Annotated in this window: 103 protein-coding genes, 3 tRNA genes and 1 pseudogene (2 of these 107 only partly in view); 50 read left to right on the forward strand and 57 right to left on the reverse strand. The window is 70.5% G+C overall.

The genetic code is table 11. The features are described from left to right. The 4 genes in view from ACFTXQ_RS03215 to ACFTXQ_RS03230 are tightly spaced (at most 41 nt apart) and all read left to right on the forward strand, a layout consistent with a single transcriptional unit that may run on beyond the window. On the forward strand, positions 1 to 141 hold the 3' portion of the coding sequence (locus ACFTXQ_RS03215) for an NTP transferase domain-containing protein (RefSeq protein ID WP_382635364.1). The gene continues 732 nt to the left of window position 1, outside the view; the window shows 141 of its 873 coding nt (coding positions 733-873); its start codon lies beyond the left edge, outside the window; the stop codon is at positions 139 to 141. After that, positions 138 to 1,427 (forward strand): molybdopterin molybdotransferase MoeA, encoded by a 1,290-nt coding sequence (locus ACFTXQ_RS03220; protein WP_382635366.1) that lies wholly within the window; start codon positions 138 to 140, stop codon positions 1,425 to 1,427. The genes ACFTXQ_RS03215 and ACFTXQ_RS03220 overlap by 4 nt, the downstream gene beginning before the upstream one ends. Further along, positions 1,415 to 2,515 (forward strand): potassium channel family protein, encoded by a 1,101-nt coding sequence (locus ACFTXQ_RS03225; protein ID WP_382635368.1) that lies wholly within the window; start codon positions 1,415 to 1,417, stop codon positions 2,513 to 2,515. The genes ACFTXQ_RS03220 and ACFTXQ_RS03225 overlap by 13 nt, the downstream gene beginning before the upstream one ends. Before the next feature lie 41 nt (positions 2,516 to 2,556). After that, positions 2,557 to 3,534 (forward strand): NAD(P)H-quinone oxidoreductase, encoded by a 978-nt coding sequence (locus tag ACFTXQ_RS03230; protein ID WP_382635370.1) that lies wholly within the window; start codon positions 2,557 to 2,559, stop codon positions 3,532 to 3,534. On the opposite strand, the gene ACFTXQ_RS03235 is transcribed toward ACFTXQ_RS03230, so the two are convergent. Next, on the reverse strand, positions 3,524 to 4,090 hold the full coding sequence (locus ACFTXQ_RS03235) for a TetR/AcrR family transcriptional regulator (RefSeq protein WP_382635372.1): 567 nt from the start codon (positions 4,088 to 4,090) through the stop codon (positions 3,524 to 3,526). The genes ACFTXQ_RS03230 and ACFTXQ_RS03235 overlap by 11 nt on opposite strands. A gap of 81 nt (positions 4,091 to 4,171) precedes the next feature. On the opposite strand from ACFTXQ_RS03235, the gene ACFTXQ_RS03240 reads away from it, so the two are divergent. Then, positions 4,172 to 5,296 carry an FAD-dependent monooxygenase gene (locus ACFTXQ_RS03240; RefSeq protein ID WP_382635374.1) on the forward strand — a complete coding sequence of 375 codons (1,125 nt, stop codon included), beginning with the start codon at positions 4,172 to 4,174 and terminating at the stop codon, positions 5,294 to 5,296. Positions 5,297 to 5,479: 183 nt separating this feature from the next. Here the strand turns inward: ACFTXQ_RS03240 and ACFTXQ_RS03245 are convergent, their stop codons facing one another. From ACFTXQ_RS03245 to pdhA, 3 genes are read right to left on the reverse strand one after another with little or no spacing between them, the layout of a single operon-like run. After that, positions 5,480 to 6,739, reverse strand: coding sequence for a dihydrolipoamide acetyltransferase family protein (locus tag ACFTXQ_RS03245; RefSeq protein WP_382635376.1), 1,260 nt, complete (start codon positions 6,737 to 6,739; stop codon positions 5,480 to 5,482). Beyond that, the gene (locus ACFTXQ_RS03250; protein ID WP_382635378.1) at positions 6,739 to 7,758 is read right to left on the reverse strand and encodes an alpha-ketoacid dehydrogenase subunit beta; all 1,020 of its coding nucleotides are present in this window, start codon (positions 7,756 to 7,758) and stop codon (positions 6,739 to 6,741) included. Before ACFTXQ_RS03250 ends, ACFTXQ_RS03245 begins: the two co-directional genes overlap by 1 nt. Beyond that, complete coding sequence (gene pdhA / locus ACFTXQ_RS03255) at positions 7,755 to 8,891, reverse strand: pyruvate dehydrogenase (acetyl-transferring) E1 component subunit alpha (protein WP_382635380.1); 1,137 nt, start codon at positions 8,889 to 8,891, stop codon at positions 7,755 to 7,757. Before pdhA ends, ACFTXQ_RS03250 begins: the two co-directional genes overlap by 4 nt. A gap of 179 nt (positions 8,892 to 9,070) precedes the next feature. Between pdhA and ACFTXQ_RS03260 the strand changes: the two genes are divergently transcribed. Then, positions 9,071 to 9,640, forward strand: a complete 570-nt coding sequence (locus ACFTXQ_RS03260; protein ID WP_382635382.1) for an Lrp/AsnC family transcriptional regulator — start codon at positions 9,071 to 9,073, stop codon at positions 9,638 to 9,640. A gap of 95 nt (positions 9,641 to 9,735) precedes the next feature. On the opposite strand, the gene ACFTXQ_RS03265 is transcribed toward ACFTXQ_RS03260, so the two are convergent. From ACFTXQ_RS03265 to ACFTXQ_RS03275, 3 genes are all read right to left on the reverse strand, one after another. Further along, on the reverse strand, positions 9,736 to 11,373 hold the full coding sequence (locus tag ACFTXQ_RS03265) for a hypothetical protein (protein WP_382635383.1): 1,638 nt from the start codon (positions 11,371 to 11,373) through the stop codon (positions 9,736 to 9,738). Positions 11,374 to 11,502: 129 nt separating this feature from the next. Next, entirely contained in the window at positions 11,503 to 12,093 is a 591-nt protein-coding gene (locus tag ACFTXQ_RS03270; protein WP_382635385.1) for a TetR/AcrR family transcriptional regulator, read from the reverse strand. Then, positions 12,090 to 13,634, reverse strand: a complete 1,545-nt coding sequence (locus ACFTXQ_RS03275) for a 3-hydroxyacyl-CoA dehydrogenase (protein WP_382635387.1) — start codon at positions 13,632 to 13,634, stop codon at positions 12,090 to 12,092. Before ACFTXQ_RS03275 ends, ACFTXQ_RS03270 begins: the two co-directional genes overlap by 4 nt. A 124-nt stretch (positions 13,635 to 13,758) precedes the next feature. Between ACFTXQ_RS03275 and paaN the strand changes: the two genes are divergently transcribed. Beyond that, entirely contained in the window at positions 13,759 to 15,441 is a 1,683-nt protein-coding gene (paaN, locus tag ACFTXQ_RS03280; RefSeq protein WP_382635389.1) for a phenylacetic acid degradation protein PaaN, read from the forward strand. 100 nt (positions 15,442 to 15,541) lie between these two features. Beyond that, positions 15,542 to 16,603, forward strand: coding sequence for a MerR family transcriptional regulator (locus ACFTXQ_RS03285; RefSeq protein ID WP_382635390.1), 1,062 nt, complete (start codon positions 15,542 to 15,544; stop codon positions 16,601 to 16,603). On the opposite strand, the gene ACFTXQ_RS03290 is transcribed toward ACFTXQ_RS03285, so the two are convergent. The 3 genes from ACFTXQ_RS03290 to ACFTXQ_RS03300 form a co-directional block, all read right to left on the reverse strand. Further along, positions 16,587 to 17,357 carry a TrmH family RNA methyltransferase gene (locus ACFTXQ_RS03290; protein ID WP_382635392.1) on the reverse strand — a complete coding sequence of 257 codons (771 nt, stop codon included), beginning with the start codon at positions 17,355 to 17,357 and terminating at the stop codon, positions 16,587 to 16,589. The genes ACFTXQ_RS03285 and ACFTXQ_RS03290 overlap by 17 nt on opposite strands. Positions 17,358 to 17,439: 82 nt before the next feature. Next, entirely contained in the window at positions 17,440 to 18,618 is a 1,179-nt protein-coding gene (locus ACFTXQ_RS03295) for an HTTM domain-containing protein (RefSeq protein WP_382635394.1), read from the reverse strand. Further along, positions 18,606 to 19,268, reverse strand: a complete 663-nt coding sequence (locus ACFTXQ_RS03300; protein WP_382635395.1) for a DUF5819 family protein — start codon at positions 19,266 to 19,268, stop codon at positions 18,606 to 18,608. The genes ACFTXQ_RS03295 and ACFTXQ_RS03300 overlap by 13 nt, the downstream gene beginning before the upstream one ends. A gap of 240 nt (positions 19,269 to 19,508) precedes the next feature. On the opposite strand from ACFTXQ_RS03300, the gene paaA reads away from it, so the two are divergent. From paaA to ACFTXQ_RS03330, 6 genes are all read left to right on the forward strand, one after another. Beyond that, positions 19,509 to 20,489, forward strand: coding sequence for a 1,2-phenylacetyl-CoA epoxidase subunit PaaA (paaA, locus tag ACFTXQ_RS03305; RefSeq protein ID WP_382635397.1), 981 nt, complete (start codon positions 19,509 to 19,511; stop codon positions 20,487 to 20,489). Further along, positions 20,486 to 20,770 carry a 1,2-phenylacetyl-CoA epoxidase subunit PaaB gene (gene paaB, locus ACFTXQ_RS03310; protein WP_030009045.1) on the forward strand — a complete coding sequence of 95 codons (285 nt, stop codon included), beginning with the start codon at positions 20,486 to 20,488 and terminating at the stop codon, positions 20,768 to 20,770. The genes paaA and paaB overlap by 4 nt, the downstream gene beginning before the upstream one ends. Beyond that, positions 20,767 to 21,492, forward strand: coding sequence for a 1,2-phenylacetyl-CoA epoxidase subunit PaaC (gene paaC, locus ACFTXQ_RS03315; protein WP_382635400.1), 726 nt, complete (start codon positions 20,767 to 20,769; stop codon positions 21,490 to 21,492). The genes paaB and paaC overlap by 4 nt, the downstream gene beginning before the upstream one ends. Next, complete coding sequence (gene paaD / locus ACFTXQ_RS03320) at positions 21,486 to 21,992, forward strand: 1,2-phenylacetyl-CoA epoxidase subunit PaaD (protein WP_382635402.1); 507 nt, start codon at positions 21,486 to 21,488, stop codon at positions 21,990 to 21,992. The genes paaC and paaD overlap by 7 nt, the downstream gene beginning before the upstream one ends. Further along, positions 21,993 to 23,090 carry a 2Fe-2S iron-sulfur cluster-binding protein gene (locus tag ACFTXQ_RS03325; RefSeq protein ID WP_382635403.1) on the forward strand — a complete coding sequence of 366 codons (1,098 nt, stop codon included), beginning with the start codon at positions 21,993 to 21,995 and terminating at the stop codon, positions 23,088 to 23,090. A gap of 104 nt (positions 23,091 to 23,194) precedes the next feature. Continuing rightward, positions 23,195 to 24,337, forward strand: a complete 1,143-nt coding sequence (locus tag ACFTXQ_RS03330) for an acyl-CoA dehydrogenase family protein (RefSeq protein WP_382635405.1) — start codon at positions 23,195 to 23,197, stop codon at positions 24,335 to 24,337. Between the two features lie 6 nt (positions 24,338 to 24,343). Here the strand turns inward: ACFTXQ_RS03330 and ACFTXQ_RS03335 are convergent, their stop codons facing one another. The 6 genes from ACFTXQ_RS03335 to ACFTXQ_RS03360 form a co-directional block, all read right to left on the reverse strand. Next, positions 24,344 to 24,688 (reverse strand): rhodanese-like domain-containing protein, encoded by a 345-nt coding sequence (locus ACFTXQ_RS03335; protein WP_382635407.1) that lies wholly within the window; start codon positions 24,686 to 24,688, stop codon positions 24,344 to 24,346. A 222-nt stretch (positions 24,689 to 24,910) separates the two neighbouring features. Then, the gene (locus tag ACFTXQ_RS03340) at positions 24,911 to 25,756 is read right to left on the reverse strand and encodes a hypothetical protein (RefSeq protein WP_382635409.1); all 846 of its coding nucleotides are present in this window, start codon (positions 25,754 to 25,756) and stop codon (positions 24,911 to 24,913) included. Positions 25,757 to 25,841: 85 nt separating this feature from the next. After that, positions 25,842 to 27,296 (reverse strand): DUF2252 domain-containing protein, encoded by a 1,455-nt coding sequence (locus ACFTXQ_RS03345; RefSeq protein WP_382635410.1) that lies wholly within the window; start codon positions 27,294 to 27,296, stop codon positions 25,842 to 25,844. 50 nt (positions 27,297 to 27,346) lie between these two features. Beyond that, the gene (locus ACFTXQ_RS03350; RefSeq protein ID WP_382635412.1) at positions 27,347 to 28,006 is read right to left on the reverse strand and encodes a response regulator; all 660 of its coding nucleotides are present in this window, start codon (positions 28,004 to 28,006) and stop codon (positions 27,347 to 27,349) included. Between the two features lie 8 nt (positions 28,007 to 28,014). Further along, positions 28,015 to 29,691 (reverse strand): sensor histidine kinase, encoded by a 1,677-nt coding sequence (locus ACFTXQ_RS03355; RefSeq protein WP_382635775.1) that lies wholly within the window; start codon positions 29,689 to 29,691, stop codon positions 28,015 to 28,017. A gap of 399 nt (positions 29,692 to 30,090) precedes the next feature. After that, positions 30,091 to 30,173, reverse strand: a tRNA-Leu gene (locus ACFTXQ_RS03360). Between the two features lie 294 nt (positions 30,174 to 30,467). Here ACFTXQ_RS03360 and ACFTXQ_RS03365 point away from each other — a divergent pair. The 6 genes from ACFTXQ_RS03365 to pknB all read left to right on the forward strand — a co-directional run bounded on the left by ACFTXQ_RS03365 (position 30,468) and on the right by pknB (position 38,542). Next, entirely contained in the window at positions 30,468 to 31,280 is an 813-nt protein-coding gene (locus ACFTXQ_RS03365; protein WP_382635414.1) for an FhaA domain-containing protein, read from the forward strand. A 10-nt stretch (positions 31,281 to 31,290) separates the two neighbouring features. Then, entirely contained in the window at positions 31,291 to 31,788 is a 498-nt protein-coding gene (locus tag ACFTXQ_RS03370; protein ID WP_382635416.1) for an FHA domain-containing protein, read from the forward strand. A 144-nt stretch (positions 31,789 to 31,932) separates the two neighbouring features. Continuing rightward, positions 31,933 to 33,390, forward strand: a complete 1,458-nt coding sequence (locus ACFTXQ_RS03375; RefSeq protein WP_382635418.1) for a PP2C family protein-serine/threonine phosphatase — start codon at positions 31,933 to 31,935, stop codon at positions 33,388 to 33,390. 31 nt (positions 33,391 to 33,421) lie between these two features. Further along, a complete protein-coding gene (locus tag ACFTXQ_RS03380) occupies positions 33,422 to 34,846 on the forward strand; it encodes an FtsW/RodA/SpoVE family cell cycle protein (RefSeq protein ID WP_382635420.1) in 1,425 nt (474 codons plus the stop codon). After that, the gene (locus ACFTXQ_RS03385) at positions 34,843 to 36,306 is read left to right on the forward strand and encodes a peptidoglycan D,D-transpeptidase FtsI family protein (protein WP_382635422.1); all 1,464 of its coding nucleotides are present in this window, start codon (positions 34,843 to 34,845) and stop codon (positions 36,304 to 36,306) included. Before ACFTXQ_RS03380 ends, ACFTXQ_RS03385 begins: the two co-directional genes overlap by 4 nt. 199 nt (positions 36,307 to 36,505) lie before the next feature. Beyond that, positions 36,506 to 38,542, forward strand: a complete 2,037-nt coding sequence (gene pknB, locus ACFTXQ_RS03390) for a Stk1 family PASTA domain-containing Ser/Thr kinase (protein ID WP_382635423.1) — start codon at positions 36,506 to 36,508, stop codon at positions 38,540 to 38,542. A gap of 64 nt (positions 38,543 to 38,606) precedes the next feature. Here pknB and ACFTXQ_RS03395 read toward each other — a convergent pair whose 3' ends face one another. The 6 genes and pseudogenes from ACFTXQ_RS03395 to ACFTXQ_RS03420 form a co-directional block, all read right to left on the reverse strand. Next, on the reverse strand, positions 38,607 to 39,338 hold the full coding sequence (locus ACFTXQ_RS03395; protein WP_382635425.1) for a class E sortase: 732 nt from the start codon (positions 39,336 to 39,338) through the stop codon (positions 38,607 to 38,609). A gap of 22 nt (positions 39,339 to 39,360) precedes the next feature. Beyond that, positions 39,361 to 40,200 (reverse strand): annotated as a pseudogene (locus ACFTXQ_RS03400) (class E sortase); the annotation flags it as partial. Beyond that, entirely contained in the window at positions 40,182 to 40,820 is a 639-nt protein-coding gene (locus ACFTXQ_RS03405) for an aminodeoxychorismate/anthranilate synthase component II (protein WP_382635427.1), read from the reverse strand. The pseudogene ACFTXQ_RS03400 and the gene ACFTXQ_RS03405, both read right to left, overlap by 19 nt. Next, the gene (locus ACFTXQ_RS03410) at positions 40,817 to 40,993 is read right to left on the reverse strand and encodes a hypothetical protein (RefSeq protein WP_030011120.1); all 177 of its coding nucleotides are present in this window, start codon (positions 40,991 to 40,993) and stop codon (positions 40,817 to 40,819) included. Before ACFTXQ_RS03410 ends, ACFTXQ_RS03405 begins: the two co-directional genes overlap by 4 nt. A 91-nt stretch (positions 40,994 to 41,084) precedes the next feature. Next, complete coding sequence (locus ACFTXQ_RS03415) at positions 41,085 to 41,840, reverse strand: class E sortase (RefSeq protein WP_382635429.1); 756 nt, start codon at positions 41,838 to 41,840, stop codon at positions 41,085 to 41,087. Continuing rightward, the gene (locus ACFTXQ_RS03420) at positions 41,812 to 42,585 is read right to left on the reverse strand and encodes a DUF881 domain-containing protein (protein WP_382635430.1); all 774 of its coding nucleotides are present in this window, start codon (positions 42,583 to 42,585) and stop codon (positions 41,812 to 41,814) included. Before ACFTXQ_RS03420 ends, ACFTXQ_RS03415 begins: the two co-directional genes overlap by 29 nt. 92 nt (positions 42,586 to 42,677) lie before the next feature. Here ACFTXQ_RS03420 and crgA point away from each other — a divergent pair, with 92 nt between their 5' ends. Next, the gene (crgA, locus tag ACFTXQ_RS03425) at positions 42,678 to 42,932 is read left to right on the forward strand and encodes a cell division protein CrgA (protein ID WP_030383881.1); all 255 of its coding nucleotides are present in this window, start codon (positions 42,678 to 42,680) and stop codon (positions 42,930 to 42,932) included. 115 nt (positions 42,933 to 43,047) lie between these two features. On the opposite strand, the gene ACFTXQ_RS03430 is transcribed toward crgA, so the two are convergent. Together ACFTXQ_RS03430 and ACFTXQ_RS03435 are read right to left on the reverse strand one after the other, a co-directional pair. Next, the gene (locus ACFTXQ_RS03430) at positions 43,048 to 43,923 is read right to left on the reverse strand and encodes a rhomboid family intramembrane serine protease (protein ID WP_382635432.1); all 876 of its coding nucleotides are present in this window, start codon (positions 43,921 to 43,923) and stop codon (positions 43,048 to 43,050) included. Positions 43,924 to 44,052: 129 nt separating this feature from the next. Beyond that, positions 44,053 to 44,583 (reverse strand): peptidylprolyl isomerase, encoded by a 531-nt coding sequence (locus ACFTXQ_RS03435; protein WP_382635776.1) that lies wholly within the window; start codon positions 44,581 to 44,583, stop codon positions 44,053 to 44,055. A 175-nt stretch (positions 44,584 to 44,758) separates the two neighbouring features. On the opposite strand from ACFTXQ_RS03435, the gene ACFTXQ_RS03440 reads away from it, so the two are divergent. Next, the gene (locus ACFTXQ_RS03440; protein WP_382635434.1) at positions 44,759 to 45,451 is read left to right on the forward strand and encodes a DUF5324 family protein; all 693 of its coding nucleotides are present in this window, start codon (positions 44,759 to 44,761) and stop codon (positions 45,449 to 45,451) included. 78 nt (positions 45,452 to 45,529) lie between these two features. On the opposite strand, the gene ACFTXQ_RS03445 is transcribed toward ACFTXQ_RS03440, so the two are convergent. Next, a complete protein-coding gene (locus tag ACFTXQ_RS03445) occupies positions 45,530 to 46,057 on the reverse strand; it encodes a LysM peptidoglycan-binding domain-containing protein (protein ID WP_382635436.1) in 528 nt (175 codons plus the stop codon). Positions 46,058 to 46,184: 127 nt separating this feature from the next. Next, entirely contained in the window at positions 46,185 to 46,664 is a 480-nt protein-coding gene (locus ACFTXQ_RS03450; RefSeq protein WP_382635438.1) for a MarR family winged helix-turn-helix transcriptional regulator, read from the reverse strand. A 119-nt stretch (positions 46,665 to 46,783) separates the two neighbouring features. On the opposite strand from ACFTXQ_RS03450, the gene ACFTXQ_RS03455 reads away from it, so the two are divergent. Beyond that, positions 46,784 to 48,280 (forward strand): MFS transporter, encoded by a 1,497-nt coding sequence (locus ACFTXQ_RS03455; protein ID WP_382635440.1) that lies wholly within the window; start codon positions 46,784 to 46,786, stop codon positions 48,278 to 48,280. Between the two features lie 6 nt (positions 48,281 to 48,286). On the opposite strand, the gene ACFTXQ_RS03460 is transcribed toward ACFTXQ_RS03455, so the two are convergent. Then, positions 48,287 to 48,880 carry a flavodoxin family protein gene (locus tag ACFTXQ_RS03460; RefSeq protein WP_382635442.1) on the reverse strand — a complete coding sequence of 198 codons (594 nt, stop codon included), beginning with the start codon at positions 48,878 to 48,880 and terminating at the stop codon, positions 48,287 to 48,289. Between the two features lie 113 nt (positions 48,881 to 48,993). Here ACFTXQ_RS03460 and ACFTXQ_RS03465 point away from each other — a divergent pair, with 113 nt between their 5' ends. Further along, positions 48,994 to 49,518, forward strand: coding sequence for a GNAT family N-acetyltransferase (locus ACFTXQ_RS03465; RefSeq protein WP_382635444.1), 525 nt, complete (start codon positions 48,994 to 48,996; stop codon positions 49,516 to 49,518). A gap of 67 nt (positions 49,519 to 49,585) precedes the next feature. On the opposite strand, the gene ACFTXQ_RS03470 is transcribed toward ACFTXQ_RS03465, so the two are convergent. Then, positions 49,586 to 49,658, reverse strand: a tRNA-Ala gene (locus ACFTXQ_RS03470). A 162-nt stretch (positions 49,659 to 49,820) separates the two neighbouring features. Between ACFTXQ_RS03470 and ACFTXQ_RS03475 the strand changes: the two genes are divergently transcribed. Together ACFTXQ_RS03475 and ACFTXQ_RS03480 are read left to right on the forward strand one after the other, a co-directional pair. Further along, positions 49,821 to 50,369, forward strand: coding sequence for a helix-turn-helix domain-containing protein (locus ACFTXQ_RS03475; protein ID WP_382635446.1), 549 nt, complete (start codon positions 49,821 to 49,823; stop codon positions 50,367 to 50,369). A 34-nt stretch (positions 50,370 to 50,403) separates the two neighbouring features. Beyond that, complete coding sequence (locus ACFTXQ_RS03480) at positions 50,404 to 51,669, forward strand: protein kinase (protein ID WP_382635448.1); 1,266 nt, start codon at positions 50,404 to 50,406, stop codon at positions 51,667 to 51,669. Here the strand turns inward: ACFTXQ_RS03480 and ACFTXQ_RS03485 are convergent. The 11 genes from ACFTXQ_RS03485 to dnaA all read right to left on the reverse strand — a co-directional run bounded on the left by ACFTXQ_RS03485 (position 51,656) and on the right by dnaA (position 65,793). Next, positions 51,656 to 52,969, reverse strand: a complete 1,314-nt coding sequence (locus ACFTXQ_RS03485) for a hypothetical protein (RefSeq protein ID WP_382635450.1) — start codon at positions 52,967 to 52,969, stop codon at positions 51,656 to 51,658. The genes ACFTXQ_RS03480 and ACFTXQ_RS03485 overlap by 14 nt on opposite strands. A 124-nt stretch (positions 52,970 to 53,093) precedes the next feature. Continuing rightward, positions 53,094 to 53,228, reverse strand: coding sequence for a DLW-39 family protein (locus ACFTXQ_RS03490; RefSeq protein ID WP_208809277.1), 135 nt, complete (start codon positions 53,226 to 53,228; stop codon positions 53,094 to 53,096). 145 nt (positions 53,229 to 53,373) lie between these two features. After that, positions 53,374 to 53,447 (reverse strand) — tRNA-Ile (locus ACFTXQ_RS03495). A gap of 83 nt (positions 53,448 to 53,530) precedes the next feature. Next, positions 53,531 to 54,106: a DUF3566 domain-containing protein gene (locus tag ACFTXQ_RS03500; protein WP_382635778.1), complete on the reverse strand. Its 576-nt coding sequence runs from the start codon at positions 54,104 to 54,106 to the stop codon at positions 53,531 to 53,533. Between the two features lie 33 nt (positions 54,107 to 54,139). Further along, entirely contained in the window at positions 54,140 to 56,734 is a 2,595-nt protein-coding gene (gene gyrA / locus ACFTXQ_RS03505) for a DNA gyrase subunit A (RefSeq protein ID WP_382635452.1), read from the reverse strand. Positions 56,735 to 56,776: 42 nt separating this feature from the next. Next, complete coding sequence (gene gyrB / locus ACFTXQ_RS03510; protein WP_382635780.1) at positions 56,777 to 58,798, reverse strand: DNA topoisomerase (ATP-hydrolyzing) subunit B; 2,022 nt, start codon at positions 58,796 to 58,798, stop codon at positions 56,777 to 56,779. A 356-nt stretch (positions 58,799 to 59,154) separates the two neighbouring features. Then, a complete protein-coding gene (locus ACFTXQ_RS03515) occupies positions 59,155 to 59,712 on the reverse strand; it encodes a DUF721 domain-containing protein (protein ID WP_382635454.1) in 558 nt (185 codons plus the stop codon). After that, complete coding sequence (gene recF / locus ACFTXQ_RS03520) at positions 59,709 to 60,845, reverse strand: DNA replication/repair protein RecF (protein ID WP_382635456.1); 1,137 nt, start codon at positions 60,843 to 60,845, stop codon at positions 59,709 to 59,711. Before recF ends, ACFTXQ_RS03515 begins: the two co-directional genes overlap by 4 nt. Before the next feature lie 71 nt (positions 60,846 to 60,916). After that, entirely contained in the window at positions 60,917 to 61,792 is an 876-nt protein-coding gene (gene gnd / locus ACFTXQ_RS03525; protein ID WP_382635457.1) for a phosphogluconate dehydrogenase (NAD(+)-dependent, decarboxylating), read from the reverse strand. Between the two features lie 203 nt (positions 61,793 to 61,995). Next, positions 61,996 to 63,126: a DNA polymerase III subunit beta gene (gene dnaN / locus ACFTXQ_RS03530; RefSeq protein ID WP_382635459.1), complete on the reverse strand. Its 1,131-nt coding sequence runs from the start codon at positions 63,124 to 63,126 to the stop codon at positions 61,996 to 61,998. 864 nt (positions 63,127 to 63,990) lie between these two features. Beyond that, complete coding sequence (gene dnaA / locus ACFTXQ_RS03535) at positions 63,991 to 65,793, reverse strand: chromosomal replication initiator protein DnaA (protein WP_382635461.1); 1,803 nt, start codon at positions 65,791 to 65,793, stop codon at positions 63,991 to 63,993. A 356-nt stretch (positions 65,794 to 66,149) separates the two neighbouring features. Here dnaA and rpmH point away from each other — a divergent pair, with 356 nt between their 5' ends. The 9 genes from rpmH (at position 66,150) to ACFTXQ_RS03580 (ending at position 72,575) form a co-directional block, all read left to right on the forward strand. Beyond that, positions 66,150 to 66,287, forward strand: a complete 138-nt coding sequence (rpmH, locus tag ACFTXQ_RS03540) for a 50S ribosomal protein L34 (protein WP_018547628.1) — start codon at positions 66,150 to 66,152, stop codon at positions 66,285 to 66,287. A gap of 21 nt (positions 66,288 to 66,308) precedes the next feature. After that, positions 66,309 to 66,683: a ribonuclease P protein component gene (rnpA, locus tag ACFTXQ_RS03545; RefSeq protein WP_382635463.1), complete on the forward strand. Its 375-nt coding sequence runs from the start codon at positions 66,309 to 66,311 to the stop codon at positions 66,681 to 66,683. Next, positions 66,680 to 66,961 carry a membrane protein insertion efficiency factor YidD gene (gene yidD, locus ACFTXQ_RS03550; RefSeq protein ID WP_382635465.1) on the forward strand — a complete coding sequence of 94 codons (282 nt, stop codon included), beginning with the start codon at positions 66,680 to 66,682 and terminating at the stop codon, positions 66,959 to 66,961. Before rnpA ends, yidD begins: the two co-directional genes overlap by 4 nt. A 3-nt stretch (positions 66,962 to 66,964) precedes the next feature. Beyond that, complete coding sequence (gene yidC, locus ACFTXQ_RS03555; protein ID WP_382635467.1) at positions 66,965 to 68,068, forward strand: membrane protein insertase YidC; 1,104 nt, start codon at positions 66,965 to 66,967, stop codon at positions 68,066 to 68,068. Positions 68,069 to 68,083: 15 nt separating this feature from the next. Then, positions 68,084 to 68,596 (forward strand): R3H domain-containing nucleic acid-binding protein, encoded by a 513-nt coding sequence (locus ACFTXQ_RS03560; RefSeq protein ID WP_365164382.1) that lies wholly within the window; start codon positions 68,084 to 68,086, stop codon positions 68,594 to 68,596. A gap of 76 nt (positions 68,597 to 68,672) precedes the next feature. After that, positions 68,673 to 69,413, forward strand: coding sequence for a 16S rRNA (guanine(527)-N(7))-methyltransferase RsmG (rsmG, locus tag ACFTXQ_RS03565; RefSeq protein WP_382635469.1), 741 nt, complete (start codon positions 68,673 to 68,675; stop codon positions 69,411 to 69,413). 274 nt (positions 69,414 to 69,687) lie between these two features. Continuing rightward, positions 69,688 to 70,776, forward strand: coding sequence for a ParA family protein (locus ACFTXQ_RS03570; protein WP_382635471.1), 1,089 nt, complete (start codon positions 69,688 to 69,690; stop codon positions 70,774 to 70,776). Further along, positions 70,773 to 71,861, forward strand: a complete 1,089-nt coding sequence (locus ACFTXQ_RS03575) for a ParB/RepB/Spo0J family partition protein (protein WP_382635473.1) — start codon at positions 70,773 to 70,775, stop codon at positions 71,859 to 71,861. The genes ACFTXQ_RS03570 and ACFTXQ_RS03575 overlap by 4 nt, the downstream gene beginning before the upstream one ends. Positions 71,862 to 71,957: 96 nt before the next feature. Then, on the forward strand, positions 71,958 to 72,575 hold the full coding sequence (locus ACFTXQ_RS03580) for a GNAT family N-acetyltransferase (protein ID WP_030707724.1): 618 nt from the start codon (positions 71,958 to 71,960) through the stop codon (positions 72,573 to 72,575). A 79-nt stretch (positions 72,576 to 72,654) separates the two neighbouring features. On the opposite strand, the gene trxA is transcribed toward ACFTXQ_RS03580, so the two are convergent. The 7 genes from trxA to ACFTXQ_RS03615 all read right to left on the reverse strand — a co-directional run bounded on the left by trxA (position 72,655) and on the right by ACFTXQ_RS03615 (position 82,238). Next, the gene (gene trxA / locus ACFTXQ_RS03585; RefSeq protein WP_382635476.1) at positions 72,655 to 72,996 is read right to left on the reverse strand and encodes a thioredoxin; all 342 of its coding nucleotides are present in this window, start codon (positions 72,994 to 72,996) and stop codon (positions 72,655 to 72,657) included. Between the two features lie 62 nt (positions 72,997 to 73,058). Continuing rightward, a complete protein-coding gene (gene trxB, locus ACFTXQ_RS03590) occupies positions 73,059 to 74,021 on the reverse strand; it encodes a thioredoxin-disulfide reductase (RefSeq protein ID WP_382635477.1) in 963 nt (320 codons plus the stop codon). Positions 74,022 to 74,145: 124 nt separating this feature from the next. Beyond that, positions 74,146 to 75,096, reverse strand: coding sequence for an anti-sigma factor family protein (locus ACFTXQ_RS03595; protein ID WP_382635479.1), 951 nt, complete (start codon positions 75,094 to 75,096; stop codon positions 74,146 to 74,148). Then, positions 75,093 to 75,788, reverse strand: a complete 696-nt coding sequence (gene sigM, locus ACFTXQ_RS03600; RefSeq protein ID WP_382635481.1) for an RNA polymerase sigma factor SigM — start codon at positions 75,786 to 75,788, stop codon at positions 75,093 to 75,095. Before sigM ends, ACFTXQ_RS03595 begins: the two co-directional genes overlap by 4 nt. Positions 75,789 to 75,916: 128 nt before the next feature. Further along, positions 75,917 to 77,635 (reverse strand): protein kinase family protein, encoded by a 1,719-nt coding sequence (locus ACFTXQ_RS03605; RefSeq protein WP_382635482.1) that lies wholly within the window; start codon positions 77,633 to 77,635, stop codon positions 75,917 to 75,919. Positions 77,636 to 77,752: 117 nt separating this feature from the next. Further along, positions 77,753 to 79,927 carry a murein biosynthesis integral membrane protein MurJ gene (gene murJ / locus ACFTXQ_RS03610; RefSeq protein ID WP_382635484.1) on the reverse strand — a complete coding sequence of 725 codons (2,175 nt, stop codon included), beginning with the start codon at positions 79,925 to 79,927 and terminating at the stop codon, positions 77,753 to 77,755. Between the two features lie 46 nt (positions 79,928 to 79,973). Continuing rightward, on the reverse strand, positions 79,974 to 82,238 hold the full coding sequence (locus ACFTXQ_RS03615) for a DUF6049 family protein (RefSeq protein ID WP_382635486.1): 2,265 nt from the start codon (positions 82,236 to 82,238) through the stop codon (positions 79,974 to 79,976). A 186-nt stretch (positions 82,239 to 82,424) separates the two neighbouring features. On the opposite strand from ACFTXQ_RS03615, the gene ACFTXQ_RS03620 reads away from it, so the two are divergent. Then, complete coding sequence (locus tag ACFTXQ_RS03620; RefSeq protein WP_382635488.1) at positions 82,425 to 83,867, forward strand: CCA tRNA nucleotidyltransferase; 1,443 nt, start codon at positions 82,425 to 82,427, stop codon at positions 83,865 to 83,867. A gap of 68 nt (positions 83,868 to 83,935) precedes the next feature. Here ACFTXQ_RS03620 and ACFTXQ_RS03625 read toward each other — a convergent pair whose 3' ends face one another. The 3 genes from ACFTXQ_RS03625 to ACFTXQ_RS03635 all read right to left on the reverse strand — a co-directional run bounded on the left by ACFTXQ_RS03625 (position 83,936) and on the right by ACFTXQ_RS03635 (position 87,044). Next, positions 83,936 to 85,204, reverse strand: coding sequence for an MFS transporter (locus ACFTXQ_RS03625; RefSeq protein ID WP_382635490.1), 1,269 nt, complete (start codon positions 85,202 to 85,204; stop codon positions 83,936 to 83,938). Between the two features lie 105 nt (positions 85,205 to 85,309). Continuing rightward, on the reverse strand, positions 85,310 to 86,392 hold the full coding sequence (locus tag ACFTXQ_RS03630; protein ID WP_382635492.1) for an inositol-3-phosphate synthase: 1,083 nt from the start codon (positions 86,390 to 86,392) through the stop codon (positions 85,310 to 85,312). Positions 86,393 to 86,441: 49 nt separating this feature from the next. Beyond that, positions 86,442 to 87,044 (reverse strand): PadR family transcriptional regulator, encoded by a 603-nt coding sequence (locus ACFTXQ_RS03635; RefSeq protein WP_136210355.1) that lies wholly within the window; start codon positions 87,042 to 87,044, stop codon positions 86,442 to 86,444. 274 nt (positions 87,045 to 87,318) lie between these two features. On the opposite strand from ACFTXQ_RS03635, the gene ACFTXQ_RS03640 reads away from it, so the two are divergent. Next, on the forward strand, positions 87,319 to 89,910 hold the full coding sequence (locus tag ACFTXQ_RS03640) for a transglycosylase domain-containing protein (RefSeq protein WP_382635493.1): 2,592 nt from the start codon (positions 87,319 to 87,321) through the stop codon (positions 89,908 to 89,910). Positions 89,911 to 89,996: 86 nt separating this feature from the next. Further along, a complete protein-coding gene (locus ACFTXQ_RS03645) occupies positions 89,997 to 91,457 on the forward strand; it encodes a glycosyltransferase family 87 protein (protein WP_382635495.1) in 1,461 nt (486 codons plus the stop codon). A gap of 24 nt (positions 91,458 to 91,481) precedes the next feature. On the opposite strand, the gene ACFTXQ_RS03650 is transcribed toward ACFTXQ_RS03645, so the two are convergent. The 3 genes from ACFTXQ_RS03650 to ACFTXQ_RS03660 form a co-directional block, all read right to left on the reverse strand. Beyond that, entirely contained in the window at positions 91,482 to 92,513 is a 1,032-nt protein-coding gene (locus ACFTXQ_RS03650) for an alanine racemase (RefSeq protein WP_382635496.1), read from the reverse strand. Between the two features lie 72 nt (positions 92,514 to 92,585). Continuing rightward, positions 92,586 to 93,704 carry a lipid II:glycine glycyltransferase FemX gene (locus ACFTXQ_RS03655; protein ID WP_382635497.1) on the reverse strand — a complete coding sequence of 373 codons (1,119 nt, stop codon included), beginning with the start codon at positions 93,702 to 93,704 and terminating at the stop codon, positions 92,586 to 92,588. Positions 93,705 to 93,837: 133 nt separating this feature from the next. Continuing rightward, entirely contained in the window at positions 93,838 to 94,152 is a 315-nt protein-coding gene (locus tag ACFTXQ_RS03660) for a hypothetical protein (RefSeq protein WP_382635499.1), read from the reverse strand. 244 nt (positions 94,153 to 94,396) lie between these two features. Here ACFTXQ_RS03660 and rpsF point away from each other — a divergent pair, with 244 nt between their 5' ends. The 4 genes from rpsF (at position 94,397) to rplI (ending at position 96,098) form a co-directional block, all read left to right on the forward strand. Next, positions 94,397 to 94,687, forward strand: coding sequence for a 30S ribosomal protein S6 (gene rpsF, locus ACFTXQ_RS03665; protein WP_004950685.1), 291 nt, complete (start codon positions 94,397 to 94,399; stop codon positions 94,685 to 94,687). Between the two features lie 72 nt (positions 94,688 to 94,759). Further along, positions 94,760 to 95,353, forward strand: coding sequence for a single-stranded DNA-binding protein (locus tag ACFTXQ_RS03670; protein ID WP_376656150.1), 594 nt, complete (start codon positions 94,760 to 94,762; stop codon positions 95,351 to 95,353). A gap of 43 nt (positions 95,354 to 95,396) precedes the next feature. After that, positions 95,397 to 95,633: a 30S ribosomal protein S18 gene (rpsR, locus tag ACFTXQ_RS03675; protein ID WP_005315025.1), complete on the forward strand. Its 237-nt coding sequence runs from the start codon at positions 95,397 to 95,399 to the stop codon at positions 95,631 to 95,633. A gap of 18 nt (positions 95,634 to 95,651) precedes the next feature. Continuing rightward, a complete protein-coding gene (gene rplI / locus ACFTXQ_RS03680) occupies positions 95,652 to 96,098 on the forward strand; it encodes a 50S ribosomal protein L9 (RefSeq protein ID WP_031156063.1) in 447 nt (148 codons plus the stop codon). A 128-nt stretch (positions 96,099 to 96,226) separates the two neighbouring features. Here the strand turns inward: rplI and ACFTXQ_RS03685 are convergent, their stop codons facing one another. Continuing rightward, the gene (locus ACFTXQ_RS03685) at positions 96,227 to 97,564 is read right to left on the reverse strand and encodes an MATE family efflux transporter (protein WP_382635502.1); all 1,338 of its coding nucleotides are present in this window, start codon (positions 97,562 to 97,564) and stop codon (positions 96,227 to 96,229) included. A gap of 452 nt (positions 97,565 to 98,016) precedes the next feature. Between ACFTXQ_RS03685 and dnaB the strand changes: the two genes are divergently transcribed. The 5 genes from dnaB (at position 98,017) to ACFTXQ_RS03710 (ending at position 106,282) form a co-directional block, all read left to right on the forward strand. After that, positions 98,017 to 99,480 carry a replicative DNA helicase gene (dnaB, locus tag ACFTXQ_RS03690; protein ID WP_382635782.1) on the forward strand — a complete coding sequence of 488 codons (1,464 nt, stop codon included), beginning with the start codon at positions 98,017 to 98,019 and terminating at the stop codon, positions 99,478 to 99,480. Between the two features lie 271 nt (positions 99,481 to 99,751). Then, positions 99,752 to 100,396 carry a TnsA-like heteromeric transposase endonuclease subunit gene (locus ACFTXQ_RS03695; RefSeq protein WP_252922946.1) on the forward strand — a complete coding sequence of 215 codons (645 nt, stop codon included), beginning with the start codon at positions 99,752 to 99,754 and terminating at the stop codon, positions 100,394 to 100,396. Beyond that, complete coding sequence (locus ACFTXQ_RS03700; protein WP_382635504.1) at positions 100,393 to 102,519, forward strand: helix-turn-helix domain-containing protein; 2,127 nt, start codon at positions 100,393 to 100,395, stop codon at positions 102,517 to 102,519. The genes ACFTXQ_RS03695 and ACFTXQ_RS03700 overlap by 4 nt, the downstream gene beginning before the upstream one ends. Next, a complete protein-coding gene (locus ACFTXQ_RS03705) occupies positions 102,516 to 103,631 on the forward strand; it encodes an AAA family ATPase (protein WP_382635506.1) in 1,116 nt (371 codons plus the stop codon). The genes ACFTXQ_RS03700 and ACFTXQ_RS03705 overlap by 4 nt, the downstream gene beginning before the upstream one ends. Then, positions 103,628 to 106,282 (forward strand): TniQ family protein, encoded by a 2,655-nt coding sequence (locus ACFTXQ_RS03710; RefSeq protein ID WP_382635508.1) that lies wholly within the window; start codon positions 103,628 to 103,630, stop codon positions 106,280 to 106,282. The genes ACFTXQ_RS03705 and ACFTXQ_RS03710 overlap by 4 nt, the downstream gene beginning before the upstream one ends. Positions 106,283 to 106,294: 12 nt before the next feature. Here the strand turns inward: ACFTXQ_RS03710 and ACFTXQ_RS03715 are convergent, their stop codons facing one another. From ACFTXQ_RS03715 to ACFTXQ_RS03725, 3 genes are all read right to left on the reverse strand, one after another. Further along, on the reverse strand, positions 106,295 to 106,696 hold the full coding sequence (locus ACFTXQ_RS03715) for a hypothetical protein (RefSeq protein ID WP_367449243.1): 402 nt from the start codon (positions 106,694 to 106,696) through the stop codon (positions 106,295 to 106,297). Beyond that, on the reverse strand, positions 106,693 to 107,091 hold the full coding sequence (locus tag ACFTXQ_RS03720; protein WP_055592324.1) for a hypothetical protein: 399 nt from the start codon (positions 107,089 to 107,091) through the stop codon (positions 106,693 to 106,695). Before ACFTXQ_RS03720 ends, ACFTXQ_RS03715 begins: the two co-directional genes overlap by 4 nt. Before the next feature lie 179 nt (positions 107,092 to 107,270). Then, positions 107,271 to 108,512, reverse strand: coding sequence for a hypothetical protein (locus tag ACFTXQ_RS03725; protein WP_382635511.1), 1,242 nt, complete (start codon positions 108,510 to 108,512; stop codon positions 107,271 to 107,273). 200 nt (positions 108,513 to 108,712) lie between these two features. On the opposite strand from ACFTXQ_RS03725, the gene ACFTXQ_RS03730 reads away from it, so the two are divergent. Together ACFTXQ_RS03730 and ACFTXQ_RS03735 are read left to right on the forward strand one after the other, a co-directional pair. Further along, positions 108,713 to 109,048, forward strand: coding sequence for a hypothetical protein (locus ACFTXQ_RS03730; RefSeq protein WP_382635513.1), 336 nt, complete (start codon positions 108,713 to 108,715; stop codon positions 109,046 to 109,048). A 58-nt stretch (positions 109,049 to 109,106) separates the two neighbouring features. Next, the gene (locus tag ACFTXQ_RS03735; protein WP_058942078.1) at positions 109,107 to 109,409 is read left to right on the forward strand and encodes a hypothetical protein; all 303 of its coding nucleotides are present in this window, start codon (positions 109,107 to 109,109) and stop codon (positions 109,407 to 109,409) included. 22 nt (positions 109,410 to 109,431) lie between these two features. Here ACFTXQ_RS03735 and ACFTXQ_RS03740 read toward each other — a convergent pair whose 3' ends face one another. Further along, positions 109,432 to 110,226 carry a DUF6193 family natural product biosynthesis protein gene (locus tag ACFTXQ_RS03740; RefSeq protein ID WP_382635515.1) on the reverse strand — a complete coding sequence of 265 codons (795 nt, stop codon included), beginning with the start codon at positions 110,224 to 110,226 and terminating at the stop codon, positions 109,432 to 109,434. Between the two features lie 190 nt (positions 110,227 to 110,416). Between ACFTXQ_RS03740 and ACFTXQ_RS03745 the strand changes: the two genes are divergently transcribed. Then, positions 110,417 to 111,782, forward strand: partial view of a serine hydrolase domain-containing protein gene (locus ACFTXQ_RS03745; protein ID WP_382635517.1) — the 5' portion only. Its footprint extends 20 nt past the window's final position; only the first 1,366 of its 1,386 coding nucleotides appear in the window; its start codon is at positions 110,417 to 110,419; its stop codon lies beyond the right edge, outside the window.

Here is a 111,782-nt window from a genome sequence, read left to right on the forward strand (position 1 = left end):
GCCGCGCGGGCCGAGGCCGCCGGGGCCGACCCCGCCCAGGCCGTGGCCGAAGCCTCCCGCAAGGCCGCCGACCTGGCGTTGCGCTGGGCCGCCGAGGCGGAGGCCGATGCCGCCGACCCCCGACAGAACGGCTCCGGATGACCCCCACCGACGCCGAACGCGCCCTGGACCAGGCCCTGGCCCTGGTCAGCCGCTCCCCCGAGGGCGGAGCCGGCGGCCACCGCGCCAGTGCGTGGCCCCGGGCCCGGGACACGGCCGCGCACGCCGGGGCCGGGGTGCGGGCCCGGACCCACCGGGTGCCCCTCTCCGAGGCCCTCGGCGAGGTGCTGGCCGGGCCCCTGGAGGCGCTGACCGATCTGCCGTCCTTCGACACCTCCGCCATGGACGGCTGGGCCGTCGCCGGTCCCGGGCCGTGGAGCGTCCGGGCGGGCGGCGGGGTGCTGGCCGGCTCCGAGCGGCCCGGGCCCCTCGCGGACGGCGAGGCCGTACGGATCGCCACCGGCGCCCGGATCCCCGCCGACACCACCGCCGTCGTCCGCAGCGAGCACTGCCGCGAGAGCGGCGCCCAGCTCTTCGCCGACCGGCCCGTCCTGACCGGCCAGGACATCCGCCCGCGCGGCCAGGAGTGCCGCTCCGGCGACCTGCTGCTGCCCGCCGGCTCCCTGGTCACCCCGGCCGTCCTCGGCCTGGCCGCGGCCGCCGGGTACGACGAGCTGGCCACCCGGCCGCGGCCCCGCGTGGAGGTCCTGGTCCTCGGCGACGAACTGCTCACCGCGGGCCGTCCGCACGACGGCCTGATCCGCGACGCGCTGAGCCCCATGCTCGGCCCCTGGCTGACCCGGCTCGGCGCCGAGGTCATCGGCACGCGGCGGCTGGGCGACGACCCGGCCGGGGCCGAGGCCCTCTTCCGGGCCGTCACCACCTCCGCCGCCGATGTCGTCGTCACCACCGGCGGCACCGCCTCCGGGCCCGTCGACCACGTCCACCCCGTGCTGGCGCGGGCCGGGGCCGAACTCCTCGTCGACGGGGTGGCCGTACGGCCAGGGCATCCGATGCTGCTGGCCCGGATCGGCGACGCCGCCGGGGGGCGGCACCTGGTCGGGCTGCCCGGCAACCCGCTCGCCGCCGTCTCCGGGCTGCTGACCCTCGCCGAACCGCTGCTGCGGGCCCTCGCCGGCCGCCGCCGGCGCCCCCGCTACACCGCCACGGTCCAGGACGACGTACCGGGCCACCCGCACGACACCCGGCTGGTCCCGGTGCTGCTGAGCGGCGAGCACGCGGTGCCCCTGCGTTACAACGGGCCCGCGATGCTGCGGGGCGTGGCCGCCGCCGACGCGCTGGCCGTCGTACCGCCGCACGGGGCGCGGGCGGGGCAGGACCTGGAGATCCTCGATCTTCCGTGGGCCTCCGGGGGATGTTTCACGTGAAACTTCACGGCTCGGACGCCATGGCCCGCGGGGCCGACGAGAAACTCGTGGCCCGGCGCATCAAACTGCCCAAGCGCATCGTGGAGAAGCCGCTGCGGCAGGTGACCAGGCGCCTGCTGATGGCCCTGTTCGTGATGGCGCTGACGGTCCTGATCGTGTGGGTGGACCGCGGTGGCTACCACGACAACGCCAACGAGAAGGTCGACTTCCTCGACTGCGTCTACTACGCCACCGTGACCCTCTCGACCACGGGCTACGGCGACATCGTCCCCTACAGCGACAGCGCACGGCTGGTCAACATCCTGCTGATCACCCCGCTGCGCGTGCTGTTCCTGATCATCCTGGTCGGCACCACCCTGGAGGTCCTGACCGAACGGACCCGGGAAGAGTGGCGGCTGAACCGCTGGAGGAAGAACTTGCGTGAGCACACGGTCGTCGTGGGCTTCGGCACCAAGGGCCGCTCGGCCCTGCAGACGCTGCTGGCCACCGGTCTCTCCAAGGAGCAGGTCGTCATCGTCGACCCCAGCACCAAGGTGATCGACATGGCCAACGCGGAGGGCTTCACGGGCGTGGTCGGCGATGCCACCCGCTCCGACGTGCTGCTCCGCGCCGAGCTCCAGAAGGCCCGTCAGATCGTCATCGCCACCCAGCGGGACGACACCGCGGTGCTGGTGACGCTGACGGCCCGGCAGCTCAACCGCGGAGCGAAGATCGTCGCGGCGGTGCGCGAGGAGGAGAACGCGCCGCTGCTGCGCCAGTCGGGCGCGGACGCGGTCATCACGAGCGCGAGCGCGGCGGGCCGGCTGCTGGGCCTGTCCGTCCTCAGCCCGAGCGCGGGCACGGTGATGGAGGACCTGATCCAGCAGGGCAGCGGCCTCGATCTCATCGAACGCCCCGTCAACCGCTCCGAGGTGGGCAAGTCGGTTCGGGACACGGACGACCTGGTGGTGAGCGTGCTGCGCGGGCACCGGCTGCTGCCGTACGACGATCCGCACGCGAGCCCGCTCCAGCTGACGGACCGTCTCATCACCATCGTGCGGGCGGTACGGCCCTCCTCACCGCCGGTGATACTGGGGCCCGCCGAGTAGGTGCTGTCCCGGTCCGGCCGGTTGGCGGTAGCCTCCGGGCCATGCATGCGATCACCATCGAGCAGCCCGGCGGGCCCGAGGCCCTCGTCTGGACCGGCGTCCCCGATGCGGTGGCGGGCGACGGCGAGGTCCTCGTCGAGGTCGCCGCGAGCGCCGTCAACCGTGCCGACGTCCTCCAGCGGCAGGGGTTCTACGACCCGCCGCCCGGCGCCACCCGGTACCCGGGGCTGGAGTGCTCCGGGCGGATCGCCGCGGTCGGTGCGGGGGTGTCCGGCTGGTCGGTGGGCGACGAGGTGTGCGCGCTGCTGAGCGGCGGCGGGTACGCGCAGAAGGTGGCCGTCCCGGTGGGCCAGCTGCTGCCCGTCCCGGCGGGCGTGGACCTGGTGACGGCGGCGGCGCTGCCGGAGGTCGTCACGACGGTGTGGTCGAACGTGTTCATGGTGGCCGGGCTGCGGCCCGGCGAGACCCTGCTGGTGCACGGCGGGTCCAGCGGCATCGGGACGATGGCGATCCAGCTGGCGAAGGCCGTGGGCGCGACGGTCGCGGTGACGGCCGGGGGCCCGGAGAAGCTCGCGCGGTGCAAGGAGCTGGGCGCCGACATCCTGATCGACTACCGCGAGCAGGACTTCGTGGCGGAGCTGAAGGCCGCGACGGGCGGGGCCGGGGCGGACGTGATCCTGGACATCATGGGCGCCAAGTACCTCTCGCGGAACGTGGACGCCCTCGCGGTGAACGGCCGCCTCGCGATCATCGGGCTCCAGGGCGGGGTGAAGGCGGAGCTCAACCTGGGCGCGCTGCTCACCAAGCGTGCGGCGATCACCGCCACGACGCTGCGGGCGCGGCCGCTGGAGGAGAAGGCGGCGATCGTCGCGGCCGTACGGGAGCACGTGTGGCCGCTGGTGGCGGCGGGGCGGGTGCGGCCGGTGGTGCACGCGGCGTTCCCGATGGCGGAGGCGGCCGAGGCGCACCGGGTCATGGAGTCGAGCAGCCACGTGGGCAAGCTGCTGCTCACGATCTGAGGGCGGCGGCGACGAGCCCCTCCAGGGCGTCGCGGTCGACCTCCTCGGCGCCGGAGAGCAGCCGGTCGAGGATCAGGCCGTCCACGCAGGTGAGCAGGGTGTGGGTGCGGGCGTCAGGATCGGCGCCGGCGCCGTTCGCGGCGACGAAGGCCCGTACGGCGTCCCGGCCGGCGTTGTCGCGCGGGACGAGGATCTCGCGGAGCTCCGGATCGCGGACGCTCTCCACGGCGCAGGTGTGGCGGGCCAGGGAGCGGCGCCGGCCCTCCCCCGTCAGGCGGCTCCTGGCCAGGGCGGCGAAGCCGTCGACGAGTTCGGTCGCGGAGCGCAGCGGCGGGGCGGCCGCTCCGGCGGCCTGCAGCTCGGCCTGGTCCCGGGCCACGAGGCGGCGTACGAGCGCGGTCAGCAGGGCGGCGCGGGTGCGGAAGTAGGCCGAGGTGGTGCCGGGCGGGAGCCCGGCGGCCCGGTCCACGGCGCGGTGGGTCAGCCCGCGCATGCCGGTGTCGGCCAGGACTTCGATGGCCGCGTCGGCCAGGACGGTTCGCCGTTGTTCACTCACCCCCCATTTCTACACCTGTAGAAGGTGCGGGGTACGGTATGCCCCAGGACTTCTACACCTGTAGAAACGGGAGGCCGTCTGATGGGCACGGGCACGGGCAGGAAGGCCGTGGTGGTCGGCGGAGGCATCGGCGGGCTCGCGGCCGCCATCGGACTGCACCGCACGGGGTGGGAGGTGACCGTGCTGGAGCGGGCAGCCGTCCTGGACGACGCGGGCGCCGGGATCTCGCTCGCCGCCAACGGGATCCGCGCCCTGGACGCGCTGGGCGTGGGCGGGGCCGTACGGGACGCCGCGCGCCGCCAGTACACGGGCGGGACCCGCACCCCCGACGGGGCCTGGCTCTCCCGGATGGACGGCGCGGCCCTCGAACGCGCCCTCGGCATCCCGATGACCGGCATCCCGCGGGCGGAGCTGCACCGGCTGCTGCGGGAGGCGCTGCCGCCCTCCTGCCTGCGGACGGGGGTCGGCACGCTGGCGGACGGGGACGGGGCCGACCTGCTGGTGGCCGCCGACGGGGTGCGCAGCGGGATCCGGGGGGAGCTCTTCCCGGAACACCCCGGGCCGGTGCACAGCGGCTCGACCGTGCTGCGCGCGATCACCGCCGAACCGGTGGAGCTGGACACGGACTTCGAGCTGACGTGGGGGCCGGGGGCGGAGTTCGGCCACATCGGCTTCGCCGACGGGCGGGCGGAGTGGCACGCGGTGCTGTCCTCCCCGCCGGGGGTCCGGCACGCGGACCCGCTGTCCGTCCTCCGGGCCCGGTTCGGGGGGTGGCACCACCCGATCCCCGCCCTCCTGGCCGCGACCCGGCCCGGGGACGTGCTCCACCACGACGTGTCCGAGCTGGTGGCGCCGCTGCCGTCGTACGCGGTGGGGCGGGTGGCGCTGCTCGGCGATGCGGCGCACGCGATGACGCCGAACCTGGGGCAGGGGGCCTGCCAGGCGCTGGAGGACGCGGTGGTCCTGGCCGCGGAGCTGGCCGCCGGGCCGTCGGTGGAGGCGGCGCTGTCCCGCTACGACGCCGTGCGCCGGCCGCGGGCGTCGGCGGTGGCCCGCGCGGCCCGGCGGGCCGGGCGGCTGGGCCACCGGCTCTCCCACCCCGTGGCGGTACGGGCCCGCAACGCGGCCCTCCGCCTGGCCCCTTCGGGAGCCACGATCCGCGCGATCCTCACCCACGCCTCCTGGACCCCACCGCCCCTTCCCTGACAGGGGCCAGGCACGGCCCGTTCCCCGGGGCTCCGCCCCGGACCCCGTACGTGCGCTCCGCGCCCGTGCCCTCAAACGCCGGGCGGGCTGGATTTGCGCCGCAAATCCCAGCCCCGCCGGCGTTTGAGGCGCGGGGTCTGGGGCGGAGCCCCAGGTCTTTCAGCCCGCCCGGCCCGCGCCGAGCTACAGGCTGCGGAGCAGGACCGCCGGGGACTCGACGCAGTCGGCCACGTAGCGGAGGAAGCCGCCCGCCGTGCCGCCGTCACAGACCCGGTGGTCGAACGTCAGCGACAGCTGGACCACCTGACGGACCGCCAGCTCACCACCGTGCACCCACGGCTTCGGGATGATCCGGCCCACGCCCAGCATCGCCGCCTCCGGGTGGTTGATGATCGGCGTGGAGCCGTCCACCCCGAACACCCCGTAGTTGTTCAGGGTGAAGGTCCCGCCCGTGAGGTCCCCGGGGGCCAGCTTCCCGGCCCGGGCCAGCTCCGTGAGGCGGGCAAACTCCGCCGACAGGGACTCCGGGTTGCGGGTGTGGGCGTCGCGGACCACCGGGACCATCAGGCCCCGGTCGGTCTGGGCGGCGAAGCCCAGGTGGACGCCGGGCAGTCGGACGATCTCGCCCGCCGCCAGGTCCACCGTGGAGTTGAGCTCCGGGTAACGGGCGAGCGCCGCCGTGCAGATCCGGGCCAGCAGCGCCAGCACCGAGATCTTCGGGCCGCCCACCGCGTTCATCGCGGCCCGCGCCGCCATCAGCTCGGTGGCGTCCGCGTCGACCCAGCAGGTGGCGTCCGGGATCTCCCGCCGGCTGCGCGACAGCTTCTCCGCGACCGCGCCCCGCACGCCCTTGAGCGGAACCCGCTCCCCGCCGGCCACCACCGCGGCCACCGGTTCCGGCGCCCGCAGCGCCGCCTCCACGTCCGCCCGCAGGATCAGGCCCTCGGGCCCCGACCCCCGCAGCGCACGCAGGTCGACCCCGTTGTCCTTGGCCAGCTTCCGCACGAGGGGGGAGACGACCGGCACCGGCCCGGCCGCCGCCACGGCAGGGACCACCGGCGCCGCGACCTCGGCGGTGACGGGTCGCACCCGCCGCCGACGCGCCGGGCGCGAGTGGTCCGTGCCGTAACCGATCAGCGGCCGGGGCAGGTTGCCGGAGCCCTCGGCCGCGGCCGCCGGAGCCTCCGGGAGCGCCGCCGCCCCCACCGCAACGGTGATCAGCGGGGCCCCTACCGGCAGTTCCTGCCCCTCCTCGCCGAAGCGGGCGGTGACCACGCCGCCGTAGGGGCAGGGCACCTCCACCATCGCCTTGGCCGTCTCGACCTCGACGACCGGCTGGTCGACGGCGACGACATCGCCCACCGCCACCAGCCAGCGCACGATCTCGGCCTCGGTCAGGCCCTCCCCGAGGTCGGGGAGCTTGAACTCCATTACCTGCGGCATCAGTTCTCCCACTGCAGGCGGGCCACGGTGTCCAGGATCCGGTCCACTCCCGGCAGGTGGTGCTTCTCCAGCATCGGCGGCGGGTACGGGATGTCGAAGCCCGTCACCCGCAGCACCGGCGCCTCCAGGTGGTGGAAGCACTTCTCCTGGATGCGGGCCACGAGCTCCGCGCCCGGTCCGCCGAAGCCGCCGGCCTCGTGGACGACCACCGCGCGCCCGGTCCGCCGTACGGACTGCACGACCGTGTCCTCGTCGAACGGGACCAGCGAGCGCAGGTCCACGACCTCCAGCTCCCAGCCCTCCTCGCGCGCCGCCTCGGCCGCCTCCAGGCACACCGGCAGCGAAGGCCCGTAGGTGATCAGCGTGGCGCTCGTGCCCGCCCGCCGGACCAGGGCCTTGCCGATGCCCGGTACGGCGGCGGGGGCCGCCGGGTTCCAGTCCGCCTTCGACCAGTAGAGCCGCTTGGGCTCCAGGAAGACCACCGGGTCGTCGCTCGCGATCGACGCGCGCAGCAGCCCGTACGCGTCCTCGACCGTCGCCGGGGTCACCACGTGCAGGCCGGGCGTCGCCACGTAGTAGGCCTCGGAGGAGTCGCAGTGGTGCTCCACGCCGCCGATGCCGCCGCCGTACGGCACGCGGATGGTGATCGGCAGCGGCATCGTGCCGCGCGTGCGGTTGCGCATCTTCGCCACGTGCGAGATCAGCTGCTCGAACGCCGGGTAGGCGAACGCGTCGAACTGCATCTCGACCACCGGCCGCAGCCCGTACATGGCCATGCCGACCGCCGCGCCCAGGATCCCGGCCTCGGCGAGCGGGGTGTCCGTGCAGCGGTCCTCGCCGAACTCCTTCGCGAGCCCGTCCGTGATCCGGAAGACCCCGCCGAGCGTCCCGACGTCCTCGCCCATGACGTGGACCGTCGGGTCCTCCGCCATCGCGTCGCGCATCGCCCGGGTCAGGGCCTGCGCCATCGTCGCCGGCTTGACCCCCGGGTCCGCGGACTTCGCCGCCACCGTCGTCACTGCTGTTCCTCTGCTTCCAGTTCGGCGCGCAGCATGGCCGCCTGCTCCCGCAGCCGGCCGGTCTGCTCCGCGTAGACGTGCGCGAAGAGGTCCATCGGGTCCAGCACGGGATCCGCGTTCATGCCCTCGCGGAGCGCCGCCGCCATCTCCTCGGCCTCCTCACGCGCCTGCCGGATGCCCGCCTCGTCGAGGATCCCGCGCGCGGTCAGCTCGCGCTCCAGCAGCTCCACCGGGTCGTGCGCCTTCCAGGCCTCGACCTCGGCGTCGCCGCGGTAGCGGGTGGCGTCGTCGGCGTTCGTGTGGGCCTCCATCCGGTAGGTGACGGCCTCGATCAGGGTCGGACCGCCGCCGGCGCGGGCCCGCCGGACCGCCTCGGTGAGCACCTCGTGCATCGCGGCGATGTCGTTGCCGTCGACCAGCCGGCCGGGCATTCCGTAGCCCACGGCCTTGTGGGCCAGGGTCGGGGCGGCGGTCTGCTTGGCGAGCGGGACGGATATCGCGAAGCCGTTGTTCTGGACGAGGAAGACCACCGGCGCCTGCCAGACGGCGGCGAAGTTCAGTGCCTCGTGGAAGTCGCCCTCGCTGGTGCCGCCGTCGCCGACCATGGCCAGGGCGACGACCTCGTCGCCGCGCAGCCGGGCGGCGTGCGCCAGGCCCACCGCGTGCGGCAGCTGGGTGGCGAGCGGGGTGCTCAGCGGGGCTATGCGGTGCTCGTGCGGGTCGTAGCCGGTGTGCCAGTCGCCGCGCAGCAGGGTCAGCGCCTGTACGGGGTCGAGCCCGCGGGCCACGGCCGCCAGGGTGTCGCGGTAGCTCGGGAACAGCCAGTCCTGGTCCTCCAGGACCAGCGCGGCCGCGATCTCGCAGGCCTCCTGGCCCACGGTGGAGGGGTAGACGGCGAGCCGGCCCTGCCGCGTCAGCGCGGTGGCCTGGGCGTTGTAGCGGCGGCCGCGCACCAGCTCGGTGTAGCAGCGGCGCATGAGCGCCGGGTCGAGCCGGTCTGCTCCCGGAGTGCCCAGCACCCGGTAGGGCTCGGGGTCCGGGAGCAGCGGGGCGGCATCCGTACGGGGCCTCCAGGCGGGCGGCGGGGTGGGTCGGTGGGACGCACCGGCACCGGGCAGCTCTTGGACCGTCATGGCGGCGTACACCTCCTCGTGGGAAGCGGGCAGGGCGACGGCTCGGGTGTGAGGCGCCTCACCTACCGATTGTTCGGTTGTCCGCGCAATTTGGCTACAGGCGGCTCCAGGCTGTGGACAAACTGGCGCCGGGGCCCTGGGATGGATGCAGGACGTCCAGGAGAGGGAGGCATCGGGCAATGCCGGATGAACAAATGGCCGGAGCGGGTTCCGCCCCGGTCCCGCCGGGGGCTACCCCGGGTACCCCACCGGTACCTTCCGCACCGCCCCGTCCCCTGGACCCGATCGACCGGTCGATCATGCGTCTGCTCCAGGCGGACGGCCGCGCCTCGATACGCTCGGTGGCGGAGCAGGTGCACGTCTCCCGCGCGAACGCCTACGCCCGGATCAACCGGCTCATCGACGACGGGGTGATCCGCGGGTTCACGGCCCGCGTCAACCACGAGCGCGCGGGCCAGGGCGCCTCCGCCTACATCACCCTGAAGATCGTCCAGAACTCCTGGCGCACGGTCCGCGAGCAGCTGCGCGAGCTCCCGGGCGCCGCTCACATCGCGCTGGTGAGCGGGGATTTCGACGTCCTGCTGCTGGTGCACACCCCGGACAACCGCACCCTGCGCGAACTGGTCCTGACCCGCCTCCAGGCCATCCCGGAGGTGCTCTCCACGCGCACCCTGCTGGTCTTCGAGGAAACGGATCTGCTGGCCCCGGGGCCGGGCCCGGCCGGCGGGCCGACGATCTCGGAGGAATAGCGCCGCGGCACCGGCCCCGGACACGCGAAACGCCCCGGGGACGGCCTGGACGGCCGTTCCCGGGGCGCCTGCGCGACCCGATCGGATCAGTCGGATCAGTTGGTCTCGTAGTAGCCGAAGATGTCGACGACGAGGTCGATGTTGCCCCAGCTGCGGTTCCAGAAGTCCACGACGCCGTGGTTGCCCGAGCTCGCCTGGACGAGGTTCGGGACCGTCTGGCCCTTCGTCCAGTTCAGGGACGAGGAGCCGGGAGGCGTCACCGGCATGCCGGTGTGGTTCTTGACGTCTTCCCAGGTGTTCGGGTTCGGGGCGACGGAGAGGTAGCCGTCGGCCTGCGTGTTGGTGACCGTGGTGTTCAGGACGTAGCCCGCGATGTTGGGCTCGTTGGGCGAGTACCCGATGGAGACGTAGCTGTCGCGCTCCAGCGGTCCGTACTTCCACTCGGGCTCACGGGTGTCGAGCGTCCGGAAGGGACCGATCGGGATGTAGGCGGCCTTGCTGTCGGTGCTGTAGTAGCCGACGAAGTCGATGACGACGTCGACACCGCCCCAGCCGCCGTTGAGGACGTCGATCGAGCCGTCCGCGGCGACCGGCACGATCACCGAGTTGGCGATCGTCTGTCCGGTGGTGAAGTTCAGGTTGGAGGTGGGCGGCGCCGCCTGCCCGCCCGGGGTGAGGGTGAGGAAGCCCGAGTTCTGCGGGTTGGTGACCGTCACGTTGAGCGCGACGGCCGTGTAGCGGCCGGCGGGGCCCACCGTGAGGTTGAACTTCCCCTTCGAGGGAACCTGGCCGCGCCGCGTGCCGAGGCCCTCGCGGGTGTCGACGATGCGGGACGGGGCCTGCGGGGTGTAGCCGCTGGAGGACCCGCGCGTGAAGTAGCCGGTGACGTCGGCGACCAGGTCCACGGACGAGTAGTGGTTGTACAGGTCGACGTAGCCGTTCTTGCCGACCGGCACGATCACCATGTTCGGGACGGACTGGCCGGCCTTGAAGTTGAGGTTCGAGGTGGCCGGCCGCTCGCGGCCCTCCGGGTAGACCGTCACGAAGCCGTCGCCCGAGGTGTTGGTGACGGTGACGTTGAGGGCCACCGCGGTGACGCCGGCGGGGATCCCGCCGTTGCCGCCGATCTTGAGGCGGGTCGTCCCGTACGGGCCGACCGTGCCCTTCGCCGCACCGATGCCCTCACGGGTGTCCAGGATGCGGGTGGGCGTGTACGGGGTGAAGTCCGAACCCGCGGTCATGATCGAGAAGTCGTTGACGACCTCGGCGTTGTTCGCGGCGTCCGTCACGGTGACCTTGACGGTGTACTCGCCGAGCTTCGCGTAGCTGTGCTGGTTCTTCAGCACGGTCGAGCCGGCGGCGGCGACCGTGTCCGCGGTCCCGTCACCCCATTCGATCTTGACGTTGAGCGAGGCCGGCGCGCTGGTGATGGTGGTCGTCAGACCGAGCCCGTGCGCGCTCGTGCTCTCGGCGTTCAGCAGGATGGCCAGCTCCGGGTTGCCGACGGCGGCCTGCGCCTCGGCCTGCGGCGCGGCGGCGCCCGTCTTGCCCTTGGCCTGCGGCAGCGCCCGGCGGACCGTGCGGTCGGCGGGGCTGGTGAAGGTCTTGAAGTTGTCGGCCGCGGCCTTGCCCAGGTCCACGGCGGAAGGCGCCGCCCCCTGGGTCTTGGGCGCGACGGGATCGGCCGCCTGGGCCGTTCCCGGGATGAAAGCAAGGCTGCCCGCGACGATCATGGCAGCCGAAACTACGAGTCGGCGATTGCGCACCGGCCCCCCCATGTAGGTTTTGAACGCGCTCAGGAAGGAGCGCGCGCTCAGACTACACATCCGGATGCGGGTTCGATCGGGGAATACCCGCCAAGGTCAGTCGCGGGCCGTCCGCAGGCCGTCGAAGGCCATGTGGACCACCGCGTCCGCCAGTTGGTCCTGGCTCGTTCCCGGGTGCGGGCGGTACCACTCGACCAGCGAGTTCACCATGCCGAAGAGCAGCCGGGTGGCCAGCCGGATGTCCACGTCCGCCCGCAGGTCGCCCTCGGCCGCGGCCGCCTTGAGGAGGTCGGCGACCTGGTGGTCGAACTCGCGGCGGCGCTCCAGGGCCCAGCGCTCGGTCCGGGTGTTGCCCCGTACGCGCAGCAGCAGCGTCACGTACGGCAGCTCGGAGACGAGCACCTCCACCGTGCGGCGCGTGACGTACTCGACGCGCTCGACGGCCCGGCCCCGTACCGCGCCCGGCTCCTCCAGCACGGCGAAGAGGCCGTCGAGGGCGCGGCTCACGGCGCGGCGCAGCAGCTCCTCCTTGCCGGTGACGTGGTGGTAGATCGAGGACTTCGAGATGCCCGCGGCCTTGGAGAGGTGCTCCATCGAGGTGCCGTCGTAGCCGCGCTCGTTGAAGACCTGGACGGCTACGGAGAGCAGGGTCTCGGGGGTGTAGGTGTCCCGCTTGGCCGTGGTCATTCGGTCCCCTCCGTCTCGTCGGCCGCCTCGTCGGCCGCGCCGTCCTCGTCGCCCGCCGCGTAGCCCAGCTTGAACAGCGCGAGCGAGGGCGCGTACCGGCCGCCGGGACACCGCTCGTCGAGGTTGTGCAGCAGGTCGTAGGCCCAGTCCCGGCCGAGCCGGTCGTGCCATTCGGCCGGTCCGAGCGGGTAGTTGACCCCGAGCCGCATGGCCGTGTCGATGTCCTCGGCGGTGGCGACGCCACGCGCGACCGCGTCGGCCGTGAGGTCGATCAGCATCGCGACGGTCCGGGCGACGATCATGCCGGGGACGTCGCCGATGACGGAGACCTGCTTGCCGAGCCGCTGGAAGAGGCCCACCGCCTCGGCGAGGGTCCGCTCGCTGGTGTCCTCGCTGACGGAGAGCGCGATGCGGGTGGCCTCGCGGTAGTCGAGCGCGAGGTCGAAGTAGACGACGTCCGCGAACTCGACGGAGGTCTTGCCGTCCGCGAGCACCAGCTGGCCCTCGCCGGGCAGCTGGATGTACGGGCCCCCGTGCTCGGTGGCGGTGACCGCGATCCCGGCGTCCTCCATCAGCTCGGCCAGCTCCGCGGCGGGCCCGAGGTCGCCGACCACGGTGACCTTGGCCGGGGGCTCCTCGGGGGCGGCGGTGTGCGGGGCCGCGTCCACCGCGTCCGGGCCGTACGGGTACCAGCCGTGCCCCGACTTGCGGCCGAGGCGGCCCGACTGGACCAGCCGGCGCTGCGCGAGGGAGGGGGTGAACTTGGGGCTGCGGAAGAAGGACTCCCATACGGAACGGGTCACCGCTTCGTTGACGTCCTGGCCGATCAGGTCGGTCAGCTGGAAGGGACCCATCCTGAAGCCGCCGCTCTCGCGGAGCACGGCGTCGATGGTGGCCGGGTCGGCGCCCTGCTCCTCGTACACCGCGAAGGCCTCGGCGTAGAAGGGGCGGGCGATCCGGTTGACGATGAACCCGGGGGTGTCGGCGCAGCGGACCGGGGTCTTCCCCCAGCCCAGCACGGTGCCGTACGCGCGCTCGGCGGCGGCCGGGTCGGTCGCGAAACCGCTGACCACCTCGACGAGCGGGAGCAGCGGGGCCGGGTTGAAGAAGTGCAGGCCGAGGAAACGGCCGGGGTGCCGCAGGCCCGCGGCCAGCTCGGTGACGGAGAGGGAGGAGGTGTTGGTCGCCAGCAGGCAGTCGGGCGCCACCACTCCTTCGAGTGCTTCGAAGAGACGGCGCTTGACCCCGGTGTCCTCGACGACCGCCTCGACCACGAGCGCGGCGGCGGCCAGCTCGTCCAGCGCCGGCGCCGCACCGATCCGGCCGATCGCGTCGTCGGCCTCGGCGCGATCCAGACGGCCCTTGGCGGCCATCCGCTCGACGCGGTCGCGCACGGCGGCCACGCCGCCGGCGGCGGCCGCGGCGTCGATGTCGTGGATCAGCACGCGGTGACCTGCGAGAAGGGCGACCTGGGCGATGCCCTGTCCCATGGTGCCGGCGCCGACGACCGCCACAGTGCGGGACCGCTCGATTGCTGTCATGTCCTGATCCTCCCGCACCGACTTATCCACAGGTCTGCCGGGCCCTCTTGTCCCGACCGATCGTTCGGTTACTCTAACTCCAGTCTGCTCTTCTTCGCCCGGCTCAACGAGGAGTTGGTCTGTGATGGCCGCCGAGCTCACCGTCCCCCAGCTGTCCGCCAAGCACCGGCCCACCCTGGACCAGGCCCTGGATGCGATCCGCAGCCGCGCCTACTGGTCCCCGCACCCCGAGCACCCCAAGGCCTACGGCGAGACCGCCCCGGCCGACGGCCTCGCCGCCTTCCAGGCCCTGAGCGGCACGCGGCTGGACCTGGAGCAGCCCGGCACCGACGGCTGGACGGGCGGCGAGGTGTCCCCGTACGGCCCGGAGCTCGGCGTCGAGTACCCGCACGTGGACCCGGACGTGCTGCTGCCCGCGATGAAGGCCGGCATGGGTGCCTGGCGCGACGCGGGTCCCGAGGCGCGCGCCCTGGTCTGTATCGAGATCCTGGCCCGGATCTCCGCCCGCACGCACGAGTTCGCGCACGCGGTCATGCACACCAGCGGCCAGGCGTTCATGATGGCGTTCCAGGCGGGCGGCCCGCACGCGCAGGACCGCGGTCTGGAGGCCGTGGCCTACGCGTACGAGGAGCAGACCCGGGTCCCGGGCCGGGCCGACTGGTCGAAGCCGCAGGGCAAGAAGGACCCGCTGGAGCTCGGCAAGACCTTCACGGCGGTCCCGCGCGGCATCTCCCTCATGATCGGCTGCAACACCTTCCCGACGTGGAACGGCTACCCCGGCCTGTTCGCGTCCCTCGCCACCGGCAACCCGGTCCTGGTCAAGCCGCACCCGCGGGCCGTGCTCCCGCTGGCGCTCACCGTCCAGGTGGCCCGCGAGGTCCTCGCCGAGGCCGGCTTCGACCCGAACCTGGTGGCGCTGGCCGTCGAGCGCCCGGGCGAGGGCATCGCCAAGACCCTCGCGGTACGCCCCGAGATCAAGCTGATCGACTACACCGGCTCGACGGAGTTCGGCGACTGGCTGGAGACCCACGCCCGCCAGGCGCAGGTCTACACGGAGAAGGCCGGCGTCAACACGGTCGTCGTGGACTCCACCGACAACTACAAGGGGATGCTGGCGAACCTCGCGTTCTCCCTCTCCCTCTACAGCGGCCAGATGTGCACGACCCCGCAGAACCTGCTGATCCCCCGGGACGGCATCGAGACGGACGCCGGCCACAAGTCCTACGACGAGGTCGTCGCCGACCTCGCGGCCTCGGTCGGCGGCCTGCTGGGCGACGACGCCCGGGCCAACGCCCTGCTGGGCGCGCTGGTCAACCCGGACGTCAAGGCCCGCCTGGAGGCGGCGGCCGCGCTGGGCGAGGTCGCGCTGCCCTCGCGCGAGGTGGTCAACCCCGAGTTCCCGGAGGCGGTGGTCCGCACCCCGGTGATGGTGAAGCTGGACGGATCGAAGCCGGACCCGGAGGCGCCCTACCTCTCGGAGTGCTTCGGCCCGGTCTCGTTCGCGGTGGCGGTGGACTCCACGGCCGACGCCCTGGAGCTGCTGCGGCGCACGGTCCGCGAGAAGGGCGCGATGACGGTCGGCGCGTACACCACCTCCGAGGACACCGAGCGGGCCGTCGAGGAGGTCTGCCTGGAGGAGTCGGCGCAGCTCTCCCTGAACCTCACGGGCGGGGTGTACGTCAACCAGACCGCGGCGTTCTCGGACTTCCACGGCTCGGGCGGCAACCCGGCGGCCAACGCGGCGCTGTGCGACGGCGCCTTCGTGTCGAACCGCTTCCGCGTGGTGGAGGTCCGCCGCCAGGCCTGACCCCTTGGGCAGCCGCTGGGCGGGCCCGGCCGTGGTGGCCCCGGGCCCGCTTGACCCTCGACCTGGTGGAGGTCCCAGAGTCGTGGGTGTGGAGAGCGACATGCGCAGCATCGGCGAGATGGGCAGGGACAGCGGGCTGGGGGTGAGCGCGCTGCGGTTCTACGACCGCGCGGGCGTCCTGGTGCCCGCCCGGGTGGATCCGGTGACCGGGTACCGCTGGTACGCGCCCGAGCAGCTCGGCGAGGCCCGGCTGCTGGCCCGGCTGCGGCGCTCGGGGATGCCGCTCGCGGACGTCCGGCTGGTGCTGGCCGCCTGGTCCGGCGGGGACACCGGTTTGGTGCCCCGCCTGCTGGACGGGCATCTGCGGCGGCTGGAGCGCGGGCTGGCCGAGGCGCGCAGTGAGTTCTCCACGGTACGAGCGCTACTCGGACACAGGGAGACCACCATGACCACCGCTGCCACCGCGGGCACCGCCGCCAAGGCCGGCACCACCACCGCCACCACCCGGCTGACCGTGCCCGGCACCGGGATCGCGGCCGCGCTGGACGCCGTGCGCTTCGCCGCCGGAACCGATCCCGAGCTGCCGGTGCTCGGCGGAGTCCACTTCGACATCGAGGGGGACGCCCTCCACGTGGTGGCCACCGACCGCTACCGGCTGGCCGTCGCCCGTACGTCCACCACCGGCCACGGCGGCGAGCGGGTCCAGGTGACCGTGCCCACCCCGCTCGTGGACGCGATGCGCGCCCTGGTGACCACCGACGCCCCCGCCCACCTCACCGTGGAGGGGGACACCGTGGAACTGGAGACCCAGGGCCGCCGGGCGGCCGGGCAGCGCCTCGGCGAGGACTTCCCCGACTACCGCCGCCTCACCCGGCTGCCCGAGGGCCGCCGCTTCACGCTGGACGTCCCGGCCCTGCGGCAGGCCCTCGCCGAGCAGGACGGCGACGTCTGCGTCCTCCTCCTGACGGACCCAGTGACCATCGGCGACCACGACTCCACCGGCGAGCGGGTGGGGGTGAACCCCGCCTTCCTGCTCGACGTGCTCGCCACCGGGGAGGAGCTGCTGCTGGAGTACGTCGGCCCCAAGGCCCCCCTCGTCCTCCTGCGCCCCGCCACGGAGGACGTCTTCTCGATGCTGATGCCGGTCAGTCTCGACGCGTGACCGGGCTCGGTCCGCCCCAGTGGAACAGGGCCATGGCCACGCTGGTGGCCAGGTTGTAGCTGGAGACCTGCGGCCGCATCGGCAGGGACACCAGGTGATCGGCCCGGGCGCGCAGCTCGGGGGAGATCCCGTGCCGTTCGGAGCCGAAGGCGAGCAGGGCGTCGTCCGGGAGGGTGAGGGTGCGGATGTCCTCGCCCTCCGGGTCGAGCGCGTAGAGCGGTCCGGGCGGCAGCGTCTCCAGGGTGACCTTGTCCACGACGGTGGCGTAGTGCAGCCCGGCGCCGGCGCGGACCACGTTCGGGTGCCAGGGGTCGAGGTCGCCGCGGGTCACCACGCCGGTGGCCCCGAAGCCGGCGGCGAGGCGGACGACGGCCCCGACGTTGCCGAGGTTGCGGGGGTTGTCGAGCACGACGATCGGCGCGGTCCGGGGGGCCGCGGCCAGCGCGGCCACCCCGGCCTCCCGGTCGGGCCGCTCGGCGAGCGCGGCCACCCCGGTGGGGTGCACGCGCGCCACCAGCTGCTTCAGCGGCGCCGCCCGCACCAGCCGGGCCACGTCCGCCTCCACATCCGGAGCCAGCCCGCCCGCGAGCGCCCGTACGGCCCCGGGGTCGTCGGCGACGGCCATGTGGATGCGGACCCCGAAGCGGAGGGCGTGCTTCAGCGCGTGGAACCCGTCCAGGAGCACGAGGTCCTCCCGCCCGGCGGCCTCCCGCCACCGCCGCGCCGTCTCATCCGCACTCCCGAGCTCACCCATACCCCGACCCTAAGGCCGCGCTTGCGGGCTGAGGGTCGGGGTCGGGGGCAGAAGCCCCCGCAACGGCGCCGCAGGAACGCCGTCAGCGCGGGACCGGCCTGGGCTTGGGGACCTCCGCGAGCGGCACGGTGTCGGACGGGGCCGACGGGGCGAAGTCCCGGCCGGGCCTCACCGCCGTGGTCCTGGCGGCCAGCCAGAGCAGGAACCCCGTCGGCAGGAACACCGCGTCGGCGGCGATCATCGCCAGCGAGAAGAACGGCAGCCCCAGCAGCACCGCGATCCCCGCGTGCTCCAGCATCATCACCGCCAGCAGCACGTTCTTGATCCGCCGGTTGAACAGCGTGAACGGGAACGCCACCTGCACGGCCACCGTCCCGTAGGACACCAGCATCACCAGCGTCCCGCTGCTCGCCACCACCCCCGACAGCCCCGGCCACGGCGTGAAGTAGTCCAGCCCCAACGGGTAGTACAGGGCCGTACCGTCCTGCCACCGCGATCCCTGGATCTTGTACCAGCCCGCCGTCGCGTAGATCAGGCACACCTCCGCCATGATCACCAGCATCCCCGCGTTGTGCACCAGGTTCGCCAGCACGTCCAGGACCGCCCGCCGCTCCCCCTGCGCCTCGTGGCGGTCCACCAGCCACCACAGCCCGCAGACCACCCACAGCCCGGCGAAGACCGACAGCCACCCGGCGCCGAACCGCCCCGTCGCCGCCCCGTACGCGAAGGCCGCGCCCAGCACCACCCACAGCGCCGGCCCGGCCGCCCCGGCCGAGGCCGAGCCGAGCCGCCGGGCCCGCCGCGCGTCCAGGGACCACACCTGCGCGCACCGCGTCAGCACGAGGTAGATCGCCATCAGGTGGATGACGTTGTCTCCGCCGTCCCCCATGAACACGCTGCGGTTCTGCAGCGACAGCACCCCGATCATGAACACCACCGACGCGGCCCGCGTCCGCCACCCCAGCAGCAGCCCCAGGCTCGCCAGCACGGACACCCCGTAGACGATCTCGAACCACGCCGTCGAGTCCGACCACAGGAGCACCGTGAAGGCCCCGTTCGAGGCGACCAGCCGTTCCGCGAGCGCCCAGCTCCACGGCCCGTCCGGCCCGTACAGCTCGGCCCGGTGGGGGAACTCCCGCAGCAGGAAGAACAGCCAGGTCCCGGCGAAGCCGATCCGCACCACGGCGCTCTGGTACGGCCCCAGCGCCCGCCCGGTGACCTTTGCCAGCGCCCGCGCCGCCGAGGCCCTCACACCGTCCACCACGGCAGCTCCCGGTAGTACGTCTGGGTGTCGGTCTTCTCGTCGCTCCACTTCGGCGCGGCCACCGCCTTCGTCGCCGAGCGCAGCTGGATCCGCAGGATGTGCCCTCCCGGGTACGCCGGCCGCAGCCGGTCCAGGGCGATCCGCCGCAGGTACTGCTCGGACAGCTCGCCGCGCTCCCCGTTCGCGTTGTTGTCCTCGTCGTGCGAGCCGGTGAAGAAGTCCCAGGCCCGGCGGAGCTCGTTCTGCTCCGTGTGGCTCGGCAGCAGGCTGTGCCGGATGGCCGCGCCGTCCTCGGCGCTCAGGTCACGCCAGTCGGTGGTGGTGCGCCCGCCGGCCGCGGTGCGCACCTCGGCGCGCACCTCCACCGAGATGTTCTGCTGGAGCGGGTTGGGCGCGAAGAGCTTCCAGTTCTGTTCGAACTCGGGGTAGATCCACCCGTCGACCGTCTGCGCGTGCCGCTTGCTCACCGTGTTGGGCGGGGCGACGTGCAGGAAGACGAGGGCGAGGTGCGCGCATGCCGCCACGGCGACGGCTCCCAGGGCCACCGCGGTGACCACGCGGTAGGGGGTGGACAGACCGGCGATTCCGGGCGCCCGCGGGGGCGTCGGCGCGGACCCTTCGGCGGGCTCGTGCGCGTTCGAATCCATCCCGCCCCGATCGTCCGGCGTCCACAGGGTTGACCACAGAGGTTGACACCCTACGGGCCGCCGTCTCACCATTGAAGAGGATGAACCGAACGATCGGTCGGTCGGGCGGACGGCGGACTCTGACAGGGGGCCGGGATGGTGGCAGTGACCCCGGAAACGGGGCCGGGCACGGCCCTCGGGACGGATGGGACCGATGGGACGGCCAGGGCCGATGGAATGGATGGCACGGATGGGGCAGTCATGACCGCTGACCTGGGCGCACAGCTCGCGGCGGCTTTCGACGCGGCCGTGGCTGCGGAGGAGCGGGTGGAGCCGCGCGACTGGATGCCGGAGGAATACCGCGCCACCCTGGTCCGCCAGATGGCCCAGCACGCCCACTCCGAGATCATCGGCATGCAGCCCGAGGCCAACTGGATCACCCGCGCGCCCTCGCTGCGCCGCAAGGCGATCCTGATGGCCAAGGTGCAGGACGAGGCAGGCCACGGCCTGTACCTGTACAGCGCCGCCGAGACCCTGGGCACCAGCCGCGACGAGCTGCTCGACAAGCTCCACGAGGGCAGGCAGAAGTACTCCTCGATCTTCAACTACCCGACCCTGACCTGGGCGGACGTCGGCGCCATCGGCTGGCTCGTGGACGGCGCGGCGATCACCAACCAGGTCCCGCTCTGCCGCTGCTCCTACGGCCCCTACGCCCGCGCCATGGTCCGGATCTGCAAGGAGGAGTCCTTCCACCAGCGCCAGGGGTACGAGCTGCTCCTCGCCCTCTCGCAGGGCACCGAGGCCCAGCACGCGATGGCCCAGGACGCGGTCGACCGGTGGTGGTGGCCCTCGCTGATGATGTTCGGCCCGCCGGACGACGAGTCGGCGCACTCCGCGCAGTCGATGGCCTGGCGGATCAAGCGCCACTCGAACGACGAGCTGCGCCAGCGGTTCGTGGACATCGCCGTCCCGCAGGCGGAGGCGCTGGGCCTGACCCTGCCCGACACGGACCTGAAGTGGAACGAGGAGCGCGGGCACCACGACTTCGGAGCCATCGACTGGACGGAGTTCTGGAACGTGCTCAAGGGCAACGGTCCCTGCAACGAGCAGCGGATCAGCCAGCGGCGCACGGCCCACGAGGAAGGCGCCTGGGTGCGCGACGCGGCCGCGGCGTATGCGGAGAAGCAGGCCGAAAAGCACGCCGGCGACAGCGCCGGACAGAACGAGGAGGCACGGGCATGACGCAGAACTGGCCACTGTGGGAGGTGTTCGTGCGTTCGCGGCGCGGCCTCTCGCACACGCACGCGGGAAGCCTGCACGCCCCCGACGCGGAGATGGCCCTGCGCAACGCCCGCGACCTCTACACCCGGCGCGGCGAGGGCATCTCGATCTGGGTGGTGCCCTCCACCGAGATCACCGCCTCCTCGCCCGACGAGCGGGACCCCTTCTTCGCCCCGTCCGCCGACAAGCCGTACCGGCACCCCACCTTCTACGACATCCCGGAGGGGGTGAGCCACCTGTGACCGGCACCGATGTCACGCGGTCGGCGGCCCTGGCCCTCGGCGACGACGCGCTGATCCTCTCCCACCGCCTCGGCGAATGGGCGGGTCACGCCCCCGTCCTGGAGGAGGAGGTCGCCCTCGCCAACATCGCCCTCGACCTCCTCGGCCAGGCCCGCCTCCTGCTGTCCATGGCCGGCGACGAGGACGAGCTGGCGTTCCTGCGCGAGGAGCGCTCCTTCCGCAACCTCCAGCTGGTCGAGCAGCCCAACGGCGACTTCGCCCACACCATCGCCCGGCAGCTCTTCTTCTCCTTCTACCAGCACGAGCTCTACACGGAACTGGCGGCCGGGGACGGCCCGTTCGCGCCGCTGGCGGCCAAGGCCGTCAAGGAGACCGCGTACCACCGCGACCACGCCGAGCAGTGGACCCTGCGCCTGGGCGACGGCACCGAGGAGAGCGCGCGCCGCATCCGGGCCGCCCTGGACGCGCTGTGGAAGTACACCGGCGAGATGTTCCAGCCGGTGGAGGGCATCGACGGCGTGGACTGGGCCGCCCTGGAAGGGCGCTGGCTGGCCGCGCTGACCGACGTACTGGAGCGGGCCGGGCTCGCACTGCCCGAGGGGCCGCGCACCGGCGCCTGGGCGGCCGGGGCCGGGCGCCAGGGCCTGCACACCGAGTCGTTCGGCCGGCTGCTCGCCGAGATGCAGCACCTGCACCGCAGCCATCCGGGGGCGTCATGGTGACCGCCGATGCCGCGATGACCCGCCTGGAGGAGGAGCTGGCCGAGCTGGCCGGATCCGTCCCGGATCCCGAGCTGCCCGTGCTCAGCCTCGCCGAGCTCGGCGTCCTGCGCGGGGTGCGGATGCACGAAGACGGCCACGTCGAGGTCACCCTCACCCCCACCTACACCGGCTGCCCCGCCATCGAGGCCATGTCGGCCGACATCGAGCGGGTCCTGACCGGCCACGGCATACCGGACGTGCGGGTGAGCACCGTGCTCGCCCCGGCCTGGTCGACCGATGACATCACTGCCGAAGGCCGCCGCAAGCTCGCCGAGTTCGGCATCGCCCCGCCGCGTCCGCACGCGGCGGGCGGCCCGGTCCCCCTCACCCTGTCGGTCCGCTGTCCCCACTGCGGATCGACGGACACCGAGCTGCTCAGCCGGTTCTCCTCCACCGCCTGCAAGGCGCTGCGCCGCTGCACCGCCTGCCGCGAACCGTTCGACCACTTCAAGGAGCTGTAGATGGCCGCACCCCGCCACGGCGCGTTCCACCCGCTGACGGTGGCGGCAGTCGACCGGCTCACCGACGACTCGGTGGCCCTGACGATTCGGGTCCCCGAGGAACTGCGCGAGGACTACCGGCACGCCCCCGGCCAGCACCTGACCCTGCGCCGCACCTCCACCGAGGGCCAGGAGGTCCGGCGCACCTACTCGATCTGCTCCCCCGCCCCGGCGGCGGACGGCCCGGGCCCGGCAGAGCTGCGGGTCGGGGTGCGGCTGGTGGAGGGCGGCGAGTTCTCCACCTTCGCGCACAAGGAGATCGCCGCCGGCGACGTGCTGGAGGTCATGGTCCCGGCCGGGCGCTTCGTGCTGGATCCGGCCGCCGCCCCGCCCTCCCCGCACTACGCGGCGATCGTCGGCGGCAGCGGGATCACCCCCGTACTGTCGATCGCCGCCACGCTGCTGGCGGCGCGGCCCGACGCCCGATTCTGCCTCGTGCGCAGCGACCGTACGGCGGCGTCGACGATGTTCCTGGAGGAGGTCGCCGACCTCAAGGACCGCTACCCGGACCGGTTCCAGCTGGTGACCGTCCTCTCCCGCGAGGAGCAGGAAGCCGGCCTGCCGTCCGGACGCCTGGACCAGGAGCGGCTGGCGGCCCTGCTGCCGGCGCTGCTGCCGGTCGCGGAGGTGACGGGCTGGTTCCTGTGCGGGCCGTACGGCCTGGTGCAGGGCGCGGAGCGGGCGCTGGGCGCGCTCGGTGTCCTGCGCATCCGGGTCCACGAGGAGATCTTCCACGTCGAGGACACCACGGCGAAGGCCCCCGCGGCGGCCACGGCCCCCTCGCACGGGCGGGTCACCGCCCGCCTCGACGGGCGCTCCGGCACCTGGCCGGTCCGGGACGGGGAATCCCTGCTCGATGCGGTGCTGCGCAACCGCGCGGACGCCCCGTACGCCTGCAAGGGCGGGGTGTGCGGCACCTGCCGGGCGTTCCTGGTGACGGGCGAGGTCCGGATGGACCGGAACTTCGCGCTGGAGGCGGAAGAGACGGAGGCCGGCTTCGTCCTGGCCTGCCAGTCCCACCCGGTGACGGAGGAAGTGGAGATCGACTTCGACCGCTAGTGCCGCGGGCGCGCCGGTGCGTCCGGCGCTCCCCCTGTCCAATTTCCAGAACCTGTTCTATCTTGACGCCCCGTCAGACCTGAACGCGCGCGGGAGGACAGGCAGTGGACTTCACCTTCACCGAGGAGCAGCAGGCGGCCGTCGAGGCGGCCCGGGCCGTGTTCGCGGATGTCGCGCCCGACAGCGTGCCCAGTCCCGCGCTCACCCCCGGAGCCGTCGCCGATGACTTCGACCGCCCGCTGTGGGCCAGGCTCGCCGCCTCCGACCTGCTGAGCCTGGTCCTCGCCGAGGAGCACGGCGGCGCCGGACTGGACGCCATCGCCCTGTGCCTGGTGCTGCGCGAGGCCGCCAGGGTGCTCGCCCGGGTGCCGCTGCTGGAGCACTGCGCCACCGCCATGGCCGTCCAGGCCCACGGCAGCCCCGAACTGTCCGCCGCCCTGCTGCCGGGCGCCGGCCGCGGGAGCCTGGTCCTGACCGCCGCCGCCCACGGCCGCACCGGCCACGACCCGGCCGAACTCGCCGTCACCGCCCGCCGCGACGGAACCGGATGGACACTCGACGGGGTGCAGACCGCGGTCCCCTGGGCGCACAACGCCGACTGGATCGCCGTCCCGGCCCACACCGGCGAAGGCGAGTCCGTCCTCGCCCTGCTGCCGCGCACCACCGAGGGCCTGACCCTCGCCGACCAGTACTCCACCAGCGGCGAACGCCTCGCGGAACTGACCCTGACCGGCGTACGGGTCCCCGACGCCCACCTGATCGAGGACCGCAGCGCGTGGGAGCACCTGCGCCAGCTCCTGGCCACCGGGACCTGCGCCCTCGCACTCGGTCTCGGCGAAGGCGTCCTCACCATGACCAGCCAGTACACGGGCAAGCGCGAGCAGTTCGGCTTCCCTGTGGCCACCTTCCAGGCCGTCGCCGTCCAGGCCGCCGACCGCTACATCGACCTGCGCGCCATGGAGGTCACCCTCTGGCAGGCCGCCTGGCGGCTCGACGCGGCCACCGGCGGAGCCGGCGGTCCGCTGCCGAGCGCCGGCGACGTGGCCGTCGCCAAGATCTGGGCCTCGGAGGGCGTGCGCCGGGTCGTACAGACCGCCCAGCACCTGCACGGCGGCTTCGGCGCCGACACCGACTACCCGCTGCACCGCTACCACGCGTGGGCCAAGCAGCTGGAACTCCAGCTCGGTCCGGCCGCGGCGCACGAAGAGGTCCTGGGCGACCTGCTGGCCGCCCATCCCCTCGCCTGACGGGGCCTACAGCACGAAGGCCGGGTTCCCGCTGTCCGTCACCATCGGGCGCCCGGCACCGTCCCAGGCCTGCATCCCGCCGTCGATGTTCACGGCGTCGATGCCCTGGCGCACCAGGTACTGGGTGACCTGCGCGGAACGCCCGCCCACCCGGCACATCACGTGCACCCGCCGACCGTCCTCGACGGCCTCGGTCAGCTCACCGAAGCGGGCCACGAAGTCGCTCATCGGAATGTGCAGAGCCCCGTCGACATGCCCGGCAGCCCATTCGTCGTCCTCCCGGACGTCGAGCACAAACCCTTCGGCGGGCACCGCGGCGGCGTCCACCGAGGGAAGCGGCCCAAAGTTCATAACGTCGCCTTCTCTCGTCACGGATCTCCTGCCAACCTATCGGGTAGCCGCACCCACGCACCCAGGCGGCCAGATCCAGCCGCGCGGGTGATCTGTTCAGCCCCGCCGGGATCCATCCAGCCCCGCCGGCGTTTGAGGCGCGGGGTCTGGGGCGGAGCCCCAGGAGCCCGGGCGCAGCCCGGGGCCGCGTGCGCAGCGGCTCCCCAGACGACCGGACCGGCCTCATCCGGCGGCGGCGACCTCGGCGGCCAGCTCGGCCTCCCGCTCCGCAACCCGCGCCAGCAACTGCTCCGCGATCTCCTCCAGCAGCCGGTCCGGATCCTCCGGCGCCATCCTCAGCATCGACCCGATCGCGCTGTCCTCCAGCTCCTTGGCCACCAGCGCCAGCAGCTCCTTGCGCTGCGCCAGCCACTCCAGCCGGGCGTACAGCTCCTCGCCCTCGCCCGGCGCCGCCTCCTCGGCAGCCGGCCCGGCCGCCCACTCCTCGGCCAGCTCGCGCAGCAACTGCTCGTCGCCCCGCCCGTACGCGGCGTTGACCCGCGCGATGAAGGCATCCCGCCGCCCCCGCTCCGCCTCGTCCTGGGCCAGGTCCGGATGCGCCTGGCGGACCAGCTCGCGGTACAGGCGGCGTACCTCCTCCGTGGGCCGCACCCGCTCCGGCGGCCGCACGGACCGCTCGGTGAGCATCGCGGAGGCGTCGTCGGAGATCCCGTCGGAGTCCATCCAGTCGTGGAACAGCTCCTCGACCCCCGGCATCGGCATGACCAGGGAGCGCGCGTCCCGCGCCCGCCGCAGGTCCTCGGGATCCCCGGTGCGCGCCGCCCTCGCCTCGGCGATCAGCGCGTCCAGCTCGTCGAGGCGCGAGTACATCGGCCCGAGCTTCTGGTGGTGCAGGCGGGAGAAGTTCTCCACCTCGACCCGGAAGGTCTCCACCGCGATCTCGAACTCGATCAGCGCCTGCTCGGCGGCCCGCACGGCCCGCTCCAGACGCGCTTCGGGACGCTCCCCGCCGGAATCGCCGGGAACCGTCTGCTCAGGCTGCTGGGACTGCTCGGTCTGCTCGCTCACCCGGCCAGCCTACGGCCCACTCGCCCGGGCGGATGTTTCACGTGAAACACCCGCCCGCACCGCCGAGCCCGCCGCACGCGTCCGGTCAGACCCCGGCCTCCGCGGCGATCCTGCCGCTGCGCACCGCCGCCACCAGATCGGCGTGGTCGGCCTCGGTCCGGTCGGCATAGGCCACCGCGAAGGCGGCCATCGCCTCGTCCAGCTCCTCGTTCTTCCCGCAGTACCCGGCCAGCAGCCGCGGATCGGCGCTGTGCGCGTGCGCCCGGGCCAGCAGGGCGCCGGTCATCCGGCCGTAGTCGTCGATCTGGTCGGCGGCCAGCGCCGCCGGGTCCACACTGCCCTTGCGGTTGCGGAACTGCCGCACCTGGAAGGGCCGGCCCTCCACCGTGGTCCAGCCCAGCAGGATGTCCGAGACCACCTGCATCCGCTTCTGGCCGGCCACCACCCGCCGGCCCTCGTGCTCCTCCGCCGGCGAGGTGAACCCCAGCGCCGGCAGGTACGGCAGCAGCACCGAGGGCCGCGCCTCCTTCACCTGGAGCACCAGCGGCTCGCCCCGGTGGTCCAGCAGCAGCACCACGTACGAACGGGTTCCGACGCTCCCGGTGCCCACCACCCGGAAGGCCACGTCGTGGATGGCGTACCGGGCCAGCAGCGGCAGCCGGTCTCCCGGGAGGGTCTCCAGGTACGGGCCCAGCGCGGCCGCCACGGCCGCCGCCTCCCCGTCCCCGACGCGCCGCAGCACGGGCAGCGCGTCCACGAAGCGGCGCCCGCCCTCCGGCCCCGCCTCGGTCGACTTGGCCGCGAAGCGGGCGGAGGTGTTGTTGCGGGCCTTCTCCGAGACCCGCTCCAGGGTGCCCAGCAGATCTCGGGCATCGGTGTGCGAGACCAGTTCCTCGTCCGCGATGGCGTTCCACGCGTCGAGCGCGGGCAGCTTGGCCAGCAGCCGCATGGTCCGCCGGTAGGCGCCCACCGCGTCCAGCGCGGCGGCCCGGCAGGTGTCCTCGTCCGCACCGGCCACCCGTCCGGCCAGCACCAGTGAGGCCGCCAGCCGCTTCACGTCCCACTCCCACGGACCGAACACGGTCTCGTCGAAGTCGTTGAGGTCGATGACGAGGCGGCCCCGCGCATCCCCGTAGAGGCCGAAGTTCGCGGCGTGCGCGTCCCCGCAGATCTGCGCGCCGACGCCGGTCACCGGGCCGCCGGACAGGTCGTGCGCCATCAGCCCGGCCGCGCCGCGCAGGAAGGCGAAGGGGTTCGCGGCCATCCGGCCCACCCGTATCGGCGCCAGCTCGGGGACCCGTCCGACATTGGACTCCTCCACCGCGCGCACGGCGTCCGGACGCCCGGCCGGCGCCTCGAAGGCGGCGTGCGCCGCCCGCGGCACGCGACGGCGCAGCGCCTTGCCCGCGTCCTTCGGGGAACCCTCCGCCGATCCCCGCGCGAAACCCGCCGCAGAGTCCGCGGAACCCGCGGCCCGGGGTGCGAACCCCTCCACCACCGGTATCCGCTGCCCCGCCACCGCCACCGCCACCGCCGTCATCGCCCCGCCCCTGCCCGTACGTGATCGCTTTCGGAACGGGCTGACCGTATCTACAGCCCGGCGTCCCTGGCCAGCAGCGCCGCCTGCACCCGGTTCTCGCACCCCAGCTTCGCCAGGATCCGGCTCACGTACGTCTTCACGGTCGCCTCGCTCATGTGGAGCCGCCGGCCCGCGTCCGCGTTGGACAGCCCCTCCCCCAGCAGGGCCAGCACCCCGCGCTCGCGCTCGCTCAGCTCCGCCACGCGGCGCCGGGCCTGCTCGCCCCGCGCGGCGGCCTTCCCCGAGGCCAGCTGGTCCACCACGTGCCGGGTCGCCGCCGGCGAGAGGTAGGCGTCCCCGGCCGCGGCGGCCCGGACGGCGCCGATCAGCTCGCCGGGCGCCGAGTCCTTGAGCAGGAAGCCCGCACCGCCCTGGCCCAGGGCCCGCAGGACGTTCTCCTTCTCGCCGAAGGTGGTCAGGATCAGCGCCCGTACCTCCGGCACGGTGCGCCCCAGCTCCTCCAGCGCGGTCAGCCCGTCCATCACCGGCATCTGGATGTCGAGCAGCACCACCTCGGGCGCGTGCGCCCGGGCCAGGTCCACGGCCTCCCTGCCGTTCGTCGCCTCCGCGACGACCTCGATGTCCGGCGCCGAGGTCAGGATCATCCTGATCCCGGCCCGGATCAGCGGCTCGTCGTCAGCGATCACCACTCGGATCACCTTGGCTGTCACCCGCGCTCCTACTGCTTGACCTCGTACGCCTGCTTGTCCACGAGCTTGCCGTCCCTGAAGCAGAATCGGAAAACCGTGTCGGTGGTCAGGTCCGGCGAGTCCTCCGAGGAGAGCAGCACGAGGCACGTCGTGCCCTCCGGCCGCCCGGGGCCCTTGCCGTCCACTCCCGCCGTGAGGATGCTGTCCCCGTCCGGGAGCCGGTCGCGCACCGCCGCCTCGGACTCGCCGACGTGCACCGCGTCGTACTCGGCCCGGTCGATCATCGCGTTGCCCACGGAGCTCACCACCAAGGCCACCCCGGCGCCGAGCACGATCACCAGGAGCACCACCGCCGCGAACGCGATCCCGCAGCCCAGCGCGACGCCGCCGGTGCGGCTGCGCACCCGTACGGCCAGCTCCCGGTCCACGGCCGCCCAGTCCATCGGCGGCGCGCCGTGGACCCCGAGCGCGTGGGGCTGGGCCTGCTGCCCGAAGTCGTCGGCCACGTCCTGCACCACCCCGGCGGGCTCCGCCCCGTAGGGGAGCACGCCCGCGACCCGGAAGCCGCCGTTCTCGGTCGCGCCCGCGTGGACCATCCCGCCGACCAGCCGGGCCCGTTCGCGCAGGCCCGTCAGCCCCTGACCGCCCGACACCACCTCGCCGGCGGCCGGACCGGCCGCCGGTCCGTTGGCGATCTCCACCACCAGCGAGTCGTCCTCGTAGCGCAGCTCCACCGTGATCGGCGCCCCCGGAGCGTGCTTGTAGGCGTTGGTCAGCGCCTCCTGGACGATCCTGTACGCCGCGTGGTCGCAGGCCGCGACCAGCGGCCTCGGCTGTCCGGTGGTGGACATCCGTACGTCGGTCCCCGAGCCCCGCGCCGCCTCCACGACCCCGGCGATACCGGCCACCCCGCGCGACGCGGGCTGCGCCTCCTCCACCGGGGCGGGCGCCTCCACTCCGTCGCGCAGGATGCCGACGACCTCGCGCAGTTCGTGCATCGCGGCCACCGAGGCCTGCCGCAGTACGCCCACCCCCTCGCGCTGACGGTCGGTGAGCTCCGGATCCACCTCCAGCGCACCGGTGTGCACGGCGATCAGTGCCAGCTGGTGTCCCAGGCTGTCGTGCATGTCCTGGGCGATCCGCTGCCGCTCGCGCAGCCTCGCCTGACCCTCGACCATGGCCCGCTCGCGCAGCAGTTGGCCGTTGCGCTCCTGGAGGGCGCGCAGCAGCGTACGGCGCTGGGACCAGTACCGGCTGGCCAGACCCGGCATCACCGTGACGGCCAGGAACATCAGCGTGGAGAACACGACCACCAGCAGCGTCCGCTGGAGCGACCACTGGTCCACCACGCTGAAACCGACCGACGCGGCGAAGGCCAGCGTGAAGGCGCCCAGCGCCCGGCCCACCCCGACGATCCGGCGCCCCGCCGACCAGCCCAGCAGCCCCGTGACCAGGAAGACCCCGGGCATCACGGCCCCCGCGGCGGCACCGAGCACCAGCGTGGCCGCGGGCAGCCGCCGGCGCAGCAGGGTCAGCGCGACCACGACGACGGCGCCGGTCACCATGCGCCACCCGGGACCGTTGCCGAGCTCCTCGACGCCCAGGCCGAGCACGGCCAGGATCCCGGAGACCGCCAGGTCCGCCGCGAGCATCCGCCGGGTCCAGGGCTCCGGCCCCGTCAGCCAGGACCAGCCGTTCCGCGCCATCGCCTTCGCATCCACGCGACCGACCCTAGACACCCGACCCCGCCCGCGGCGCCCCTCTTTCGTCGCGCGCGCCACGACGAAAGTCGCCGCGAGCCGGGAGCCCGGCCCTCAGCTCACACTCATCCCCCGCTCCGGCCACGCCCGCCTCGTGGGCCTCTTTGGCCGCCGTCACCGCCGCCTCGTACAGATCGATGGCCACCCGGTCGAAGGCGCCGTGGGAATCCTTCAGATGCTGACAGTCGATCACATCGGCGCCGTCGTCCGGCCGGGACGCCCGGGCGTCGGGCGAGGGGGAGTGGGGCGCACGTCACACCCGGGCCGGGGGCACGGTCCCCGCCGCGTCGCGGAAAACACGAATCGGCCGCCACCGCTTGCGCGGTGACGACCGATTCGTCGATGTGGGCGAGGGGGGATTTGAACCCCCACGTCCCGAAGGACACTGGCACCTGAAGCCAGCGCGTCTGCCGTTCCGCCACTCGCCCGAGCAGCGTCCCAGTGGTTCTTCCCTTTCGGGCCGTTCCCCTGGCGACGTCGAAACATTAGCACGTCGGACGGGGTGGATTCACATCGCTTTCCCGTCACCCCCGCACCGCTGCGAGCACCGGCCCCTCCCGTCCTGCCCGCCCGGTGCGGGACACTGTCCCTGGAGCGCCCCTACGATCCCTTGTGAGGACCAACACTCGTCCGCGCAGGACCGATGGGGAACCACCCGAATCCGCCACGCGTGGATACGATCAGTAAGCAGTACAGGGCGACAACGACGGAGGAGGTGCCCCATGGGAGTTCTGAAGCGGTTCGAGCAGCGACTCGAAGGTCTGGTGAACGGCACCTTCGCCAAGGTGTTCAAGTCCGAGGTCCAGCCGGTGGAGATCGCCGGAGCCCTCCAGCGGGAGTGCGACAACAACGCCACCATCTGGAACCGCGAGCGGACCGTCGTCCCCAACGACTTCATCGTCGAGCTCAGCGCCGGCGACTACGACCGCCTGAGCCCCTACTCCGGGCAGCTCGGCGACGAGCTCGCGGGCCTCGTCCGCGACTACGCCAAGCAGCAGCGGTACTCCTTCATGGGCCCCATCAAGGTCCACCTGGAGAAGGCGGAGGACCTCGACACCGGGCTCTACCGGGTCCGCAGCCGCACCCTCGCCTCCAGCACCTCCCAGCCGCAGCCGGGAGGGGGTCAGGCACCCCAGAACCAGCAGCAGGGCGGATACGGGTACCCCCCGGTCGCCGCCCCGCCCATGCCCGCCGGCCCGCCCCCGGGCGCACCCGGCGGACGCCGGCCCGCGCCCGCGGCGGCCTCGGGCGCCCAGCGGCGCCACTGGATCGAGATCAACGGCACCCGCCACCAGATCTCGCGCCCCACGCTCGTACTCGGCCGAAGCACCGAAGCCGACGTGCGGATCGACGACCCCGGCGTATCGCGCCGGCACTGTGAGATCCGGACCGGAACGCCCTCGACGATCCAGGATCTCGGGTCCACCAACGGCATCGTGGTGGACGGGCAGCACACCACCCGCGCTACGCTCCGCGACGGCTCGCGGATCGTCGTGGGCAGCACCACCATCATTTACCGGCAAGCCGAAGGGTGAAGCGGGGGCAATGTCAGAGCTGACCCTGACGGTCATGCGGTTGGGTTTCCTGGCCGTTCTGTGGCTGTTCGTCATCGTGGCCGTCCAGGTCATCCGCAGCGACCTCTTCGGAACGAGAGTGACCCAGCGCGGCTCCCGCCGCGGCGGCGCCACCAGCGCCCCGCAGCAGGCCGGCCGCCAGACCGCGCCGCCGCAGCAGCGCCAGCGCCGCGGTGCGCCCACCAAGCTCGTCGTCTCCGAGGGCACCCTCACGGGAACGACGGTGGCCCTCGCGGGCCAGACGATCACGCTGGGCCGCGCCCACGACTCCACGATCGTGCTGGACGACGACTACGCGTCCAGCCGCCATGCCAGGATCTACCCGGACCGGGACGGCCAGTGGATCGTCGAGGATCTCGGGTCCACCAACGGCACGTATCTCGACCGGACCCGGCTGACCACCCCGACGCCCATTCCGCCGGGTGCCCCGATCCGCATCGGCAAGACCGTCATCGAGCTGCGGAAGTAGTACGAGAATGAGCGAGCGGAGCGAGCGCGCGGCGGCGATCCGTCCCACCGAGGACACGGACCCGAGCGCGCTCCCGACCGGAGGGTGGGCAGTGTGGCTCGAGACCGGTTGTACCCGGAGGAAGCGTCGACTGGGCAGGTGCGCATGAGTCTGTCCCTGCGGTTCGCCGCCGGTTCGCACAAGGGCATGATCCGTGAGGGGAACGAGGACTCCGGCTACGCCGGCCCGCGCCTCCTCGCGATCGCCGACGGCATGGGAGGCCAGGCCGCCGGAGAGGTCGCGAGCTCCGAGGTGATCTCCACCCTGGTGCAGCTCGACGACGACGTCCCCGGCTCCGACATCCTCACCTCCCTCGCCACGGCCGTGCAGCGCGCCAACGACCAGCTGCGCGTCATGGTCGAGGAGGACCCCCAGCTCGAGGGCATGGGCACCACCCTGACCGCGCTGCTGTGGACCGGTCAGCGCCTCGGCCTCGTCCACGTCGGCGACTCCCGCGCGTACCTGCTGCGCGACGGCGTCCTCACCCAGATCACCCAGGACCACACCTGGGTGCAGCGCCTCGTCGACGAGGGCCGCATCACCGAAGAGGAAGCCACCACCCACCCGCAGCGCTCCCTGCTGATGAGAGCGCTCGGCAGCGGCGACATCGTCGAGCCCGACCTCTCCATCCGCGAGGTCCGCGCCGGCGACCGCTACCTCATCTGCTCCGACGGGCTCTCCGGCGTGGTCTCCCACCAGACGCTGGAGGAGACCCTCGCCGACTACCACGGCCCCCGCGAGACCGTGCAGTCGCTGATCCAGCTCGCCCTGCGCGGCGGCGGACCCGACAACATCACCTGCATCGTCGCCGACGTCCTCGACACCGACAGCGGGGACACCCTCGCCGCCCAGGTCAACGACACCCCGGTCGTCGTCGGTGCGGTCGCCGAGAACCAGCACCAGCTCTTCGACGGCGGCAACGCCATGCAGACCCCGGCCGGCCGCGCCTCGGGCCTCGGCCGGCAGGCCCCCCCGCCCGCCGGCGCCTTCGGCCCCCCCGGCAGCGGCGAGCCCGTCGGCTACGGCTACCCCGACCAGGGCCAGGGCGGCGGCTACGGCAGCTTCGGCGAAGCCGACGGCTACGACAAGGACGCCGGCTACGAGGACACGTACGACCACCCCCGCCGGCGCCGCGGCAAAGGGCGCAAGTGGATCACCCGTACGCTGATCCTGCTCATCGTCGCCGGCGTCATCGGCGGCGGCCTCTACGCCGGCTGGCGCTGGACCCAGACCCAGTACTACGTCGGCGTCAAGGGCGAGCACGTGGCGCTCTTCCGCGGCATCAGCCAGAAGCTCGGCCCGCTGGAGCTCTCCAAGGTGGAGACCGACCGCCCCGACATCGAACTGAAGTACCTGCCGCCCTTCAAGCGGAAGCTGGTCGAGGCCACCATCAGCGAAAGCAGCCTCGACGGAGCCCGCGAGAAGATTGACGAGCTCGGGGTCCAGGTCTCCGCGTGCAAGAAGGACGAAGAGCGCCGCAACGCCGAGGCGCAGAACCAGACACCCGCCACCACGCTGACTCCCGCGGAGCAGGCCGTGGTCGGCCATTGCGTCAAGCAGTAGACACACGCGGGCGCAGGGGGCCTGCCACACCATGAGCGTTGTCACCAACACGACCACCATCGGCGCCATCGAGGCGCCGAGCCGGCGGAACACCGAGCTCCTGCTGCTCGGGTTCGCCGTGGTCATCCCGATCTTCGCCTACGCCAACGTGGGCCTGTCGATCCACGGCGAGCTGCCCCCGGGCATGTTCCTCTACGGGCTCGGCTTCGCCGTCCTCGCGGGGATCGCCCACCTCGTCGTACGCCGGTACGCCAAGTACGCCGATCCGCTGCTGCTGCCGATCGCCACCCTGCTCAACGGGCTCGGCGTCGTACTGATCTGGCGCCTCGACCAGTCCGAGCGGCTGCAGAACCTCGCCAAGAACAGCTTCGGCGGGTTCACGGAGTCCGCGCCGCGCCAGATGATGTACACGGGGCTCGCCATCGCCCTGTTCGCCGTCGTCCTGCTGGTCCTCAAGGACCACCGCGTGCTCCAGCGGTTCACGTACATCTCGATGGCCGGCGCGCTCGTCCTGCTGATCCTGCCCGTCATCCCGGGCCTGGGCGCGGACGTCTTCGGTGCCAAGATCTGGATCAGCGTCGGCGGTTTCTCCATCCAGCCCGGAGAGTTCGCGAAGATCGTCATCGCGGTCTTCTTCGCCGGCTACCTGATGGTCAAGCGCGACGCCCTGGCCCTGGCCAGCCGCCGCTTCATGGGCCTCTACCTGCCGCGCGGCCGCGACCTCGGCCCGATCCTGATGATCTGGGCGATGAGCCTGCTCGTCCTCGTCTTCGAGAACGACCTCGGCACCTCGCTGCTCTTCTTCGGCATGTTCGTGATCATGCTGTACGTGGCCACCGAGCGGACCAGCTGGATCGTGATCGGCCTGCTGATGTCGGTGGCCGGTGCCGCCGTCGTGGGCGCCACCGCCAGCCACGTCAAGGCCCGTGTCACCGCCTGGCTGGACCCCTTCGCCTGCTACCGCACGTCCGGCGCCTGTGAGCAGGTCGGCCAGTCGATCATGAGCTTCGGCTCCGGCGGGGTCCTCGGCACCGGCTGGGGCCAGGGCAACTCGGACCTCATCGGCTTCGCCGCCAACTCCGACTTCATCTTCTCCACCGTCGGCGAGGAGCTCGGCCTGACCGGCGTCATGGCCTTCCTCCTGCTCTACGGGCTCATCATCGAGCGGGGCGTCCGCACCGCCCTCGCCGCCCGCGACCCCTTCGGCAAGCTCTTCGCCATCGGCCTCTCCGGCGCCTTCGCGCTCCAGATCTTCGTCGTCGCCGGCGGAGTCATGGGCCTCATCCCCCTCACCGGCATGACGATGCCCTTCCTCGCGTCCGGCGGTTCCTCCGTCCTCGCGAACTGGATCCTCATCGCCGTCCTCATCCGGATCAGCGACACCGCACGCCGACCTGCCCCGGCCCCCGCCCCGTCCCCCGACTCCGAGATGACCCAGGTGGTCCGCCCGTCATGAACAAGCCCCTGCGCCGCATCTCGCTGTTCTGCGGGCTGCTCGTCCTCGCCCTGCTGATCCGGACCAACTGGCTGCAGTACGTCCAGGCCGAGGAGCTCAGCACGCGCAAGGAGAACCGCCGGGTCCAGATCGCCCAGTACGCCACCGAACGCGGCAACATCATCGTCGCGGGCGAGCCGATCACCGGTTCCGCGGTCACCGACGGCAGCGACTACAAGTACAAGCGGACCTACACGGCGGGCGAGCTGTGGGCGCCCGTCACCGGCTACGCCTCGCAGGCCTTCGGTTCCACCCAGCTCGAATCCCTCGAGGACGGCATCCTCACCGGCAACGACGACCGGCTGTTCTTCGACCGCACCATCGGCATGTTCACCGGGGAGAAGAAGCAGGGCGGCAACGTCGTCACCACGCTCAACCCGGCCGCCCAGAAGGCCGCCTTCGAGAAGCTCGGCAACAAGAAGGGCGCGGTCGCCGCGATCGACCCGCGCACGGGCGCCATCCTCGCGCTGGTCTCGACCCCCTCCTACGACCCCTCGCGCTTCGCCGGAAACTCCAAGGCGGACGAGAAGGCCTGGGTCGAGCTGAAGGACAGCGAGGACAAGAACCTCGTCAACCGCGCCCTGCGCGAGACCTACCCGCCGGGCTCCACCTTCAAGGTGGTCACCGCGGCCGCGGCCCTGGAGAACGGGGTCGTCAAGGAGATCAACGACCCGACGGACACGCCGGAGCCGTACATCCTGCCGGGCACCAAGACCCCGATGGTCAACCACGCCTCGGGCTGCGAGAAGGCCAGCCTCAACGAGGCCCTGCGCGTGTCCTGCAACTCCGTCTTCGCCAACCTCGGCGACAAGGTGGGGCGCGACAACATGGTGAAGACGGCCGAGAAGTTCGGCTTCAACAACGACAAGATCGACATCCCGGTCCGCGCCTTCGCCAGCGTCTACGACAAGAAGATGGGCAAGGACGGCAACGCGCAGAGCTCCATCGGCCAGTTCAACACCGCCGCCACCCCGCTCCAGATGGCGATGGTCACCGCGGCCATCGCCAACGACGGCAAGCTGATGAAGCCGTACATGGTCGACCAGCTCACCGCGCCCAACCTCGACGTCATCGAGAAGCACTCTCCGGAGGAGATGAGCCGGCCGCTGTCCGCGGCCAACGCCCAGAAGGTCCAGGAGATGATGGTCAACGTCGTCGAGAACGGCACCGGCACCAACGCCAAGATCAAGGGCGTCAAGGTCGGCGGCAAGACCGGCACCGCCCAGCACGGCGAGGGCAACAAGAAGCGCCCGTACGCCTGGTTCGTCTCCTACGCCGAGAACCCGGACGGCACCTCGCCCGTCGCCGTCGCCGTCGTCATCGAGGACAGCTCCGCGGACCGCGAGGACATCAGCGGCGGCGGCCTCGCCGCCCCCGTCGCCCAGGCGGTCATACAGGCCGTACTGAAGAGCGAGAAGTGACGTGAGTCGCGCATGACGGACCGGAACGAAGTGATCCCCATCACTGATACCGGCCGGTTCCGAGCGTACGGTACCGGTCCAGTATCAGCCTGTGGCCACGAACCGATCACGGACGATCGGCCGGTAGCCTTTGCGCGAACAGCACACCGCCGGACCACACACAGGTGCGGTCGGGACTGACGGAGAGGGCTGCAACGTTATGGAAGAGCCGCGTCGCCTCGGCGGCCGGTACGAGCTGAGCCACGTGCTCGGCCGCGGTGGCATGGCCGAGGTCTACCTCGCCCACGACACCCGGCTCGGCCGTACCGTCGCCGTCAAGACCCTGCGCGCCGATCTCGCCCGCGACCCGTCCTTCCAGGCCCGGTTCCGGCGCGAGGCCCAGTCGGCCGCGTCGCTGAACCACCCGGCGATCGTCGCCGTCTACGACACCGGCGAGGACTACGTCGACAACATCTCCATCCCGTACATCGTGATGGAGTACGTCGACGGGTCCACCCTGCGCGAGCTGCTGCACTCCGGCCGCAAGCTGCTGCCCGAGCGCACGCTGGAGATGTGCATCGGCATCCTCCAGGCCCTGGAGTACTCGCACCGGGCCGGCATCGTGCACCGCGACATCAAGCCCGCCAACGTGATGCTGACCCGCACCGGCCAGGTCAAGGTCATGGACTTCGGCATCGCCCGCGCCATGGGCGACTCCGGCATGACCATGACACAGACGGCCGCGGTCATCGGCACCGCCCAGTACCTCTCCCCCGAGCAGGCCAAGGGCGAGCAGGTCGACGCCCGCTCCGACCTCTACTCCGCGGGCTGCCTGCTGTACGAGCTGCTCAGCGTCCGGCCCCCCTTCATCGGCGACTCCCCCGTGGCCGTCGCCTACCAGCACGTACGGGAAGAGCCCCAGCCGCCGTCGAACTTCGACCCCGAGATCACGCCCGAGATGGACGCGATCGTGTTGAAGGCGCTGGTCAAGGACCCCGACTACCGCTACCAGTCCGCCGACGAGATGCGCGCGGACATCGAGGCCTGCCTCGACGGCCAGCCCGTCGCCGCCACCGCCGCCATGGGCGCGGCCGGCTACGGCTACCCCGACCAGGGCCACGGCTACGGACACCAGGGCTACGACCAGCCCACCGCGGCCCTGCGCACCACCGAACCCGGCGCCCAGACCTCGATGATGCCGCCCATGCCCCCGGGCGAGGGCGGCTACGGGTACGGCGACCAGGGCCACGGCGGCTACGACCAGGGCCCGCACCGCCGCCAGAAGAAGAGCCGGGCGTCCACGATCCTGCTCGTCGCGGCGGGCATCCTCGTCCTCGTCGGCGCGATCCTCATCGGCAAGTCCCTCTTCAGCGGGCAGGCCGACAACCGGCCCGCCGTGCCGAAGTTCATCGGCGCGACCCTGGAGGAGGCGCAGAAGAGCGCCGACAACGTGGGCCTCAAGGTGGCGAAGGAAGCCGACGCCGCCTGCGACGAGCAGCCCAAGGGCAAGATCTGCAAGCAGGATCCGGCGGCCGACACCAAGGTCGACAAGGGCTCCACGGTCAAGGTGACCGTCTCCTCGGGCGCGGCCGCGGTGTCCGTCCCCGACGTGCTCAACAGCCCGTTCGAACAGGCGGAGAAGGCCCTCCAGGACAAGGGCTTCCAGGTCGAGCGCAAGCTCGTGGAGTCCGAGCGGACCCCCGGGGTCGTCCTCGATCAGGACCCGAAGGGCGGCGCCGAGGCGCCGAAGAACTCCGTGGTCAAGCTGAGCGTCGCCAAGGAGCAGTCCAAGGCGGTCGTCCCGGACCTCAAGGGCAAGACCAAGGACGACGCGGAGAAGGCGCTCAAGGCCGTCAACCTCAAGCTGGGCAGCGTGACGGAGACCGAGTCCCCGGGCGCCCCGCCGAAGACGGTGATCGCCCAGCAGTTCCAGCCGGGCGAGCAGCTCGACGTCGGCAAGGCGGTCGGCATCACCATCGCCAAGGCCTCGCAGCAGACGCAGGTCCCGAATCTGGCCAACAAGACGGTGGCCCAGGCGAAGCTGGAACTGGCCGCCAAGGGCCTGACCTTCGGCCGCGTCATCAACGGGCCGACGGACGACAACGCGATCGTGATGATGTCCGACCCGATCGCCGGCAGCCCCGCCACCACGGGCCAGGCCGTCAACGTCTACACGCAGCCGGGCGGCCAGCAGGACGGCGGCAACAACGGCGGCGACGGCTTCTTCGGCGGCCTGACGGGCGGCAACCGCCGCTAGGCGACCGCCCCGCTTTCCCGAGCCTCCCCGGGCCCCCACGGCGCCCGGGGAGGCTCACCGCTTTCTAGCGCAGCTCCGCCGGCGGCGTGCGCTGCGCGTCCACCTTCTCCGTGCGGACCAGCTCGCCCCACACGACGTACCGGTACTTCGAGGTGTACACCGGCGTGCAGGTCGTCAGGGTGATGTAGCGGCCCGGGGCGGTCCTGCCCGACTCCTTCGGGACCGGGTTGATCACGTCCACGTCGTACTTCGAGGTCTGGCGCAGCTCCGCGAAGGCCTTGTAGACGTACCAGGTGTCCTTGGTCTCGAAGACGATCGCGTCGCCGTTCTTCACCTTGTCGATGTTGTGGAACTTCGCCCCGTGGCCGTCCCGGTGCGCGGCGAGCGAGAAGTTCCCCTTCTCCTCCCACGGCAGCGCCGACTTCACCGGCTCCGTGTAGTAGCCCGCGACGCCGTCGTCGAGGACGTCCGGGGCCGTGCCCGGCTTGACCAGCACCTCGCCGTTGTCCATCGCCGGTACGTGCAGGAACCCGATGCCGTCCTTGGTGTCCAGCGCACCGGGGGCCGCCGGTTGGGCCGGGGCCTCTGTCTTCCACTGCCGGCGGATCTCGTCGCCGCGCGCCGACGCCTGCCGGTCCGCGACCACGTTCGTCCACCACAGCGAGTACGCCACGAACAGGGCCAGTACGAGGCCGACCGTGATCAGGAGTTCACCCAGCACGCTCAGGAAGCCGGCGAGCACGCTGCGGTGCGGGGGCGGCGCGGCGGCGGTGCGGCGGCGGTGGGGGCGAGACACTGCTGATTCGTCCTTAGGGCGGCTACGGGCCGGTGAGCGCGGGCGGAGGGCCCTGGCTGCGGGGGCGTTCGTCGATCATCCTGCCCCATACGATCATCCGGTAGGTGCTGGTGAACTCGGGCGTGCAGGTCGTCAGCGTGATGTAGCGGCCCGGCACGGTGAACCCCGATCCCTCCGGCACCGGCTTGATCACCGAGACGTTCGTCGGCGGGGTCTGCGGCAGCGACGAGGTCATCTCGTACGTGTAGTAGGCGTCCCGGGTCTCGACCACGACGGGGTCCCCCGGGACCAGCCGGTTGATGTAGCGGAACGGCTCCCCGTGGGTGTTGCGGTGGCCCGCCACCGCGAAGTTCCCCTGCGCGTCGGCGGGCATGGCCGTCTTCAGCGCGCCCTCGCCGTAGTGCCCGACCATCCCCTTGTCGAGCACCTTCGGCTTGCTGATGCCCTCTGCCACCGGGACCTTCACGTCCAGCTTCGGGATGTACAGGATCGCGAAGCCCTGCCCGGGCTCGAAGGCGGTCACCGGCGGCGCGGCGGCCCCGCCGCCGGGGTCCCGCTGCCAGGTCTGCTGGAGCGAGCCCGCGGCCCCGTTCGCCGTCCGCTCGGCCAGCAGGTTCGTGTACCAGAGCTGGTAGGCGACGAACAGCAGCATCACCAGGCCCAGCGTGATGAACAGCTCCCCGCCCAGCCGGCTCGCGATGACCACCGGGCCGCCCGATGGCGGCCGCCTGCGCCGCCGACCGCCCCGCCTGCGGGACTGCCGGGCGGCCCGCTTCGCGGCCTCCTGAGCTGCCCTGCGTCGCGCGGCCCGGCCCTCCGTGGGCGCGGACGGCGCGACCGCCGTCACGCGACGGCCTTGCCCACCACCGGGGCCAGCCCCACCGAGCGCTCGACGGCACCCGCGTCACCGCACCGCACCAGCCAGTTCGCGAGCATCCGGTGCCCCCACTCGGTCAGCACCGACTCGGGGTGGAACTGCACGCCCTCGACGTCGTGCTCCCGGTGGCGCAGGCCCATGATGATCCCGTCCTCGGTGCGCGCCGTGACCTCCAGCGCGTCCGGCAGGGTCAGCGGCTCGGCGGCCAGGGAGTGGTAGCGGGTCGCGGTGAAGGGCGACGGCAGGCCGGCGAAGACGCCGAGGCCCTCGTGCACCACCGGCGAGGTCTTGCCGTGCAGCAGCTCGGGCGCCCGGTCCACGACCCCTCCGTACGCGACCGCCATCGACTGCATGCCGAGGCACACGCCGAAGACCGGAACGCCCGTGTCCGCGCAGTGGCGGACCATGTCGACGCAGACCCCGGCCTCCTCCGGCGTGCCCGGCCCGGGGGAGAGCAGCACACCGTCGAAGCCGTCCTGCGCGTGCGAGAGCTCGACCTCGTCGTTGCGCAGCACCTCGCATTCGGCGCCGAGCTGGTAGAGGTACTGGACCAGGTTGAAGACAAAGCTGTCGTAGTTGTCGACAACCAGAATGCGCGCGCTCACGGAGTGGCTCCCGATCCCTCGTCCACTGTCACATCGTTGAACGGAAGGAGCGGCTCGGCCCACGGGAAGACGTACTGGAACAGCACGAACACCACCGCGAGGACCAGTACGAGCGAGATCAGCGCGCGCACCCACGCATTGCCCGGCAGATGCCGCCAGATCCAGCCGTACATGGCTTCTGATTCCTTTTCGTCCTCATTCGTTCAACGGGCACCGCAAGGGCGGTACGCGAACAGACTAAAGCCAGTGGCCCGGTCGGGTGGGTCACCTCGGCAATCCCTCCGGTACGCCCTGTCCCACGGCGCGCGTCCCGGTCAGCTCCGCCCACACGACCAGCCGGTGGCTGTGGCCCCACTCCGGGTCGCAGGTCGTCAGCGTCAGGTAGCGGCCGGGCGCCGTGAACGGCGACCTCGCCGGGACGGGGTCGACCACACGGACGTCCGTGGGCAGGGTGCGCAGCGGCCCGCCGCGGACCGTGTACGTGTACCAGGTGGTCGCGTCCTTGAGGATCACGGCGTCCCCCGGGCCCAGCTCCGGGAAGTCCTTGAAGGGGTCGCCGTACGTGCGGCGGTGGCCCGCGACCGAGAAGTTCCCGGTGGCGCCGAGGCGGGCGGTGCCCGCGTAGTGGCCCAGGCCCCTCTTCAGCAGCTCGGTGTCCGTGCCCTCCAGGACGGGCTTGTTCCAGTCCGGGCCGAAGCGCGGCACGTACATCTCGGCGAAGGCCTGGCCGGCGGGGTAGGGGGGCGGCTCCTCCTGGGCCTGCGGAGCCTTCGGGGGCTCCGGGGCCTGGGAGGGGGCCGGGGCCGCGGGCTGCGGGGCGGCCGCCGGGGCCGCGGCCCAGGTGTCGCGCATCCGGGCCATCTCGGCGTCCATGGCCCGGTCGGCCTTGACCCCGGTCCACAGCAGTACGTACGCGACGAAGAGCACGATCAGGGTGCCCGCCGTCAGGCACACCTCGCTGAACGTCCGTACCACCAGCCGCAGTACGACGTCAGGACGCGGATTCCACCGGCTTCGCATAGTGGAGGTCCACTGTGCCGGAGTAGCCGGGAAGTGTCAGCGCCTTGTGCTCGTCCACTTTCCAGCCGAGCCCGTACGCGTTGACGTACAGCTGGTAGTTCTGGAGGGCCGGCGAGGCGGCCATGGCCTTGCGCAGCGCGCCCGGGTCGCCGACCGCGGAGACCTTGTACGGCGGCGAGTAGACCCGGCCCTGGAGGATCAGGGTGTTGCCCACGCAGCGCACCGCGCTCGTGGAGATGAGCCGCTGGTCCATGACCTGGATGCCCTGGGCGCCGCCCTGCCAGAGGGCGTTCACGACGGCCTGGAGGTCCTGCTGGTGGATCACCAGGTCGTTGGGCTGGGGCTCGGGGACGTTGGGGATGCGGGCGGTGGCGTTGGGCGGTGCGTCGTTGAGGGTGACGGTCAGGCCCTTGCCGGTCAGCTCCTCGGTGCCGGAGGCCGCGCGCAGGGCGGCCAGCTTGGCGTCCTCGGCCTTGGTGCTGCCGTCGTCGCGCTCGGCGAGGGCGTCCACCCGGTGGCGTACCGCGGCGGTGCTCGCCTCCAGCTCCGCGTTGTTCTGGCTGCGCTCCTCGATGAGGTCCGACAGCTTGAGGAGCGAGGCGTCGGTCCGGATGTTCGTACCCTTGGAGGTGTTGAAACTGGTGACGAAGAGCAGCCCGGCGAGGGCGAAAACGGCGGCCGTCAACAGCCGGACCGGCCTGGCCCGGCGACGGGGACCCGCGGAGGAGTCGTCGGAATCGCTCAACGTACCCTTCTCCTTCAACGCCACAGGTCCACTACGCTAACGGACGCCCGGGGCAGGCAAGGTCCCCAGCCGCATCGACAGGAGAGCCCCTCGTGCCGAAGTCACGTATCCGCAAGAAGGACGACTACACGCCGCCGCCGACCCGGCAGCCCCAGAGCATCAGGCTGACGAACCGCAGCTGGGTCGCCCCGGTCATGCTGGCGTTCTTCCTGATCGGGCTCGCGTGGATCGTCGTCTTCTACGTGACCGAGACCCAGCTGCCGATCGAGGCACTGGGCAATTGGAACATTGTGGTCGGTTTCGGATTCATTGCGGCGGGATTCGGCGTCTCCACGCAGTGGAAGTAGCACCGATCGCCCTGTGAAGGAAGCTCTCCCCAAGAGTTATCCACAGCGTCATCCACACCTGAGGAAAAGACAGAAGATCTGTGGATAACTCTGTGGAGAGTTGACGCCGGTGTGATCAGGTGAGTTCGGCGGTGCGGAGCAGGATCACCGCTGCCACCAGCAGGAACACCGCCACACAGGTCCCCCATTGGATGAGTGCGCGATGGCGGCCGGCGGTGGGCCGGAGCATGCCGAGCCCCACCAGGGCCCCGGTGACCAGGCCGCCCACGTGGGCCTGCCAGGAGACGTTGAGGCTGCCGCCGAGCGGTACGAAGGTCAGCACCAGCATCAGCACGACCATGACGATCACCGGCCGCATCTCGTAGCGCAGCCGGCGCACCAGGACGACGGTGGCGCCGAGCAGGCCGAAGACGGCGCCCGACGCGCCGAGGGTCGGGGTGTTCGGCGGGGTCAGCAGATAGACGAAGGCGCTGGCCCCCAGCCCCGAGAGCAGGTAGACGGCGAGGTAGCGGGTGCGGCCCAGCGCCGCTTCCAGCGGGCCGCCGATCACCCACAGGCCGATCATGTTGCCGATGATGTGCCACCACTCGACGTGGAGGAACACCGAGGTCAGCAGGCGGTAGTACTCCCCGGTGGAGACTCCTTCGACGGGGGCGCCGAAGAACTCCACGTACCGGCCGAGCAGCTCCAGCCGGACCACGAGCGCCGGGGCGGCGAGACCCACGAGGAAGACGGCGGCGTTGAGGCCGATGAGGATCTTGGTGACCAGCTGGGGATCGGCGGCGACCACCCCGCCCGCGATGGTGCGCGGCGCGTTCGCGGTCGGGCGGTGCCCGGTGCCGGAACCCTCACGGACGCATTCGGGGCACTGGAAGCCGACCGAGGCGCTGATCATGCACTCGGGGCAGATGGGACGCTCGCAGCGGGTGCAGCGGATCCCCGTGTCACGGTCCGGGTGGCGGTAGCAGCCCGGCAGACGGTCGGTGTCCATCGGTTCCCTCGATCAGCGGCGAGGCAGGGGAGCGCCCCGCCGGTCCGGTATGCATGCTGGACGGACGGGCGGGGCGGAAAGGTTCCCGGTCCGCGGCAGGGTGGCCGGCGCCCGGGATCCGGGGGAGCGTCAGCTGCGCTTCTCGATGACGACCGACTCGATGATCACGTCGTCCAGCGGGCGCTCGGTGCGCGGGTTGGTGGCCAGCCCGGCGATGGAATCCACGGTCTTCTGGCTGGCCGGGTCGGTGACCTCGCCGAAGATGGTGTGCTTGCGGGTGAGCCAGGCGGTGGGCGCGACGGTGATGAAGAACTGCGAGCCGTTGGTGCCCGGGCCGGCGTTGGCCATGGCGAGCAGGTAGGGCTTGGTGAAGGCCAGGTCGGGGTGGAACTCGTCGGCGAACCGGTAGCCGGGGCCGCCGGTGCCGTTGCCCAGCGGGTCGCCGCCCTGGATCATGAAGCCGCTGATGACACGGTGGAAGACGGTCCCGTCGTAGAGCGGGTCCGTGGTCTTCTGGCCGTCGGTGGGACGGGTCCACTCGCGCTCACCCGTGGCGAGTTCCACGAAGTTCCGGACGGTCTTCGGGGCGAAATTCGGCAGCAGCTCGATCTCGATGTCGCCTTTGTTGGTCTTCAGGGTGGCGTAGAGCTTCTCGGCCACGGATCTGCCTTCCATAGTCATCACTGTCGGTCCAGATAGTCGCACGGAGCGCTCCGCGGCACAGAAATCCTCCACCCGTATGCCCTGTCACGCATGCCGGTCGGCGGTATGGCAGGCATGATCCGACAAAGGGTGGAAAGGTGAACTGTGTCCGCCACCGAGAAGGAGGAATCCTGTGACCCGCAAGGACAGCGTGCTCGCGGCAGCGGAAAGCGCCAAGGAGACCGTGCGGCACGCGTCGGAAGTGGTGGCACCGTACGCAGGGACCGCCAAGGACGCCATGGCGCACTACGCGCATGAGGCGAACCTGGTACTCGCGCCGAAGGTGTCGCACGCGGCCAACGAGGCCGCGCGGCAAGCCCGCATGACGTACGACACCCATCTGCATCCCCGGATGAGGGCGGCGCGCGCCCACGTGCCGCCGAACGTGGACCGGGCGGCGAGCAACGCGGTGAAGCAGACGCGCCGGGCCGCGCGGCAGGCGGCCGACTACACGCAGCCGCGCATCGAGAGCGCGATCGCGGCGGCCACGCCGATGGCCGAGGAGGCCGCCTCGCGGTCGGCGGCCGCGTTCGCGGCGCTGCGCGGCCAGGTGACGCCGAAGGAGATCCAGCGGCTCGCGCGGCGCCACGAGCGGCGGGCACGCTGTGGCCGGGCGCTGCGCGGGGTCGCCGTGGTCGGTGTCCTGGCGGGCGCCGCCTTCGCGGCGTGGAAGTGGTGGGACCAGCAGTCGAACCCGGACTGGCTCGTCGAGCCGCCGGCGGCCACCGAGCTGTCCGCGCAGGACGCGGCGCCGGCGAGCTTCGACGACGAGCTGGCGGCGAAGGAGCGCGAGGCGGGATCGGCTGCGGACGACACGCAGCTCTGATCCGGCCGGGGTTCAGGCGTTCGGACCGAGGGGCCCGGATCCACCAGGATCCGGGCCCCTCGGCGTGCGCTCCGGTGCTCAGGGGAGGGTGAGGACCATGCCCGGGTGGATGAGGTCGGGGTTGGAGCCGATGATGCCCCTGTTCATGGCGTAGAGCTCGCGCCAGCGGCCCTCGTTGCCGAGCTCGCGGCGCGCGATCGCGGAGAGCGAGTCGCCGGGCTTGACCGTGTACGTACGCCGCTTGGCGGTCGACGCCGGCTTGGGGGCGGCGGGGACGGCCTTGTGCGCGGCCGAGGTGGGGGTCGGGGTGTGGTGGGCGCCGGGCGCCGCGGAGGCGGCCGCGCCGGGCTTCGGCATCACCGCGGGGTTGGGCGGCGCCGGAACGGCCTTGTGGGCGGCCGAACCGGGGGTCGGCGTCGCGGGCTTGGGCGGGGCGGGCGCCGCCATGCGCTCGGCGGCCATGCGGGTGGCCGCGGCGGCGTCGGCCGCCGGGCTCGCGGGGGGTGTCGCCGCGGCGGGCGCCTGCTGCTCGACCTGCTCCTTCGCCTTCACGGCGGCGTCGTGCGCCTTCTTCTTGTCGGACTTCAGGAAGTCGAAGAGTCCCATGTGTGTACGCCTCCGGCGTGGTTCGCCCCCCTCACGGCTCGGTGCCTTTCCCCACTGTCGGCCACCGGGGGCCCGGCGGCCCTGTGACGGGGCCATCCGGGGGACGTCCGCCGGGGGGGGGCAGCCGTCACTGGCGGGCGCGGCGGGCCGGCCGGGGGCCGTCGGAGGGGGTGCCGAGCTCGCCTTCGGCGAGGCGGCCGAGGACGCGCAGCAGGGTCGCCCGGTCGGCGTCCGCCAGATCGGCGAGGGCGTCGGCGTGGACCTGGTCGACGATCGCCTGGCTCCGGACGGCGAGGGCGGCGCCCGCCTCGGTGACGGCGATGATGCGGGCCCGGCGGTCCCTGGTCGAGGGGCGGCGCTCGGCCAGTCCGGCCTTCTCCAGGGCGTCGACGGTGACGACCATCGTCGTCTTGTCCATGTCGCCGATCTCGGCGAGCTGGATCTGCGTGCGCTCCTCCTCCTGGGCGTGGACGAGGACGCAGTGCATGCGGGCGGTGAGCCCGATTTCTCCGAGGGCGGCGGCCATCCGGGTGCGGAGCACGTGGCTGGTGTGGTCCAGGAGGAAGGAGAGGTCCGGCTCGGTCCGGTTGTTCGCCATGGCGGTCATGACTCCACCCTAACAATTAGGTCCGAAGAAAATCGTCTGCAACGAAACTATCTGCTACGGTCGCACCAGTGGCCCGGAAGACGGGGCCGCCCCGACTTCCTCGCTGACTGGAGAGACCGATGCCTGCCGCTTCCCGCACCTCCGCAGCCGACCCCGACCTCGCCGCGCCTCCCGCCTCCGCCACGGCCGCCTCCGCTGGGGACAGGGGGCTCCGGTCCCGTTGGACCGCCCTCGGCGTGCTCTCCACGGGCATGTTGATGACGATCCTCGACGGCAGCATCGTCACCGTGGCGATGCCCGCCATCCAGAACGACCTGGGCTTCTCCCCCGCGGGCCTCAGCTGGGTGGTGAACGCCTACCTGATCGCCTTCGGCAGCCTGCTGCTGCTCTCCGGCCGCCTCGGCGACCTGCTGGGCCGCAAGCGGATGTTCCTCGCCGGAACGGCCGTCTTCACCGGCGCCTCGGTGCTCGCCGGCTTCTCCGCCTCCCCCGCCGTGCTGATAACCGCCCGCTTCCTGCAGGGAGTCGGCAGTGCGATGGCCTCCGCCGTCAGCCTCGGCATCCTGGTCACCCTGTTCACGCGGCCCCGCGAACGCGCCAAGGCCATCGCGGTGTTCTCCTTCACCGGAGCGGCCGGCGCCTCCCTGGGCCAGGTGCTCGGCGGCGTTCTGACCGATGCCCTCGACTGGCACTGGATCTTCTTCATCAACCTGCCCATCGGGCTCGCCGCACTGCTCCTGGCCCTGTCCGCGCTCCCCTCCGACCGGGGTCTGGGCCTGCGCGCGGGTGCCGACGTCCTGGGCGCCGTCCTGGTCACCGCCGGCCTGATGCTCGGCATCTACACCGTGGTCGAGGTGGAGCGGTTCGGCTGGGTCTCCGTGCACACCCTCGGCCTCGGGGCGCTCGCCGTGCTCCTGCTCGCCGCCTTCGCCCTGCGCCAGGCGAAGGCCCGGACGCCGCTGGTGCCGCTGCGGATCTTCCGCTCACGGACCGTGGCCGGCGCCAACCTCGTGCAGATGCTGATGGTCGCCGCGCTCTTCTCCTTCCAGATCCTGGTCGCCCTCTACCTCCAGAAGGTCCTGGGCTACGGGGCCGCCGGGACCGGCCTCGCGATGCTGCCCGCCGCCCTGGTCATCGGCGCGGTCTCGCTCGGCGTCTCCGCCCGGCTGAACACCCGCTTCGGCGAGCGCAACGTGCTGGCGGCCGGCCTCGGACTGCTCGTCCTGGCTCTGGGCCTGCTGACCCGGCTGCCCGTGCGGGCCGACTACGTCACCGACCTGCTGCCGGTGATGCTGCTGGCCGCGGGCTTCGGCCTGGCCCTGCCGGCCCTCACCACGCTGGGCATGTCCGGCGCCGACGACCGTGACGCCGGGCTGGCCTCCGGGCTGTTCAACACCACCCAGCAGATCGGCATGGCCCTCGGCGTGGCCGTCCTCTCCACCCTCGCGGCATCCCGTACGCAGTCCTCGGCCCGGGCGGGCAGCCCCCCGGCCGAGGCCCTCACCAGCGGCTACCACCTGGCGTTCGCCCTCGGGGCCGCGCTCCTGGTGGCCGCGCTCGCTCTGGCCGTGACCCTCCTGCCGGCCGATGTTTCACGTGAAACATCGGCCGGCTGACCTCCCCTACGCCGTCACCGAAGCACGGTCCTTCACGAAGAACTCGCCCGCGGCGCGCAGCGCCTCGGCATCGTCGAGGACCGTGCCGGGGGCGTTCCCGCGGCCGAGCAGGGACCCGCCCCAGTGCATGCCCATGTAGGCGGCGCAGTTGCGCAGGGTGCCGATCAGCGGGTCGGCCATCGAGCGGTCCTCGGAGGACAGCGCGGTGACGCTCCACAGGGTCTTGCCGGCCATCCGCGGCTTGAAGTCGAGGCCGGGCACCCGCATCCAGCCGGACCAGTGGTCGAGGTAGAGCTGGGCGCTCGCCGAGAGGCTGTACCAGTAGAGCGGCGAGGCGACGACGAGATCGGTGGCGGACAGCGTGGCGTCCAGCAGGACACGGGAGTTGCCGACGGGCTCCGGGTAGACACCAGGGCCGTCGTGGCGGCGGTCCTCGAACGCCGGGACCTGAAGATCCTTCAGGCGCAGCCACTCCTGCTCCACGTCGCCGGGAAGGGCCGCGGCCGCCTCCCTCGCGAGGGCCTCGGTGTTGCCGTCCAGGCGGCTGCTCGCCAGCAGGAACAGGAACTTGCGGCCACCGGACTGGTTCGTCGTGGTCATACTCGCCTCTCTGCGGTCATCGTGCCGTGGACCGGCACCGGTCCGTGGCGAGGCAGGTCGCGCCCCCCAGCGGCCCGGCGGTGCGCGGTCCCCCGACTGTTATGGTCCGGCCCATGCCCGAGCTCATCACGCCCACCCCCCGCCTGCACGCCTCCTGGCTCGCCGCCCGCGCCGAATGGGGCGCCGACGCGCACATGGACGGCGCCGGTCTCGGCGCCGACGACGACGTCGAGAGCCCGGAGGGATTCGCGGCCTGGGTGGAGCGGCTCCACCGGTACGCCGACCGCACGGTCCCGGTCGAACCGGGCCGGGTGCACGCGACGTACTGGTGGATCGCGGAGGGCGACGCCTACCTCGGCGCCATCGACCTGCGGCACCACCTGAACGCCTTCCTCCTCGACGCAGGCGGCCACATCGGCTACAGCGTGCGCCCCTCGGCACGCGGCCGCGGCCTGGCCACCTGGGCGCTGGGCGCGGTGCTCCACGAGGCGCGCGTCATGGGAATGGACCGGGTCCTGCTGACCTGCGACCCGGACAACACCGCCTCGGTACGCACGATCGAGCGCAACGGCGGCGTGCTCGAAGACGTCCGCGACACCCTCATCGGCCCCAAGCGCCGCTACTGGATCGACCTCTGAGGCCACGCGCCGACGGCACGCAAAAACCCCTCTGCCCTGCGTTTCCGCAGTTCAGAGGGGTTGTTTGTGGAGCCTAGGAGATTCGAACTCCTGACATCTGCCTTGCAAAGGCAGCGCTCTACCAACTGAGCTAAGGCCCCGTGGATCCGGGCACGCCTGTCCCCCTTGCGGGGAGCGGCCGTTCCGCAGAACAGAGTACCGGGTGTACCCCCTCATCTCGCAAAATGATAGGGACTCCCGCCCTGCGACCACTCTCCGTAAGATGCTCGCGAGGTTCGCACCAGCGAAGGGGAGAGGTAAGAGTGGACGCAGTACAACAAGAGGCCACGGCCAGAGCGAGAGAGCTTCAGCGCAGCTGGTACGGGGAGCCGCTGGGCGCGCTCTTCCGCCGGCTCATAGATGACCTCGGCTTGAACCAGGCCCGCCTCGCTGCCGTCCTCGGACTGTCGGCGCCCATGCTGTCCCAGCTGATGAGCGGCCAGCGCGCCAAGATCGGCAACCCGGCCGTGGTGCAGCGGGTCCAGGCCCTCCAGGACCTCGCCGGCCAGGTGGCCGACGGGAGCGTCAGCGCGGCCGAGGCCACCGACCGGATGGACGAGATCAAGAAGACCCAGGGGGGCTCCGTCCTCAGCAACAGCGGCCAGACCGCCACCGGCTCGGGCGCGCCCACCGTCAAGCGGGTCGTCCGTGAGATCCAGTCCCTGCTGCGCTCGGTCTCCGCGGCCGGCGACATCATCGACGCGGCGGACACCCTCGCCCCCAGCCATCCGGAACTGGCAGAGTTCCTCCGGGTCTACGGCGCGGGCCGCACCGCCGAAGCGGTCGCGCACTACGAGGCCCACCAGAACTGACAACGGGTACGGGTGACGGGGGACGGGCGCAGCGATGGGTGAGGTTTTCGCCGGTCGGTACGAGTTGATCGATCCGATCGGGCGCGGTGGCGCCGGCGCCGTATGGCGCGCCTGGGACCACCGGCGCCGCCGCTACGTGGCAGCGAAGGTCCTCCTGCAGAGCGACGCCCACACACTCCTGAGGTTCGTACGGGAGCAGGCGCTGCGGATCGATCACCCGCACGTACTGGCCCCCGCCAGCTGGGCGGCCGACGACGACAAGGTCCTGTTCACCATGGACCTGGTCGGCGGCGGCTCCCTCGGCCACGTGATCGGGGACTACGGTCCCCTCCCGCCCCGCTTCGTCTGCACGCTGCTCGACCAGCTCCTGTCGGGGCTGGCTGCGGTACACGCGGAAGGCGTCGTCCACCGCGACATCAAACCGGCCAACATCCTGATGGAGGCCACCGGAACCGGGCAGCCGCACCTGCGCCTGTCCGACTTCGGGATCTCCATGCGCAAGGGCGAGCCGCGACTGACCGAGACCAACTACGTGGTCGGAACGCCCGGTTACTTCGCCCCCGAACAACTGCTGGGCGCCGAGCCCGACTTCCCCGCCGACCTCTTCGCCGTCGGGCTGGTCGCCCTGTACCTCCTCCAGGGCCGCAAGCCCGACTCCCAGGGCCTCGTCGAGCACTTCCTCGCCCACGGCACCCCGGGCGCCCCCGAAGGCGTTCCCGCGCCCCTCTGGGGCGTCATCGCCGGTCTGCTGCAGCCGGATCCCCAGAGCCGGTTCAAGACGGCCACAGGGGCGCGCAAGGCCCTTGCCGAGGCCGTGGAGCTGCTGGCGCCACCCGCCCCGGACGAGGACCCGGTGGAGGTGTTCGACCAACTCGGCCCCCTCCCGCCCGGCTTCGGCCCCCAGGGCCCCCCGCAGTCCGCGACCCCGCCGAGCGGTTCCGCCTCCGCGGCGGTGCCGGCGGAACCCACCCGCACCGACCCCCGCGGCACAGCCGCCACCGTCCCGGCGACGGGGTCCGCGACCCCGGCTCCCCAGGCCTACGCGGGCCTGCCGGCCCCCGGCTACGGCGCCCCGGCGGCCGCGGCCGGCGCGACCGCCCCGTACCCGGCCGTCCCGGCCCAGGTGCCCTCGTACGGGCCCTCGGAGACCGGGAGTTTCCACCTGTCCCCGCCCGTCGCGGCTCCCCCGGCGACCCGGGGCACCGGTCTGACCCCGCCGACCCCGAAGGTCAAGGCCGGCATCCTCACCGCCGCCCTGCTCTGCTTCGCGGTGGGCATCTGGGCCCTCACCCAGCTGTAGGGCGCCCCCGCCGGGCCAGCAGGATCCACCCGCCCAGCACGAGCAGCAGCAGCGTCCCGGTGCCGAAGCCCGCGCCCGCCACCACCCGCATCGCGGAGTGCTTCCCGGCGGCCTCCGCGGCCTCCGGGGCGGTGAGCCCCTCCGCGGCGGCGGCCCGGTCCCCGTCCCCGACCCCGAAGCCCCCCGCGGCCAGACCCTCCGTGTACGCGGGCGCCTTGGCCGGGGTGCCGGTGACCTCCATGCGCAGGGTCAGCGGCACGGGGGTCGCGTCCTCGGTGAACTCGGCGACCTTCCCGCCCATGGTCACGGCGATGTAGTACCAGCCGGCGATCCCCACGGGCTGCACCTCGCGGTCGTTCGCGAAGCGGTTCTCGTAGGCCACCGGCGGGGTCTTCTCCAGCGTGACCCCGGCCTGCTGCCCGTCGTAGGAGGTGTCCTTGTCCGCGACCAGGGCCCGGTAGGGGCTGTAGAGCGAGACGACGAGCCCGCCCGAGGCGGAGCCGGACGGCTTGGTCATCCTGGCCTTGGCCAGCTCCGCGCTGAACCCCAGCTGCTGTCCCCAGTCCAGCGGCACCCGGTAGTACCGGGTCTGCCCGGCCCGCAGCTCGTCCCGCCACACCCCGGCGCGCAGCGCCCGCGCGTCGTTGAAGCCGGTCCCGCCGGCCCGTGGCACCGCCTCGGTGCCGGGCAGCGCCGCCGGGGTTCCCGAGGGCCATGCGCTGGGCGCGGCGGTCGGGCCGCCCGATCCCCGGCCGGGCTCGCGCTGGACGCGCAGTTCGAGCGGCCAGGGGCTCTGGTCGGAACCCTTGGCCGACGTCCGGGTCACCTTCGCGTAGTAGACGCCGGCCGCGGCGCATTCGTGGTCCTCGGTCCCCCACCGGACACCGGCGGCGCTGACGGGGGCCGGGTCGTAGTTGAGGTTCGCCCGGCCCTCGCTGCCCGGGCAGGACCGGCCGGCGGTGGTCATGATCTCGACCTCGATGCCGTCGCTGTACGAGACCTTGGCTCCGGGCCCGGGCCGGGCCACCGCGGAGACGTACACGTTGGAGCCGTCCTTCTGCAGGACGAGCCGGTACACGCGCTCGCCGGGGCCCAGCGCGTCCTCGTAGGCGTTCCCCGCCTCGATCAGCGGGGCGTCCGCCGTGGAGGGCTTGCCCTCGATCTTCTTCGCGCCCTCCGCCGGCCGGTACGCCGGCACCGCCTGCGGCGCCTTGTCCTCGGCGTGCGCCACCACGGGCAGCGCGGCCGCCGCCAGCCCGAGGGCCGCCCCCGCGAGCGCAGTTCTCCGTACCCGACCCATCACGCCCACCCCGAGTTTTGCTAGCGCAAGCCAAATCTTTGCATAATGCAATTTTTTGTCACAGAACAGCACAAAGCCCCGACCGCAGCGGCAGCCGGGGCTTCATGGGATCAGCCTTCGGGTCTCACACGCCGGAACCAGAGGGCACGGAGTCGGTTGCCTCCGTCCACAGGTCCTGCTCGGCGCGGTCCGCCTGGATCTGGCGGTACACGAGGAGCCCGCCGATGGCGGCCAGTGCGACCAGGAGCAGCTTCTTCACCGCGCGACCTCGTCTTTCGTTGACGTAGGGGACTTCTGGCGCCCAACAATACACACCGACCGATACCGATCGGTGACCTACCGGCCCACCAACTGGCCCAACGACAAAGACCCCCAGGCCTTGGGCCTGGGGGTCTTCGACACTGTGGGGCTAACAGGATTTGAACCTGTGGCCTCATCCTTATCAGGGATGCGCTCTAACCAACTGAGCTATAGCCCCATCCGCGCTGCGCGCTGACTCCTGAAGATTAGCGCACTCACCCGGTAGCTCCAAAATCGGTTCGTGAGGAGCGTCTGCGCAGGTCACTCGTCCTCGGCGAGCGTGAGCTCCACACCGCCCACGAAGCCCGCCGACAGGTTGTAGATGAACGCGCCGAGCGTGGCCAGAGCCGTGGCCAGCACCACGTCGATGACCGCGATGACCGACGTGAAGATCAGAACGCGCGGCAGCGACAGAAACGACTGGAGGTCGAAGCCGTTGCTCTCGTTCGAGCCGGTCGCCTCGCTGATCGTGCCGCCGACGGTCGAGAAGACGCCCATCGCGTCCATGACCATCCACAGCACCGCCGCCGCCACGATCGTGCAGATGCCCAGCGCGATCGACAGCAGGAAACTGACCTTCATCACCGACCACGGGTCGGCCTTGGCCACCCGCAGCCGCGCCTTGCGCGTCCTGGGCGCCATACGGGCCCCCGTACGCGGCTTGCGCTGCCCGGCGACCGGCCCGCCGCCCCGCGGCGCACCGGAGCCCGAGGGCGCCGCGTAGGCCTGCGGAGGGTGGTGCGGCTGAGCCTGCGGCGGCTGCGTTTCCCGGGCGTCCGTCACGATTCCCCCTTGGGAGTCCGCGGCGGGGCCACGGGCACCGTTGTCTCCAGTCATGGCCGGTCCGGCGCCCGTGGCTCCACTCACGACTTACTCCTCGTGCTCCCCAGCCGAAGGCTCCGTGCCCTCGGCGGCCTCGGCGGCCTGTCCTTCGGCTGCCTCGATCTCGTCGACCTCGTCAGCTTCCTGACCGGCCTCGGCGTTACGAGCGATGCCGACCACGGCATCGCGCTTGCCCAGGTTGATCAGCTGGACGCCCATGGTGTCACGGCCGGTCTCCCTGACTTCGTTGACGCGCGTACGAATCACACCACCGCTGAGCGTGATGGCGAGAATCTCGTCCGATTCGTCCACCACGAGGGCCCCGACGAGGGACCCGCGGTCCTCCACGATCTTGGCGGCCTTGATGCCCAGACCACCGCGACCCTGGACGCGGTACTCATCGACCGGCGTCCGCTTGGCGTAGCCGCCATCGGTCGCGGTGAAGACGAACGTACCCGGCCGGACAACGCTCATGGACAGCAGTTCGTCACCCTCGCGGAAACTCATGCCCTTCACACCGGAAGTGGCACGGCCCATCGGGCGCAGCGCGTCGTCGGTCGCCGTGAAGCGGATCGACTGCGCCTTCTTGCTGATCAGCAGCAGGTCGTCCTCGGCGGACACCAGCTCCGCGCCGATCAGCTCGTCATCACTGCCGTCCTCGGTCTCCCGGAGGTTGATCGCGATGACGCCACCCGAACGGGGCGAGTCGTAGTCCTTCAGCGCCGTCTTCTTCACCAGGCCGCCCTTGGTGGCCAGGATCAGGTAGGGCGCCGCCTCGTAGTCGCGGATCGCGAGGATCTGGGCGATCTTCTCGTCCGGCTGGAAGGCCAGCAGGTTCGCCACGTGCTGCCCGCGCGCGTCCCGGCCGGCGTCCGGGAGCTCGTACGCCTTGGACCGGTAGACCCGGCCCTTGTTCGTGAAGAACAGCAGCCAGTGGTGCGTGGTGGAGACGAAGAAGTGGTCGACCAGGTCGTCCTGCTTCAGCTTCGTGCCGCGCACGCCCTTGCCGCCGCGCTTCTGCGAGCGGTAGTCCTCGGTCTTGGTGCGCTTGACGTAGCCGCCGTGCGTGATCGTGACGACGATGTCCTCTTCGGCGATCAGGTCCTCCATGGACATGTCGCCGTCGAAGGGCACCAGCTTGGAGCGCCGGTCGTCGCCGTACTTCTCGACGAGCGCGGCCAGTTCCTCGCTGACGATGGACCGCTGGCGGTCCTCCGAGGCCAGGATCTGGTTGTACTCGTCGATCTTGGCCTGGAGCTCGTCGTGCTCGGCGACGATCTTCTGCCGCTCCAGGGCCGCCAGGCGCCGCAGCTGCATCTCGAGGATCGCGTTCGCCTGGATCTCGTCGATCTCCAGCAGGCCCATCAGGCCCTCGCGCGCGATCTCGACGGTGTTGCTGCGCCGGATGAGCGCGATGACCTCGTCGATCGCGTCCAGGGCCTTGAGCAGACCGCGCAGGATGTGGGCGCGCTCCTCCGCCTTGCGCAGGCGGAAGCGCGTGCGCCGGACGATGACCTCGATCTGGTGCTGCACCCAGTGGCGGATGAAGGCGTCGATCGACAGCGTGCGCGGCACGCCGTCCACCAGCGCCAGCATGTTCGCGCCGAAGTTGGTCTGCAGATCGGTGTGCTTGTACAGGTTGTTCAGCACGACCTTGGCGACCGCGTCGCGCTTGAGGACGATCACCAGGCGCTGACCGGTCCGCGAGGAGGTCTCGTCGCGGACGTCGGCGATGCCGCCGATCTTGCCGTCCTTCACCAGGTCGGCGATCTTCTGCGCGAGGTTGTCCGGGTTGGTCTGGTACGGGAGTTCCGTGACCACCAGGCACTGGCGGTTCTGGATCTCCTCGACCTCCACCACCGCGCGCATCGTGATGGAGCCGCGCCCGGTCCGGTACGCCTCCTCGATGCCCTTGCGGCCCACGACCAGCGCGCCGGTCGGGAAGTCCGGGCCCTTGATCCGCTCGATGAGCGCGTCGAGCAGCTCCTCGTGCGAGGCGTCCGGGTGCTCCAGCGCCCACTGGGCGCCGGCCGCGACCTCGCGCAGGTTGTGCGGCGGGATGTTGGTGGCCATGCCGACGGCGATGCCGGCGGAGCCGTTGATCAGCAGGTTCGGGAAGCGCGCCGGCAGGACCGTCGGCTCCTGGTTGCGGCCGTCGTAGTTGTCCTGGAAGTCGACGGTCTCCTCGTCGATGTCCCGGAGCATCTCCATGGCCAGCGGCATCAGCTTGCACTCGGTGTAGCGCATCGCGGCCGCCGGGTCGTTGCCCGGGGAGCCGAAGTTGCCGTTCGAGTCCACCAGCGGCATCCGCATCGACCACGGCTGGGCCAGGCGGACCAGCGCGTCGTAGATCGAGGTGTCACCGTGCGGGTGGTAGGTGCCCATGACGTCGCCGACGACGCGGGCGCACTTGTAGAAGCCCTTCTCGGGCCGGTAGCCGCCGTCGTACATCGCGTACAGCACGCGACGGTGGACGGGCTTGAGGCCGTCCCGTACGTCGGGCAGCGCGCGGGAGACGATGACGGACATCGCGTAGTCGAGGTAGGAGCGCTGCATCTCCGTCTCGAGCCCGACGGGCTCGATGCGCAGCACGGGCTGCTCCTCCGCGGCGTTCTCAGCGGTGGGGGTGGTTTCGTCGGCCATTGCTGGTCAGAAATCCTTTCAGGCGGTCAGCGTCGGGCCGACTCAGATGTCGAGGAACCGAACGTCCTTGGCGTTGCGCTGGATGAAGGAGCGCCGTGCCTCGACGTCCTCGCCCATCAGCACCGAGAACAGGTCGTCGGCCTGCGCCGCGTCGTCCAGCGTGACCTGGCCGAGGACCCGGTGGTCCACGTCCATGGTGGTGACGCGCAGCTCCTCGGCGTTCATCTCGCCCAGACCCTTGAAGCGCTGGATCGAGTCTTCCTTGATCCGCTTGCCGTTCTGCTTGCCGAGCTCGACCAGGGCGTCGCGCTCCCGGTCCGAGTACGCGTACTCGAAGTCGTCCCGGCCCCACTTGATCTTGTAGAGCGGCGGGCGCGAAAGGTACACGTGACCGGCCTCGACCAGCGGCCGCATGAAGCGGAAGAGGAAGGTCAGCAGCAGGGTGTTGATGTGCTGGCCGTCGACGTCGGCGTCCGCCATCAGGATGATCTTGTGATAGCGGAGCTTCTCGATGTCGAAGTCCTCGTGCACGCCGGTGCCGAAGGCGCTGATCAGCGCCTGGACCTCGGTGTTCTGGAGGATCTTGTCGATACGGGCCTTCTCGACGTTCAGGATCTTGCCGCGGATGGGCAGGATGGCCTGGTACATCGGGTTGCGGCCGGACTTCGCGGAACCGCCGGCGGAGTCACCCTCGACGATGAAGATCTCGCACTTGGTCGGGTCGTTCGACTGGCAGTCGGACAGCTTGCCCGGCAGCGACGCCGACTCCAGCAGCCCCTTGCGGCGGGTCAGGTCGCGCGCCTTGCGGGCCGCGACGCGGGCCGTGGCCGCCTGGATCGCCTTGCGGACGATGTCCGCGGCCTCGACCGGGTTGCGGTCGAACCAGTCGTTGAGGTGCTCGTGGACGACCTTCTGCACGAAGGTCTTCGCCTCCGTGTTGCCCAGCTTGGTCTTCGTCTGGCCCTCGAACTGCGGCTCGCCCAGCTTCACCGAGATGATCGCCGTCAGACCCTCGCGGATGTCCTCACCGGCGAGGTTGTCGTCCTTCTCGCGGAGCAGCTTCTTGTCGCGCGCGTAGCGGTTGACCAGACCGGTCAGCGCCGCGCGGAAGCCCTCCTCGTGGGTGCCGCCCTCGTGCGTGTGGATCGTGTTCGCGAAGGAGTAGACACCCTCGGAGTACTGCGAGTTCCACTGCATCGCGATCTCGACCGAGAGCATGCGCTCCTTGTCCTCGGCCTCGACGTCGATGACGGTCGGGTGGATCAGCTCGCCCTTGCGCGAGTTGAGGTACTTCACGAAGTCGACGATGCCGCCCTCGTAGTAGTACTTCACCGTGCGCGCCTGCGGCTCGACCGTGTCCGCGTCCGGATCGTCGGCGCCCGCCGTGGCCTTCGCCGACTCGCGCTCGTCGGTCAGCGTCAGGGTCAGGCCCTTGTTGAGGAAGGCCATCTCCTGGAAGCGCCGCGACAGCGTCTCGAAGGAGTACTCGGTCGTCTCGAAGATGTCGCCGTCGGCCCAGAACGTCACCGACGTGCCGTGCTCGTCGGTCTCCTCGTTCTTCGCCAGCGCCGCCGTCGGGACACCCAGCTTGTAGTCCTGGGTCCAGCGGTAGCCGTCGGTCTTGACCTCGACCGCGACCTTCGTCGACAGGGCGTTCACGACGGACACACCCACGCCGTGGAGACCGCCGGAGACGGCGTAGCCGCCGCCGCCGAACTTGCCGCCCGCGTGCAGGACGGTCAGGACGACCTCGACGGCCGGCTTGCCCTCGGAGGGCACGATGCCGACCGGGATGCCGCGGCCGTTGTCGACCACCCTGACGCCGCCGTCGGCGAGGATCGTGACGTCGATCGTGTCCGCGTGCCCGGCCATGGCCTCGTCGACGGAGTTGTCGACGACCTCCTGCACGAGGTGGTGCAGACCTCGCTCACCGGTCGAGCCGATGTACATGCCGGGCCGCTTGCGGACCGCGTCCAGGCCCTCGAGGACCTGGATCGCACTGGCGTCGTAATTCTTCTCGTTGGAGTCGCCGGAATCGGCCACGAAGCGCCCTTTCTGGCACAGCGCAGCCCGTACTCCGGACCAGCGTGTGCGCCGGAGGAGCGGCCGCGTCGATCTGCGTTGTCTGCGTGATCCCGCGAACGGGCGGGATTTCCTCCAGTCTACCGGTACCACGGACATGAATGGGGGTTTGCCGGTACCTGAGTCCGCATGTGCCGCCCTGAACCGCCACTCTCCGACTCCCCATATCCGGGAAGGGGCTCAAAGAGGCTCACACGGGCACCCAGCCCTTCGACCTGTCAACCTCCGACTACCGTGAGGGACACCACCCGCAACACCCCGCCGAAGCACGTCCGGCCGACCGATCACATCCGGCCCCGGGTCCCTGCGCAGCAGGGATCGCCCGGTCGCGCGGCGCGCTAGCCGTACGTGTCGCCGGGACCGGAACTCCCCGGCGCCCGCCACGGCCCGTACGGCTTCGGCCGCCCCCCGGGTCCCCGCACCAGGAGCACCCGCACCGTCCCCTGCCCCAGGTCCGCGTTCAGCCGCGCCACCAGCTGCGGAGCCAACAGCTTCAGCTGCGCCGCCCACGCCGAGGAATCACACCGCACGACGAGTTCACGGTCCTCGTAGCGCTCCGGTTCACAGTGCGCCGCGATCTCCGGCCCGACGATCTCCGGCCAGCGCTCCATCACGCCGGCCACCGCCATCGGCATCTCCCAGCCGCGCTCCGTCCGCAGCCGGTCCAGCGCCGCCATCAACGGCATCGGGTCCCGGCCGTCCGCCCGCGCCCCCGACCGCAGCCCCGGCTGCTGCTGCCGCTTCCGGCCGCCCGCCGCGTTCCCCCGGGCCCGCGCCTGCTCCCGCGCGGCCGCCAGCGCCTGGCGGGCCAGGTCCACGCCTGGGGGCACCTCCCGGCCGGAGGCTGGGGGAGCCTCGGGGGTCTTCCGGGGCGGCTGCTTCTCCTGATCGCTCACAGCCGGGTCACCTCACCGCCGGACACCCCGAACCGAGCTCCCACCAGCACACCCGGAACGTCATCGTCCACCGCCGCCGTCACCAGCACCTGCTCCCCCGGAGCCACCAGCTCGGCCAGCCGCTCCCGGCGCCGCGCGTCCAGCTCCGCGAACACGTCGTCCAGGATCAGCACCGGCTCGCTCCCCTCCGAGCGCAGCAGCTCGTACGAGGCCAGCCGCAGGGCCAGCGCGTACGACCACGACTCCCCGTGGCTCGCGTACCCCTTCGCCGGCAGCTCCCCCAGCCGCAGCAGCAGGTCGTCCCGGTGCGGACCGACCAGGGTCACGCCCCGCTCGATCTCCTGCTTGCGCACCTCCGACAGGGCCGCCAGCAGCACCTCGTAGATCGCCTCGCGGCTGCGCGCCGCCCCGCTGTCCACCGGCTCGCCCGCCGAGGACCTGTACGAGAGCCCCAGGGGGCCGCCCCCGGGCGCGAGCTGCTCGTACGCCTTGTCCGCCAGCGGCAGCAGCGTCGCGATCAGGTCCAGACGCTGCGCCAGCAGCTCCGCGCCCGCGCGCGCGAGGTGCTGGTCCCATACGTCGAGCGTGGACAGGTCCATCGACCGCCCGCCGTGCCGGCGCGCCATCGCCGCCGACTTCAGCAGCGTGTTCCGCTGCTTCAGCACCCGCTCGTAGTCGGAGCGGACCGCCGCCATCCGCGGGGAGCGCGCGGTGACGAGCTCGTCCAGGAACCGGCGCCGCTCCCCCGGGTCGCCCTTCACCAGGGCCAGGTCCTCCGGCGCGAACAGCACCGTCCGTACGATCCCCAGCACGTCCCGAGGTCTGACCTGCGAGGACCGGTTTATCCGGGCCCGGTTCGCCCGCCCCGGGTTCAGCTCCAGCTCGACCAGCTGCTGCCGCTCGCCCTGGGTGACGGCGGCGCGGATGATCGCCCGGTCCGCGCCCATCCGTACGAGGGGCGCGTCCGAGGAGACCCGGTGGCTGCCCAGCGTCGCCAGGTAGCCGATCGCCTCGACGAGGTTGGTCTTGCCCTGGCCGTTGGGTCCCACGAAAGCCGTGACGCCCGGGTCGAGGGGAACCTCGGCCCGGGCGTACGAGCGGAAGTCGGCCAATGAGAGATGCGAAACATGCATACGGCGCCGACCTCCCCCGGCTTCCTGCTGCTCTGCTCTGTGCTGCTGTCCTGCTGTGGAGCGGTTGTGGATTACTTCTTCTCGACCGCGTGGCCGCCGAACTGGTTGCGCAGCGCGGCGATCATCTTCATCTGCGGCGAGTCGTCCTGACGGGACGCGAACCGCGCGAAGAGCGAGGCCGTGATCGCGGGCAGCGGCACGGCGTTGTCGATCGCCGCCTCCACCGTCCAGCGGCCCTCGCCCGAGTCCTGGGCGAAGCCGCGCAGCTGCTCCAGGTGCTCGTCCTCGTCCAGCGCGTTCACGGCCAGGTCCAGCAGCCAGGAGCGGATGACCGTGCCCTCCTGCCAGGAGCGGAAGACCTCGCGGACGTCGGTGACCGAGTCCACCTTCTCCAGGAGCTCCCAGCCCTCGGCGTAGGCCTGCATCATGGCGTACTCGATGCCGTTGTGGACCATCTTCGCGAAGTGGCCCGCGCCGACCTTGCCGGCGTGTACGGCGCCGAAGTCACCCTCGGGCTTGAGGGCGTCGAAGACCGGCTGGACCGCGGCGACGTGTTCCTTGTCGCCGCCGTACATGAGCGCGTAGCCGTTCTCCAGGCCCCACACGCCGCCGGAGACACCGCAGTCGACGAAGCCGATGCCCTTGGCCTTCAGCTCCTCGGCGTGCTTCTCGTCGTCGGTCCAGCGCGAGTTGCCGCCGTCGACGACGATGTCGCCGGGCGAGAGCAGCTCCGCCAGCTCGTCGACGGTGGACTGCGTCGCCGCTCCCGCCGGGACCATCACCCACACCACGCGGGGGGCCTGCAAGCTGTCCACAAGTTCCCGGAGGCTGTGGACATCGGCGAGGTCCGGGTTGCGGTCGTATCCGATGACGGTGTGGCCTGCGCGGCGGATGCGCTCGCGCATGTTGCCGCCCATCTTGCCGAGACCGACGAGACCAAGCTCCATCAGGTGGTTCCTTAAGCGTTGTGACCGTCTGTGCCGGATTCCCCGGTTCCGGGGTATCCAGGCTCCGAGCCTACGCCGGGCGGCACCGGCCGGCCCCATGGGCGCTCCCGGGACGGGCGTACGGAATTGCGCTCCGCGGGCCCGGGGAAAAGCCGTCGGGCCCGGTCCGCAGCCTGCGAGACCGGGCCCGACGTACGAGGGCGTCAGCCGGACAGACGCACCGGCATGATCAGGTACTTGTACGCCTCGTCGGCCTCGGCGTCGACCGCCGGACGGCCGCTGAGCAGCGCCGGCTTGGTGGACGTGGTGAAGCTGAGCTGTGCGGCGGGCGAGTCGATCGCGCTCAGGCCGTCGAGCAGGAAGGTCGGGTTGAAGGCGATCGAGATGTCGTCGCCCTCCAGCGTGGCGTCGACACGCTCCACAGCCTGTGCATCGTCGCTGGAACCGGCTTCCAGGATCAGTACGCCCTGCTCGAAGCTCAGGCGGACCGGGGTGTTGCGCTCCGCGACGAGGGCCACGCGCTTGACGGCCTCGACGAACGGGGCGGTCTCGATCACGGCGATGGAGTTGAACTCCGTCGGGAAGAGGGTGCGGTACTTCGGCAGGTCGCCCTCGAGGAGGCGGGTGGTGGTGCGGCGGCCGGCGCCCTCGAAGCCGATGAGGCCCTCGCCCGCGCCGGAGCCCGACAGCGCCAGGGTGACGGTGTCACCGCTGGTCAGGGACTTGGCGGTGTCCAGGAGCGTCTTCGCGGGCACCAGGGCCACGGCGGAGGCCTCCGGGTTCTCCGGCTTCCACAGGAACTCGCGGACCGCGAAGCGGTAGCGGTCGGTGGAGGCCAGGGTGACCCGGTCGCCCTCGATCTCGATGCGGACGCCGGTCAGCACGGGCAGCGTGTCGTCGCGGCCGGCGGCGATGGCGACCTGGGCGGCGGCGGAGGCGAAGACCTCACCGGGCACGGTGCCGGTCGCGGTCGGCATCTGCGGCAGCGCGGGGTACTCCTCCACAGGCAGGGTGTGGAGTGTGAATCGCGAGGAGCCGCAGACCACGGTCGCCCGTACACCGTCTGTGGAAATCTCCACCGGGCGGTTGGGGAGGGCGCGGCAGATGTCGGCGAGCAGCCGGCCGGAGACGAGGACGGTGCCGTCCTCCTCGACGTCCGCCTCGACGGAGACGCGGGCCGAGACCTCGTAGTCGAAGCCGGAGAGGGAGAGGGTCCCTTCCTCGGCCTTCAGCAGCAGGCCCGCGAGAACGGGCACCGGCGGCCGGGCCGGGAGGCTGCGGGCAGCCCAGGCCACCGCCTCCGCGAGTACGTCGCGCTCCACCCGGATCTTCACCGGAACCGCCTCCTGCTGTTGCTCGCTCGTCTGCCGGCCTTCGTCGTCGGTCGTCGATGCCTCGACCGATGCCGGGGACCAGTCTGACGCACGGCACCGACAGTCGGTGCTGCCGGCGGTCAAGTCGGGAGCGAGGTGTCGGGGAGGCCTGCCCACCGAGTTGTGCACAGGACCTGCTTGAAAACCGAAACCGGCCTAACTCTCCATGGGGGTAGTAGTAGGGCCTGTGGAAACGGTGGATAACGCTGTTCTCGCAGGTCAGCAAGCGTTTTTTATCCCCACACCCTGTGGGTGGCACCGGTGGACAACACGGTGTCTCTGTGGAGAACGAAAACTTCTGCACAGGCCGTCCCCAGGGGACCCCGACTACTCCACAGGTGTGTCCCCAGCTTTCCCCCGGTACTCCACAGCCCAAACGTCCACCTCGGTGTGACGGCTTTCACTCCGGGCGGTGAGGAGGGCCGCCGCGTTGCCGAACAGTGGACAACGGTGTGGAGAAGAGATCAGATCCTGTGCACAGGATCGGGGAACCTGTGGGTGGCCCGTGGACAACGTGGTGGACAGGGCTGTGGACGAATTCTCTGTCCACAGGCTGTGGATGACGCTTGCGCACAAATCCCCAGGGGTGTGACCTGCTCTGATGGTCCCTCACCATGCACCCCTGTGGACAGATTGTGGGTGACGGAACCCGTCCCCAGGGTGTGGACGGAAGAAAGTCCGGGAATCTGTGGATGACTTGCTCCGTAGGGGGCGTATTCGAACAGGTCAGGGGCGCGCGGACGAAGAAGGGCGCCCCCGTGGTGACCCGGGAGCGCCCTCTGAACGCGTTTATATGGGCTCTGCCGCAGCTGCCGAGCCTTCGGCTCAGCCGTTCTTGATGCGGTTGGTGAGCTCCGTGACCTGGTTGTAGATGGAGCGGCGCTCGGCCATCAGCGCGCGGATCTTGCGGTCCGCGTGCATGACGGTGGTGTGGTCGCGGCCGCCGAACTGCGCCCCGATCTTGGGCAGCGAGAGGTCGGTGAGCTCCCGGCACAGGTACATGGCGATCTGCCGTGCGGTCACCAGCACGCGGCTGCGCGAGGAGCCGCACAGGTCGTCCACCGTGAGGCCGAAGTAGTCGGCGGTGGCGGCCATGATGTCGCTGGCGGTGATCTCGGGCGCGCTGTCCTCGCCGCCCGGGATCAGGTTCTTGAGGACGTCCTCGGTGAGGCCCAGGTCGACCGGCTGCCGGTTCAGGCTCGCGAAGGCCGTGACCCGGATCAGCGCCCCCTCCAGCTCGCGGATGTTGCGCGAGATGCGGGAGGCGATGAACTCCAGTACCTCCGGCGGGGCGTTGAGCTGCTCCTGGACGGCCTTCTTGCGCAGGATCGCGATACGGGTCTCCAGCTCGGGCGGCTGGACGTCGGTGATCAGGCCCCACTCGAAGCGGTTGCGGAGCCGGTCCTCCAGGGTGACGAGCTGCTTGGGCGGCCGGTCGGAGGAGAGGACGATCTGCTTGTTGGCGTTGTGGAGCGTGTTGAAGGTGTGGAAGAACTCCTCCTGCGTCGACTCCTTGCTCGCGAGGAACTGGATGTCGTCGACGAGCAGGATGTCCATCTCGCGGTAGCGCTTGCGGAAGGCGTCGCCCTTGCCGTCGCGGATGGAGTTGATGAACTCGTTGGTGAACTCCTCGGAGCTCACGTACCGCACGCGCGTACCGGGGTAGAGGCTCCGCGCGTAGTGCCCGATGGCGTGCAGCAGGTGGGTCTTGCCGAGGCCCGACTCCCCGTAGATGAACAGGGGGTTGTACGCCTTCGCCGGCGCCTCGGCCACGGCCACCGCGGCGGCGTGCGCGAAGCGGTTGGAGGCGCCGATGACGAAGGTGTCGAAGAGGTACTTGGGGTTCAGCCGGGCGGTCGGCTCGAGCGGGCCCGAGGTGGAGCCGCCGGACGGGGCCGGGGGCGCCGCCGCCGGCCGGCCGGGGGCCGGGCGCGGGGCGGGCTGCTCGTACGGCTGCTCGTACTTCTGCTGCTCGTACTGATGCTGCTGGTGCGACTGCTGGGGCTCGTACGGCGACGGCTCGTACGGCGGCTGCTCGTACTGCTGCTGCTCGAAGGAGCCCTGCTCGTAGCCGCCCGGCTCGGACTGCTGGAGGTAGCCCGGCTGCGGGGTGGCGTACGGGTCGCGCTCGGGGAAGCCGCCAAGGCGGGGCTGCTGCCAGCCGTAGTCGTCCTGCTGGCCGCCGCGGGGCCAGGCGCCGGGCTCGGGGCGCTGCTGCTGGTAGTCCGGGTAGGCGGGGCGGGCCGTGGGGAGCTGGTCGTCGGCCGGTCCGCCGGGGCCGCCCGGGCGCTGGCCGGGGTAGGGCTCGTAGGCGTCGCGCTGCTGGACGGGCGGGGCGGGAGGCGCGGGCTCGCCGGCGGAGTCGTCCACGGTGATGGCGATCCGGATGGGGCGGCCGCACTCCCGGCTCAGGGCGTCGCTGATGAGGGGGGCGAGACGGCCCTCGAGGACACGCTTGCCCCATTCGTTGGGGACGGCCAGCAGCGCGGTGTCGGCGACGAGCGCCAGGGGCTGGCACCGCTCGACCCACTGCTTGTCCTTGGGCTCGATCCCCGGCTGTCCCTCCCCGAGGAGCTTTTCGAGCACCCTTGGCCACACTGCGGCAAGATCGGCAGGTACGTCAGCCACAGAGCACGCTCTCTCACAGGGGTCCCACGAATGTGTGGTTCTTTGGGACGGTCGGGACAAAAAAATCCGGGATCAGGCAACGGTAGTCAGGCCAGTGGGTACGGTTCAAGTCGTTGTCCACAGGCTGTGCACAGTGGGGGGCGGCATAGGCTCGGTTTGACCGGATGGCGTAGCCGCGCGTACCGTAACGAGGTCGAGTTGTCGATGGCTGCTGCCGCCTGCCTACCGATGGGCGAAGATCACTGGTTGTGATCGTTTAGCGGTGCCACTCGGGCGAACACGCGAGTTTCCTCGTGGGCGCACGGTGACAGCCAGGCGATGTCCCGCCACAACGATTTATTCTCTGGAGCCCCCGAGTGAGCAAGCGCACCTTCCAGCCGAACAACCGCCGTCGTGCCAAGACCCACGGCTTCCGCCTGCGGATGCGTACCCGTGCCGGTCGCGCGATCCTCGCGAACCGCCGCAGCAAGGGCCGCGCCGCCCTTTCCGCGTAACAACACGCAGGTCGTGACGTCGTGCTGTCTCCCGAAAATCGGCTGAGGCGGCGCGAGGACTTCGCGAGCGCGGTGCGCCGAGGGCGTCGGGCTGGTCGCCCGCTCCTCGTCGTCCACCTACGTACAAGCGGTGCAACGGACCCGCACGAGCCGGGGGAGATCGATCCCTCGACGCGTGCGGGTTTCGTCGTCAGCAAGGCTGTCGGCGGCGCCGTCGTCCGTAACCGGGTGAAGCGCCGTCTGCGCCATCTCGTCCGGGAGCGGCTGTCCCAGCTGCCCGCCGGTAGCCTGGTGGTGGTACGTGCGTTGCCCGGCGCGGGTGACGCCGGCCACGACGAACTGGCCCGGGACCTGGATGCCGCTCTGGTGCGGCTCCTGGGAGGCGTGGCTCGATGAAGTACCCGCTGCTCGCTTTGATCAAGCTGTACCAGTGGACGATCAGTCCGCTGCTCGGGCCGGTGTGCCGTTACTACCCGTCGTGTTCGCGCTACGGGTACACGGCCATCGACCGGCATGGTGCGGTGAAGGGGACGGTTCTGACCGCCTGGCGGATCCTGCGGTGCAACCCGTGGTCCCCGGGTGGTGTGGACCATGTCCCACCTCGTAAACGCCCGCGTTGGCACGAGCAGCTGCGCAGTGCGTTGCGTAGATCTCGCAATGCTCAAGGAGCCTGATTAGTGGACACGATTGCCAGTCTGTTCAGCTTTATCACCACACCCGTCTCGTGGATCATCGTCCAGTTCCACAAGCTGTACGGAGCGATCTTCGGTGCGGACAGTGGGTGGGCCTGGGGCCTGTCCATCGTGTCCCTGGTGATCTTGATCCGTATCTGCCTGATCCCGCTCTTCGTGAAGCAGATCAAGGCGACGCGTGGCATGCAGGCGCTCCAGCCGAAGATGAAGGCGATCCAGGAGCGCTACAAGAACGACAAGCAGCGTCAGTCCGAAGAGATGATGAAGCTGTACAAGGAGACGGGTACCAACCCGCTCTCCTCGTGCCTTCCCATCCTGGCGCAGTCCCCGTTCTTCTTCGCGCTGTACCACGTGCTCGCGAGCATCGCCAACGGCAAGACCATCGGCGTCATCAACCAGTCGCTGCTGGAGAGCGCGCGCCAGGCGCACATCTTCGGCGCCCCGCTGGCCGCCAAGTTCATGGACAGCAGCGAGAAGGTCGCGAGCCTCAACGCCTCGATCACCGATGTGCGCATCGTGACCGCGGTCATGATCGTCCTGATGTCGCTGTCGCAGTTCTACACCCAGCGTCAGCTGATGCAGAAGAACGTCGACCTCTCGGTCAAGACGCCGTTCATGCAGCAGCAGAAGATGCTGATGTACATCTTCCCGCTGATCTTCGCTTTCATGGGCATCAACTTCCCCGTCGGTGTCCTCGTCTACTGGCTGACCACGAACGTCTGGACCATGGGTCAGCAGATGTACGTGATCAACCAGAACCCGACGCCGGGCAGCAAGGCGCAGGACCAGTACCTGACCCGCCTGCTGAAGCACATCAGCTCGCACGGCGACGTCAAGGGCCGGGGCAAGAAGAAGATCGTCGCGGCGATCGTGGCCAAGGGCCCGGACCGCAACGACAACGAGCGCAAGTTCATCACCGCCCTGACCAAGCAGGGCATGGCCGCCCAGGCAGACGGCTCTGTGATCAAGAGTTCCGAGGCCACGGCCGACGCGGACGCGGCGAGCGGCGGTGCCGCCAAGCGGCAGCAGCCGAAGCGGCAGACGAAGTCGAAGCGCCAGACGCCCAGCAAGCCCTCTCCCAAGAAGTAAGAAGGAGTCCCTCCCGTGACGGAAGGCACCACCACCGCCGCCGCTGAGGGCGGCGACACCCTGACCCGCCTCGAGCAGGAGGGTGAGATCGCGGCCGACTACCTCGAGGGTCTGCTGGACATCGCCGACCTGGACGGCGACATCGACATGGACGTCGAGGCCGACCGGGCCGCGGTGTCGATCGTCAGTGACTCCGCCAGCCGTGACCTGCAGAAGCTCGTGGGCCGCGACGGCGAGGTTCTGGAGGCTCTTCAGGAGCTGACCCGCCTCGCCGTGCACCGGGAGACCGGGGACCGCAGCCGGCTGATGCTGGACATCGCCGGGTTCCGTGCGAAGAAGCGCGAGGAGCTGGCGGCGCTGGGCGCCAAGGCTGCGGCGGACGTGAAGGCGTCCGGCGAGCCGCTGAAGCTGGCCCCGATGACCCCGTTCGAGCGGAAGGTCGTCCACGACGCCGTAGCCGCCGCCGGCCTGCGGAGCGAGTCCGAGGGCGAGGAGCCGCAGCGCTTCGTCGTTGTGCTTCCGGCCTGACCGGTTAGCGCGAGTGTTCGGCCCCGTCTGTCTCGCAGGCGGGGCCGATGTTTGTCAGCCTTGCATGTGAACAACCATGCGGTACGGAAGGACGGTCCCCGTGACGGAAGCAGCTGAGCTTCCCCCGGCGCCTGAAGAGGCGCGCGCGGTGTTCGGTGAGTTTTTCCCGGAAGCTGTGCGGTACGCGGAGCTGCTGGCGGACGCGGGAGTCAAGCGTGGCCTGATCGGGCCGCGTGAGGTGCCGCGCCTGTGGGAGCGGCACCTGCTGAACTGCGCCGTGCTCTCGGAGGTGGTGCCCCAGGGCGTCACCGTGTGCGACGTGGGCTCGGGCGCGGGTCTGCCAGGCATCCCGCTGGCGCTCGTGCGTCGCGATCTCAAGATCACCCTGCTGGAGCCGCTGCTGCGGAGGACGAACTTCCTCCAGGAGGCGGTGGAGCTGCTGGGCCTGGACCACGTCACCGTGGTGCGCGGCCGGGCCGAGGAGGTTCTCGGCAAGTTCCAGCCGGTACATGTGGTGACGGCGCGTGCCGTGGCTCCGCTGGACCGGTTGGCCGGCTGGGGTGTGCCACTACTGCGTCCCTACGGGGAGATGCTGGCGCTGAAGGGTGACACCGCGGAGGAAGAGCTGGTGGCGGCCAAGACGGCGCTGACCAAGCTCGGTGTGGTGAAGACCTCCGTGCTCCAGGTGGGCGAGGGCGTGGTGGATCCGTTGTCGACGGTGGTGCGGGTCGAGGTCGGAGAGAGCCCCGGTGGGGTGAGGTTCGCGGCCAAGCGGGCTAAGGCAGCCCGGGTGGGACGTACGCGCCGACGCCGCTGAGGCTCCGGGTCTTGGGGGCTCTCGTGGTTCCCGAGGGGATTTGGCCTGTGTTGGGCTCTATAGGTATGGATTTCGGAGTGTCGTAGCGGCCGGAAGTCTCCCTCCGGGCATCGTGTTTCACGTGAAACGTCGCTCTCTGCTGCACGGAATCATCAGCCGCGGTCGTGCGGCTGCGTCCCCCCGCCACCGCAAGGATGAGAGGGGGACGGAGTTGTCCACATCGGTGGATTCATCCACAGGAGTACGGGCCCCGCTGGTTCGCGACCCCGGAGACATGGCAGGCTCTGTTCATCGCGAGCCTGATGTCGAGGAGAGTGACACCGTGCGGTCCGACGCCAACCTCGCGGGGCCGATGGCCGACCCGGTCCCCGGTCCCCGCTCTGAATCGGCGGGCGACGATGTTTCACGTGAAACATCGCCCCCGCCCCTTGTAGACAACGACACCCCCATCGGCCGAGCCGCGCAGCTGGCGGTCGAGGCGCTGGGGCGCGCCGGTGAGGGGCTGCCCCGACCTGAGCAGACCCGGGTCATCGTGGTCGCCAACCAGAAGGGCGGCGTGGGCAAGACCACGACGACTGTGAATCTGGCGGCTTCGCTGGCACTGCACGGGGCGCGGGTCCTGGTGGTCGACCTCGACCCGCAGGGCAATGCCTCGACCGCTCTGGGTATCGACCACCACGCGGATGTGCCCTCGATCTACGACGTGCTCGTGGACAGCCGGCCGCTGCTGGAGGTGGTCCAGCCGGTGGTGGACGTGGAAGGGCTCTTCTGCGCGCCGGCCACGATCGACCTCGCCGGCGCGGAGATCGAGCTGGTGTCCCTGGTGGCCCGTGAAAGCCGGCTCCAGCGGGCGATCCAGGCGTACGAGCAGCCGCTCGACTACATCCTGATCGACTGCCCGCCGTCGCTGGGACTGCTGACGGTCAACGCGCTGGTGGCCGGCGCGGAGGTGCTGATCCCGATCCAGTGCGAGTACTACGCACTGGAGGGCCTGGGTCAGCTGCTGCGCAACGTCGATCTGGTCCGGGCCCATCTGAACCCGGCCCTCCACGTGTCGACGATCCTGCTGACGATGTACGACGGCAGGACCCGCCTGGCTTCGCAGGTGGCGGAGGAGGTGCGCAGCCACTTCGGCAAGGAGGTGCTGCGGACGAGCATCCCGCGGTCGGTGCGCATCTCGGAGGCGCCGAGCTACGGGCAGACGGTGCTCACCTACGACCCGGGTTCCAGTGGTTCCCTCTCCTACCTGGAGGCTGCGCGGGAGATCGCGTATCGCGGGGTCGGAATGCAGTACGACGCCCAGCACGCCCATCTGGGCGCGGGTATGAACAGCACGCAGAATGCGGTGGAGGGGATCCAGTGAGCGAGCGACGTAGAGGTCTGGGGCGGGGGCTCGGTGCGCTGATTCCCGCGGCTCCGCAGGAGAAGACACCGCCGGTGATCGGTGCCGGGTCGACGTCCCCGTCGGCGGTGCCGGTGTTGACCGCGGAGCGCGGGAGTGCGGCGGCGAAGCTCGCTTCGCTGGCGCAGGCCGATGTTTCACGTGAAACATCGTTCGTCGCGCCGGTCGAAGAGTCGCTGTCGGCGGCGCCGGAGGCCAATGTGGTGGCGGGAGCGACGTTTGCGGAGCTTCCGATGGACGCCATCACGCCGAACCCGCGGCAGCCGCGTGAGGTGTTCGACGAGGACGCCTTGGCCGAGCTGGTGACCTCCATCCAGGAGGTGGGTCTGCTCCAGCCGGTGGTGGTGCGACAGTCGAGCCCCGGCCGCTACGAGCTCATCATGGGCGAGCGGCGCTGGCGGGCCTGCCGGGAGGCCGGTCTGGAGAGCATTCCGGCGATCATCCGGGCCACGGATGACGAGAAGCTCCTGCTGGACGCGCTGCTGGAGAACCTGCACCGGGCTCAGCTGAACCCGCTGGAAGAAGCAGCGGCTTATGACCAGCTGCTCCAGGACTTCAACTGCACGCACGACCAGCTGGCCGACCGCATCGGTCGGTCGCGTCCCCAGGTGTCGAACACGCTGCGGCTGCTGAAGCTGTCGCCTTCGGTCCAGCGCCGGGTGGCCGCGGGGGTGCTGTCGGCCGGGCATGCGCGGGCGCTGCTGGCGGTCGAGGACTCCGAGGAACAGGACCGGCTGGCGCACCGGATCGTGGCCGAGGGGCTGTCGGTGCGTGCGGTCGAGGAGATCGTGACGCTGATGGCGTCGGAGCCCACGAGCACGGTGAAGCCGAAGGGTCCGCGTGCGGGTGCCCGGGTGGCTCCGGCGCTCAGTGAGCTGGCGACCCGCCTGTCGGACCGGTTCGAGACGCGGGTGAAGGTGGATCTGGGTCAGAAGAAGGGCAAGATCACCGTCGAGTTCGCGTCGATGGAGGATCTGGAGCGGATTCTGGGCACGCTGGCGCCGGGCGAAGGCCGGGTGCTGGAGCAGGGTCTTTCCGGGGAGTGATCCTCGGCCGCCGAAGGGCGGACCGTGCCGGTGCGAACCGGTACGGTCCGCCCTTTTGCTGTCGAAAGAGCGAGGGACAGTGGATACGATGCGTTCATGGGTCGTCGGCTGGTACCGCTCACGCTGGACAACCTCCAGGACCTGCCACGTCGTTGCCGGTCCTGTGTGTTCTGGGAACTGGACCCGGTCAGCGGTGAGGCCGCGGTGAAGGCGGGTACGCCCGCGCTGGAGAAGGAAGCCTGGATCTCCGCCGTCCTCTTGGAGTGGGGATCGTGCGGCCGCGTGGTCTATGTGGACGAGGTCCCGGTGGGGTTCGTTCTGTACGCACCACCGGCGTACGTGCCGCGGGCCACCGCGTTTCCGACCAGCCCTGTCTCACCGGACGCCGTACAGCTGATCACCGCGTGGATCATGCCGGGGTACCAAGGGCAGGGTCTGGGGCGGGTGATGGTCCAGACGGTGGCGAAGGATCTGTTGCGGCGCGGGTTCCGTGCCATCGAGGCGTTCGGGGACGCGCGGTGGGAGGGACCGGCATGTCTGCTGCCGGCGGACCATCTGCTGGCGGTGGGCTTCAAGACGGTGCGCCCCCACCCGGTGCACCCGCGGCTGAGGCTGGAGCTGCGCTCGACGCTGTCGTGGAAGGAAGACGTGGAGCTGGCGCTGGACCGGCTGCTGGGCGCGGCACGCAAGGAGCCCGCACTGCGGCCCCTGTGAGTCGGATCCGTTCAGAAACGTGAAACGGGCCGCCCCCCTGCGAGGGGGGCGGCCCGTTTCACGTGAAACATCGAACCCGTCAGGCGGTCTTGACCTCGACGAAGTCCGCGAGGTCACGCAGGATGGCGGCCTTCGGCTTGGCGCCCACGATGGTCTTGGCGACCTCGCCGCCCTTGTAGACGTTCAGGGTCGGGATGGACATGACGCCGTACTTGGCGGCCGTGGCCGGGTTCTCGTCGATGTTCAGCTTGACGATCTCGATCTGGTCGCCGTACTCGGCGGCGATGGCCTCGAGGGACGGCGCGATCTGGCGGCACGGTCCGCACCAGGCGGCCCAGAAGTCCACCAGTACGGGCTTGTCGCTGTTGAGGACCTCGGCGTCGAAGTCAGCGTCGGTCACGTTCTTGAGGGTGCCGGCCACAGCGGCCTCCTTCTTCTTCTACCTGCGGGGTGTGGGGTGGGGTGGTTCGGGGGTCAGGCCGGTCAGACCGCGGCGGCGGCGGCCTTCTCGGTGTCCGCGAGGGCGGCGAGGAAGCGCTCCGCGTCGAGGGCGGCGGAGCAGCCGGTGCCCGCGGCGGTGATGGCCTGACGGTAGGTGTGGTCCACGACGTCGCCGGCGCCGAACACGCCGGTCACGTTGGTCCGGGTGGAGGGAGCGTCGACCTTGAGGTAGCCCTCGGCGTCGAGCTCCAGCTGGTCCTTGAACAGCTCGGTGCGCGGGTCGTGGCCGACGGCGATGAAGAGGCCGGTCACGGGCAGCTCGGAGGTCTCACCGGTCTTGGTGTTGCGCAGGGTGAGGCCGGAGAGCTTCTGCTCGCCGTGGATCTCGGCGACCTCGCTGTCCCAGGCGAACTTGATCTTCGGGTCGGCGAAGGCGCGGTCCTGCATGGCCTTCGAGGCGCGCAGGCTGTCACGGCGGTGGACGATCGTGACGGACTTGGCGAACCGGGAGAGGAAGGTGGCCTCCTCGATCGCGGTGTCGCCGCCGCCGACGACGGCGATGTCGTGGTCCTTGAAGAAGAACCCGTCGCACGTGGCGCACCAGGAGACACCGCGGCCGGACAGGGCGTCCTCGTTGGGCAGGCCGAGCTTGCGGTGCTGGGAGCCGGTCGTGACGATGACGGCCTTGGCGCGGTGGACCGTGCCGGCGGTGTCGGTCACGGTCTTGATCTCACCGGTGAGGTCGACGGAGACGACGTCGTCGGGGACGAGCTCGGCGCCGAAGCGCTCGGCCTGGCCGCGCATGTTGTCCATGAGGTCCGGGCCCATGATGCCGTCCTGGAACCCGGGGAAGTTCTCCACCTCGGTGGTGTTCATCAGGGCGCCACCGGCGGTGACGGCACCTTCGAAGACCAGCGGCTTGAGCGAAGCGCGTGCGGTGTACAGGGCGGCGGTGTAACCGGCCGGCCCGGAGCCGATGATGATCACGTTTCGGACGTCGCTCACGGGTTTCTTCCTCGTCTCTGCGGACTGCGTGCTGCCTACCGGGGGCCGGTGCGGACTCTCACCCCACCCAACGGATCCTACGGCGCATGCATTCCCCACCTGTCCCCGTGCGGGTCCCCACGCGTCAGCTTCGGGGATAGCTGCTCATCAGCAGGGGTTTTCCGGGGGCTCCTGACGTGTCGTTCTCGCAGCCTGTGTCGACCAGAAAGGCGTCCACGCGGGAGGAGTCACCCGGGTGCGGCAGGACGAGGAGGTACACGGCTGCGCCCTGGTAGCGGCCGCGTTCGGTGGCGAGCGGTGTTTCGGGACGTCCGGTCGCTGCCTGGACGCACGCCGGCACGGTGGCTGCCCGGCGGTCGCCCGGAGCCACGCCCTGCCCGGGAGGGGTGTTCTCCAGCCCGTAGGTGTTGTTCTGCTCTCCGGAGTCCGTTCCGGTGATCTCCGCGGAAGCCAGGAGCTGCCGGACGTTCTTCTCGAGGCCTTGCGTGGTGTAGGCGCCTGCTTCGGCGGAGGGCTGGGCCGCGGAGCTCGGGGCTTCGCTCCGCGCCGTGGTGCGGGCGGGGGTGTCCGACAGGTCGCTGAACAGGAAGATGCCGAGCGCGCAGGCGGCGGCGCCGGCCAGGCCCGTGAGTACGGCGATCCTGCGGCGGGCGCGACGACGGCCGGGTCCCTTTGGGCCGGTCGGGTGACCGGAGGGCCGGAGGGCCCCTGCCGCGGTGGGCGGCGGAGGTGTTTCACGTGAAACATCGTCGGCGGCGGTGCGGGTCCGGGGAGCCGACGGGTTCCGGGGCCGGGGAGTGGTGGCGTCGAGGAGCGCTTCCGCGGCGAGGGCGGCGTCGATGCGGCCCGCGATGTCGGCGGGCATCCGGGCCGGCCCGGGGAGGGTGCCCAGGAGGGAGCGGATCTCCTCCAGGGATGCGCGGACATCGGCGCACAGCGGACAGTCGCCGAGGTGCCGCCGGATTTCGGCGGTACGGGACGGGGAGAGGAGCCCTTCGGTCAGGTCGGAGATCTCCGAGACGTCCGGGTGCCGGATCGTTCCGGTCGTGCCGGGCATGCCAGTCGCCGGGGTCATGGTCGTCCACCTCCGCCCTTCACTGCGTCTGGGTCTGGATGACTCGGTTCTGCCGCTGGTGGGACGGCTGTCCCCGGCGTCCGGTTCCTTCCCCGCCCGGCGGTGGTGTTATCCCCGGCATTCGTGCGCAGATGAGTGAGCATCGGCAGGAGTTTCGCCCGGCCGCGCGCGCACCGGCTCTTCACGGTGCCGGTGGGGACGTCGAGGATGCGGGCGGCTTCGGCGACGGGGTATCCCTGCATGTCGACGAGGACGAGGGCGGCCCGCTGTTCGGCCGGGAGGGTGCCGAGGGCGGCCAGGAGCTGGCGGTGGAGGTCCTGGCGCTCCGCCGGGGCCTCGGCGGACTCGTGGGGCTCCAGAAGGCGCTCCAGACGGTCCGTGTCGTCGAGGGGTGCGGTCCTGCGGGAGGCGGCCTTCCGGGCCCGGTCGAGGCAGGCGTTGACGGTGATGCGGTGGAGCCAGGTGGTGACGGCGGAGTCCCCACGGAAGGTGTGGGCGGCACGGTAGGCGGAGACCAGGGCGTCCTGCACGGCGTCGGCGGCTTCCTCGCGGTCGCCGAGCGTGCGCAGGGCCACGGCCCACAGCCGGTCCCGGTGGCGCCGCACGAGCTCCCCGAAGGCATCGGGGTCCCCGCCGGCATGCAGCGCCAGGAGTTCCTGGTCGCTGTGGCTGCTCGCGGATCCGTCTGGCATCGCACCCTACTTCCTTCCGCGATGGAGATTAGGGCCTGAACGGCTCGGGGCGCGAGGGTGCGCCCGGCGCAGCGCGAGACGGGTTCCGGGGGCCGTTCCGTGCGGTGGCCCCCGGTGGGCCGTCGGCCTCAGGAGCCGGGGCCCAGCACCTTGATCTCGCTGATGCCCCCGCGGTAGCCGCCCGTGCCATCGGAGGGCAGTTCGCTGATGTGGATCAGCAGGTAGCGGGTGCGGATCGGGGCGTCGAGCGTGGTCTGGAGCCTGCGCTCGGTGCGTCCCAGTTTGACGACGGGATGGGTGAAGCCGCTGATGGAGGCGGGGTTGGCGGCCTCCGGGGCAGCGGCGAGCACCTCGGCGGTCTGTCCTGCGACGTACATGTCCACGTCGATCCCGGAGACGTCTTCGACCTTGCCCAGGTCGACGATGATGCCGCTGCCGTCGTTGTCCTGCTCCAGGTTGCCGAACTTGGCGTAGTTCACGTACCGGGGCGTGTACCAGGCCGACGCGTTGTCGCCGTCGATGGTCTTCTCGGCGAGTTCCGGCTTGACGGAGTTGCCGAGGACCGAGACGTGCTTGATGGGCAGATTCGTGCCGGGCTTCTGTTCCTTCGGGGCGTCGTTGTCCTTGGGCTGGGTGTTGCTGCTGCCGCCGTCGCCCTGGGTGCCGTGGTCCAGGAGCGCGTCGGCCAGCTGCCAGCTGCCGAGGCCGAGCGCGGCGATGAGCAGGGCGGCGACGCCCCACTTCAGAGCCCGGCCCGTGCGGCTGTTCAGCGGGGGCGGCGGGGGAACCACCGCCAGGGACGGGGTGGGAGGCGTACCGGGGGGCGTGGGACGGCCGTAGCTGCCCTGCTGGTACGTGGTGTGCTGGTACTCCGGCGGGGCCGTGAAGGCGGGCTCCGGCGGCCGGATGCGGGGCATCGCGGCGACGGCCTTGGCCAGCTCCTCGGGGGTGGTGCAGGCGGGCTCCTGGCGGGAGGCGGTGGCCCCGTCGTTGGCGAGTGCGCGCATGGCGAGTTCGCCCAGGCCCCGGTGGACCCCGGCACGGACCTGGTCGGGGGCGATCAGGCCCACGCCCTTGGGCAGGCCGGTCAGCCCGTAGGCGTCGCTCTCGTACGGCCAGCGCTGGGTGAGGGCGGCGTACAGGAGCGCGCCGATGGCCTCGGTGTCGGCCCGCTGCGGGGTTTCGCTGGTGATCCCGCGCAGGGCGGCGTTCACGGCGAGGCCCCGGATGCGGTACTGGCCCGTGGAGGTCCGCAGTATCGCGCTGGGCGTCAGCCGCAGGTGGGCGAGGCCTTCGCGGTGTGCGGCGGTCATGGCCTGGGAGACCTGGCTGACGAGCTGGTAGGCCTCGTGGGCCTCCAGGGGCCCCGCGGCGAGGAGCGCGGTGAGTTCGGTGGCGTCGGGCAGCCACTCGTGGACGACGTAGACGAGGTCGTTCTCCTCCACGGCGTCGAGGACCTGGACGAACCGGGGGTCGCCGAGCAGGGCGGAGGAACGGGCCGCGGCCAGCACGGAGCGGGCCCGCGGGTGGTCGGCGGGCAGCAGGTGGACGCCCACGGCCCGGCGCAGTTTCTCGTCCATCGCGCGCCAGCTGCTGAATCCGTCCACACGGGTGACGCACTCTTCGAGCCGGTAGCGTCTGGCGAGCTTGTGGCCGCTGTGCAGCTCGGGTGCTGCCGCGGGGGCCGCTGCCGTGCGCTCGCCGTCCTTGTCGGGCATGGGTCCGTCCGCGGCTCGTCCGTTCTGGGTGTCCACCCCGTCGGCCGTGACCTTGTCCGCTCCTGCGGCCAGCGGCTCGTCGCCGCTGTTGTCGGCCACGTCGACGGCAGCCGTGCTACGTTCCGCCACCGTCGTTCCCGCCTCCCCATCCGTTGCGCGCTGTCGGCCAGTCTGCGAAGCCATGCCAATTGTGCCCACAGTCCGCCGCTATGCACGACACACGAAGGGGGGTGACGGTTGTGCGCATCAGCGCCCCAGACGTCCGCGGACCATTCCGACCATCGAGTTGAGCTCCTCGATCCGCATGCGCTTGGCGGCGATGAGGAACACGGCGGCCAGGGCGATGCCTCCGGCCACGAGGGCGGCGGCGGAGCCGGCGACTCCGCTGCCCAGCCACTGGGTGACCCCGTAGGCGGCCGCGCCGCCCACGGCGGCCGCGGGGATGCAGGCGCCGGCGAGGCGGGCGTAGGTGCGCATGACGTGCGCGCCGTCGAGGTCGCCGCCCAGGCGGGTCTTGAGGCGTCGCCAGGCCACGCCGACGCCCACGGTGTAGCCGAGGCCGTAGGCGGCGGCCATGCCGACCACGGCCCAGCGGGCGGAAAGCACGAAGAAGGAGGCCGCGGAGACCGCCGCGTTGACCGCGGCGACGATGACGGTGTTGTAGAACGGCGTCCGGGTGTCCTCGTAGGCGTAGAAGCCGCGCAGGACGACGTACTGCACCGAGTACGGGATGAGTCCGAGGCCGAAGGCCATCAGGACGTAGCCGATGTTCTGGGCGCCAGCGCCGGAGCCGGCGTAGAGCAGGGTCGCCATCGGGACGCCGAGGGCGAGGAACGCGAAGGCGCAGGGCACGATCGCCACGGCCGAGGTGCGCAGGCCGTAGGAGATGTCGTCGCGGACGGCGGCCGCGTCCCCGTCGTGCGCGGAGCGGGAGATGCGCGGCAGGACGGCGGTCATGACGGAGACGGTGATGATCGCCTGCGGCATCTGCCACAGCAGCAGCGCGTAGTTGTAGGCGGTGATGCCGGTGCCCGGGTGGCCCTGCTTCTCGGCGACGGAGCCCGCCCAGGTGGCGAACTGGGTGACGACGACGAGCCCGATCTGGTTGGCCAGGACGAAGAAGAAGGTCCACTTGGCCAGGCGGGCGGCCTTGCCGAGTCCGTGGCCCTTCCAGTCGAAGCGCAGGCGGGGGCGGAAGCCGGCGTCGCGCAGGTAGGGCAGCATCGCGAGGGCCTGGACGGTGAGGCCCAGCAGGGTGCCGAGGCCCAGCAGGCGGACGCCGTCGGCGGTGACGGTGGTGGCGTTCACGCCGGAGGTGGTGAAGCCCCCGAAGGCCCAGATGAATGCGCCGAACGTGGCGATGACGACGATGTTGTTGAGGACGGGGGTCCACATCATCGCGCCGAACCGGCCGCGTGCGTTGAGGATCTGACCGAGCACCACGTGGACGCCCATGAAGAACATGGTGGGCAGGCAGTAGCGGGCGAAGGCGACCGCCACGTCCATCTGGTGCGGGTCGGAGGCGATCTTCGGCGACATCATCGTGATGAACACCGGTGCGGCGAGCACGCAGATGGTGGTGATGGCGGCCAGCAGCACCACGACGAGGGTCAGTAGCCGGTTGGCGTAGGCCTCTCCCCCGTCGCTGTCGTTCTTCATGGCTCGGACCAGCTGCGGGATGAAGACGGCGTTGAGGGCGCCGCCGCCGACCAGCACGTAGATCATCGTGGGCAGGGTGTTGGCGATCTGGTACGTGTCGTTGAAGGTGCCGACGCCGATGGCACCGGCGATGACGAGCGTCCGCAGGAAGCCGGTGATGCGGGAGACGATCGTGCCGGCGGCCATGAGCGCGCTGGACTTCAGCAGGCTGGAGGCGCGGCCGGCCGGCTTGCTCGGCGCCGGGGCGGCCACGGGGGCGTCCTCGGCGGGGGTACGGGGCGCCGCCTCCTGGTCCCGGTAGAGGTGGGCGAAGGCGTCGGGTTCCGGCTGCTCGTCCGCGGCCTTGGTGACGAGGGAGTCCACGCCGACGAACTCGGTGGTGGTGGCGTGGTCGCCGTACGGCAGGTGGCGGGAGGGGCCGTCCGGCTCCGGAGGCGGGGTCTGGGCCCAGACCCGGGGGTCCGGCGAGTACGCGGGCGCGGACGGCGCCGCGTAGAGCGGGCCGGGCTCCTGGTAGGTGCCGGGCGGCGGCGGGGGGTGCGAGGCGCGGTCGTAGAGGACCTCGGCGACGGGATCCTGGGCGGACAGGTCCTGCGACCGGTACGGGTCGTGGTCGTAGGCGTCCTGGACATACGGGTCGCGGTCCGGCGCGGGCGCAGGCACGGGAACCTGCCCGGGCACCGGGGTGCCCGGGGCAGTGCCCTGGGAGGGCGCGGGCCCACCAGTGCCCTGCGCGCGGTCACCGTCGTACGGCGCGTTCATCGAAACCCCACCTCATCGTCCCCAGGCCGACCGGCCACGGCATCGCTCAACGGTCCACTGTCTCACCCGTGCCGGACCCGTCGGTGCTTTGCGGTCCGGTGTCCGGGGTCTCGTCACTCTGCTGCGTGCCGTCCTCGGCGGCCGCGCGTGCCGCGACGCGCTTGCGGCTGGCGTACATCTTGATGCCCGCCAGGACGAGGAGGAGCACACCGCCGGCGATGACGAGCATGACGGTGGGGGTGATCTCGGTGGCCTCGACGGTGAACTTACGGGGCTTGCCGTAGGCGACGCCGTCCTTGGTGAAGAGCTGCGCGGTGACCTCGACGGGTCCGCTCGCGGTGGCGTTGGCGGTGAACTTGACCGTCTGGGTGTGGTCGCCCTGGACGGTGACCTGCTGCTCGGCCTGCCCGCTGTCGCCGAACATCAGGCGGGTCGGGTTGGCGGACTGCACCCGCAGGACCAGGTCGTGGACGTCCTGGACGAGGCTGTTCTGGACGCTGACCGGGATGGTGGCGCTGTGGCCCGACAGGGTGGCGTCGGACTTGGGGATGACCTTGACCTTCTCGGTGAGGTCGATCAGGTAGTTCTGGACCTGGTCCCGGTAGACCCGCGCCTCGTCCGGGCGGCCCCGCCAGGACGTGGACATCTCCCGGTTGGTGGTGTTCCCGAAGGGGATCTCCACGCGGTCGGGTGCGGCGAGGATCACCTTGAAGTGGTCGAGGGTGTTCTGGGTGGTGCGGATCTTCTCGAAGGCGGACACAGGCAGCTCCTGCTTGCGCAGGGCCTCGGGGTACTGGCCGGCTCCGGGGACCTGGGTGGCCGCGCGCGCGTCGGGCTTGGCCGCGGCCGCGGCTTCGAGGTCCCCGGGCTGGGTCCAGCGGCCGGCCTGGAGGGCGCGCAGGGCGATGGCCATGCTGTTGACCTGGCTGAGGGACGGCATCCGCTGCGGGGCCACGACGAAGCTGCGCTGTTCGTCGGTCTTCTGGAGGTTCAGGGCGAGGCTGTGCGCGAGGAACTGCTGGACGGCGAGTGTGGAGTTCCCGGCGCTCAGCATGTCGCCCTCGAAGGCGGTGGAGAGCTCCGCGTCCGCGACCACGGCCGTGGTGCCCGCACCGATGGGCCGGGCGGCCGAGGGGGTGTAGCCGAGGCTTCCGGTCTCGCCCAGGCTGTCGCTCCGGGTGAGGACGTTGTGCGCGCCGGCCGAGGTGGCGACGTTGACGATCGAGGGATCGATGGCGCCGTCCACAGGCCAGGAGAAGTCGGTGGACGCCGGGACGTGCAGGACGGTCTCGACGGCCTGCTTCGCCTTGTCGGTGGCGGGCCGCAGCTGGCCGAGGGTGCCCGAGACGTCCTTGCCGTGGTGGGCGAGGGAGGCGAGATCGGGGTCGGCGAAGGGCAGCGCGACGACCTTCTTGCCCTGGACGGCCGCTTCCAGGGAGCTCAGCCACTGCTCGGCGACGGCCTTGTTCTTGCCCTGGACGGACTTCCCGTCGGGGCTGCGGACCCGGTAGCCCTTCGTCATGGCGTCGACGGTGTAGAGCAGGTCGGGGTCGATGACCCAGGTGATCGGCAGCTCCTTGCCGAGCGCGACCATCTGTCCCAGGCGGCCCTGCGGCTTGAGCTCCTCGGCGAGGGAGTCGTCGAGGAAGACCGGGGTCTGGGTCTCGTCCGAGCCCGTCTCGGCGGTCACGTGGGTGGTGGAGATCAGCGGCCACACGTAGGTGAGCTGGGCCCGCTTGGAGGCGGCTTCCGGCTGCCAGGGCAGGAACGTCCGCTCGATGCCGAGGACCTGCTCGGAGGGGCGGCTCTCGGTCGCCCCGGACAGGGAGACGCCGAGCTGGTAGACGCCGTCCTTGTCCAGCTCCAGCTTGTTCACCGGGACGGTCAGGGTGAACTCCTGGCGGACCTTCGACGGCAGCGAGGCGATCTTCACGGCGTAGGCCGGATCGATCTCCCCGGGGTCGGCGCCGGCCCGGAAGCCGCTGCGTTCCGCCACCTCGTCGATGGACGACCGGTCCGAGAGCGCCGGCCCGACCCGCAGTCCCACGTGCGCGTCGTTGATCGTCTCGGAGCCGGTGTTCACCACGGTCCCGGAGATGGTCAGGGTGTCGCCCTTGACCGGGGCGGCGGGGGCCAGGGAGGTCAGCTGGACGTCCACGGAGGTCGCCTGGGCGGCCTGGGCCTTGGGGGCGGGCGAGTAGACGAGAGCGGCGAGCACGGGCGTCCCGGCCAGCAGGACCACCGCCCTCCGCAGCCATCGGCGTCGGACAGGGGCGGGGGACGCCCCCAGGTTGTCTGCCGCCTCGGCCACGCGCTAGCCCGTCCCTCGAAGTGTCAGTGGTCGTCGTCTGTGCGTCCACGCATGGTAACGAGGCCCGCTGTGCGCGAGTGCCGCGCCTTGCTCCACATGATCGGCTCAGCCCCGGGGCGCCGGTGTACCGGGGTCGCCGGGAAACGGGGCGGCTCCGGCCGGGCGGGACACGTACCCTTTTCTGTTGTGCCGAACGCCAACGAAGACAACCCCAGTGCCCTGAGTCAGGTGCAGCGCCGCGCGGTCAGTGAACTGCTGCGGGTCGCCCCTGTCGCCGACGAGCTCGGCCGCCGGTTCCAGGAGGCGGGCTTCCGCCTCGCCCTGGTCGGCGGGTCCGTCCGCGACGCGCTGCTCGGGCGTCTCGGCAACGACCTCGACTTCACCACCGACGCCCGGCCCGAAGAGGTCTTGAAGATCGTCCGGCCGTGGGCGGACTCGGTGTGGGACGTGGGGATCGCCTTCGGCACGGTCGGGGCGCAGAAGGACAGCTTCCAGATCGAGGTGACGACGTACCGGTCGGAGGCCTACGACCGCACGTCGCGCAAGCCCGAGGTCTCCTACGGCGACTCGATCGAGGAGGACCTGGTCCGGCGTGACTTCACGGTCAACGCCATGGCGCTGGCCCTGCCGGAGCAGGAGTTCATCGACCCGCACGGCGGTCTGGAGGACCTGGCCGCCGCCGTCCTGCGCACCCCCGGCACCCCGGAGGACTCGTTCTCCGACGATCCCCTGCGCATGCTGAGGGCGGCGCGGTTCGCCGCGCAGCTGGACTTCGAGGTCGCCCCGGAGGTCGTGGCGGCCATGAAGGCCATGTCCGACCGGATCGAGATCGTCTCGGCGGAGCGGGTCCAGGGCGAGCTGAACAAGCTGATCCTCTCCGACAACCCGCGCAAGGGCCTGGGCCTGCTCGTGGACACCGGCCTGGCCGACCGGGTGCTCCCCGAGCTGCCCGCGCTCCGGCTGGAGAGCGACGAGCACCACCGGCACAAGGACGTCTACGACCACTCGCTGATCGTGCTGGAGCAGGCCATCGCCCTGGAGGAGGACGGCCCCGACCTCGTGCTGCGCCTCGCCGCCCTGCTGCACGACATCGGCAAGCCGCGCACCCGCCGCTTCGAGAGCGACGGCCGGGTCTCCTTCCACCACCACGAGGTGGTGGGCGCGAAGATGACCAAGAAGCGGCTGACGGCCCTGAAGTACTCCAACGACATGATCAAGGACGTGTCCCGGCTGGTGGAGCTGCACCTGCGCTTCCACGGCTACGGCGACGGGGAATGGACCGACTCGGCCGTGCGGCGCTATGTCCGCGACGCCGGTCCGCTGCTGGAGCGCCTGCACAAGCTGACCCGGTCCGACTGCACCACCCGCAACAAGCGCAAGGCCAACGCCCTCTCCCGCACCTACGACGGGCTGGAGGAGCGCATCGCCCAGCTCAAGGAGCAGGAGGAGCTGGACGCGATCCGGCCCGACCTGGACGGCAACGAGATCATGCAAGTCCTGGACGTCGGCCCCGGTCCGGTGATCGGCAAGGCCTACGCCTTCCTGCTGGATCTGCGGCTGGAGAACGGTCCCATGGACCACGACGCGGCCGTTGCCGCTCTCAAGGAGTGGTGGGCCGCCCAGGCCTGACACGCGGGCTCCGGTGGCGATGTTTCACGTGAAACATCGCCACCGGCGTATCTGGCGGAGTCGATGTTTCACGTGAAACGTCGCCCCTGTCGTGCCAGCAGCGCCGAGGTCACGGCGTAGAGGGCGGCGACGCAGAGGATCAGGGTCACGGAGCGCCCGTCGGCGGGGAGCATCAGGGAGGCCACCGCCGCCGCGCAGACAAACGCGACGTTGAAGAGCACGTCGTAAACGGAGAAGACGCGGCCGCGGTAGTCGTCGTCCACGCGGGACTGCACGGCGGTGTCGGTGGAGATCTTGGCGCCCTGGGTGGCCAGGCCGAGGACGAAGGCGGCCACCAGCATCGGTCCGGGGGCGAAGGACAGCCCGAGCGCCGGGACAAGGGCCGCGGCGCCCGCGGAGCAGGCGGTGATCCAACCCAGTCTGCCCAGCCGTTCCACCATCCAGGGTGTGATCACGGCGGCCGTGAAGAACCCGGCCCCGGAGACCCCGACGGCGACGCCCAGGAGGGCCAGCCCGTCGGCCTCGTTGTCCGACCAGGCGTAGCGGCAGAGCATGAGCAGCGTGACGAAGAGCGCCCCGTAGCAGAAACGCATCATGGTCATCGCGGTGAGCGCCTGCGCGGCCTCCCGGCGCGAGGCCAGGTGCCGCAGGCCTTCGGCCATGCCCCGGACGGTCAGGGCGACTGCCTCCCCGACCGACGGGTGGAGCGCGCCGGGCGGATGGGCGGGCCCCAGGAGGTCGGGGGCCAGCCGCAGCGACACCAGAGCCGCGCACAGGTACAGCCCCGCGCCGAGCAGGACGACGAGGGCGTTGGAGTCGGAGGCGAGCAGCCGGACGAGGAAGGCCAGTCCCCCGCCGGCGGTCGCTGCGAGGGTTCCGGCCGTGGGGGACAGTGCGTTCGCGGTGACCAGCTGCCCGGGGTCGACGACGTGGGGCAGGGAGGCGGCCAGCCCGGCCAGGACGAAGCGGTTGACGGCGGTCACGGACAGCGCCGAGGCGTAGAAGAGCCAGTCGGGGACCTGCGCGACGATCAGCATGCCGGTGACACAGGCGAGGAAGGCCCGCAGCAGGTTGCCGTAGAGGAAGACCTGGCGGCGGCGCCAGCGGTCGAGCAGCACGCCGGCGAAGGGGCCGACCGCCGAGTAGGGCAGGAGCAGCACCGCCATGGCCGAGGCGATGGCCGCCGGCGAGGTCTGCTTCTCCGGGGAGAAGATGACGTAGGTGGCGAGCGCGACCTGGTAGACGCCGTCCGCGGCCTGCGACAGCAGCCGTACGGCGAGCAGGTTGCGGAAGTCCCGCAGGCGCAGGAGTACGCGCAGATCACGTACGACAGGCATGTGGGCAAGGGTCACATACGCGGAGGGTCCCCGGGCACATTGCCCGGGGACCCTCCGCGGAAGAACAGCCGAAGTCCGGGTGTCGACAGGACTCCCGGGGTCCGACTAGCGCTCGACCTCGCCCTTGATGAACTTCTCGACGTTGTCGAGGGCCTCGTCGTCGAAGTACTGCACCGGCGGGGACTTCATGAAGTAGCTGGACGCCGACAGGATCGGGCCGCCGATGCCGCGGTCCTTGGCGATCTTCGCGGCGCGCAGGGCGTCGATGATGACACCGGCGGAGTTCGGGGAGTCCCACACCTCGAGCTTGTACTCGAGGTTCAGCGGCACGTCGCCGAAGGCACGGCCTTCGAGGCGGACGTAGGCCCACTTGCGGTCGTCGAGCCACGCGACGTAGTCGGACGGACCGATGTGGACGTTCTTCTCGCCGAGTTCACGGTCGGGGATCTGCGAGGTGACGGCCTGCGTCTTGGAGATCTTCTTCGACTCGAGGCGGTCGCGCTCGAGCATGTTCTTGAAGTCCATGTTGCCGCCGACGTTGAGCTGCATGGTGCGCTCGAGACGGACGCCGCGGTCCTCGAACAGCTTCGCCATCACGCGGTGCGTGATGGTGGCGCCGACCTGCGACTTGATGTCGTCGCCGACGATCGGGACACCGGCCTCGGTGAACTTGTCCGCCCACTCCTTGGTGCCGGCGATGAAGACCGGGAGGGCGTTGACGAAGGCGACCTTGGCGTCGATGGCGCACTGGGCGTAGAACTTCGCCGCGTCCTCGGAACCGACGGGCAGGTAGCAGATCAGGACGTCGACCTGGCGGTCCTTGAGGACCTGGACCACGTCGACCGGAGCCTCGGCGGACTCCTCGATGGTCAGGCGGTAGTACTTGCCCAGGCCGTCCAGGGTGTGGCCGCGCTGCACGGTCACGCCGGCGTTCGGGACGTCGCAGATCTTGATGGTGTTGTTCTCGCTGGCGCCGATGGCGTCCGAAAGGTCGAGGCCGACCTTCTTCGCGTCGACGTCGAACGCGGCGACGAACTCGATGTCACGCACGTGGTAGTCGCCGAACTGGACGTGCATCAGACCGGGGACCTTGGCCGCCGGGTCGGCGTCCTTGTAGTACTCGACGCCCTGCACCAGCGAGGCGGCGCAGTTGCCCACGCCGACGATGGCTACGCGAACCGAACCCATTCCGGTTGCTCCCTGTTTGTTCTCGTACGAGGCCTGCGAGGTGCAGGCCTCATTTTGCGGTTTCGTCGGACGGACCGGGTCGTCTCTGATCCCGTCCCGCCCGCTCGCTCTCGATGAGCTCGTTCAGCCAGCGCACCTCGCGCTCCACGGACTCCATGCCGTGCCGCTGCAGCTCGAGCGTGTAGTCGTCGAGGCGCTCCCGCGTGCGGGCCAGTGAGGCGCGCATCTTCTCCAGGCGCTCCTCAAGCCGGCTGCGACGGCCCTCCAGCACACGCATGCGCACTTCTCGCTCGGTCTGGCCGAAGAAGGCGAAGCGGGCGGCGAAGGACTCGTCCTCCCAGGTATCGGGGCCCGTGTGGGAGAGGAGCTCCTCGAAGTGCTCCTTGCCCGCGGCCGTCAACCGGTAGACGATCTTGGCGCGGCGCCCTGCGAGTGAAGCGGCGAGAGCGTCTTCCGGGGCATTGCCCGGCTCTTCGATCAACCAGCCGTTGGCGACCAGCGTCTTGAGGCAGGGATAGAGCGTGCCGTAGCTGAAGGCCCTGAACACCCCCAGTGACGTGTTGAGCCGCTTGCGCAGCTCGTAGCCGTGCATGGGGGATTCGCGAAGCAGGCCGAGGACGGCGAATTCGAGGATGCCTGAGCGTCTGCTCATCCGCCTGCCTCTCCTCCGACTCTGTGTCTTTATACCGAGCTGATGTATCGGCTCGATACATCCAGACGATAGAACGGGCTGGGTCCGGCGACAAGTGGCGATCAGGTGACCGGCGTCACATCACCAATTCGTACGAGGCAGGTTGCCTGATTTGGGGTGAACTTCGGCACTGTTCGGGTTTTGACCGTGCGTAGTCTGTGCGCCATGACACCGGGGGAACCGGAATTCATCTGCCGCTTCCAGGCCACTCGCCTGCCCGAGGAGTAGTCGTTCGATGAGCGAGCACCGCCGTAAACCGCCGCAGCCCCAAGGTGGTGGGCGAGCCTCGGCCCGCCGGGCCGCCCAGCAGCGCCCCGGCCGGGGCGCCGGGGCCGGACGTGACGTGCCCACCGCGTCGCCCAGCGGACCCCATGCGGAACCTTCCGCGCACGGCAGCAGAGCCGGGGCCCGCCGGGCCGCCCAGAGAGGTTCCACGGGCCGTGGACGCGGCTCCGCCAAGGCTGCTCGCGGTTCGGGCCGTCAGGACAAGCGGCTGATCAACTACCCGCGGTCCGACAGGGACGGCTGGAAGCGCTTCGTGCCGTCGTGGAAGCTCGTCGGCGGTACGGCCCTGGGCTTCTTCGCGATCATCATCGCCGGAGCCGGCGCCGGCATCGCCATGGTGAACACGCCCGACCCGAACAAGGCCGCCCAGGCGCAGAACAACGTCTTCTTCTGGCAGGACGGCAGCCAGATGGTCGCGACAGGCGGTTCGATGAACCGGCAGATCGTGACCATCGACAAGATCCCCCGGTCGATGAGGGACGCCGTGATCTCCGCGGAGAACCAGTCCTTCGAGACGGACAAGGGCGTCGACCCGATGGGCATCGCCCGCGCCGTGTGGAACATGGCCACGGGCGGCTCCACCCAGGGCGGCTCGACGATCACCCAGCAGTACGTGAAGAACAACTTCCTGGACTCGGACCAGACGCTCAAGCGCAAGGTCACCGAGCTCTTCATCGCGATAAAGCTGGGCGTCTCGGAGGAGAAGGACACGGTCCTCGCGGGCTACCTGAACACCGCCTACTACGGCCGCGACGCCTACGGCATCCAAGCGGCGGCCCGCGCCTACTTCGGCAAGAACTCCCAGGACCTGAACCCCTCCGAGTGCGCCTTCCTGGCCTCCGTGCTCAAGGGCCCCAACCTGTACAACCCGGACGGCGGCATCGGCGCCGCGGCCACCCCCGTCCTCAACGAGGAGCGGGCCCGCAAGCGCTGGGCCTGGGTGCTGGACCGCGAGGTCGAGGTCGGCCGGATGTCCAAGGAGGACCGGGCCAAGTACAAGCCCACCGACTTCCCGGCCCGCGTGGAGTCCGAGCAGGCCCGCGGCATGTCCGGCCAGATCGGCTACCTGGTCGAGACGGCCAAGCAGTACGTGATGAAGACCAAGAACATCACCGCCGAGCAGATGGCCCTGGGCGGCTACCAGATCCACACCACCTTCCAGAAGCCGCGGGTGGATGCGCTGGCCAAGGCCGTCGAGGACACCCGCAACGACTTCCTCGACGAGAAGAAGCGCCCCGAGTACGACACGTTCGTGCAGTTCGGCGCCGCCTCCGTCGATGTGAAGACGGGCGCGATCGTGGCCCTGTACGGCGGGCCCGGCTGGGACCAGAAGCACTTCAGCAACAACGCCAACACCATCGGCGTCCCGGTCGGCTCGACCTGGAAGCCGTACGTCCTGGCGGCGGCGATGCAGTACGGCACCCAGAACTCCAACGGCCAGGGCATCTCGACCGACAGCAAGTACATGGCCGACGACCTGACCGTGATCAAGAACCGTGCGGGCAAGCCCCTGATGGGCCCCGACGGCAAGCCGTTCCGGCAGAAGAACGAGAGCCCCACGGCCTACGGCTACGTGACCCTCAACGAGGCGATGGAGAAGTCCATCAACGTCCCGTTCGCCCAGCTCGTCTTCGACGTCGGTCACACCAAGGTGCGTGACGTCGCCAAGTCGACGGGGATCCTCGAGGACTCGATGGACAAGGACAACACCGCCTCGTTCGCGCTCGGCACCTCGACCCCGAGTGCCATCCGCATGGCCGACTCGTACGCCACCTTCGCGGCCTCCGGTACGCACCGCGAGCCGTTCTCGGTGACGAAGGTCGAGAAGGACGGCGAGGAGCTGAGCGGCTTCGAGGCGCCCAAGGACCAGCGGGCCATGGACAGCGACGTCGCCGACAACGTCACCAAGGTCCTGGAGAACGTGGTTCAGAACGGCACCGGTACCAAGGTCAAGAAGCTGGGCCGGCCCGCCGCGGGCAAGACCGGTACCACCGACCAGAACAAGTCGGCCTGGTTCGTGGGCTACACCCCCGAGCTCTCCACGTCCGTCACCCTTTTCCGCAACGACCCCAACTCGGCGGACAAGAAGCTGATCTCCATGAACGGCGTGGGCGGCACCGACTCCATCCACGGTGGTGACATCCCGGCCGTGATCTGGACCGAGTACATGCGCGAAGCGCTCAAGGACTCCCCGATCAAGCAGTTCCCGGAGGCCGAGCCGTACGGCGTCACCGCCGACTCCGCAGGGGCCCCCTCCCCCACCCCCTCGGCCGTTCCGTCGCCGTCGGCCACGCCCTCGATGCCCCCGACCAGCTCCGCCCCGCCGGTGTCCCCGACCCCGTCCAAGGGTGGAAAGCCGTCGTGCAAGCCGTGGGAGCTGTACTGCGACCCCGGCGGCACCACCTCCGGGACCAGTCAGGGAGGCAACAACGGCGGGGCCAACACCGGAACCAACGGCGGGCCCAGCGGATCGCCCTCTCCGACGCCCAGCGGCAAACCGGGCCGCCCGACCGGCTGGCCCACTTTCGGACCGAGCGAGTAGCCGGACCGCCGGCCCCTGACGGAAGGCCGTCGCACCTCGTGCGACGGCCTTCCCCCATGTACGGCCCGGTACGGCAGGATGAGCCCATGACCAAGGTGCACGAGGACCGCCCCGTACTGCCCACTCGGCAGGACGAGGTCGCGGCGGCCGGCAGTGAGTTCATCGGCGGCCCGCTCGGCCGCTACGCCCGGCTGGGCGGCCACTGGCTGGGGCCCGTCCGCGTGGTGGCCCTCGTCGCCATCGGCATGTTCGCCCTGGGCATGGTGCAGAAACTGCCCTGCTACGACTGGGCGTGGTTCCGGGGAGCGGGCTCGCAGTACACCCACGCCTGCTACTCCGACATCCCCCACCTGTACGCGGTACGCGGCTTCGCAGACAACCTCACGCCCTACTTCGACCGGCTGCCCGGCGACATGGAGTACCTGGAGTACCCGGTGCTCACCGGACTCTTCATGGAGATCGCCTCCTGGCTGACCCCGAGCAGCGGCTCCATGCAGCACCGCGAACAGATGTACTGGATGGTCAACGCGGGCATGCTGATGGCCTGCACGGCGGTCATCGCCGTGTGCGTGGCCCGCACCCACCGCCGCCGCCCCTGGGACGCCCTGCTCTTCGCCCTCGCACCGGCCTTCGCGCTCACGGCGACGATCAACTGGGACCTGCTGGCCATCGCCCTGACCGCCGCGGGCATGCTCATGTGGTCGCGCGGCCGGACGGTCCTCTTCGGCGTCTTCATCGGCCTGGCCACCGCCGCGAAGCTCTATCCCGTCCTGCTGCTCGGGGCGCTGTTCGTGCTCTGCTGGCGGGCCGGCAAGTGGCGGGCCTTCGGCGCCGCCGTCCTCGGTGCGGCGGGGGCGTGGCTGGTGGTGGACCTGCCCGTCATGATCTTCGCCTGGGAGGGCTGGACGAAGTTCTACACCTTCAGCCAGGAACGACCCATCGACTTCGGATCCGTGTGGCTGCTGATCTCCCAGCGCTCCGGGAACCCTCTGGAAGACGCCAACACGTACGCGACGGGGCTGACGCTCCTGCTGTGCGGGGCGATCGGACTGCTCGCCCTGACCGCCCCCAGGCGGCCCCGCTTCGCGCAGCTGGCCTTCCTGGTCGTCGCCGTCTTCATCCTGGCGAACAAGGTCTACTCGCCGCAGTACGTGCTGTGGCTCATCCCGCTCGCCGCGCTGGCCCGGCCGCGCTGGCGGGACTTCCTGATCTGGCAGGCCGGCGAGGTGCTGTACTTCCTCGGGATCTGGTTCTACCTCGCCTACACGACCAGCGGGGACAAGCACCAGGGACTGCCCGTCGAGGGCTACCAGCTGGCGATCGCGGCCCATCTGCTGGCCACCGTCTACCTGTGTGCGGTCATCGTCCGGGACATCCTGATGCCCGAGCGGGACGTCGTACGGCAGGACGGTTCGGACGACCCCTCCGGCGGTGTCCTGGACGGGGCCGAGGACGTGTTCGTGCTGTCGGACACGGCGAGGGCGCCGCAGGATGCGACGCCCTCGGAGGGACAGCGGGTCGACTGGGGCACGAGCCCCGGTCACTGACCGGGCCGGCCGTCATAGAGCGGATCAGGCGTCGAGCACCCGGTCGAACTGCGTGGTGGTGTGGCGCAGGTGCGCCACGAGCTCGTCGCCGACCTTCGGCTCGGGCGAGTCCGACGGCACGAACAGGATCGACACCTGCATGTGCGGCGGCTCCGCGAACCAGCGCTGCTTGCCCGCCCACACGAACGGCGACAGGTTCCGGTTGACGGTGGCCAGGCCCGCCCGGGCGACGCCCTTCGCGCGCGGCATGACGCCGTGCAGGGCCTTGGGGGCCTCCAGGCCGACGCCGTGCGAGGTCCCGCCGGCCACCACGACCAGCCAGCCGTCGGACGCGGCCTTCTGCTGGCGGTAGCCGAAGCGGTCGCCCTTGGCCACGCGCGTGACGTCGAGGACGGCGCCGCGGTACTCGGTGGCCTCGTGGTCACCCAGCCACAGCCGCGTGCCGATGCGGGCACGGAACCGGGTCTGCGGGAACTGCTGCTGGAGCCGGGCCAGTTCCTCGGCCCGCAGGTGGCTGACGAACATGGTGTGCAGCGGCAGCCGGGCAGCGCGCAGCCGGTCCATCCAGCCGATGACCTCTTCGACGGCGTCCGAGCCGTCCGGGCGGTCCAGCGGCAGGTGCAGGGCGAAGCCCTCCAGCCGGACGTCCTCGATCGCCGCGTGGAGCTGCCCCAGATCCTGCTCGGAGATGCCGTGGCGGCGCATCGAGCTCATGCACTCGATGACCACCCGGGCGCCCACCAGGCCGCGGACCCCGTCCAGCGAGGACACCGAGCGGATCACCCGGTCCGGCAGGGGCACCGGGTCCTCGCCCCGCCGGAACGGGGTCAGGACCAGCAGGTCGCCGCCGAACCAGTCCTTGATCTTCGCCGCTTCGTACGTCGTCCCCACGGCCAGCACATCGGCGCCCAGCCGGGTCGCCTCCTCGCACAGCCGCTCGTGGCCGAAGCCGTAGCCGTTGCCCTTGCAGACCGGGATCATCCCGGGGAACTGGTCCTGGATCTGCTTCTGGTGCGCACGCCAGCGCGCGGTGTCGACGTAGAGCGTGAGCGCCATGCCCGTCCGGAACCTCTCCTGAAAAGCTGCGGGTGCAGCGGTGCGTGGGTGGGTGGGTGGGTGGGGGTGGGGTCAGCGACGCGACATGTAGATGTCGAGCGCCTTGTGCAGCACCTTGTTGAGCGGGAAGTCCCACTCGCCGACGTACTCGACGGCCTCGCCGCCCGTGCCGACCTTGAACTGGATCAGACCGAACAGGTGGTCGTTCTCGTCCAGCGTGTCAGAGATGCCGCGCAGGTCGTAGACGCTGGCGCCCAGCGCGTAGGAGTCGCGCAGCATGCGCCACTGCATGGCGTTCGAGGGCCGCACCTCGCGCTTGTGGTTGGCGGAGGCGCCGTACGAGTACCAGACGTGCTGGCCGACGGTGAGCATCGTGGCGGCGGCCAGCGGCTCCCCCTCGTGCTTGGCGATGTAGAGGCGCATCCGGTTGGGGTCCTCGGAGTTGAGGGCCGTCCACTGGCGCTGGAAGTAGCTGAGCGGGCGCGGGCGGAACTTGTCGCGCTCGGCGGTGATCTCGTACAGGTGCTGCCAGGTCGGCAGGTCCTCGTAGCCGCCCTGGACGACCTCGACGCCGGCCTTCTCGGCCTTCTTGATGTTGCGGCGCCACAGCTGGTTGAAGCCCTTGAGGACGTCGTCCAGCGAGCGGTTGGCGAGGGGCACCTGGAAGACGTAGCGGGGCTGGACGTCGCCGAATCCGGCTCCGCCGTCCTCCGCCTGCTGCCAGCCCATGCGGCGCAGCTTGTCGGACACCTCGAAGGCGCGGGGCTCGATGACCGAGGCCTCCACGTCGCGCAGGCGCTTGACCTCGGGGTCCTGGATGCCGGCCTTGATGGCGGCCGAGTTCCAGCGGCGGATGACGACCGGCGGGCCCATCTTCACGGTGAAGGCGCCCTGGTTCTTGAGGTGGGCCAGCATCGGCTGGATCCACTCCTCCAGATTCGGGGCGTACCAGTTGATGACCGGGCCCTCGGGCAGGTACGCGAGGTACCGCTTCACCTTGGGCAGCTGGCGGTACAACACGAGCGCGACACCGACGAGTTCGCCGGACTTGTCGAACCAGCCGAGGTTCTCCGAGCGCCACTCGTTCTTGACGTCGGCCCATGCCGGGACCTGGCAGTGGCTAGCCGAAGGCAGGCTCTGGAGGTAGGCCAGATGCTGCTCTCGGCTGATGGTGCTCAGGGACAGGCTCATGCGGGGTGTCTCCTCCGGCGGCTTCGCTGGCTATGGCGCGAAGCCTACTGCGACAGGGGCGCCACCCATCTGGGGGACGGGCCGGTGCCCGGGCCGGTGGTCGGCCGGCGCCCCTTCGCGGAGGTTCCCCCGGTCAGCCCAGCCAGCCGCCGAAGAGGCCGCCGTGCGCCATTCCGAGGAAGAAGCCGATGGCAGCAGCGCCAAGGCCGATGATCAGCGCGAAGCGCTCGCGTGTCGTGACGGAGATGAACTGCCCGTACGCGCCGGTCAGGATTCCGATGAGCCCCGTCCACGAGCTGAGCAGGTGCAGGTTGTGGAAGAAAGCCGTGATGAACGCCACGGCACCGAGGACCAGGGTCACCGCCATCAGGGTGTCCTGCAGCGGGTGGGGCTTGCCGTCGGTCGCGAACAGCGAGATCTGGGACTGCGGTCGCATTGCCTGTGCCATCGGAGGCACCTCCTGGCTAGAGCGGTGCTGCGGGGCCGCCTCCCGAGGAGCCGGGGGCATAGCACCGAGCACACCCGATGGATACAGATTGTGTCCCCCTGCCGTCGGATTTCAACCGGAAGGACGCGAGCAGGTAGTCTGTACAGCTGCGCGGTGTCTGCTCTGCGGACGCCGTGCGCACGCATCACGACCCTCCTGCCACGGAACGACCGTGGCCGCTGAGTCCAAAGGAGGTGGGTTCCACATGCGTCACTACGAAGTGATGGTCATCCTCGACCCCGATCTCGAGGAGCGCGCTGTCTCCCCGCTGATCGAGAACTTCCTCTCCGTCGTCCGTGAGGGCAACGGAAAGGTCGAGAAGGTCGACACCTGGGGCCGTCGTCGTCTCGCTTACGAGATCAAGAAGAAGCCCGAGGGCATCTACTCGGTCATCGACCTTCAGGCCGAGCCTGCGGTCGTCAAGGAGCTTGACCGACAGATGAACCTGAACGAGTCGGTTCTCCGGACCAAGGTCCTTCGCCCCGAGACCCACTGAACTTCGGTTCAGCGGTAATCGGGATCGAGTAGCACAGCAGCCCAGCAGCAATCCCCGCCGAGAGGTTCATCCATGGCAGGCGAGACCGTCATCACGGTCGTCGGCAATCTCGTCGACGACCCCGAGCTGCGCTTCACCCCCTCGGGTGCGGCGGTCGCGAAGTTCCGTGTCGCGTCCACCCCCCGCACCTTCGACCGTCAGACCAATGAGTGGAAGGACGGCGAGAGCCTGTTCCTGACCTGCTCGGTGTGGCGGCAGGCGGCGGAGAACGTCGCCGAGTCCCTTCAGCGGGGCATGCGCGTCATCGTGCAGGGCCGGCTGAGGCAGCGGTCGTACGAGGACCGTGAGGGTGTCAAGCGCACGGTCTACGAGCTGGACGTCGAGGAAGTCGGCCCCAGCCTGAAGAACGCCACGGCCAAGGTCGCCAAGACCACCGGTCGCGGTGGCCAGGGTGGATACGGCGGCGGCGGTCAGCAGCAGGGTGGCGGCGGTGGCTGGGGCGGAGCCCCCAGCGGCGGCGGCCAGCAGGGCGGCGGAGCTCCCTCCGACGACCCGTGGGCGTCCAGCGCGCCGGCCGGTGGCCAGCAGCAGGGCGGCGGCGGGGGCGGCTGGGGTGGAAACTCCGGCGGCTCCGGCGGTGGCTACTCGGATGAGCCGCCCTTCTAGGGCAGCTCGCATCCAAACTTCTTGATCACACAGGAGAGACACAATGGCGAAGCCGCCTGTGCGCAAGCCTAAGAAGAAGGTCTGCGCGTTCTGCAAGGACAAGACCGCGTACGTGGACTACAAGGACACGAACATGCTGCGGAAGTTCATTTCCGACCGCGGCAAGATCCGTGCCCGCCGCGTTACCGGCAACTGCACGCAGCACCAGCGTGACGTCGCCACGGCCGTGAAGAACAGCCGTGAGATGGCGCTGCTGCCCTACACGTCCACCGCGCGATAAGGAAAGGGTGACCGACTAATGAAGATCATCCTGACCCACGAGGTTTCTGGCCTCGGTGCCGCCGGCGATGTCGTCGACGTCAAGGACGGTTACGCTCGCAACTACCTGGTCCCGCGTGGTTTCGCGATCCGCTGGACCAAGGGTGGCGAGAAGGACGTGGCGCAGATCCGCCGCGCCCGCAAGATCCACGAGATCGCGACCATCGAGCAGGCCAACGAGGTCAAGGCCAAGCTCGAGGGCGTGAAGGTCCGTCTGGCCACCCGCGCGGGTGACGCCGGTCGTCTCTTCGGCTCCGTGACCCCGGCCGACATCGCCACGGCGATCGAGGCTTCCGGTGGCCCGAAGGTCGACAAGCGCCGCGTTGAGCTGGGCTCCCCGATCAAGACCCTCGGTTCGTACCAGGTCTCCGTGCGTCTGCACGCCGACGTGGCCGCGAACGTGGGCATCGAGGTCGTCGCCGCCTAAGGGCTGCACGTGAAGGGCCGCACCCCATGGGGTGCGGCCCTTCGTCGTTTCGTCCGCCGCCCGTGTTTCACGTGAAACATCGGTTTGACGTCGGAGCGGGGGACGTTTCACGTGGAACATCCCCCGGTTCAGCGCGTGGCTCCCGCGACCAGCCAGCGGCCCGAGCGGGCCCGCAGCTGGAGGGTGGCCATCCGGACCAGCATCATGAGCGTCATCGCCCACCAGAGCGTCGTCAGGCCGCCTCCCACGGTCGGGACGAGGAGCGCCGCAGGTGTGAACACGGCCAGCGTGAGCAGCATCGCCCAGGCCAGGTAGCGGCCGTCGCCCGCGCCCATCAGGACCCCGTCCAGAACGAACACGATGCCGGAGACGGGCTGGGAGAGGGCCACCACGAGCAGGGCGGGCAGCAGGGCGTCCTCGACCGCCGGGTCGCTGGTGAAGAGCGGGATGAACACCGGGCGGGCCAGGACGACCAGCAGACCGAGGACGACGCCGGCGGCGATCCCCCACTGCACCATGCGGCGGCAGACCGCCTTGGCGCCCTCGGTGTCGCCCGCGCCCAGGTAGCGGCCGATGATGGCCTGCCCGGCGATAGCGATGGCGTCCAGGGCGAAGGCGAGCAGGCTCCACAGCGAGAGCAGGATCTGGTGGGCCGCGATGTCGGCGTCACCGAGCCGGGCCGCCACGGCGGTCGCGATCATCAGGATGGCCCGCAGGGACAGGGTGCGGACCAGCAGGGGCGCGCCTGCCTGTGCACAGGCCCGGATCCCCGCGAGGTCGGGCCGCAGGGAGGCCCCGTGCCGCCGGGCCCCGCGCACGACGACGACCAGGTAGGCGGCGGCCATGGCGCACTGGGCGATGACGGTGCCCCAGGCGGAGCCGGCGATGCCGAGGCCGGCGCCGTAGACGAGGAGGGCGTTCAGGCCCGCGTTGAGGGCGAAGCCCCCGACGGCGACGTAGAGCGGGGTACGGGTGTCCTGGAGGCCGCGGATGACGCCGGTGGCTGCCAGGACCATGAGCATGGCCGGGATACCCAGCGCGGAGATCCGCAGATAGGAGATCGCGTAGGGGGCGACGGTGTCGGAGGCTCCGAAGAGCGAGATGAGTGAGGGCGCCGTCGGCAGGACCACGGCGATGACGGCCGCGCCGAGCAGCAGGGCGAGCCAGATGCCGTCCATGCCCTGCCGGATCGCGGCCTGGAGGTCGCCTGCTCCGACCCGTCGGGAGACGGCCGCGGTGGTGGCGTAGGCGAGGAAGACGAAGACGCTGACGGCGGTGGTGAGCAGGGCGGCCGCGATGCCGAGGCCCGCCAGCTGAGGGGTGCCGAGGTGTCCGACGATGGCGCTGTCGGCCATCACGAAGAGGGGTTCGGCGACGAGTGCGCCGAAGGCGGGGACGGCGAGTGCGAAGATCTCGCGGTCGTGCCGTCTCGGCGCAGCCTTCGGTGCTGCGGGGGCCTGTGTCATGTGCTCAATCTAATCTTCCACAGGTAATGGATGCAAGGGCCCTTGGATCCTTACTCGGCCCCTGACTTGGGCGTTCCTCCCGACCCGTTGGAGGTGATCTTGAGACAGTGGCCAAGAATTTTCCGGCGCGCCTGCCCCGGAGGGTGAAATCCCAGGTCAGGTGGGGTGCTGGGGTGGGTCAGGTGATTTTGTCCACAGCGTCGTCCCCCGGTCCGTGCACAGCTTCCGGCGAGTTACCCACAGCATTGGTGCCGTCATCCACATCTCATCCACACAGCCTGTGGATAACAAGATTGGCTGACGCCGTCCGCGGGCCTACCGTGGTGCGTTGCCCGACTCGCCGACGGCGGATTCGGGTGCCCCAAATGTCAGAGCCGTGTCGTAGAAAGAGTGACACGGCGAGGTCCGCCTTGCGGACGTGAGGAGGCGGCCCGGTGAGCATGCCCGAGCCCATGGACGACCCCTGGGCCGACAGTGGTCCGGGCGACCGTCTGCCCCCCCGTCCCCGCCGCAACGGTGAGGGCCGCGGCCGCGGGGACGAGCAGCACGACCGGGGGCGCGAGGGCGGCTCCTGGGACGGCGGCGGCGGTGGCTTCGAGCGCGTCCCCCCGCAGGACCTGGACGCCGAGCAGTCGGTCCTCGGCGGCATGCTGCTGTCCAAGGACGCGATCGCCGACGTGGTCGAGGTCCTCAAGGGGCACGACTTCTACCGGCCCTCGCACGAGACGATCTACCAGGCCATCCTCGGCCTGTACGCCAAGGGCGAGCCGGCCGACCCGATCACCGTCGGTGCCGAGCTGACGCGTCGCGGGGAGATCGGCAAGGTCGGCGGGGCCTCGTACCTGCACACGCTGGTGCAGTCCGTCCCGACCGCGGCGAACGCCGAGTACTACGCGGAGATCGTCCACGAGCGGGCCGTCCTGCGTCGCCTCGTAGCCGCCGGTACGAAGATCACACAGATGGGCTACGCCGCCGACGGCGACGTCGACGAGATCGTCAACAGCGCCCAGGCGGAGATCTACGCCGTCACCGAGCAGCGGACCTCCGAGGACTACCTGCCGCTCGGCGACATCATGGAGGGCGCCCTCGACGAGATCGAGGCGATCGGCTCGCGCAGCGGCCAGATGTCGGGCGTCCCGACCGGATTCACGGACCTCGACTCGCTGACCAACGGCCTGCACCCCGGCCAGATGATCGTCATCGCCGCCCGTCCCGCGATGGGCAAGTCCACGCTGGCTCTGGACTTCGCCCGGGCCTGTTCGATCAAGAGCAACCTGCCGAGCGTGATCTTCTCCCTCGAAATGGGGCGCAACGAGATCGCGATGCGCCTGCTTTCGGCGGAAGCCCGCGTGGCACTGCACCACATGCGCTCCGGCACGATGACGGACGACGACTGGACCCGGCTGGCCCGCCGGATGCCGGACGTCTCCGCGGCCCCCCTGTACATCGACGACTCCCCCAACCTGTCGATGATGGAGATCCGGGCCAAGTGCCGTCGGCTCAAGCAGCGCAACGACCTCTCGCTCGTGGTCATCGACTACCTCCAGCTGATGCAGTCGGGCGGCTCCCGCCGTCCCGAGAGCCGCCAGCAGGAGGTCTCGGACATGTCCCGAAACCTCAAGCTGCTCGCCAAGGAGCTCGAGGTCCCCGTGATCGCGCTCTCCCAGCTGAACCGTGGCCCGGAACAGCGCACCGACAAGAAGCCGATGGTCTCCGACCTGCGTGAGTCGGGCTCGATCGAGCAGGACGCCGACATGGTGATCCTGCTGCACCGTGAGGACGCGTACGAGAAGGAGTCCCCCCGCGCGGGCGAGGCCGACCTGATCGTGGCCAAGCACCGCAACGGCCCGACGGCGACAATCACCGTGGCCTTCCAGGGCCACTACTCGCGGTTCGTGGACATGGCCAACACGTAGCCCCACGGGATGTAGGGTCTCAAATCCAGCTTCATAATCTCAGCGCCCGCTGCATATGGATGGCATTTATGCAGCCATCATGAGACTCGCAGCTCGGATCGTTCACTCTTCTGGGTGGCGTAAGGGGCGACCTCTCCATGCGGGGAGCGAACGCTGACACCTTGGCTACACGGGCAGTCACTCGTGGGCTGGGGGTGCGGTGGACGTCGCTGCGACGGTGAGTATCCGTCATCAACGTGGTGCTCTCGTAGAGGACCAAGACTGGCGTACGGTGCCTGCCGATCTCCTGCAGTCGGCTTGTCCGTGGCGGACGTTCCGCTGGCACAAGGGCCAGAAGCACTACTCCGGCACTTACTGGTCGGCGACGATGCGGGATCACGTGATCTACGAGTCGCGACTGGAGCTGTCGCGGTTGCTCTTCGCCGACTTCGATCCGGCCGTACGCGGCATCGTGGCCCAGCCCTTCTTGCTGAAGACGGTGTTGGAGGGGAAGGTCCGTCGGCACATACCGGACTATCTCCTCCTCACCGAGCAGGCACCGGTGGTCGTCGACGTCAAGCCGCTGCATCGGTTGTCCAAACCAGAGGTGGCGATCACCTTCGATTGGACCCGGCAGGCGGTGGAGTTGCGGGGATGGAAGTACGAGGTCTGGAGCGAGCCTCCGGCCGTGGAGCTGGAGAACATCCGGTTCCTGGCGGGCTACCGACGGGACTGGCTGTTCAGCCCAGAGGTCCTGGAAGACCTTCGGGGAGCTGAGCTCGATGGTGTCTCTCTGAGGCAGGCCGCGCGCTGTCTGCCGAATCGTCCGGAGTCCCAAGTCCGCTCTGCCATCCATCATTTGCTCTGGATGCAGTCTCTCGTTACCGACCTCAATCGGCCGCTGGGCCCTTCACACGTTCTGAGGTGGGTGGCATGAGTAGAGCAGGGGCTCGGGTCGGGGTCGGTACGCGCTTCCGCTACGACGGGGAATCCGTCGAGGTGGTGGAGATGGCTGCGACCACGGCAGGCAACGAAGTGGTCCTGAAGGATGGCCGGGGGCGATTGCTGCGCCTGTCACTCAAAGAACTTCTGTTCTCGGACCGTGCCGCTGTAAGTCCAGACGGCCCGGGACCGTCAGCCGACGACGAAGAGGAGATCGCTTCGATCGTACTTGGGCAGCTCGACAGCTCTGCACGGGCGAAAGTCCTTGAACGCGCTGAGCACGTCCGGGAGGTTCTGACGGGATACCGGTCTGGAGCTCCGGAACTGGCACGCGATGGTGAGCCCCGACCGGCCTATCGCCCGGAGCAACCGTGGGAGGCTCGATACACGGCAAAGGCGGCTGAGCTGGGGGTATCACCTCGTGCCGTGAAGCAATGGGTCTCTGACTTTCGTCGTGGCGGAGAGGCCGGGCTCGCGCCGAAGAAGACAACAGAAAGACCCCACTCAGGAGTTGATGATCGGTGGGTGGAGACCGCGGTAGAGGTGATGGTCGAGCACACCGACCAGTCGCGGCCGTCGCGGACGATGGTGATCGAGCGGACCCGGGCTCGGGTAATAGCGCGGTTCGGTGAGGGGGTGGTTCGGCAGCCGAGCCGGGCGACGGCCTTTCGCCTTCTGGAGGAGCTGGAGCGACGCCATCCGCTGTTCCGGCTGAGTACGAAGCGGAACCGGGATATCGCCGGTCGGCCGGAGGGTCCGTACGGGAAGCTGCGGCCGACGCGTCCGGGTGAGTATCTGCTGATGGACTCCACCCGCTTGGACGTCTTTGCGTTCGACCCGTTGACGCTGAAGTGGGTTCAGGCCGAGTTGAGTGTCGGGATGGACTGGTACTCCCGCTGCATCACGGGGATCCGGCTGACTCCGGTCTCGACGAAGGCGGTGGATGTCAGTGCGGTGCTGTTCCAGTCGTTTCGGCCGCGGCTGGCGGGGCGGGACTGGCCGCGGCACGCGGTCTGGCCCGAGCATGGCATCCCCCGCACCGTCCTGGTCGATGTCGAAGGCGCCACCGGACCGGGGCTGGCCTCGCCGCCTTTGGTTCCCGAGACGCTGGTCGTCGACCACGGCAAGGTCTATGTCTCGGAGCACCTGACCAGTGTCTGCCGACGGATGGGCATCTCCATCCAGCCGGCCCGGCTGCGGACGGGCCGCGATAAGGGGCCGGTCGAGCGCTACTTCCGGACTTTGCGGGAGGGGCTGCTGCAGGTGCTGCCCGGCTATAAGGGCCCCGACATCCACTCGCGGGGTGAGAGCCCGGAGGGCGACGCGTTCTTCTTCCTCGACGAGCTTGAGGCGATCATCCGGGAGTGGACCGCGGCGGTCTATCACTGCCGGCCGCATTCCAGTCTGGTCGATCCCGGTCTGCCGGGTCTGCGGATGTCCCCAGCGAAGATGTTCGAGCACGGCATGGCGCGGGCGGGTTACATCGAAGCGCCCCGTGACCGGGACCTGGCTTACGAGTTCCTGCAGACGAAGTGGCGCACGGTCCAGCACTACGGGGTCGAGATCGGCCGCCGCCGTTACAGCGGCCCCGGCCTGCCCGAGCCGGGAGTCCGTAGCCCCTACGACAGTCCGGTCAAGAACGGCTGGCCTTTCCAGGTGGACCCCGACGACATCACCCGGATCTACTTCCGCGATCCGGCTACTCGGGCCTGGCGCACGCTGGTCTGGGAGCACGCGCCATCGGCCGAGATGCCGCTGAGCGAGGACGCGTTGACGTTCGCCCGGCAGCTGGCGGCCTCGAAGTATCGCTTTCCTGACGACCGGCTTGCCGTCGCTGATTTGTTGGAGCGGTGGAATCTCGGGCTGGGCACCACGATCGCCGAGCGGCGCATGGCCCTGCGGCTCTCGCGCGAGCAGGCCGCCATCGAGCTTCCGGAGAGTGAGGCGGAGACGGTCGTCTTGCTTCCGTCCGTACGCAAGGCCCTCGGCCAGGACGAGCAGACCGCGGAACTGCGGGAGCCCGACGTGGTGACGGAGACCGGGGATGACGACGAGGCCGATCTGGAGGACCTCGCCGGGGAGGACGACTTCTACGCCGATGCCCTGGAGGACGTGTGAACGACGGCAGCGTTCCGCAGCCAGGCAGTCTTGCCTTGTCGCGGAAGGAGGACTTCAAGGCGTTCGCAGAGAGCCCTCGCCGCAGCCCTCCCGACCTGCTGACCCGCAAGCAGCTGAAGTCCCTGCCCACACAGGCGCGGGCGGACTACGACCGTCAGCGCCGGCAGTGGCACGCGAACATCGGCCCGGTCAAGACGCCGCAACTGACAGAGCTCCATGAAAACCTATGGGACATCGTCGACAGCAACGAGCAGGACGGCGACAAGGCCAAGGGGGCGGTGGCCGTCGACGCGTTCCCGGGTCTGGGCAAGACGACCTCGGTGCTGGCCTTCGCCCGCGACTTCCACCAGCGGGAGATCGAGGAGTCGGGCGCGTTCACGAGCCAAGGGCACGAGCGGATCCCGGTCTGCCGGGTCGGGCTGACCGGGAACACCGGAATGAAGGATCTCAACCGGGCCATGCTGGAGTTCTTCGGCCACCCCGGACAGATGCGGGGGACCACCGCCCAGTTCGGACGGCGGGTGCTGGACTGCGTGCTGTCCTGTGATGTCCGCCTGGTGGTTCTGGACGATCTGCACTTTTTGAAATGGGGACAGAAGAGCGGCATCGAGGTGAGTAACCACCTGAAGTGGATCGCCAACGAGTTCCCGGTGACGTTGCTGATGGTGGGGGTCGAGCTCGCGAAGAAGGGCCTGTTCGGCGAAGGAACGAACGGGCGCGACACCGCTCTGGCCCAGACCGGCCGCCGCACCACCCGCCTCGGGCTTCGTCCGTTCACCATCGATATGGAGGCCGGGCGCCGGGAGTGGCGGCAGATGCTGCTGGCCCTCGAACAGCGAGTCGTGCTCACCGACAAGCATCCCGGCATGCTCGCGGACGACCTGTCGGACTACCTCTTCGCCCGCAGCACCGGACACATCGGCTCGCTGATGACGCTGATCAACCGCAGCTGCCAGCGGGCGGTCCGCACCGGCGCCGAACGTCTTGACCAGGAGCTCATGGACCGGGTGAAGAACGACGAGGCATCCGAGGCCGCCCGCCTCGAACTGCAGGCCGCGCTGGAGAAACGGCTGACCAGCCGCCCGCGGCCCCGGAGCCGGCGACCCGCATGAGAACGCCGGCCCGCACCCTGCCGATCCGGCTGCCTCCACTGCCCGGCGAGGCCCTGGACTCATGGCTGGAGGCGATAGCAAGACGGATGGACACCGCGCTCGGTGATGTCCTGCTGCACTTCGGCTTCCCGGTCCGGCACCGGGCCGGAAACCAGTTCAGGGGCATCCCGGCAGACTGGGCGATCGTCCTCGACGAGCGGTTGGCCGCCGCTGTCGCACACGCCACCGGGACGTCCCCGGAGACAGTCGCTGCCCTGACCCTGGCTCATTACGACGGACGGGCCCTCCACCTGAGTGCCGGGGGCCGGGCCGTGTCACGGCACGTCCTTTGGGGCCGCGGAGGGGGATCCCGGTTCTGTCCGGAGTGCCTTCATGCCACTGGTGGGCGATGGCAATTGTCCTGGAGGCTCGGTTTCTCCTTCGCCTGCACCCGGCACCGCAGGCTGCTGGCGGACTGCTGCCCGCACTGCGGGAGGGTGCCGCGGCAGCGGCCCCGTTCCGGCCGGTCCGTCCCCCGGCCTGAACTCTGCGGCAATCCACCGACCCGCCCCACCCGCCCGTTCTCGGCGGGCTGCGGCACCGATCTGACCCGCGCTTCGACGCTCCTCCTGCCTCCTGGTCATCCGGTTCTCACGGCGCAGGACCGAGTGATGGAGATCATCGACGGGGCAACGGCAGCTTTCGGCCCCTACCGAACCTCTCCCCAGCTGGCCTCGGCGGTGCTGGCCGACATCCGGGCCCTGGGCATACGCGTCCTGAGCGACCTGCCCGCAGCTGTCCTACGAGAGCAGATCCCGGCTGACATCGCAGAAGCTCACCTCAGCACCGATGCGGTCTCCCCGCACACCGGACAGGCCATGGAACGTCCGGGGTTCATGGCCCCGCCCCGAGCCGCGGACACGGCCGTCGCGGTCACCATGGCCCTGAGCATCCTGGAGCAACCAGGAATCCACCCGGCCGGCGAGGCCCTGCGGAGCCTGCTGGAAGCAGTACGCGAGGAACTCACGCAGATCTCGGCGACCAGCATCGACAGCTGGGGCAGGGGCATCAGCCCGGTGCTGCAGTCCGTGCACCTGGCGGCCCTCGCCCCTTCCCTCCGCCCCAGCGAATACGTCCGCTACCGCATCATGACCGAGACCCCCCGCCGGCCGACCCGGACCACTCGGGACATCGAGCAGCGAGCCAGGAAGATCCCCACGATGTTCTGGCCGCCCTGGACGATCCGCCTCGCACCACCTGAAGGAATCCATGCGCGGGCTCTGGCTCCCGTTCTCGCCGCCCTGTTGCTGATTCCCGACAGCCGCACATCCCTGGACCAGGCAGCCGGGCTGATCGGTGACGTCATCGACGGCACTGAGGTGTCACGCCTCCTCCAGGAAGTCGACGACCTTCCGCAATGGCCGGACATCGCCACTGCTCTGGACCGGCTCGCGGACTGCCTCGGTGCCAACAGCACCCCCATCGACTACGGTCGGCGCCGACTCCTCGACTACACCGGCCTGCTTCCTCATGACCGCTGGCTGGAGATCTGCCGCCGCACCGGAACACCACCGGGAACCGGACGGCGCGAACGCATCGCACGCAGCCAGCTCTTCCAACGTCTCAGCGGCCTGCCCGCCGAGTCTGCCCCCGACGACCTGGGCGGGCCCGACAGTGCAGAGTTCCGGGCGACGTCCCTGCGGTTCACCGCGCTTCAGACCCCTGAACTCGTGCATGCCCTCCAGCAGGAAGCCCTCACCTTCCTGGCCTCACACCACATCCACGACGAGCCCATGACCTGGCAGCCGCCCGCCACCCTGCTGGCAGGGCTCTCCCTTCCCGGCCCCGACCCGGCACACGTCGACCTACCCCGCCTGCACCAGCTTGTCCGCGAACGCCAGCACCCCGTTCAGCACGCCGCCCAGGTCCTGGGCACGACCGTCGAGGCCATCCGACATGCCCTCGACGAGCATCCAGCCCCCGCACCCCCGCTGACGAAGAGCACCGCCAGGGCCACCGGCCGCATCCGGCAGCAGGCCCGGCAAGCCATTCCGGCAGAGCGCTTCACCCGGCTCTACCTCGACGAACACCGGTCCCTCCAGCAGATCGCCACCCTCACCGGCTTCTCCCGCAGAGTGCTGACCGACCTTGCCAAGGAGTACGGCATCCCGCTCCGCGAGGGCCCCAAGGACTACAAGCGCCGCGGCACTGTCGAACGGGCCTGGCTCATCGAGCAGTACGTCCACCGCCGCCGGACCCTGCCGGACCTCGCCCGAGAAGCTGGCATGAGCACCGCGAACATGGCCCGCTGGGCCAAGACCCACAACGTTCCGCTGCGACCACGCGGAGGGTCCAGTCACAGCCAGGTACTTCGGGCAATCGACCAGGCCAGCCGAGCACCAAGCATCCTTCGGCCGGCACTCGGCGGCCAGGGGGCCAGCGAACGGTTGAGCCGATTCGCGGCTGCATCTCCCTACCCCAGCCTCGGTGCCGCAGCGAGCGGCCTCGGCCTCAACACGTTCACCCTCGTCGCACAGATCAACCGGATCGAACGAGAACTCGGTGGACCACTCCTGGTCCGGGCGGAACGAGGTAGGCCCATGACGCTCACTCCCCTGGGGAAGAAAGTGCTCAAGGCCATTCGAAAGATGCAGGACAACACGATGCCCTGAGACGCGGCATGATCATTCCGGGTCGGCAATGCGTCGGAACACCCCGTCCAACTCGCCGGAGGCCACGAGCCCGGCAATCACGCGCACCATGCTGCCGATGCCGGGATTCCGCACGATCAGCCCGTCCGCGCAGAAGAAGCACTGCCCGGAGACCGCCTCTCCGCTTGCCTCCCAGCTCCGCATGAGCCGATCCACCTCGGCGAGAGTGAAGATCGTGGAACTCCAGCGCGACCCGTCGGCAAGATGAACCTCGGCATCGACGTTGCAGACCTCTTCGATCGCCTCGTCCGGTTCCACGAGGAAGAGCACCTGGAAGCCGGCGGCCCGAACCCGGTAGTAGGGAGCCTCCCAGTCGGCATCAGAAGCCCGACCCTCGGACGCCGGGCCCGCCTGTTGCGGCATCGACGCCGTCACTGAAGTTCCTCACCCGGCGGTATGAAGGCGTCGGCGCTGTCGGCGTCCTCCACATGTCCCTGAGCATCGACTGTGATGGCAGTCGCCCGGCCCTGCGAAGTGATCAACCAGGCCAGCACCTGCTCCGTGAGAGGTGATCCACCCGGCCCTTCATCCGTCCAGTGTGCCCGCCATCCCCCACCGGGTATCGCGGCGACCACCTGATCGGCCCGCTCCAAGTGGGAGAAGTCCACGTAGTCCGTGACCTGGCGCAGTGCCCCTCGTTGCGGGTCGACCACCAAGGCTGTCCCGGTTGCGGGATCCCATCCCTCCACGCGCACCATGCGACCGATCTCGGTCTCAGTGCCATTGAAGATGGCGGTCCATCCGGTCTGATTGAAATATCGGAGTTGCATGGCGTCATGATCCCGGAGGTCCGGCGACCTGCTCGACCTCCGTGTCGTGGAAGCCGTGGTTATCAAGAAACCAGCAGGCCGGTGATACTGATGTCAAAGACCCGACGGACTGTGGAAGCGGACCCAGACACTCCTGTAGGGCTCAGTGGATTGCTGCTTTTCTATGCTGATGCACACATTCACTCGTTGGGGGATTCCGTTGCCAGCGGGATACCGCACCGCCAGCAGTCGTTCGCGTGGTCGTCCTGGCAGACGTAGCCGATGGCACCATCCACGCACCATTCGGCGGCCTCCTCGGAAAGCAGGTCGGGCCCGGCAAGGAGCAGCCGACGAAATTCCGTGGTATCCGCAATGTCGGCCGGCCGGTTGGTGAACCACTCGTTGAACCAAGGCTTGTCCTGGTATATGCCCCAGTGCGCATTCTCCCGGTCGTCGACAGCCGTAAGGAACCGATCGACGATGCGCCCCCAACTCGGTGCTCCGAACCAGCTGTTGTCGGACGTACAGAAGGATTCGATCAGGGTTCGCAGGCCGAACTCCTTCTCGTGAAGGCAGTGCCTTCGCCCCCATGAGATCGCGACCTGCGCCATCTCCGCGAGTTCTTCTCGCGGATCAACCTCGTGCGCCGGGTCGTCAGGGTTGTGGCAGGCCAGCCCGAGCTCGAGTACGGACTGCCCTGTCGGTAGAACCCGGGACGGGTTGACGATCGCGAGACCGAGACCGATCCAGTCGACATGGTCGAACGACAGCATCGAGCGCACGAGTCGGGTGGTTGCCGTGTTGATCCGCATCATCGTGCCGTCGTGCAGCGGACTCTTCCCGGCATGCCAGTTCTCGACGGGTGTGTTGCGCCACACGGCGAGCGTGATGCGGGTGGCAGCGAGCCACAGCAGGGCGTCGTCGTCGAGGTGCCCGAACCGCTTGGCACACTCCTGGGCGCCGTAGGTGATCAACTCTTCCGGTTTCGGCCACCTGTGGCTGTCGGGCCCTTCAGGCGCGTACTCATAGTCGTCGGCGTACTCGTCAAGGATCGCACTCAACTCGGTTGCGCTGTAAGCCTCGCTGTACTCGGAGCCGTCCGGCCCCTCGACGGTGTACATGTCGTGGTCCCAGGAGACGTACACGTCGCCCCAGAGCACGACGTCATCGCACTCGCTGGCGTTGTCCGTCACAACCGGCCTGATGGTGATCGGGGCAGTACGCCCGTCGGTTCGCTCGCCGTCCTTCTCGGCGGCCCATGCGGTGATGACCCCGAGCGGCTTCGGAAGGAGAGGACCGACCTCGGTGATGCTGAACGGCTCGTCGTCGTCATCGGTGCCGAACCGGCTGTTGACGAACGCGACCGCCTCGGAGGGCGTGCTAACGATGGACTGGCTACCACTCTCGTTGTCAACCACTCGCCACAACGGGCTGTTCTTCACGGTGCTCTCCGATCGCGGTGAGTGCACCCGGGGTGGGTGCGATGCGCCGGGTCGCTCGGCACTGACACCAACTTATGGGTTGATCAACCCATCCGTAGTCCCGAAGGTACTTGTCGGCGATGACGTTCGGTACGTTCGCGTGCAACCTGCTTTTCGCGCCCGCGGCGACACAGCACAGTCCAACAGCGGAGGAGGCGAAGATGGCGCTGAACAAGAAGGGTTCCCGGCGCATAACCGTTGACGGAATCGAGTACCGCTGGCGGATCCGCAGGAAGCCCTCCTACATGCAGGGACTCTGCTGGACACCGATGACCTACGCGGTCGAAGCGGCCGGCGGCAGCCGGCCGGGCACGACCTTGATCGTCACCAGCGGCCAGGCCCATCCCAGCAACTGGGTGGGCGTCGAGACGGAGCCCATTCGCCCAGCACACATTGCTGCCGGCATTCGAGCGGCACGGCATCAGGGCTGGGATCCCCCCCGGGTCGGTTCTCCTTTCCAGCTCGATCGATCCGCAGGATTCATCGCCCAGTCATGAGGCGAAGCGGAGCAGCGCGGTGCACCTGGCCCGTCATCATGGCCTGGTGACCACCTGGATGCGCTGCTACTGGGACGAGGAAGACACCTGGTTCTACTTCGAGGTCGACGCCGAAGGCTGGGTGATCCGGCAGGTCGAACTCGAAGGGCCTGAGCTGACTCCGATCGCAGCTGCCTCCCTCGCCGAGTGGCAGCGGGCCCGCGACGCAGGCCGCCTCGACGAGTACGACAACAGGTTCGGGATCACAGCCGAACAGCCCGTCTCCGAGTGGGAAGGCCACGATCCGGAGCAGCTGACCTCCGACGGGTTCGAGGAGGTCTGGAACTCCGCCCGTCGGCAGATCGCAGCCCGGCCGTCATGAGATCGGACGGGCGGAGGAGGAACTACAAAGACTGTTGATCGTTGACAGTGCCGGCGACTGCTGGTCCGCAGTTCGCCGGAAGCCCGCCCACTACCAAAGCGATCGCGTGCTCAGCGGTGTCCGCCTCACCGATCACTCTTCCTCGTGAAGGGCCGCAGACTCGATATCGTCCGTCGCTCAGCGGATCGATGAACGGCACGTCCCATGAGTACGGGAACCCAGTGCAGGTTGTGAAATGAAGCGACCAGTGGCTGGTGAACGGAAGCAGCTGGCGCAGCTGTGGTTCGGCATGCGCAAGCTCGGCAACCTTCAGCGTCCGATGGGCGGGCTCCCGGCGGTCCGAATCTCGGCGCAGGCCTTCAAGGAGCAAGCGCCACTTCACCGCGACCGCCTCGGCCGGACCCTTTTCATGGGCTTCGGCCAGCTCGGTGACCTTGACGAATGGGCTCACCTCGCGGATCTCTTTGAGCCTCAGGCCGTTCCGCCATGCCTCCAGGGCCCGTGCCATCTCGCCCAAGTCCTGAGTCGCGCCCGAGACCAACTGCACCCCCATGGACCAACCGCTGAAGATGAACCACCGCTCCACAGAACCCAGGCTGATCCAGCACGCCTCACGGTCAGCCACCGTGCTCTCGACGCCTGCCGTCCGGAGCGGGTTCGAATCATCCACAAGAAGCCTGCCTAGGGAGAGACCGAGCTCAGCAGCCACGGCTTCCAGCGCTCCGGCGAAGCTGCCGGCGGACGCCAGGTCTGGATACAAGGAAGCGTCGGCCGGGAGTGGCTCGTGCCGGGCAGGGGGTGTCGCGTTCGAGGTCACCGAGGCAGTCTCCCTCGTGCTGAGGAATCTGCCACGTCCGTGAGATTGATCAAGCTCGTCACGCTGTGAGACTCAAAGAGAAGCTGCAGGTCAACGCGATGCTCTATGACACGAACCGCAGGATCCTACACGGGAAGCGGATCGCGCCGAAGTTCCGCGCTGCGTTCCCCCTTGTGGTACCTACACGATCATGGATGAGCTTTCTGAGGACCTGGACCTTCTCCCCGGCACCCGGCGTGCGCTGAATCACCGGATCGCCGTCGCGCAGAGCGAGGGGCGGGCGCCGTCCGTGGTGGCGGCCGTCGTACGGGGCGGGGACGTGGTCTGGGAAGGCTCCAGGACCTCCGTGGCCGGGCACGGCCCGAACGGGAACGTCCAGTACCGGATCGGGTCGATCAGCAAGACCTTCACCGCGGTCCTCGTGATGCGGCTGCGGGACGAGGGACTGCTCGGGCTCGCGGATCCGCTGGAGAAGCACCTGCCGGGCACCGGCGTGGGCGAGGTGACCATCGCCCAACTGCTGGCCCACACCGGCGGTCTGGCCGCGGAGACCCCCGGCGAGTGGTGGGAGCGCACGCCCGGCTCGCTGCGGCCCGAGCTCGCCGATGTCCTGGGGGACGAGCCGCTCCGGCACACTCCGGGAAGCAGGCACCACTACTCCAACCCGGGCTACACACTGCTGGGTTCGCTCGTGGAGGCACTGCGCGGCAAGCCGTGGGAAGAGGTGCTGCGGGCCGAGGTGCTGGAGCCGCTGGGCCTGCACCGTACGAGCGGGCTGCCGCAGGCCCCGCACGCGGGCGGCTGGGCGGTGCACCCGTGGGCGGACGTGATGCTGCCCGAGCCGCTGGAGGACCTGGGTCTGATGGCGCCGGCCGGCCAGCTGTGGTCGACGACAAGGGACTTGGCGCGCTTCGCGGACTTCCTGCTGCGTGGGAACGAGCGCGTGCTGAGTGCCGGGTCCGTCCGGGAGATGCGCACCTCGGCGGCGCCGCCGGAGCCGGGCCTCGCCGAGCTCGGCTACGGGCTGGGGATGCAGCTGACGGCCCAGGGCGAGCGCCGGCTCGCGGGGCACAGCGGTTCGCTGCCGGGGTTCGTCGCGGGCCTGTGGCTGAGCGAGGCGGACGACGTGGCAGCGGTGGTGCTCGCGAACTGCACCTCGGGACTGCCGGCTTCCACGGTGGCCGTGGACCTGCTGGCGATCGTGGCCGACACGGAGCCGCGGTTCCCGCAGCCGTGGCGTCCCTTCGCGGAAGCCGATGCGGTCCCGCTGGAGGTGTGCGGCCCCTGGTACTGGGGCACCTCGCCGCACGTGGTGCGGCTGAAGGCGGACGGGTCGCTGGAGCTGGGTCCGGTGGGGGCGACCGGGCGCACCTCCCGCTTCCGCGCGGAGCCGGACGGCACGTGGACGGGCCTGTCCGGCTATTACGCGGGAGAGACGCTGCGGGCGGTGCGGCGTGCCGACGGCTCGGTGAGCCACCTCGATCTCGGGTCGTTCGTGTTCACACGCGAGCCGTACGACGCTCAGGCCCCGGTGCCCGGCGGGGTGGACCCGCAGG

Origin of the sequence: Streptomyces sp. NPDC057010, assembly GCF_042673805.1 — a bacterium.
In the GTDB taxonomy this organism is placed as follows: Bacteria; Actinomycetota; Actinomycetes; order Streptomycetales; family Streptomycetaceae; genus Streptomyces.

Excerpts from the sequence above, each read along its gene's own strand:
- ACFTXQ_RS03220 (WP_382635366.1), top strand. The coding sequence starts at position 138 with ATGACCCCCACCGACGCCGAACGCGCCCTGGACCAGGCCCTGGCCCTG.
- ACFTXQ_RS03225 (WP_382635368.1), top strand. The coding sequence starts at position 1,415 with ATGTTTCACGTGAAACTTCACGGCTCGGACGCCATGGCCCGCGGGGCC.
- ACFTXQ_RS03230 (WP_382635370.1), top strand. The coding sequence starts at position 2,557 with ATGCATGCGATCACCATCGAGCAGCCCGGCGGGCCCGAGGCCCTCGTC.
- ACFTXQ_RS03240 (WP_382635374.1), top strand. The coding sequence starts at position 4,172 with ATGGGCACGGGCACGGGCAGGAAGGCCGTGGTGGTCGGCGGAGGCATC.
- ACFTXQ_RS03245 (WP_382635376.1), bottom strand. The coding sequence starts at position 6,739 with ATGCCGCAGGTAATGGAGTTCAAGCTCCCCGACCTCGGGGAGGGCCTG.
- pdhA (WP_382635380.1), bottom strand. The coding sequence starts at position 8,891 with ATGACGGTCCAAGAGCTGCCCGGTGCCGGTGCGTCCCACCGACCCACC.
- ACFTXQ_RS03260 (WP_382635382.1), top strand. The coding sequence starts at position 9,071 with ATGCCGGATGAACAAATGGCCGGAGCGGGTTCCGCCCCGGTCCCGCCG.
- ACFTXQ_RS03265 (WP_382635383.1), bottom strand. The coding sequence starts at position 11,373 with ATGATCGTCGCGGGCAGCCTTGCTTTCATCCCGGGAACGGCCCAGGCG.
- ACFTXQ_RS03270 (WP_382635385.1), bottom strand. The coding sequence starts at position 12,093 with ATGACCACGGCCAAGCGGGACACCTACACCCCCGAGACCCTGCTCTCC.
- ACFTXQ_RS03275 (WP_382635387.1), bottom strand. The coding sequence starts at position 13,634 with ATGACAGCAATCGAGCGGTCCCGCACTGTGGCGGTCGTCGGCGCCGGC.
- paaN (WP_382635389.1), top strand. The coding sequence starts at position 13,759 with ATGGCCGCCGAGCTCACCGTCCCCCAGCTGTCCGCCAAGCACCGGCCC.
- ACFTXQ_RS03285 (WP_382635390.1), top strand. The coding sequence starts at position 15,542 with ATGCGCAGCATCGGCGAGATGGGCAGGGACAGCGGGCTGGGGGTGAGC.
- ACFTXQ_RS03290 (WP_382635392.1), bottom strand. The coding sequence starts at position 17,357 with ATGGGTGAGCTCGGGAGTGCGGATGAGACGGCGCGGCGGTGGCGGGAG.
- ACFTXQ_RS03300 (WP_382635395.1), bottom strand. The coding sequence starts at position 19,268 with ATGGATTCGAACGCGCACGAGCCCGCCGAAGGGTCCGCGCCGACGCCC.
- paaA (WP_382635397.1), top strand. The coding sequence starts at position 19,509 with ATGACCGCTGACCTGGGCGCACAGCTCGCGGCGGCTTTCGACGCGGCC.
- paaB (WP_030009045.1), top strand. The coding sequence starts at position 20,486 with ATGACGCAGAACTGGCCACTGTGGGAGGTGTTCGTGCGTTCGCGGCGC.
- paaD (WP_382635402.1), top strand. The coding sequence starts at position 21,486 with ATGGTGACCGCCGATGCCGCGATGACCCGCCTGGAGGAGGAGCTGGCC.
- ACFTXQ_RS03325 (WP_382635403.1), top strand. The coding sequence starts at position 21,993 with ATGGCCGCACCCCGCCACGGCGCGTTCCACCCGCTGACGGTGGCGGCA.
- ACFTXQ_RS03335 (WP_382635407.1), bottom strand. The coding sequence starts at position 24,688 with ATGAACTTTGGGCCGCTTCCCTCGGTGGACGCCGCCGCGGTGCCCGCC.
- ACFTXQ_RS03345 (WP_382635410.1), bottom strand. The coding sequence starts at position 27,296 with ATGACGGCGGTGGCGGTGGCGGTGGCGGGGCAGCGGATACCGGTGGTG.
- ACFTXQ_RS03355 (WP_382635775.1), bottom strand. The coding sequence starts at position 29,691 with ATGGCGCGGAACGGCTGGTCCTGGCTGACGGGGCCGGAGCCCTGGACC.
- ACFTXQ_RS03365 (WP_382635414.1), top strand. The coding sequence starts at position 30,468 with ATGGGAGTTCTGAAGCGGTTCGAGCAGCGACTCGAAGGTCTGGTGAAC.
- ACFTXQ_RS03370 (WP_382635416.1), top strand. The coding sequence starts at position 31,291 with ATGTCAGAGCTGACCCTGACGGTCATGCGGTTGGGTTTCCTGGCCGTT.
- ACFTXQ_RS03375 (WP_382635418.1), top strand. The coding sequence starts at position 31,933 with ATGAGTCTGTCCCTGCGGTTCGCCGCCGGTTCGCACAAGGGCATGATC.
- ACFTXQ_RS03380 (WP_382635420.1), top strand. The coding sequence starts at position 33,422 with ATGAGCGTTGTCACCAACACGACCACCATCGGCGCCATCGAGGCGCCG.
- ACFTXQ_RS03385 (WP_382635422.1), top strand. The coding sequence starts at position 34,843 with ATGAACAAGCCCCTGCGCCGCATCTCGCTGTTCTGCGGGCTGCTCGTC.
- pknB (WP_382635423.1), top strand. The coding sequence starts at position 36,506 with ATGGAAGAGCCGCGTCGCCTCGGCGGCCGGTACGAGCTGAGCCACGTG.
- ACFTXQ_RS03410 (WP_030011120.1), bottom strand. The coding sequence starts at position 40,993 with ATGTACGGCTGGATCTGGCGGCATCTGCCGGGCAATGCGTGGGTGCGC.
- ACFTXQ_RS03415 (WP_382635429.1), bottom strand. The coding sequence starts at position 41,840 with ATGCGAAGCCGGTGGAATCCGCGTCCTGACGTCGTACTGCGGCTGGTG.
- ACFTXQ_RS03430 (WP_382635432.1), bottom strand. The coding sequence starts at position 43,923 with ATGGACACCGACCGTCTGCCGGGCTGCTACCGCCACCCGGACCGTGAC.
- ACFTXQ_RS03445 (WP_382635436.1), bottom strand. The coding sequence starts at position 46,057 with ATGGGACTCTTCGACTTCCTGAAGTCCGACAAGAAGAAGGCGCACGAC.
- ACFTXQ_RS03450 (WP_382635438.1), bottom strand. The coding sequence starts at position 46,664 with ATGACCGCCATGGCGAACAACCGGACCGAGCCGGACCTCTCCTTCCTC.
- ACFTXQ_RS03455 (WP_382635440.1), top strand. The coding sequence starts at position 46,784 with ATGCCTGCCGCTTCCCGCACCTCCGCAGCCGACCCCGACCTCGCCGCG.
- ACFTXQ_RS03460 (WP_382635442.1), bottom strand. The coding sequence starts at position 48,880 with ATGACCACGACGAACCAGTCCGGTGGCCGCAAGTTCCTGTTCCTGCTG.
- ACFTXQ_RS03465 (WP_382635444.1), top strand. The coding sequence starts at position 48,994 with ATGCCCGAGCTCATCACGCCCACCCCCCGCCTGCACGCCTCCTGGCTC.
- ACFTXQ_RS03480 (WP_382635448.1), top strand. The coding sequence starts at position 50,404 with ATGGGTGAGGTTTTCGCCGGTCGGTACGAGTTGATCGATCCGATCGGG.
- ACFTXQ_RS03485 (WP_382635450.1), bottom strand. The coding sequence starts at position 52,969 with ATGGGTCGGGTACGGAGAACTGCGCTCGCGGGGGCGGCCCTCGGGCTG.
- ACFTXQ_RS03500 (WP_382635778.1), bottom strand. The coding sequence starts at position 54,106 with ATGACTGGAGACAACGGTGCCCGTGGCCCCGCCGCGGACTCCCAAGGG.
- gyrA (WP_382635452.1), bottom strand. The coding sequence starts at position 56,734 with ATGGCCGACGAAACCACCCCCACCGCTGAGAACGCCGCGGAGGAGCAG.
- recF (WP_382635456.1), bottom strand. The coding sequence starts at position 60,845 with ATGCATGTTTCGCATCTCTCATTGGCCGACTTCCGCTCGTACGCCCGG.
- gnd (WP_382635457.1), bottom strand. The coding sequence starts at position 61,792 with ATGGAGCTTGGTCTCGTCGGTCTCGGCAAGATGGGCGGCAACATGCGC.
- yidD (WP_382635465.1), top strand. The coding sequence starts at position 66,680 with ATGAAGTACCCGCTGCTCGCTTTGATCAAGCTGTACCAGTGGACGATC.
- rsmG (WP_382635469.1), top strand. The coding sequence starts at position 68,673 with ATGCGGTACGGAAGGACGGTCCCCGTGACGGAAGCAGCTGAGCTTCCC.
- ACFTXQ_RS03570 (WP_382635471.1), top strand. The coding sequence starts at position 69,688 with ATGGCAGGCTCTGTTCATCGCGAGCCTGATGTCGAGGAGAGTGACACC.
- ACFTXQ_RS03580 (WP_030707724.1), top strand. The coding sequence starts at position 71,958 with ATGGGTCGTCGGCTGGTACCGCTCACGCTGGACAACCTCCAGGACCTG.
- ACFTXQ_RS03595 (WP_382635479.1), bottom strand. The coding sequence starts at position 75,096 with ATGACCCCGGCGACTGGCATGCCCGGCACGACCGGAACGATCCGGCAC.
- sigM (WP_382635481.1), bottom strand. The coding sequence starts at position 75,788 with ATGCCAGACGGATCCGCGAGCAGCCACAGCGACCAGGAACTCCTGGCG.
- murJ (WP_382635484.1), bottom strand. The coding sequence starts at position 79,927 with ATGAACGCGCCGTACGACGGTGACCGCGCGCAGGGCACTGGTGGGCCC.
- ACFTXQ_RS03625 (WP_382635490.1), bottom strand. The coding sequence starts at position 85,204 with ATGCCTGTCGTACGTGATCTGCGCGTACTCCTGCGCCTGCGGGACTTC.
- ACFTXQ_RS03630 (WP_382635492.1), bottom strand. The coding sequence starts at position 86,392 with ATGGGTTCGGTTCGCGTAGCCATCGTCGGCGTGGGCAACTGCGCCGCC.
- ACFTXQ_RS03635 (WP_136210355.1), bottom strand. The coding sequence starts at position 87,044 with ATGAGCAGACGCTCAGGCATCCTCGAATTCGCCGTCCTCGGCCTGCTT.
- ACFTXQ_RS03640 (WP_382635493.1), top strand. The coding sequence starts at position 87,319 with ATGAGCGAGCACCGCCGTAAACCGCCGCAGCCCCAAGGTGGTGGGCGA.
- ACFTXQ_RS03645 (WP_382635495.1), top strand. The coding sequence starts at position 89,997 with ATGACCAAGGTGCACGAGGACCGCCCCGTACTGCCCACTCGGCAGGAC.
- ACFTXQ_RS03650 (WP_382635496.1), bottom strand. The coding sequence starts at position 92,513 with ATGGCGCTCACGCTCTACGTCGACACCGCGCGCTGGCGTGCGCACCAG.
- ACFTXQ_RS03655 (WP_382635497.1), bottom strand. The coding sequence starts at position 93,704 with ATGAGCCTGTCCCTGAGCACCATCAGCCGAGAGCAGCATCTGGCCTAC.
- ACFTXQ_RS03660 (WP_382635499.1), bottom strand. The coding sequence starts at position 94,152 with ATGGCACAGGCAATGCGACCGCAGTCCCAGATCTCGCTGTTCGCGACC.
- rpsF (WP_004950685.1), top strand. The coding sequence starts at position 94,397 with ATGCGTCACTACGAAGTGATGGTCATCCTCGACCCCGATCTCGAGGAG.
- ACFTXQ_RS03670 (WP_376656150.1), top strand. The coding sequence starts at position 94,760 with ATGGCAGGCGAGACCGTCATCACGGTCGTCGGCAATCTCGTCGACGAC.
- rpsR (WP_005315025.1), top strand. The coding sequence starts at position 95,397 with ATGGCGAAGCCGCCTGTGCGCAAGCCTAAGAAGAAGGTCTGCGCGTTC.
- rplI (WP_031156063.1), top strand. The coding sequence starts at position 95,652 with ATGAAGATCATCCTGACCCACGAGGTTTCTGGCCTCGGTGCCGCCGGC.
- ACFTXQ_RS03685 (WP_382635502.1), bottom strand. The coding sequence starts at position 97,564 with ATGACACAGGCCCCCGCAGCACCGAAGGCTGCGCCGAGACGGCACGAC.
- dnaB (WP_382635782.1), top strand. The coding sequence starts at position 98,017 with ATGGACGACCCCTGGGCCGACAGTGGTCCGGGCGACCGTCTGCCCCCC.
- ACFTXQ_RS03700 (WP_382635504.1), top strand. The coding sequence starts at position 100,393 with ATGAGTAGAGCAGGGGCTCGGGTCGGGGTCGGTACGCGCTTCCGCTAC.
- ACFTXQ_RS03710 (WP_382635508.1), top strand. The coding sequence starts at position 103,628 with ATGAGAACGCCGGCCCGCACCCTGCCGATCCGGCTGCCTCCACTGCCC.
- ACFTXQ_RS03720 (WP_055592324.1), bottom strand. The coding sequence starts at position 107,091 with ATGCAACTCCGATATTTCAATCAGACCGGATGGACCGCCATCTTCAAT.
- ACFTXQ_RS03730 (WP_382635513.1), top strand. The coding sequence starts at position 108,713 with ATGGCGCTGAACAAGAAGGGTTCCCGGCGCATAACCGTTGACGGAATC.
- ACFTXQ_RS03735 (WP_058942078.1), top strand. The coding sequence starts at position 109,107 with ATGCGCTGCTACTGGGACGAGGAAGACACCTGGTTCTACTTCGAGGTC.